We start from the raw sequence: 91,372 nt of genomic DNA on the forward strand, positions 1-91,372 counted from the left end.
GTCGTTAAAGAGCAGCTAGCAGGCAACAAGGTCATCTACAAAGCCATATAATCTGCCCGCTCAGTATTGCCGTGCTCTGTGAGTGAGCACAAACACAAGAGCCTCGATGAATGTCGAGGCTCTTGTGTTTTTATCGGGCACGACAACCAGTTTTTAACATTTGTCACAATTATCACATCTTTCTACTGATTCATTTTACTCATCAATTACTACGTATAAATTGACCTTCTACTTATCTGTCTGGTTAATAACTAGCTGATAAATAGTTATTTATCTATTGTTGTATAAATTATCCTACGTATTACTACGTAATTCTTTGGTCTAAGGCTTGCGGGGGTTGTTAATTTTTCTCCGTGTTCACGCTGATTTAATAATCAATAGCTTTCTACCAAGCTGTAAACGAAACAAAAGTAACTGGATAGTTGCTACAGCTAACAAAGGACGTGAACATGAGTCTAATTAAACAAACGTTGAAACGAGTACTGAAAGGGACCGCGATGGCTGCGGCGCTTGCGGTTGCGGCAACCTCCGCAAACGCAGCGGAAAAAGTCTATCGTCTGAAACTGGCCGAAACTTGGGGACCAAACTTCCCGATTTTTGGTGACGCGACGAAGAACATGGCGAAAATGGCGGAAGAAATGTCTAACGGCCGCCTGCAAATCCGTATTGATTCTGCCAACAAACACAAAGCGCCGCTTGGCGTGTTTGATATGGTGAAATCGGGGCAATACGACATGGGCCACTCCGCGTCGTATTACTGGAAAGGCAAAGTGCCAAACACCTTGTACTTCACCTCAATGCCATTCGGCATGCTGCCCACAGAGCAATACGCTTGGTTCTACTACGGCGGTGGTATGGAGCTGATGGAAAAAGTGTATTCGCCACACAATTTGATGTCGTTCCCAGGCGGTAACACAGACGTGCAGATGGGCGGTTGGTTTCAAAAAGAGATCAACTCAGTGGAAGACTTGCAAGGTCTTAAAATGCGTATCCCAGGCTTTGCAGGCGAAATCCTTGCGGAGCTAGGTGCGAAACCAACCAATATCGCACCGGGTGAACTCTACACCTCGCTAGAGCGCCGCACCATTGATGCGCTTGAGTGGGTAGGTCCATCTCTTGACCTACGTATGGGCTTCCACAAAATCGCGCCATACTACTACACAGGTTGGCACGAGCCAGCAACTGAGCTGCAGTTCCTTGTCAACAAGCGTACTTGGGAAAAATTGCCAGATGATCTGAAAGCGATCTTGCAAGTCGCGATGAAGACTGCTGCGTATGATATGTACACCCAATCTAAGCATGAAAGTGGTAAAAACTGGGTATCTATCAAAACTGAATACCCAAATGTTCAAGTTAAAGATTTCCCAGCGGAAGTGATGACGGCGCTACGTGAAGCGAACGATCGTCTACTTAAGCAGCATGCGGATGAAGATGCGCTTGCGAAGGAAATTCAAGAGTCACAAGCGGCTTATATGCAGCAAGTGCGTTCTTGGACAGACATTTCTACCCGTGCCTACCTCAACAGTTCGGCACAATAACAGCAATAACCTAAGCGCCGAGTTTGTCTCGGCGCAAGCCCAAGAAGCCTCACTCACTAGATTCTGAGTCTAAAACAGAGCGTTTATCGAGTGTAATCAAAGTGTTGTAAGCCTAGCTTGCAACACGCTTTCAAAATTCCATGGAGTAGGGAATGAGAAGTCTTATCTATGTCGAGCGTATTTTTAATCGCTTTGGTGACTTTCTAGGCTGGCTATCCAGTATTCTTTTTATCTTATTGCTTGCCAACGTTGTCTATGACGTGGTGATGCGTTACGCATTTAATGATGTCTCCATCGCGTTCCAAGAAATGGAGTGGCATCTCTTTTCAGCCGTGTTTTTATTGGGTGTCCCTTATGCGCTGAAAGCGGGCGGGCATGTTCGAGTGGATCTTTTCTACGAGCGACTATCGATGCGCGCCCAAGCGATCATTGATCTACTTGGTACGGTGGTCTTTCTTTTCCCATTTTGTTTGTTGGTGGCGTGGTTTGGTATCGATTTCGCCAAAGAGAGCTATGCGTTAGGTGAGACATCGGGCGACCCCGGTGGTTTGCCTTACCGCTGGATCATCAAAGCCATGATTCCGGTTTCCTTCTTCTTTATGGCTATCAGTGGCATTGGATTATTGATCCACTCCCTCAATAAGATTTTTAACCCACAGCTGCTGTACGTTAACAGCAAAGATCAACACTAGGAGACAAGAAAATGGTCGGTATTGTAATGTTTTTTGTCGCCTTGTTTGCACTGCTGCTAGGCTTTCCCGTCGCCTTTACCTTTGGCGGTATCGCATTGATTTTTGGTGTGTGGGCCGAAGGCATGGATATGTTTGCCTTTATGCCTTATCGCATCCAATCCATTATGGAAAACACGGTGCTCATGGCTGTGCCGTTATTTGTTTTTATGGGCTTGGTGCTGCAAAAGACGCGTCTGGCGGAGCAGTTGCTTGAGTCTATGGGGCGCTTATTTGGTGGCGTTCGCGGAGGTATCGCGATCTCCACCGTGCTGGTGGGAGCGTTGCTTGCGGCCTCTACTGGTGTCGTGGGGGCCTCGGTGGTGGCGATGGGGCTGATTTCACTGCCTGTGATGCTTAAATATAATTACGACAAGGGATTGGCCTGCGGTACCATCTGTGCTTCTGGCACACTAGGCCAGATCATTCCGCCCTCTATCGTGTTAATTTTGCTCGGTGATGTGCTGGGTGTGCCTGTCGGCGATCTGTTTCAAGCGGCGGTATGGCCGGGGTTAGTCTTGGTTGGTGCGTACGTCATTTATATTTTGATTTATGCGAAACTCAACCCAGAGGCGGCGCAACCGATTCCAAGTGATGGCAGCATAAGTCGTAAGCAAGAAGTGATCACGGCGCTTAAAGCGGTGATCCCACCGTTGGCCTTAATTGTGGTCGTTCTTGGGTCTATTTTTGCTGGCGTGGCGACACCGACGGAGTCGGCAGCGCTTGGTGGCGCGGGTGCTATCGTTCTTGCTCTGCTTTATAAGCAATTTAGCTGGGGCATGGTGTATGACGCGGCAAAAGAGACGGTTAAAGTGACCGCGATGGTTTTTGCTATCTTGTTGGGTGCCACCGCTTTTTCGATGGCGTTCACCTATACCGGTGGTGACTACTTGGTCGAAGAGTGGATGCTGCAAATTCCTGGCGAGAAATGGGGCTTTTTGATCATCACCATGTTGGTCATCTTGGTGTTGGGCTTTTTCATCGACTTCGTTGAAATCTGTTTCATCATCGTACCCATCATCGCGCCTGTGGCGGAGTTGTTAGGGATCAACATGACTTGGTTTGCTATTTTGATTGCGATGAACTTGCAAACCTCATTCTTAACGCCGCCTTTTGGTTTCAGTCTCTTCTATCTCAAGGGCGTGGCGCCGAAAGGGGTCACCACCACGGATATCTACCGAGGCGTGGTGCCGTTTATTGCGATTCAAATCCTGGTACTGGCGTCACTGTTGGTCTTCCCTCAATTTTACGGAATGTGATCACTCGATTACAGTTGATTAACAACTCCTGCTAAAGTGGAGGCCACCCAAATCGGGTGGCCTTTGTGTTAAATGGGGAGAAGGAATGCCGTTACAAGCCAAGCTGATTTTGCTTAGCCTTGTGCCTTTGCTTCTGGTGACGGCCATCACCAGTTGGATTTCAATTCATCAGGCGAAAACCCTAGGTGAGCAAGAAATTGAGATTTTTGAGAGTGGCTTAATCAAGTCAAAAGAGTCGGCGCTGAAAGACAGCGTCGATCTCGCGTTTGACGCGATCGCCTACATCTATAATGACCCTCATTTGCCGGAAGAGGTGGCCAAACAAGAGGTCAAATCTATCCTCAATAAACTCCGCTATGGCAAAGACAAAGATGGCTATTTTTTTGCCTATGATGGCGAAGGGACCAACTTAGTCCACCCTGTGATGCCCCATCTTGTAGGCGAAAACCTTTACGATCTGCAAGATGAAAACGGCGACCACTTGATTGCCTCTTTGTTGATGCAAGCGCGCAGCGGCGGCGGTTACCACCGCTATTTGTGGCAAAAACCGTCGACGGGGGAAAATGTCCCCAAGCTTAGCTACGCGGCTTGGCTGGATCGCTGGCAATGGATGATCGGCACTGGGGTGTACATCGAAGACATTACCCAAGAAGTGGCCAACTTGCGCTCTGAAGTGAACAAAAACATCGAAACGACCTTTTTCTCTGTGATCGTCATTGTGGTGGTCACGGTCGCGGTGATTGTTGTCATCACCTTGGCAGTCAATCTTCACGAGCACCGTTTGGCGGATAAAAGTTTGAAGGAGCTGGCACATAAAACGGTGATGTTTCAAGAGGATGAGAAGAAGCATCTTGCCCGAGAATTGCACGATGGCATCAACCAACTGTTGGTCTCTAGCAAGTGCCATCTTGAGCTGCTCGGTAATAAACTTGATGACGCCGTCCTTCAGCAATACGTCACTCAGTCGCAAAATTCGCTGCTGACGGCGATCAACGAGGTCAGACACATTTCTCACCAATTGCGCCCGAGCGCATTAGATGACATCGGCCTTGAGGCTGCGCTGAAAACCCTGCTGCACGATTTCAAACTGCACTCGGGGATTGATGTTGAAGCGTCGATCCACACAGAGAAAGGCAAGCTAAAATCAGAAGTGGCAACGACCTTGTATCGTATTGCTCAGGAGTCTTTGACCAACATCGAGAAACATGCACAGGCGAAAAACGTCACCTTAATATTGCAGCAGATGGGCAGCATGCTGCAATTGATCATTAGAGATGATGGCGTCGGGTTTGATGTGACGTCCGCGTTGAGAAAAAATGGTATTGGACTGAGGAATATGCGCGAACGCGTAGAATTTATTGGTGGAGAGATTGAAATCGAGAGTGACGCCGGGCTGGGTACTGAAATTACCGTCTTACTCGAACTGGAAGGATTAGTGTATGGATAAACCAATTGAAGTGGTGATCGTGGACGATCACCAAGTGGTGCTGGATGGATTCATCGCACGGTTAAAACAAGAGCCAGAGATTCGAGTAGTAGGCTGTGCTAGTAATGGTTTAGAAGCGATTGATGTGGTCAAGGCACTGAATCCAGATGTGGTTTTAATGGATGTCAGTATGCCGTTGATGAACGGCATTGATGCGACCCGCCTTATCAAAGAAGAAATGCCCGAGGTCAAAGTGCTGATGTTAACCATGCACGATAACCGCGAATATATCATGAAGGTGATGCAGGCTGGGGCGGTCGGCTACATGCTCAAAGAGATTTGTGCCACACGTATGGTGCAGGCCATCAAAACCGTCTATCAAGGCTCAACCTACTTCTGTGAATCAGTAACGCAAACCCTCTTTTCCCAAGAGGTGATTCCCGCCGCGCAAAAGCCCAATCCATTGAGTCGCCGAGAAGAAGCGGTGCTTAAGTTGGTGGCACAAGGCAACAGCAGCAAAAAGATCGCGGCGCTGCTCAATATCAGTTTTCGAACCGTTGAGACCCACCGTCAAAACATCAAACATAAGCTCGATTTGCACAGTACCGCAGAATTGGCCAAGTATGCCGTTGAACACGGATTAGACGTTTAACGACCCTAATTAATCGTTACGACAAAAAGTCGCAATTGCCGATTGCATTACCACTTCGGTATAAGGCGTTTTCCTATTAATTCATGGAGCGCCAACGGCTGATGAACGCGCTAATCGATGCACTTTTTACACACGGTTACTATATTTGGGATGATTTTCTTTCAGAACACGAAGTGGCGGAGCTTCGTGATTGCCTACCGGACACCTGGAAAAAAGCACGCATTGGCCGCAATGAAGAGACGGTTCGCGCTGCCTCGATTCGAAGCGACAAAATTCACTGGTTGTCTCCTGCGATGGGCGAACCTGTTCAGGCTTACCTAGACAAGATGGAGCGTATTCGTCTGGCGGCCAACCAGCACTTTTTCCTCGGCCTCTTTGAATATGAAGCGCACTTTGCTAAGTATGAGCGCGGTGACTTTTATCAAAAGCATCTCGACAGCTTTAAAGGCAATGAAAACCGCCGCTTAACGACGGTGTTTTACATGAATGAAGAGTGGCATGAAGCCGACCAAGGCGAGTTAGTGATTTACGATCTCAACGATCAAATGATTGAGAAGGTCGCGCCGAAAGCGGGTCGCTTGCTGGTGTTTTTCTCTGAGCAATTTCCTCATGAGGTACTGCCCACCCAAGCGGAACGATACAGTATCGCTGGGTGGTTTCGAGTCAACGGCGTGCAGGGCAACCAGCTCGATATTGCGCGCTAACGCTACGGCCTCCGCGAGCGCCCTCAAAGGCAAAAGTGACAGTTTTCTCGGGTTAGACCGTACATGCCGGCACGACTCGCCAGGTGCTTATTGCCTTCTCTTAGTCCCATTTTATAGCCATCTAACAATCGGTCTTGACGCATGGTGAGGCGATTCACTTTAAACGTCTCATCAGGTGCGATGACTCTAATCTGCGTGCCTTTCGGTGGATTGCGGATAAAGTCGAGCGAGCGGTTGTAGTTCTCTGCTCTCACGGCCATCGCGTTGGCGATGGCGGGATATTTGGCCAGCAATCGCCTCATTAGCCAAGGATGTTTTGCTTTTGGCATTCGATAGCTCAGCGGGTGTGACAGAATCACAGTGATCTCTCTGGCGCCGCGTCGGTGCGCCTCTGCGACAGGGATCGAATCGGACACGCCGCCGTCTGTGTAGCAATTGCCAGAAAAGCAGGGCGTATGTTTGTACGCAATAGGCAGAGCGCAGGTCGCCTCAATCACTTGCTCTAAGTTATGCGGTTTGACCTGATAATAGTCCGCTTCTCCGCTATCAATATTGGTCGCGGCTGCAATCAGCGGCATGTTACCAAACATCATGGTTTCATTGATCGGATAACGACGGTTTGATTCGCGGATAAGCCAGCCGACATCGACCAAATTCCCCCCCTTTAAAAAGCGTCTCGGATCGTAAAAGCGACGGTCGGTGGCGAGTTGGGTGATGACATTAAAGCTTCGCTCGGGCTGTTTAGACAAGTAACCGATGAGATTGGTGGAGCCAGCCGACACACCAAGCGTAAAGTCGTAAGGGTAGTAGTCTTGGTGGATAAACGTATCCAATACGCCTGCGGTGAAGATTCCGCGCATCGCGCCGCCTTCCACAACCAGTGCTTTCATGCTTTCTCTCAACTCATTTCATTAAACAGGTCTTACCAGATTACGTAAATGGGTCGGTGTTGGTAAATCGTTTATGCAAATTGCTGGGATAGGTCAAATCGAACAACTGGATCAATTGTTTTAAACTATTAAAGCAATAGATTTAAACGGTTTTACCTATTTACTCTGTGGCGATACATTAAACCCATCACGACAACGCACCGTATAAAAAAGGGCGTAAGTCATTCTCAAACACCTGAGTTTTTTAATTACTTAAGTGGTTAGACACGTTGTTTTAGAGGGCAAAACTATGACATCACAAATTAATCTTATTGGTCTAGATAAAGACAAAGCACAGCAACTCGCCGTTGAGCTCAACGATCTTCTTGCACACTATCAAGTGCTTTACATGAATACCCGTGGTTACCACTGGAACATCAAAGGTCAGCAGTTTTTTGAGCTGCATGTGAAATTTGAAGAGATCTACACTGATCTGCAAACCAAAATCGATGAATTGGCAGAGCGAATCTTGACGCTGGGTTTCACGCCAGACCACAGCTTCACCCAATACCTTGAAGGCAGTACGATTCAAGAGCACAAAAACGCGACACAAGGGAGTGAGTGTGTCAAAGGTTTGGTTGACGGCTTCAGTGTGCTCCTGAGTAAACAACGCACGATCCTAGAGCAATCGGGTGACGCTGCGGATGAGGGCACGGCGGCACTGATGGGAGATTACATCCGTGAACAAGAGAAACTGCTATGGATGCTAAACGCGTATTTGCAGTAATGGCACGGCTTTTACCCACCTATTGATGGGGCGCCGAGAAAAAACACTGAGGATATAACCAGTAAAATTTGACGGTTGATGATCATCGACTATACTGTATGTATAAACAGTCAAGGAGGTGGAATATGATATGGGAAACCATTGAACGCGTTAACCGCCTACGTCAAAAGGCGTTGTCAGACCCGGAGTTCATTCAATCAGCGAAGGAGCATGAGCAAGCCATTCGTCATCAAGATGAAAGCTATGAAGCTCGCGCCAAACGGAGCAAGAAATTGAAAGATAGAACTTTGGCCGATATTTACAAGCAAGTCGACTTTGCACCGGATCCCGAAGGTCGGCAACATTAAAGCCTTGCTCCAATCGTCATTTTTCTGTTTAACCTAACTCTAAGCAGCCCACTCGGGCTGCTTTTTCGTTCAGGCTTTTTCGTTTTGGTAAGATGGGTGGCAAAAAAAGAAGGTCGCATCACGCGACCCAATCACAGGAAGTCAACAATGTCAGTCGACAAAGCATATCAACATGGAGTTTTCTCATCCCTAGACAACTTACTTCTAAAGTTTAGTTGAAGATGTGGGAATGAACAGAGTGTGAATTGAATTAATGCTAAGTGGAAAACGAGAGCAGACGCGGCTTAGCGTAGACAGGGCGGGTGGTTATGGGTGCGGCAAGGTCTCATAAATCAAGGGTAAAGGTTCCTATTTATCTGCCGATAACTATACTAGTTAGAGTGGGTTAAGGCCGAAATAGGAGCCAGCCATGAACGACATGGAACAAAAAAGACAATACTATCGCTTAAAATATCCTCGCCGAGCGAGACCAAGTGTGCGCTTTTCTGATGAGCGTTTTCACGTCACTGAGGTCTCGGAAGGGGGGATTCGTGTCGTGATGAATAATTTTACCTCGGTATATAAGGGACTATCGCTTGCCGGTATTCTGGATCTACACTGCGACAACCAAGTAGCCATTGAGGGAGCCGTGCTGCGTATTGATGGTGGAGAGGTCGTCCTTAAACTGAAAAAAGGGCCGACATTTAAACATATGGTGCAAGAGCAGCGTCACATCAAAAATACCTATCCTACCTATTTTGAGCGTTTAAAAACCATCGAAGCGGCGTGATGGTTTCACGCGTTACTCACCGTGTCGCCACCCTGTTAAAGCGTCGTTATTTCGTTAGGTGATGGCTATACACCCCACGCGTTCGCTGCTAATGTCTAGCCACGAGAACGCAAAACCTTTGGAGTGCGACATTGCACGGATTGCCTCAAGATCCCCATTCTCTTTTTGATGTGCCTCACGAGCGCCGAACGCGCACCTCTGATGTCATCCTCGCGTTAGCAGAACAAGCCAGTCAATCGACCATTACCTTGCGTAGCTTGACGCAACGCTTTGGCGATCGCACCTTCGGCTTGTTTTTGGTGCAGATGGCCATTTTTAGCATCGTGCCGTTTGTCTCTCTGTTTGCAGGGCTCATCATCATCGTGTTGGGCTTACAGATGGTGGCAGGGCGACGTCGTGCTTGGCTTCCAGATTGGATTCTTGATCGTGCGATGCCCGCCGCTGCGGTCAAAAAAGCACTGTTAACCTTTGAGCCTAAAGTGCGAGCGATAGAGCGCTATATCCGCCCACGATGGCGATTTACCGAAGCGCCCATTGTCGATCGATTGAACGGCAGTATTGTGGCTGTATTAGGAGTGATTATTGCGATCCCGGTACCCTTGGCGAATTTGGCGCCTGCCCTGGTGGTGATCTTTATGGGGCTGGGTTTGCTTGAGCGTGATGGCTTAGTGCAAATGGTTGCCTTACTTCTCGGGCTACTGGCGATGACGACCATGGGGTATTGGCTATTTATTCATTAATGCCAGAATGAGAGAAACGCATCACACGAATCTATTGACACTGTTTGATAATCAAACTAAATTGACAGTCAAATAGTTTGAAGGTCAAAGTAATATGCGGTCATCATCTTGCCAATCTCACGGTTTTTCCAGCCACAATCATCAAGGGGAAACCCGCACTTTCTATGTCTTACTGCTGACGGTCGTCACCATGGTGGTGGAAATCGTTGCAGGGACAGTCTATGGCTCGATGGCTTTGCTGGCGGACGGATGGCACATGGGTACTCATGCCGCCGCATTTTGCATCACGCTATTTGCCTATCGCTATGCGAAAAGGCATGCCAATAGTGGTCGTTTCTCGTTTGGTACCGGTAAGGTCGGCGTGCTCGGTGGTTACACTAGCGCCATTGCTCTGGGCATTGTTGCGCTACTGATGGTAGTGGAATCGGTTCATCGCTTGATCAATCCTCAACCGATTCAGTTTAATGAGGCAATCTTGGTCGCGGTAATAGGTTTAGTGGTCAATCTTGCCAGTATGGTGTTGTTGGGCGATCATCATCACGACCATCACGACCATCACGACCATCACGACCATCACGACCATCACGACCATCATCATGACCACAATTTGCGCGCCGCCTACTTACACGTGTTGACCGACGCCTTGACCTCTATTCTTGCCATTGTGGCGCTGCTGTTTGGTAAATTCTATGGTTGGCATTGGCTTGATGCCTTGATGGGTATCGTCGGAGCCTTGGTGATCACCAAATGGACGCTCTCCTTGATTCATCAAACTAGCCCAATCTTACTTGATGGAAGCATCGATGATCACTACCTGGATGAGGTGGAGTCAGAGCTGGTGCGTCACGGTGAAGTGGTGGACTTACATGTTTGGAAAATCAGTGGCCATCATCACAGTGCCGCGATCACACTCAGGGTCTCTAACGGGCAGACGGCTGAAGAGATCAAGCAGCATTTAGAGAAGTTTGATAAGATTCATCACCTAACGTTAGAAGTACAGTATGAGCCGCAATGAACACGTTATCGCAACTCAATCACGCACTGACTGAATTTTATGACAAACTGTCATCTTGGGAGCAGTCGGTCGTCAAAGAGACGGGGTATAGCTTAGCCCAAGTGCATACCATTGAAACCTTGGGGGTTAATGGGCCCTTGCGCATGAAAGAACTGGCGCAAAAACTTGGAATCACAACGGGGACGCTAACCGTGCAAATCGATAAGTTGGTCAACGCAGATCTGATTGAGCGATGCCCGCACCCTGACGACCGCCGAGCGATTGTGGTTCGTTTGACCGAGCAAGGGCAAGAGATTCATCAGCGCCACAATCAGCTTCATCTTGAATTGGTGAACGAATTGACTCAAGGACTCGAGGCCCAACAAATTGAGACGTTGCTTCAGTGCGTTAATGCGATGAATGATCAGTTTTGAACGCTGAGCGACGGTGAAGATTGCGCCATAAGCCTCGTCCTATAGAAGGTTTCTATGTAGTGGTCAACTAAAATTGGCCACTTCGGGAATCGGCTTGGGTGCCTCTTCGAGGTCGGTTTTATCGCTGCACACAGTGCCCTATCGGAATCCGGGTTTGCTGGCAGCCGTTAATTTTGGTGATGGTTTGCACTGGAACCGCATCCCATTAGGTTTTGCTATCAAGAGGCTCGGAGGCTAGGGCCATATTCCCATCCAAACAGCGGATAAAGACAGTCGGCGCGAACGGCGTTGTCAAATAAGCCGTTTTTGATCATCAAGAGAAAAATCAGTTCAATGTTGGTGGAACCGCGATTAAGCAGGTTGAGTGATTTAGGCAGCAAACGCTCAAGCATGAACTTAACCTGTTTATAGCCGCCGATTTGACCATTGTGAAGGAACATCCAATGATCGACGATAAAAGGATGACAATTGGGTCAAAAAATGATCCCAGAGTATCGTGACTCTGGACTCATTTTTAAGTCTACGGTTGTGTAACCAGACTAAACTTTGAAGTTGCCCACGAGATCGTTAACGTGCTCTCCGGAAACAGCCAATGAAGAACTTATTTTCTCAGCACGTTGTAAATCAGCACTTAGCTCTTCAACGATGTGCTGAATCGCGACGAGGTTTTGATTAATATCTTCCGCAACGGCGCTTTGCTCCTCAGCGGCGGCGGCGGTTTGTATCCCCATATCATGAATCGTGCGGACTGACGTTTCAATGCCACCCAAGCGTTGCTGGATTACAGAAGAATCTTGTACCGTTTTTTCTCCACGTTGCTGGCTGGCGGACATTGTTGAGACCGCTTTTTTAACGCCATTTTGTAGCGCTCTGAGCATCTCATTAATCTCTTCTGTACTCGATTGCGTTCGACTCGCCAATGAACGGACTTCGTCTGCCACGACAGCAAAACCACGACCTTGTTCGCCTGCTCGCGCCGCTTCGATAGCTGCGTTCAGTGCCAACAAGTTGGTTTGTTCTGCGATGCCGCCAATCACTTCTATCACACTGGTGATTTGATGGGTTTGATCGCTCAAAGACTCAATGGCATCAGAGGCAATATTCACCTCAGCAACTAATTCGTTGATGCTCCTCATCGCTTCAGCCACCTCTTGCTGGGCATCTTGAATTTGTTGATTTGCTTCGTTTATCGAGTCAGAGGTAAGGTTAGTGTTGTTCGCGACTTCACGAGAGGTCGCGGCCATTTCCGTTACTGCCGTGACGACTTTTTCCGTTTCTTGACTGTGATGTTGCATTGTTTGGCTCGACTTTGAGGTATGAGCATCTAAATCGTGGGCTGCTTGCATCACGGAAACAGAACTGTTTTGAATATCTTTAATTAATGGCTGCATTTTATCCATAAAGGTGTTGAACGCTTGACCTAGCTGAGCAACCTCATCGTGTCCTTTCGTTTCCAAACGACGGGTTAAATCACCACCCCCCTGTGCTACGTCATGAAGTCGTTGAGCCATATTGGTCAGTGGTAACAAGCTTTTGCTTACAACCAAACTGATAATAATAATAGTGATAATAAGACCTAACACTGAAACCATAACGGCAAAGCCGATATCCGACATTATGTTTGCTTCACGTTCGACACGATATTGAGCCACGAGCTGATCGACGTCGTCGATATAAATCCCTGTACCCAATACCCAGTCCCATTTGGGTAGGTGCTCCGCGTAACCTAATTTTGGTGCTTGTGCATCAATGGATGGCTTATGCCAAGAGAAGTAAAGAAAGCCGTCACCTTTTTGAGATGCGTCGATAAGTCCAGCAATGACGGGGACGCCATTATCATCTTTTAAATCATAGAGATTCTTGCCTTCTAACGATGGCTTGATGGCGTGCATCGTGTTAACGCCTTGGGAGTTGTAGGCGAAGAAGTAACCATCATCCGCAAAACGCATACTTTCAAGAATGTGTTTTGCTTGCGGAATATTTTCACCATTTTTATCACTCTCATAGAGAGATTGAATTGCCGTGCGCCCCATCAATAGATACGCTTTTAGCTCATCTTGACGAGACTCAATGAGTTCCTGACGATACAGTTTGGATTGCTCCTCAAGATCTCGGACGCCATTCCAATAGAAGATCCCAGTTACTAAAACGGTAATCAGTACGAGGGGAATAATAGTAATTGACAGCAATTTCCCGCGACTTTTTAAATGCATAACCATGCTCCACATTATTTTTTGATGCTGGCTTGAGATGTAGGGGGGAACCAGCGTTATTGTTGTAATTCGTTTGTTAATGTAGCGATTATTTTTCTGATGGTATATGAGAGAGTAAGCAAAGCTTTGCAGGGCTCACAAACCGCTATCCGGATCGGGCAATTGCAACGTATTGAGTATCTCCTCATAGCGTCCGGAGCGATGCAGTTGCTCAAGCCCTTGATTGAACTTTTCAACTATGAGCCTGCTTTGGGGATGCCGTTTTGAAATCATCAGGTGGTAACGACGCTCTTCAGTCGGAAAACGAGATTTGGAAATTCGAGTCATTTCTTCACCATCGAGCAGGGCCTGCATGAAGTAGCGACCCACGTGCTCTTCTAAAGAGATCACTTCGATGCGTCTATACAGTAGCCGTCTGAATAAATCTTCGTAGGTGCCCACTCGCTCGATGGTTAGACGCTGCTCTGCCTCCATTTTCTCTAATAACGGATAGCTAACATGCATCGGTGCCCCAAGGATCGTACCTTCCAACGCTTCCATATTGGGATAGCTTTCTTGGTAACCGTCGAGAAAATAGAGGTAGTCATGGCTCTCAATGATTGGGTCACTGAAGACAAAGTCATCATCACGCTGAAGTGTCCAAATCCAAGGAAATGTGCCTATCCATATGTTGTTCATTACTTGAGTTTGTTTGTAGGCTCTCGGCCACGGGAAAAAGGCGAACGTCACCTCTATATCTACTTGCGCAAAGGCTTCTGTGACGATTTGACTGGCGATACCGTGATGTTGAAGAGACTCTGAGGTATAAGGCGGAAACTCACCAATGGCGAGGGCAACTTCTCGTATCGAGTCGTGCGCGTAGACAGAAGGAGTGAGCAGCAACCCACATAGCCAAACCCATTGCCAACCTCTCAACATGGTTTCCCTCCGTGACGTGTTGTCCTCTGCCCACAGAGCGGAATATAAGTGGGACTAGGTTCATATCAATAAGCGTAGAGCAATACTACGCTTTGCATATGATACGTCAATAATGAGGAGCGAAAAGTGGTAATGAGAGTTGACCGTAAAGCGGGAAAATAAAACGAGCTAGCCAAAAGAGGGCTAGCTCGTTGACCTGTGGATAGTACAACGCACAGTATCGTCAAATGGCTAGTTGTCTTTGGTTGTCTACCAAGACGATGCAACCATAGCATAAAAGATATAATAATACATGTGACATTTTTTCTCTGAATGTGACAAGTCAGGAGCGACGAAGTGTTTGATCGGCTTCAATATCCTGAATGAACCCTAAACGAAGCCGCCTTTTCACGCTGTCATCAAACTGGGTGTGGATCCAAGTCGTAACGAGTTCCGCTGCTTTGACTCTGTCGGTCGTTAATGCACCAAGAGCGAGTATGTTGGTATCGTTATGCTCACGGGACTGCTTGACCGTGTAGCCATCACTGCCCAAGACTGCGCGAATACCATTGACCTTGTTCGCGCAAATAGACATGCCCACTCCCGTACCACAGATGAGAATGCCAAAACGAGCGTCACCTTGCTTTACATACTGGCATGCTTCAACGGCATAAAAAGCCGAATGGGTGATTTCCTTAGTATCGCTGCCAAGATCAATGACTTCATGACCTAATTGAGAGAGATGCGCGACGAGATGACGTTTTAAATCGACCCCATTGTGATCGTTGGCGATGACCAGTTTCATGCTTGCTCCTGCGTTAATACGTTGTCGAGACAGTGCTTGGCGAAGCGCGGCAGTATACTCGTCGCTAGCGGTGTTTGACAGGTCTTGGTTTGCAGGTCACTGCAGAGTTTATCGCCCAGTTGTGTGTTTAAGTCTGCGATCATGTCGTTCATGATAGCGGCAGAAAACTCAGGATGAAATTGTACGCCCCAGGTGTTGTCGCCCACGCGAAAAGCATGGTGAGGATCCATTTTGCTGGCGGCAAGTCGGTGAGCACCAACAGGCAGTGTGAGCACCGATTGGTAGTGGATGGCTTGAGCAGGAAAGGTATCCGGTAGGGAAGAAAAGATTGGATCGTGCTCTGGGTGTTTAGATATTTCCACCGTGCCTAGCTCCAATCCTTGGGGATTAACATCCACCTTGCCACCCAGAGCATGGGCGATCAGCTGATGGCCAAAACAGATACCGAGCATCGGTATGTGCTGCTGATGCAGCGCTCGAATATGCTGACTCAGTGATGTCATCCATGCCGTCTGCTCGGTCACCATCGACAACGATCCCATAATGATCATACCCGCTAATTCATCATAAGGTGGAAAGAGGCCGTGGATACCATCATGAAAGCGAATGGGCAGGGGTGTGGTTCCAATCGCCTCTTGAGCCCAAAGTTCAAAATCACCATATTTTTCGAGCTGATTTTGGGGCGCAGAACCGACGTTGACGATAAGCAGTGATTTCATAGTGGTGGACTCTCTTCCTTGGTCATGGATGTAATCTAGAGAATTTACTGGTTAGACGCAATGTCTTGCTGGTGACTACTGAAACCACTGGCGCAGCTTACCAACCCGTTGAATGATCAAAGCGTCTATGGCCAACACAACCAAGATGGTCATCCCGCCGAGCGGAAAGAGTAGCCCAATGATGAACAGTGTCACTAGCCCAACCTTCCAAACTCGATCACTTTGAAAGGTTGGTGGTACACCTAATCGAGCGCGTTGAGGGCGGCGTATCCACCACATCATCGTGCCTGAAACACAGAGAAACAGCGTAATAAGGCAAAACAAAACATTGAATACCTTGTTCCACAACCCGACATCGCCTTGATGAAGTGACACACTAGCTGCCATCCATTTGGCAAATATGGTGTAGTCTTGCCACGTTACATCGAGAACGGGCGTCCCGGAGTATTGATCGAGATGGAGTGTCCGGTCTTGGCGAGGGTCAAAATTGTCGCCATTCATCGAATTGGCAGCAATCGTGTAAACGCCTTTTTCACTAAGTGGCAGATAAACATGGTAGCGAGTAAAGCCGAGTTGATGTGCCTGCTCGACCACCTCGTCGAGCGTAATACTACCAAGATGAGAGTGTGTCGCCGCTGGCATCTGGGTGGTCATATTGGTGTGATCGTGGGTTGGACCCTCCTCAGATTGAGGAAGTGGGGTTTGTTCAAGATTCCACGGCATCTGTTTGTGGCCAGTTGGGTTTAAGTCTTGATGCGTAAGCTGAGAATTCGGCTTTTCTCCCCATGTGTAGTAGGTGGGAAAGGTGTTCCAAGCTTGCGTTAATTTGGCGCCCCAAATCCCAGTCCAGGCGAGACCTGAAATTAAGAAAAACAGCAACACAAGTGACAACACACCGCCCAAGTTGGCATGTAAGTCACGTAACAAGACTCGACGGCCTTGACCCAAGCGAAGCGTTAGAAAACCGGCTCGTCTTGCATGATCATTTGGCCACCACAAGGCCACGCCCGTCACAACCAATAAGATGCCTAAGCTAGCAGCGATCTCTAGCAGTCGATCGCCGACGTCACCGATCAGCAGGTTTGCATGTATGCGGTTTGCCCATTGGTACACGCTCCGGTTGCGTTCAATCGTACCTTGCAGTGTGCCTGAGTATGGATTCACTGCGACTATTAATGAGCGACCATCTTGTGTTTCAAGCGAATAACGATTGACGGTATCGTCGCTGCGAGCAGGCGAGAATTGGGTGATGGTTGCATCAGGAAAAGCGGCGTTGACGCTGGCCATCTGCTGGGTGAGAGAGGTGGTGTGATGTTCCGGTACAACGGCTAATATTGACTCGTACCTCGCGAATTCGATCTCCTCATCAAACAGCATAATGAGACCGGTGAGCGAGAGTATGATCAAAAATGGGATGACAAAAAGCCCGGCATAAAAATGCCAACGCCAAGTCATAAAGTAGCGTGATTTAATGTGATGAGATTGAGCGCTCTTCGCTTCTAACGAGCTTGACGACATAGCGATTTCCTTTTGGCTGCTTTATTCACAGCGACGACATTGGTGATGGTGGCGTGTACTTGTGTTATATCGGTCTATTGTTTTTATATTGATATTGTTGGCGTATTTAGCACGCGACACACATTGGCGTATGAGCGATAGGATCCGGTAAGACGTGTGCGTTGAGTGAAAATACGTTTTTGAGTAACTCAGGGGTGAAGATATCCTTCGGTGAACCTTGAGAGACGACCTCACCTCGGTGCATCACCACTAAATGGTCGCAGTAGCGGCATGCTTGATTTAGATCGTGCAGCACCACAACCACTGTTTTCCCTTGGTTGTTCATCTCTCTCATCAGCTTCATTAGCTCAATCTGATGGGATAAATCTAAGTAAGTCGTCGGCTCATCCAACATCACGACATCGGTGTCTTGGGCAAGGATCATAGCGATCCAGACACGTTGTCGTTGTCCTCCTGATAAGCTTGAAAGAGGCACAGGCGCGAGGTCTGAAATGCCGGTCTGCTCCATTGCGCGCTGAACCAGCGCTTTATCATGGGCATTGAGTCTGCCCCAATGTGAAAGGTAGGGGGAGCGGCCATATTCAACCAGTCGTTGAACGCTTATCCCTTCGGGACTTTGGAGAGTTTGCGGCAGTAGTGAGAGCCGCTGTGCCAGAGACTTTTCCCCAAACGATGATAAAGTGGTTCCGTCCAGTAATATCTCACCGTGCATGGGTTTGTGTATGCGCGCCAGTGCTTTTAACAGCGTGGATTTTCCACAACCGTTTGGACCAATTAGGGCAGTGATGCGTCCTTTGGGGATCGAAAGGTTCAGATTGTTGATTATCGTGGTGTCGCCGTATCCGACGCTCAGGTTGTGTACTGTAATCATTACCAGCCCTTGTAACGTTGCAACAAATAAATGAAATAAGGCGCACCAATCAAAGAGGTTAAGACACCTGCGGGTAGCTCTATCGGTGGCTGCAGACCGCGGGCCAGTGTGTCAGAGGCAAGAACAAGTGTGCCGCCAATGAGTGCTGCGCCGGGAATCAAGGCTTTATGCTGATGACCAAACAGCATTTTCGCAAGGTGGGGTGCCAACAAGCCGACAAAACTGATGGTACCGCAGATGGATACGCTAAGACTTGCCAAAACGACAGCGCAGAGCAGTGCTCTCCACTGCAGTTTGGTGGGAGTGACACCGAGAGAGGTGGCACTGTCGTCGCCTAAACCGAGAATATCGAGTCGCCAAGCGAGCCAAAATGCATAGGGGACCAACACCACTAATGTGAACCAAATAGTGGGAACGTGTGTCCAGTTCCGACCCCACAAGCTGCCGGTAAGCCAAACCATAGCAGTATTGATTTCCATTGGATGTACCACCATCAAAAAGTCGATCAAGCTGGCAAGGAAAGCGCTGATCGACACGCCAATAAGGGCTAATTTTGTTGGTGTGGGTTGAGTGGTTGTGTTGATGATGTAGATGATTGCCGCAGCGCTTATGCCACCAAACAGTGCAGATAAAGATAACAAGTGATTAGGCGCCTGAGGAAAAAATACCATCAATGCGGTCGCTGCGAGCCCCGCTCCGGCACTGATGCCCATGAGGTCAGGAGAAGCTAATGGATTACGAATGATCCCTTGAACCAAGACACCCGACAACCCCAAGCCCGCGCCGACACCGATCGCTAAAATGACACGAGGCAATCGATATTGGTTAACGACAAAGTCGTACTCTCCCCCGTAGATCAGAGTGTGCGCCACTTGAACAGCGGATAAATGCGTTGCGCCGGCAATTAGGCTGACAGCGATCAAGCTAATCAAGATGGCAGAGAGAGTAAAAAATACAAGTCTGTTCATGAGTCTGAGTGACGAATAGCGAGGTAGATAAAGCAGGGTGTACCAATCAGTGCTGTGATAGCGCCAACGGGCGTTTCTGCGGGAAAAGCGATAGAGCGTGACAAAGCATCTGCCCATGTGACTAGCGCTGCGCCGAGCAGTGCGCAAGCGGGCACTAACACGACGTAGTTACTGCCGACTAAGCGTTTTGCTATGTGTGGAATCAGCAAGCCAACAAATCCAATCGGCCCTGCGACGGCAACACTTGATGCGGTGAGCAATAGGATAGCGATACTCGTGATGGCTTGGGTCCTAGGGATGTGGATACCGAGACTGATCGCTGACTCGTTACCTAGGGCAATAAGGTTTAAGTGACGACTCACCGTTACGGCCATCGTGAGCCCAACTAAGCTGATTGGCCATAGAGTATGCCATTCCTTCCAACCCAAAGAGGAGATGGAACCCGCAAGCCAAGTGATGATCGTATAAGCGTTATCGTCGACAAGTATCACAGAAGCACGCGTGAGACCTATCAGCAAGGCATTAAGCGCAATACCTGCAAGCACCAGTTTTAGGGGATTGGAGCGAGAGCTAAACACGCCACCTAACAACATGGCGGTTGCACCGCTTAGCATACCGCCGATACCTGCTAGCACAATACTGGGAAATTCAGACAGTATAGGTAGGTTGAGGGCACCAAGTGCCATGACGCAAGCCGCACCAGAGTTAATCCCTAGTACAGAAGGAGAGGCGAGTCGATTTCGCGTTATTCCTTGCATCAGCAGTCCAGCAACAGCGAGGTTTGCGCCGATCACCATGCCAGATAAGACGCGAGGGATGCGTATTGTTCGAATGATTTGTTGCTCAATACTCGGTGATGGGCTGGTGCTCATGGAATACCAAAGGTCAATCACGCTGAGAGGGAAACTAGACCACGCGATGACAGAGTAGCTCACTCCACTCAACAAGGTGAGCGAAAAACACAGCCAAACCAACTGCTTAGAAGTCAACATGGGGAGTGACTCCATTCTATTGACGATTGTACGAAGCGCGGAAGTGTAACCGTTATGATAATTACAATCAATTTCATCATTAGATAAATAAAAAATAGTTATAAAAGCTGTATTTTGAGTTGAAATGCTAATGATAATAATTACCATGCGCATATCTTGCCGGCTGACGAGCCAGTCGAGCACGATCACGACAACAAAAAGCGCATAAGCGCGTACATGTAAGGTTTTTATCTCATCTATGAAATTTGCTGCAAATACTATCACTCAATGCTTGGCCCTCTCGCTAGGCGTTACCTCGGTTGCGATGGCACAAGACCGCTCTAGCGACGAGACAGCTGAACTCGACACTATGGTCATCGTCGGTCAACAAAATTCGTATCTCGACCCTAGCGTCAACACCGCGACCAAAACCGATGTGGATCCGTTGGAAACGCCGCATACGGTTAACATCATCAACCAACAATTTCTTCAAGATATCCGCGCCAATACGCTGGATGATGCCTATGGCTATACCACAGGGTTAAGCCGCTCTGGGGTAGACGCAGATAGCTTTACACTCCGAGGTATGCCCGCAGATTTAAATACCATTCAAGTGAATGGCCTGCCTGGATTAGCGTCTCGTTTCGGCTCTCCTACAACGGCGAACGTTGAGCGTGTTGAAATCCTCAAAGGCCCCGCTTCGATACTTTATGGGCAAATACAGCCGGGTGGGCTGGTCAACATCATTACTAAGAAACCGCAAGAGGTTGCTTCCGTTACGTACGACGTATCTGCAAGTAGTTACCTCACAGAGGTCAGTGGCGTTGGCGAGAATAATGGATTTACCGGTACGCTCGATTCGACAGGGCCACTTAACAGCAGCAAAACATGGTTGTATCGAATGATTGTGAGTGGTGAGCAGTCCGACTCGTATCGTCAAGACGTCGATCAGACCAACTATTATCTGTTCCCCAGTTTAACCTATCAACCGTCAACGGCCACAGCGCTCACCTTTGGCTTAGAGCTTCAGTCTGAGCAGCGTGTGGCAGACAACGGACTGGCTGTCCTCAATAACGACATCAAACAGATTGCTTCGCTGGATACCCATTATCAATCAGCGGATGACACAGACGAAGATAAGGGACTTGTGGCGTTCGCCACTTTTAATACCGCATTGACTCGCGCCTTTGATCTTACCCTTGACTGGCGCAGTGTGTGGCATGAAGACTCACGTCATCTCTACGAGACACGTGATGTAAAAGACACGTCACAGTCGGTTACCGTGAGAGATAGAGATCAAGTCAATAAGCGTGAATATCATTTTATTGATGCGAGGAGCACAGGCAGTATTTGGCTTGGCGATATTGAGCATCAACTGCTGATTGGTACCAATATCGGCTTAGAAAAGCGCGATTTTTTGCGTGAAACCTACGCGACGAGCAGTGTAGACTTTTTCGATCCCATCGATATCACAGAGCGTGATGAGAGTGCGTATAACGTGGATCATCGCATTACCGACTACACCAACTACGGTGCTTATCTTCAAGATACTGTCTACCTTACTCCCGACTGGACGCTGATGGCGGGCGTGCGCTACATGCGCCAAGACGTAGACTTCGATTACATCAGTAAGTCAACTCAAGATACTCAATCCACGGATGCATGGGTGTCGCAAGCTGGCGTTGTTTATAAGCTAGCGGCTCGATCATCGCTATACGCGAGTTATGGAGAGAGCTTTAATCCCAATAGTGTTGAAAAGAAAAGCGCCAGTGATGAGGCGTTTGATCCTGAAGAGGGGCGTCAATACGAAATTGGTCTCAAAACCGACTTGATGGGATTGGGCAGCCAATGGACGCTGGCCTATTTTGACATTGAAAAATCGAACGTGGTTGAGAAAAACGACAACGGCGATTATGAATTGCTTGGTGAAGTACGTAGTACAGGGATTGAGACGGAACTGCTAATGCAGCCCGTGGACAACTGGCAAGTCAAGCTTGGTTATGCCTATGTTGATTCAAGAATTGCAGCGAATGCTGATGAGACGATAGAAGGGAATCGCACGCCGATGTCGGCCTACCACGACGCCTATGTTTGGACTAAATATAACTTCCCTTATCAGATTGCGGGCGGTGTCGTGGGAACCACACTCGGCGCGAATTATGAAGGTGCGCGATACACTAGCGAAGATCCGAGCTCGAGAGTGGCGTTGCCTGCTTATGTCACCGTGGATCTCGGTGTTCAATATGAGATGACGGATTACCGAGTATCGCTCAATCTCGCCAACGTATTTGATGAAACGTACTACGTTGGAGGCACGGACAGCCATCGTATTTACGCAGGTGATCCTCGCGAAGTGACACTGAGCTTAACGGGTCAATTCTGATGCGATTGGCCAATATAATGGGTGTGTTGTTTGTACTGTGTGTGAGCACAGTACAAGCAAATGTCAGAGGCACCAATGCAGCGGCGTACCCGCAGCGGATTGTTGTATTGGAGTATTCTTTTGTGGATGCACTGGCGGTGGTGGGAATATCCCCCGTTGGGATTGCCGATGATCATGATCCAGAGCGAATTATTCCTCAAGTGAGAGAACGTATTCAGCCTTGGACATCGGTTGGAATACGGTCTCAACCCAATCTAGAGGTGATTGCCCAATTGAAACCGGATTTGATCATCGCGGATGCGCACCGTCACCGAGTCAGTTTAGATGATCTCAATGCCATCGCGCCAACCTTACTGTTAAAAAGTCGCGGTGAAAGTTACCAAGATAGTTTGAACTCGGCGTTGACCATTGGGCAGGCTGTTGGTAAAGCATCGGAGATGCAAGCAAGGCTCGCTCAACATCGCGCGTTCATTGAGGCCCATCGAGGGCGTTTTCAAGGGCAAGGTAACGTACAGTTCGCTAACGTGAATGATCGAGGGATGTGGTTACATGGCCCTCAGTCCTACACCGGTAGCTTGTTGTCTGAGCTCGGGTTACAACCCGCAATGCCTGAACTGACCGAGAGCCATCTCGTCGAGGCAAATTTTGAGTTGTTGTTGAAAGTCAATCCAGATTGGTTGTTTTTCAGTAAACGCTCGACAACAACGCTACTTGACCAATGGCAAGATAATCCGCTCTTTAGGTTGTTGAATATTAGCGGTAATCAGCAGGCTATCGAGGTTTCTCCGCAGGTGTGGTCGCTTAATCGAGGCATCTTAGCAGCTGAAGCTATCGTCCGTGATCTTGAGAAAGCGATGGCAAAATCACCACAGGATTGAGCCTCGGTGTAGGTTGATTGAGTGTCAGCGATGTGACTCAGTGTCTGTCAACAACAGCCTTCACTATTGGCGAGCACTACGGCATCAGGGCGTCGCGGTTGAGATGCACCTTTTTGAGCGCGGAGGGCATGGTTTTGGACTGCGTGGAGCAAAAGAGCAATCGGTCTCTTGCTAGCCAACGTTGCTGCACAACTACAACTGGTTGTTACAGCACGGCAAGTAAGTCTTCGCCGCTCATCACCAGTGTAGGTTAAGGTTCCTTGTCTTGATGTTTGACTCATTGGCTGAAACAATGGTTTGCATAACAAACAGCGCATGCGTCTACAAAGCCGCTTTGCGCGCGTCAAGGAGTGAATAGTGAAGTATGACGTTGCTATCGTCGGGGCAGGTTCTATGGGCATGGCCGCTGGTTATTTTCTGGCGAAAAAAGGACAGAAAGTCATTTTGTTGGATGCCGGGGATCCTCCCCACCACAATGCCAGCCATCATGGTGAAACCCGAATTATTCGCCACGCGTATGGTGAAGGAGAGGCTTATGTGCCTCTCGCGCTTAGAGCGCAAGACTTGTGGCAGGAGTTGGAGCAAGAATCCAACCAGTCGTTATTTCTTAACACCGGCGTTCTGAATATGGGAGAGCGGGACTCTCCATTTATTCAAACCCTTATTGCCAGTGCCGTTAAGTACCAGTTACCTCTCGATATTCTTGATGCCTCGCAAGTAAGTGAACGCTTCCCCGGCATTACCTTACCAGACAACTATATCGGCTGTTTCGAATCCACATCGGGCGTATTGCGCTGTGAAGCGTGTATTCGCGCCTATCGGACCCTAGCCATTGGGCACGGTGCTGAGCTACTGACTTACCACGGCGTTGATAGTATAGACATCCATGAGTCAGGCGTAACACTCACTTCTGGAGAGACAGTGATCTCTGCTGACCGGTTGATTGTTTCAGCAGGCGCTTGGTCAGCAGAGATACTTCGTCAACTCAATTTGACCTTGCCGATGCAACCGACCAGAAAAACCTTCGCTTGGTTTGAAGCTGAGGAGACAAAGTATGGACAAGATCATTTTCCAGCGTTTTCTTTTGATTCACCAGAAGGCATCTATTACGGTTTCCCGAGTATTGACCAAGCGGGCCTCAAAGTTGGACGTCATGATGGTGGGCAAGCGCAAGATCCTAACTTGGACATAGAGCCTTATGACAGTGTGCATGATAGCCATGATTTGGAGCGTTTCTTAGCCGCAGTGATGCCAGATGTTGGCAATTTAATGTACGGAAAAACATGTATGTACAGTATGACAGAAGATGAGAATTTCATCATCGACAGGCACCCTCAGCATTCTCATGTACTGATTGCGGCGGGCTTTTCTGGTCACGGGTTCAAATTTGCGAGCGTGATAGGGGAGATGTTAAGTGAGCTTGCCTACAATGGGCAGACGCAATACGACATTTCAATGTTTTCACTTGAACGATTCTCGGCGTAGAAACGCATCAGATATCTATCCGCTGCGATGCGGAGCATCACGCTCACCGCGGCAATGGCTCGGGTGAGCGGTGGTGTTTATGGGATCAACACAAACTTACCAAAATGTCGTTTGCGTAAGAACTCCGTCTGTGCGTTGGCAATTTCTTTAAGCGGAAACGTCTTCGCGACTAAAGGTTGAATTTCATTTCGCTCAATGTAACCAATTAAGTTTGCGAAGACAGGTTCATCCCATGCTGTCGTGCCTATTAGTGTGATGTCCTTGAGGTAGAGCTTACGTAAATCTATGTTGACGATAGGTCCTGCGATTGCGCCTGAGGTAGCGATTCTGCCGCCACGTTTGAGCAGCGCTAAATGTTGACCAAATTTGTCGCCGGCGACGTTATCAATCACAACATCAACGCTGTTTTCACCAAGAATGCTTGGTAAGTCTGCGTTTCGGTCGTAGACCTGAGAAACCTTCAGTGCCCGGATGGCAGAATGATTAGCTTTTGAAGCGACCGCGATGACTTTAGCACCACGACGTACTGCTAATTGAACAGCGGCTGAACCTACGCCACCAGAGGCTCCTATTACAAGCACGGTATCAGAGCGCGAAACTTGTGCACGATGCAGCATATTCTCCGCAGTACCATAGGCGCAGGGAATGCTTGCCAGTTCGACGTCACTCCAACTGGATTGAACGGTAAAGACTTCAGTGGCGGGTACTTTGACGTACTGAGCGAAAGCACCATCAAAATCCGAGGCCATCCAGATGTTGTCTAGGCTGTCAAAACCGTGTTTTCGGATGCAGGGACGAACCAAAACGCGTTGGTTGAGCAGTGATTGATTCGTTACATCGAAGGCGTCGACTACAATCCCACATGCATCCGTCCCTTGGATTAATGGAAAAGGTGTGGCGTCGCTCCAACCTCCATCAGACAGTGAGCTAAACTGCTTCTGGTTCGCCATGTCGTCCGTTGAGCCAGTCACGTCTTGTGAATACCAACCCATACGTGTGTTGATTTCTGTGTTGTTTACGCCGGCGGCAAGCACTTTGACCAGTACCTCGCCGGGTTGAAGTGTCGGCATCGGTACATCTTTGTACTCCAATTTGTCCAAACCACCTTGAGCGGTAGTGACGATGGCTTTCATGGTTTTCTCTGGCTCCATAGGTCGCTCCCCTGTTTTTTCTTGCAATGCGATCGATACTTGATATTGTGTGTATAGTGATCACTATACTTTCATCTTGGAGTGTCAATGTCAAAAAGAGACGATGTGCTGAACGCTGCTGAGCAATTGTTTTATCACGAGGGCTTTCATCGAACTGGCGTTGCCAAGATTGCCCAATGCGCGAATACTACCCAGCGTACGTTATATAAGCATTTCCCGAGCAAAGAGGCGTTGATCCTCGCGATTATGAAGGAAAGGGAAGCGCGCTATTGGGCCTGCCTACAAGAAGTGGAGCTGCAAGCAGAGTATTCCTTTAAGGCCTTAGTCCCTTTTCTTGCGTTACGCCATTGGCACAAGCAGCAAGATCACGGTGGTTGTTTTTACCTACATGCTCTGGCTGAGTATCAAGGGAAACATGATGACATCGTAGATTATGTCCGCGATTATAAGCGCCGCCTTAGCGAGGATTTTGACACTAGACTCCAGCAAGATGGCGTATCACGACCTCACCTTTCGGCCTTATTGATGCTCATTTATGAAGGGATCACCGCTTCTTCTGCGTTGGAGTTGCCATCTCACACCTGGGATCAAACCGTCGACCATGTCTTGCAACTCTTGAACGATGCTCGTTAATGGGGCCACCATGAAAATTGAGAAATATTCCGCCTACCTCTTACTTCTGACCACTATGCTTGCCGCTTTAGGATGGATTTTTTCCAAAGAGACAGTGCGCGGCCTTCCTGCATTTGCTTTTATCAGTAGTCGCTTTATCTTGGCGTCTCTGTTTTTGATGCCGTTTTGCTACAAAGCATGGAAGCAGACAGCGTTAGCGGCCTGCGGGAAATCCGCTGGCGTTGGGGTGTTATTGGGTTCGGCACTGTTGTGCTGGATTCACGCGATTGACATCAGTCATGCGCTGGGTCAAGGGGCTTTTATCATGAGTCTCTCCATGCTCTTGGTCCCGCTGACAGCTTGGGTACTGTTTCGCACACGTCCCGAGCGGTGGTTCTGGTTCGCACTTCCGTTTGCAGTGTTGGGTCTTGCGTTATTGGCGCACGATCCTAGTGAGTCTTGGCAGTTGTCACAGGGTCAAATGTGGTTTGGTTGTGCAGCCCTCATGTTGGCCCTTCACTTTAACGTTAACAGTCGAATTGCACGTGAAGTACCAACGTTGCTTCTGACGACCTTGCAGCTTTTTGTCACGGGAGTGATGGCCGGGATTGCCAGTGCTTGGTTCGAGGTTTGGCCAGATACCGTCGATGCGGATATTTGGGCGTGGTTCACAGCGAGCACGTTATTAGCGACCAGCCTTCGATACTTAATGCAGACAACGGCGCAAAAGTACATGGCGACGGCGAGTGCCGCCTTCATCATGATTTTGGAGCCTGTGTGGACTGTGGCGTTAAGTGTCAGCGTGTACGGAGAGAGGCTGACTTTCTCCAACCAAATTGGCTGTGGAATGATTCTGCTGGCGCTAATGGTGTATCGCGCGCCGATGCTTTGGAGAAAATGAGCAACACAAGCGACGTATTGGTGCCAAAGCACTTAACAATGTTTAAGCCGCTATAAGTCCCTTAAGAGAGAAAATGTGGTTGGGGAAGCATGTTGTTTTACTCATCTTGATATTTTTCAAGCTTGTTGTAGAGCGTTTTGACACTGATACCGAGTTTGTTTGCCGACTCAGTTTTATTGCCCTCAGTTTCTTCAAGCGTATTCAAGATAGCAGCTTTCTCTAGCGTTTCCAGTGCAACGCCTGCGGGGACGAGGTTTTCGATGGGGGACCCTGTTTCTAGTGGAGGCGCATCAAACACTAGGTGCTCTTCACCAATGACGTCATCGGCCAGTATGAAAGCGCGCTCTATGGTATGTTTTAGCTCTCTCACATTACCAGGCCACTGGCTAGCGGCGATTTTATCAAGCGCACTGTCAAGAATGGTTTTTACTTGGTTTTCATTTGCATTGCGGTGAGCAATGAAATGCTTCGCTAGGCCGACAATATCATTCCCACGTTCTCTAAGTGGTGGGACGTAAATGGGGAAATGAGAAAGCCTAAAATAGAGATCTTCGCGAAAGAGTTGCTGCTCGATGGCTTCTTTAGGATCACGGTTTGTGGCGGCAATGACACGTACATTCGCGATGTGAACTTTGCTGTCTCCAACGGGACGATACTCTCCTGTTTCAAGGACGCGCAATAACTTAACCTGATGCTCAATCGGCATTTCAGTCACTTCATCAAGAAACAAGGTACCGCCCTGTGCTTGCTTAAATACACCATCATGCGGTTTATTTGCGCCAGTAAACGCCCCTTTTACATGCCCAAATAACTCACTGTCGACGAGCTCTGGGCTAATTGCTCCGCAGTTAATGGCAACGTACGGTTGCTGCTTCCTCTTGCTCGCAAGGTGAATTGTTTGAGCGACCAGCTCCTTACCAGAGCCGCTTTCGCCAACGATAAGGACATTCGCTTCGGTTCGAGCGACGCGACGCAGTGTCCTGTACAGGTCGTGCATTTGCGAAGAGGAGCCGAGCAACAGACCAAACTGGTCTAAGTCGCTGGTGGTAATGGCTTCGCCCTTGGTTTGACTTTGCTGATAGAACTGGCTGATTTCACTCAAAGTTTCATTTAAGACAGACATATTAACCGGCTTTCTATAATGGAAAACGGCGCCTAGATGAGGGAGGGCATCGATGTTGTCATGCGGATCGCCTGAGCTAATCAAAATGATCTCCATCGAGTCGAACAGATCTCGAGTACGAAGACGTTGGTAGTCGTCATGGTTAAGCTGCGTGACTTCAATCAATGCGACATCGGGCTGTTTATTTTCGAGTAGTGTAATCCAATCGTCTGTGTGAGAGCAGAGGGTGACATTAAAATTCGACAGCTCAGAGCTGGAATGAATCATGTCGCTTAATTGAGGATCAGACAACTGGATAAGCAGGTGGGGTAGCGACATAAACGTTGTCCTTTTTACTTTGATAGAGTCAATGTACGCGCATTATTGTATAGGTACAAGGAATGCGAATGTCATCATTCATTCAAATACACGAAAATAACCGAACCAGAAACAATATGAGTTGAGTTCAACGACTTGTGCAGTAAACGATCGCTGGTGAAAGTGAACACTAAAATGTTACATGTGCGGTGTGTAAATAATTCAAAACCTTTCGACTTATGAAAGATGGTATTGCTAGGAAAATAATCTAAATCGTTAACATTCAGATGGTTACGTTTTTGGCGTGAGGTTTGCAACGTGACAGTGGCAAAAGTGAACACTCATTAGCAACGTCAATTATGGAGAGTAACAATGAATAAATTAGCCACAGCGATCGCTTTAACGACATTGATTTCCGTTCCAACAGCCGTATATGCGGAAAATAATTGGCAAGAAGAGGCAAAAGATGCTTGGTTGGATGGGAAGGCAGAAACAACACTACTTCTAAATAGCAACCTCAATTCGTTTGATATCAACACGGATGTTAATGAAGGTGTGGTGACGCTCACAGGTTCTGTTAACAACGATTTGGAAAAGGCCCTCGCACAGGAGCTTGTTTCTGGTCTAGATGGTGTCAAATCGGTAGAAAATAAGCTCACGGTTTCTGAGACGCCTGCCGACGCTACTTCAGAGACACTCGAAGCGATGACAGACACAAAAATCACCGCAATTGTCAAAACCCGCTTACTGTTGGATACCAACGTCAGTGGCAGTGCTATAGAAGTTACCACGCAAGAGCAAGCAGTGACGCTCGCCGGACAAGTGAGTTCTGACGCCGAACACGATCTGGCTATCTTGATTGCCAGCAACACCAATGATGTGACACGCGTTATCGACAAGCTAGAAATTGTTCAATAGAAACGTCATCGCATTCAAATCCCGTACGTTAATGCAATACGTTCCAATAAGGAGTTTGTGATGATTCGTTGGATATTTATTTTCCTGCTGTTGGCGTTGGTTTCTGCACTCTTAGGGTTTACAGGCATTGCAGGTGCTGCAGCCACTATCGCACAACTTATCTTCTATTTGTTTGTTTTGTCTCTGATTGTTTCTTTGGTGATGTACTTTACAAGTAGACGTTAATAAAAATTGATAACTGACATAGGAAGGCGAAATATGAAAAACAATCACTCTATTATGAAATGGGTAATCCCACTGGGATTAATGTTTACCTTAGCGGCTTGCAGTGAAGAAGGCCCGATGGAAAAAGCCGGTGAAAAAATGGATGAGGCCGTACAAGATACTCAAAATGCCATTGAAGACAGCTGTGAGAATATTAAAGAAGAGCTGAAGGCTGAAGATGAAGATTGTTAATCTTTTTCTTAATTTTTAGTAAGCAAAAAGGGAGGGTTAACCTCCCTTTTTTAGTCTAGAATAAATTTATTTCCCTAGAGGGAACGCCCTTACCTATCTTATTATCTTCATCACATGGGAGCTGAACTTAATTAGAGTTGGAGCTGCTTTTCTATTTCATCATTTTCCATCTGCATCGCCGCGACCCAATACGAAATTTGCAGGGTCAATGAACGATCCGTTATCTCTCGCAAATGAGTGCGAAGAGCTATGATCAGTTGGGTATTCGCATGATACATGTGCTGATAGTCATCAAACGATTGGTCATCTTTTGAGTGAGAACGTTGTGCGTGAGCAAGGCGTGACAATACCTGCTGAGACTTCTGTTTGAAAAGCAGCTTGGCGACTCGATTCATTAGCGCTTGCTCTACAACGACAAAGCGATGAGCACTTCTCGTTAATGTATTGTTGGGCCGTTTTTTAAGCAGAGTTAGACTACGGGCATGATGATGGATAATAGAGGTCAGCATATTCTCTAGCGTATGGGTAGTTAACTTCATTGATACCTCTCATGATTCATCAATATTATTTCTCACATTTCAATTTTTAAAAATCATCTGTTTTATTGGTGCAGGTAATATGCCAGTACGAGTTGTTTGTTTAGTGTTGTTCTTTATGGTGATATTTTTATTTGTTCTCTATATGCCATGAAAAATTTACCGACTTTTTGGCTTAACAAAGAAAAAATTACATTAACATTCAACCATGAGAGCATTTAAAGTCATTATTTGATGAGGTGTGGAAATAAGTTTATGGGTGGCACGGTTCTCGCTTGTTCTACTTTGAACTCATTACTCATTGTTAGGAGATTTCCATGGCTACAGCAAAACAAACAACAGCAAAACAAACAACAGCGAAAGAAACAGCAGAGAAATCGAAAGAGCAGTTGGAAGAGGCGTACGAACTCGCAGAAAAAGCGGCGTTCGAAGCCGTTAATGCGATCAAGCAAGAAGCACAACAAAAGTGGGGTGAAAGCAGTCACCAAGCAGAGCAGGTCGCTCATTCAGCGGGCGATGTCATTAAGCAGAGGCCACTGTTGAGTATCGGCTGTGCGTTTTTAGCTGGTTGGGCAGTATCTAAATTGATCAAATAGCACTGAGACAAATACTGAACGATTGATGCGCGCAACAGGCACGTTGCGCGTTTGAATCCACCTGTTTAAACAGCATAACCAGTGAGTAACCGAATGACAAAAGACGAACAACACAGTGACAGTGTAGGTATCGACTCAGAGATGGAGAAAGCGCAGTTGAGCGAGCCTCATCGATCACAGCCTCAGGAGATCTGGGACGACTTGGCTGGCATCGCAGCAGAATCAGAACGCTTGAGCGTCCTCATTCGCTCTTGGCTGCTGTCGAGCGCGAAGCTATTTCGGCTAGAAAGTCAATTGAGTGCAAGAGCGTTGGGATCGGCGCTGCTATGCTCGATCCTATTTGTGCTGTTGTTGGTGCTTTTTATTTTTAGTCTTTCGGTTTCACTCGGCATCATCATTTATTGGTGGACATCCCAACTCCCGCTTGCGGTTTTGACTGCGCTATGTTCACTTGGTTTGAGCCTTATCTTGCTGATATGGCGACAAAATCAGTTACTGAGGCTTGTGGGCTATACACACACTAAACAGCAAATTAAGGAGGGTTGGGATGCGCTCACTCAAGCAGTTGAAAAAGGAAACCGAGCTCACTCGAATGGAGAGTAAAGTGGCACTCAATCAGTGTTTACTGCATTACCGATTATGTCGGCACTTAACGGCTCGTTTCATTGATAGGCACCCTTGTTTTGCCTTTGGTGGAATGGCGCTTTACGGTGCAGCTGTGGCACATCAAGCCATTCTGAGTCCGTCACTTTCGAGGTCCTTCAGTCGACTCGTTGTCCGGTCTGTGTTACCACGCCTCGCGGGGAGTAGATAGTTCGATGAAAAGTCGTATCACCATTTCCATGAGTCTCGTCCTATCGGTACTGCTTGTCGTTGTCACGGTAGTGCCGGCTCTTTACTTTGCGAAAGCGTTTTTGATGCCGCTGGTTGTCAGTAGTTTTATTGCACTAATGTGTAGTCCTTTTATCAACTACGTTGAATCCAAGGGGATGCCTCGAACCTTAGTCGTTGTTCTCGTGCTGTCTTGCTTAGTGGGCGTGTCGTTGGTAGGTTTTTCGGCTATGTCAGAGCCCGTCAAGCAGTGGTGGTCACAACTGCCTGATATCGTAAAAAGTGTCACTCAGGAAGTGAGCGAAGTGGCCAAGACCACAGAACAGCAAACCGGAGAGTCGCTATCGATAGCCGGTGATATGGATGACATGGGTGACAGTACGCTCTTTTCGTTGCTGAAAAGCTTAGCAACGGCAACGCCCGCCATCGTTATTAACGCGATGATGGTGCTGTTTATGGTGTATTTTATGCTTAATCACGGACGTGGTTTATACAGGCAGATGGTACATTGTCTGGATAGCTTTTCGCAGCAAAAACAAGTCGTGGGGTTAGTTAAAGCGTTGCAAAGCGATCTCTCGCGTTATGTCAGTACCATCACTTTGGTCAACGTAGGGTTGGGTGTCGCGGTGGGCTTAGTGTTCTGGATATTAGGGATGACTGACCCCTTTCTTTGGGGGGCATTGGCAGGCATGCTGAATTTTGCCCCTTATGTCGGACCGCTCATTTCAGCCTTAAGTTTTACTCTTGTGGGCTACTTGCAGTTTGATTCCTTGAGCTTAGTGTTGGCGGCGACCTCGCTTTATTTAGTGTTGAACTTAGTTGAGAGCCAATTCGTCACGCCGACGCTGCTCGGCCGACGATTCAATTTGAATCCACTGGTTATCTTCGTATGGTTATCCTTCTGGGGATGGCTCTGGGGGGGGATCGGATTTTTGGTTGCAGTCCCTTTGCTCGTCAGTGTCAACTTGTTGAGAGAGCGTGTCCAATTGGTCGACTGGCCAACACTGAGCCGAGGAGGTGAGCATGAATGAATATGTGGATGAGCTCGATTTGGGTCTGGGAAAGCGTCACCTTGTTGTTCAAAGGCGTTATGACGCCCTCGGGGCAGTCAACGATTTACTCATAGCGATTTGGTTTTTGGTCGGTAGTATTTTTTTCTTAAACGATGCACTTATGTTGGGTGGTACTTGGTTATTTATTGTCGGTAGTGCCCAGTTGCTTATTAAACCGGCTATCAAGCTAACTAACCTTGTGCATGTCAGTCACATCCAGCGCGAATGATGCCTACAAACATTGCTCCGTTCACAGTCATCTTTTTATCCATGAAGTCCGTATATATGAAAAATTGTCGTCGATTCGTTAATCGGTCACATTTCTCATTTATTTATGGTAAGTGTTTGACGATATTAGGCAACCTAACGTATTGACAACTATAATAAGTCTGTTGTGGTCAAGGATGGCACGCAGCGAAAAATGACGTCGAGAGACTGGTTGAACCGTTGATGGAGTACGGAATGAAAGAAAAAGAGATCGAATTGCTGCTAAGCAAAATGAGCCATATTTTCGATATGAGTCGAGATGGTTCATGGTTTATGGGAAGGGATAGAGTGATTCGACACTACAACCAGCACTTTTATAGTCAGTTTGATCTGCCCTCCGATGAGATTACTTTGGAACAGTGGTTGTCATTGGTTCATCCTACCGACAAAGCACTGTTGAGTGAACGTGTGGACGAGCATGAGCAAGGCGACTCTCGCGAAATGGTCACCGAGTACCGCGTGAAAACAAAGAGCAATGGGTACATTTGGCTTGAGGCAACGGGCGTCATTGTTGCCGATGAGGGAGGCAGTTATATGGTCGGCTCTCACCGTGATATCAGTGAACAAAAGTTGCTAAGAGAGTATTTCTATCGTGTCGCCTATCACGATGGGGACACAGGGTTGTACAACAGACTCAAATGGATCGAGGATATCGAACATAATGAGGATGGTGCTGTGCTTATCACTGTGTCTGTGGATAATTTCAAAGATTACGATCGACTTTGGGGTGGCAGCTTCGCGAAAGAAGTCGTTGCGCGGTTAGTCAAATGGGTAAATGAACAACAAAGTGACTACGAAATCTATCGAGTTTCCGAAACCCAATTTGTATTAAGAACGCTATCTGGATTATCTGTTGAGGCATTGACTCTGGCGTTGAAATCATTGCTTGAAGCGTTCAATGACGAGATCTATGTCGATGAGCATCTGCTGACCGATGATGTTGCAGTCGGCGGTTTGTATGAATGCGATTTGGATCGCGATAGCCCATTAAGTCTTCTTTATCAGATTACCGATTATGCGTCTGATAATGGCGGGATCACCGTCTATCAAGGGGATGTGAAAAATGCTATTGACCGCTGGTTTGTTATCAAAGATTCGATTCGATCGGCGATAGAAAATGAAGACATCACCATCGCTGTGCAACCGATTTTTGACAGTGTAACGAATCAAGTCATCAGTTATGAGGCTCTCGCCAGGTGGACACATCATGACTTAGGTTATGTGTCGCCGGTTGAATTTATTCCACTCGCCGAGCAGCGTGGTCTCATTTCTGCATTGGGAAAGCTAGTCTTTAGTAAAGCGTGTGAGTTTGTGCGTCGTTGCCCCATTGATAGTGATAATCGACCTAAGGTCAATATTAATGTGTCGGTGATTCAATTGAGAGATCCAGACTTCGTGACCGATATCGTGTCGATTGCAAATCAATACAAGGTGCCGACTTCGAGGATCGTATTGGAGTTGACGGAGTCTCACATTCTCGATAGTAGTACGGTGTGTCATGACCAAATCTCAAAAGCAAAACAGGCGGGATTTGAGATATCTCTGGATGATTTTGGCGCAGGTTACAGCTCAATCATAAGCTTATTTCGACAACCACTGAATCAAATTAAACTCGATAAAAGCTTAGTTGAAGATTGTCAGCACGATGCGTCCTGCCGAAACTTGGTGACTTATCTGGTTCAGCTATGCAAAGACAAAGGAATGAGCCTTGTCTCTGAGGGGATTGAAAGTGCGGATATGCAAGCTTTTATGCAAGAGTTAGGCGCTTCTCATCTGCAAGGTTTTGGATTGGGTAGGCCTGAACCGATCGAGGCATACCTGCACGAAGAGCCGATTGAAGAACTGAATCAGAGTGTCGAGTGATAGCACACCTCAGTGCAGAGGCTAAAGCTAGGCTATCTCACATCGCTATCACATTGTTTGTCGACAGGTGGGCGTTGGAACCCACCTAGCGATACCTCAGAGTATGCTGCCACTCTGAGAGGTGGTCAATGTGCTCAGGTCCAATCCCACAACAGCCACCAATGACGCTCGCGCCACGTTTCGCCCATACTTTGGCGAGCTGTAAGTACTCTTGCGGTGAAAAGTGTCGCATTTGTTGGAGTGTACCGTTGGCTTGGTGCCCCGATAGAATAGGCGAAAAGCTATTGGCATAAACCCCTAGCGTCATCGTAGTATTATGGGCGTTGATGACCGAAGTCGTGTCGATAAGTGCTTGTTCGATCACTTCGGGAATCGAACAGTTAAAAAACAGACCATCTGCTTGGCGGCTTAGCATTAGAGTCACCGCCTCTTTTACCGACTCACCAGAACGAAGTTTTGCTTCCTCAGTGACTTCATCGATAAGCGTAAAAGCAAAGTGGACGGGCTTGTCGCTGATACTCATTGCCTTTGCTATCACGCGCGCTTCTTCCAAACTTGAAATCGTCTCGACCAGCCAGAGATCAACATAAGGCGCTTGAGCGTGATACAACGCGTGAGTCAAAGCGCCGGCTCTCTCGGCGTCGAACAATTCAGGCCGATATGAGCCAAAGAAAGGCGGAATAGCACCTGCGACAAGAACGTCACGTTTGCTTTCGTCAGCGGCTTGTCGAGCGAGCTTTGCTGCCAACTTGGCCAGCTCGGGCCCTCGTTCTGAAAACAAGGTTTCACCCAGGTGAAACGGTACGCACGCGTAGCTATTTACTGTGATGATTTCAGCGCCTGCATCGATGAAGCTTTCGTGGGCTTGTTTCACGTAATGAGGCGCCTCAATTAGGGCTTGAGCACTCCAAAGTGGTTGAGAAAAAGGTGCGCCAATGCGCTTGAGCTCTCTTCCCATTCCTCCATCAAGAATCGTCAATGTTGTCATTTTTAGCCATCTATACTTCTAAATTTCCTAAGTCCCAATGTAGATCACTTTTTCTTTAGAGTAAAACCCAGCCTTATTCAATTTCATCATGAGCTATGTACAGAAGATGCGCTCAAGTCATTTGGTCGAAGTCACAGATCAACGTTGGCGCCTGGCGTCTAAACATTTTGTTGAATAGTGATTTGTACTGCCACCCAAGATTTAATAGCCGTTTTGCTAGGCTCTGGTTTTGTATGGTGGCCACCTCAACACCTCGATATTGGTAAGGGTGGCTTTGAATGTAGCGAATAAACCGCTTTAACACACCTTGACCACGAACATAGGGGGCAAAATTTACCGAAACAATGGAGAGTCTCTGGCTGCCGAGCGGGCAGTGAACCAAGCAATGTCCGTGTTCATGACTTATGGTGGCGGAAAACTCGGGAAATGGAGTCGTTTGATGAAGTTCTGAGAGCGAGTCGTACTCTTGGCAAAGGTGTTGAAGTAAGTGCTGGGCGTGAGGATCCATAATTAGCCTCCAAGCTGGGTGCTTTGGGTTGCGATGCTTCAGCCGCTATTTTAAAGGTTAATGTAGGAAGAAAAACGGAAAAGAATGGCGAGGTGAATTGCCGCATTTTTTACATCAGCAGAAATGTGCGCTGGTTTTGTGATTCAGAACCAGCGCTACTAATGGAATGCGGGTTATTTGACGAACTTTTTAAAAGGCGCGTCGATCGGTGTATCAGCGAGGTGATTGGTGTAGTTACTCATTACTTTTTGTGCAAGTCCAAGTACGATTTCCAACAGCTGCTGCTGACTATAACCAGCCGCAAAGAATTGTTCGATCTGCGTATCGTCAATCACGCCACGCTGACGCACCATCTGCAGTGTTGTTTCGCGAAGCGTCTCTAGTTTTTGGTTCGCCAGTGGGGTTTGGTTAACCAACGCATCGACAATCTCTTGGTCCACTTTCATTGACGCTGCAATCGCGCTATGAGCTGGTACACAGTAGTGACAGCCATGTTCGACGTTGATGGTTTGCCAAACGACCGTCAATTCTTCTGCGTTGAATGAGGTGCTTTGAAACAGACCATGTAATACCTGATACCCCTCCAGCAGTGCTGGAGATTCAGCCATCACAGCATGAAGGTTGGGTAGCATCCCAAATGCTTTCACTGAGTTTTCGATTAGAGGCTTGGACTCTTTTGGCGCGTTTTCTGCGGTGTATAGTTTAAATTCTGCCATGTTTCATCTCCTGGTAGTGATGTTGATTAAGTTCGACAGAGTCAGCATAGTTGATTTTGAGCGGTCGCTCAATATAAAATTGAGCACATGTTCAAAAATGGTGGTTAATCATGGCGAATACAAAAAAATTTCAACGTGAGGAAGTTGTGAAGGTCGCATCCGATCTATTCTGGAAGAAAGGCTTTCACGCGACGTCTACCCGAGATTTACAAGAGAATGTGAACCTTCGCCCTGGTAGCATCTATGCGACATTCGGTTCTAAAGAAGGCTTGTATTGTGAAGCATTAAAGATGTACGTCGCGAATCTTCAGGCCCAGTTTGAGGATCACTTAGCGCAACATTCAGCGGTTTTGTCCGCGTTAGAAGCGTTTGTTTTAGATGTAGTGATCACGCAGCGCCATACAAATCCCAGTGCCATTTGTATGTTAGTTAAATCGGCCAGTGAGTTTGACGAAGGATTTGATACGCTTCGCTCGCAAACGCAGGGCTTAGCGAATCAATTTGAAGCTTTTCTTGTCACATTGTTCGAACAAGCGATTGCCAACGGTGAGGTAGAAGAGCAAGACCCACTGCACCTTGCACAATGGTTCCAGATCCAGTTCACAGGTCTTAGAGCATACTCACGTCGCAGTGACGACGAAACGTTAAAGGAATTGATCGCAACCATGATGAACGGTTTTCGGCGTGAATGGCCACACAAATAGCTGATTACACGTTTTTCTAAGATTAAACAGGAGTTTTTATGATAGTGATAACAGGAGCGAGCAGCGGTTTAGGTGCGTCATTGGCAAAGCGCTATGCGTTGCAGGGAGAGCGCGTTCTCATTACTGGCCGGAGCAAGCAAAAACTCGAAAGCGTATTGGATGGCATACCGACCACATCAGCCTGTTATGCTTGCGACCTCACTGATCATTTTGAGACAGAGTCGCTGTTTTCAAATATAAAGACGCCGCCTCATACCATTATTCATTGTGCTGGTTCTGGTTACTTTGGAGCGATTGATGATCAAGAGCCCAATAAAATCCGCACACTGATTGATAACAATCTGCACTCGGCGATCAATGTGCTACGAGAGGCCGTGCGTCGGTATCAAGATAAACCGGTGACAATTGTAATGGTGATGTCTACTGCAGCTCTTCAACCGAAAGCCGGTGAATCCACCTATTGTGCGGCAAAGTGGGCAGTGAAAGGTTTGATTGAATCGGTCAGGCTGGAGTTAAAAAGCAAGCCGATGAAGGTGGTCGCTGTCTATCCTGGCGGAATGGATACTGAGTTTTGGCCGACAAGTGGGAAATCGCTAGATACTCATTCGTTCATGCATCCGGACGAGGTAGCAGAGATGATACATAGTGCCTTGCAACAGGTAGGCAATGGATATGTATCAGATATCACGGTTAATCGGATCTAGAGTTAGGAACACCGGTTCACATTAATCTGCTAAACTCTTCGTCCTTTACCTGACTAGGAATCGCTGACAATGAGCCAAGAGCAACCCAATAACCCGTTACATGGTTTAACCCTTGAGAAAATACTTGTACGTTTACAAGAGCACTATGGCTGGGAGGGGTTGGATGCAGAGATTCCAATTAACTGTTTCTATAACAATCCTTCCATCAAATCGTCGCTGAAGTTCTTACGCCGAACTCAATGGGCAAGAGACAAGGTTGAAGCGCTCTATATTGAAACCTTCTGCCAATGAACAAATAAGCTCGTAAAGCTATAGGCTACTCCAACGTTATGCTTGAGAGAGATTGACGCAAGATACGGTTTGAGTGGCCGATGCAGTACTTGAGATACATCAAGTCGACTTTCCAAAATTTGCAGTATCTTGATATGGCACTGGTTGATTATGGAGTAAGCGATGAAAATGTTCAGAATCGAGACCTACACGAACGAAGTGAAAGAAAGTACGGTGAGTGTTCCATTGGCGTTAGCAACGATTGCTATAAAACCGTTCTTAAGCCGCATCATGACCACACAGAAAGACGTGATCTTAGCCGCGTTAGAAGACAAAACTTTTTCAGGTGTGATTTTGGATCTGGATGATCATGCATCGGGTGAACGAGTGATCTTTTCTGTAAGTTGAGCAAGACGTAGTCTACTTATGGAATTTGACCATTGGCTTCAAGAAGCAGTCATTGATGTTTCATCTCTTAAAATGTGCTGCATTGTAGTGGCTTTTAATTCGACCAGAGTGATGTGGTTGTTGAGGGGTGAGATAATTTCGCATCTAACGGTCAAATTAGCGTTATATACCAGTAATCAGAAAGTCGATAGCAGCGATAATTTCGTTTCTAAATGTGCTTAGATCGTTGACTGGGGTCGTGAGGATTTGAGTTGGTACACTAGCCATTTGTTGAGTAAGAATCACAAAGTCACCTTCATCAATATGGATCGTAGGGCACAGATGGCTAGGGGCTTTGTTCTCTAGCCGTTCGATAGGAGTTAAGGGAATGACCAAGCGACTATTTAGTGAATCGAGCAACTCGCTTTGAACATCAACAAAATACGGGTAAGTGCTTGCGGCGCTCTTATCGTTGTTTTTATAAAGTGTAAATTGTGACATTAGAATACTCGGTATGAATCAGAAAATAGTCCGTGTTTTGCAGTTAAGTCGTTACACGCTTCAATTGCTTCGGCGTTTTGTTCTAACCATTCGGCTTTCAATTGTTGCTTTACTTCTTTTTCCAAAGCCTTCTCCATTGTTGCTGATAGGTTGATGTTTAGGCGCTTAGCTTCGGCAAGTAACTCACTGTTTAAACTAAGGTTTGTCGCCTTTTTAGGTGCATGTGTGCTATATATATTTTTCATGAAGTGTTTCCATGCGTATTAATGATGCGCAGTTAGTATAGGTAAAAGCTAGGCATACGACAAATTGTTCAAGAGGGATTCATCCCGCGTGGCATTTTTACTATGCGGTTGTCAGTTTCACATTTGGTTAGGCCATGTGTTTGTTGTTGGAGATACATAGCAATGGAAGTCACTATTGGGAATGATGCCGAGTTGATAAAGAGAGCTCAAACTATCCGCTATCAGGTGTTCACACTTGAGCAACAGATCCCTAAAGAATTAGACCTTGATGGACTAGATGAAGAGTCAATCCACGCGTTAGTTGTGGAACAAGATAAACCCATCGCCACTGCTCGCCTAACAGTGAAACAGGGCAGTACGTGTACTTTGGCTAGGGTAGCGGTCACAAAAGCATATCGAGGGGCTGGAGTTGCCTCAAAAGTTGTCCAGGCTTTGATGGGTTATGCGCAGAGTAATGGTGTTGAGTCTATTGTGATCCACGCTCATAGTTATCTTCGAAATTACTATGAAAGGTTTGGCTTTGAGTTCATCAAAGAAGTGGAGATTGTGGGTGAACATCAGTTAGTTGAAATGCGGCATCAAATAGTAAAGAGGTAGTTGCTCAAAGGAAATCTGATGAAACTCTTACTGGATACCTCTTATTTCTCTACCATCTTGCAGGACTTCTTCAATCTCCGCTCCATCAAGCATTTTTCCTAGTGGCGACTGAGGAGTGATGACAACAACGCGGTCGTTATCGAGTTTGTAGCCACCACATGCAGGTAAAAACCAACACGTCATGTCATCTGAGAGCGTCACTATCGCGCCGAGTTTGATCTCATCTTCTTCGTCAAAATCAACAAGCGGCAGGGACTTAAGGCGATTAATGGTTATATCAAATTCAGCCACACGCTGCGATTGGCCATGTGCTAAGTACGCGGCCTCTAGTCCAACGGTATCGTACTGTGTTTCTGCAACACTTTGTTCATGCGTAGCAAGATCATGGGCGATATCCGCCGCATCTAATGCATTTTGGCGTTGAGTGAAAAGGATCTCTAGGAGCTCGGTGCGCAGTTGTTCTTTGTTCAGCATGGTGTACAAGTGTTTGGGTAGACGCGTTGATAATACTGGATTAGCGATCAGAGTGCGATAGGGGATACAGCAACGATTTTATTTGTTCCAAAAACGGTGAAACCCCGATGTTGGTAGCATCGGGGTTTCGAATTTTTAGAAGTCTCGGTTGGTAAGGCCGATATTCTTTATGCAAAAGGCTGGATTACAATCCGGCTATTCCTTGGTAGGAGGAATTAGATGCGGATGAAGTCCATGTGCTCAACTTTTGGCTTGAAAGCGTGACGTTGAACGTCTTGTGGCTTAACTTTCACTTCAGCGCCGTCGATCACTAGAACGATACCTTCGTAAAACTCAGGCTTGTCCATTTGGTTAACGATGTCATCGTGGTTAAGAACGATCGATACTGGTGCAGCTTCGCCACCGTAAACGATAGCAGGGAATTTACCAGCGTGACGTAGGCGGCGGCTCGCACCTTTACCTAGTTCAGTACGTACTACTGCTTCAAATTTCATAGTAATTACTCTCAAATATGAAAAAATTAACTTCACATCTCGCAATGCGACCTTGCAGATGTGGTGTGCGCTTTAGAGAAATTGGTCGTAACTCTTAAAACGAGCGCGGATACTACCATCCATACCGTTTTCTCGCAATAGATATTCGCCGTGCGCGCGACAATTTCGCCTATTTTGTTTCAACGGCTTAGCGCTTGTGCTTCTTGGTTGCACTCGCACGTTGCATGGTGAGGATGGCTTTCAATCCACCTTGAGCACCCGCTTCTAAGCTCAGTGCGCCGCGATAGCTGTGTGCCATCTCTTGTACAATGTTCAAACCTAGCCCCGAGCCAGGGGTGTGCTCGTCCAAGCGCACGCCGCGTTTTAGCACTTGCTGAATGTGCTCTTTGGCAATTCCGGGGCCATCATCTTCAATCACGATGGAGAGTTGATGTCCGTCGTCGGCTTCGCGTTTTGCCTCATCAGTGATGACATCCACACTGTAGATTCTGATCATGCTGCTGGCCCATTTATAGGCGTTCTCCAAAAGATTACCCAGCATCTCGTCGAGGTCGGTTTGTTCCACGGCAAGCTCAATATCGGAATCCAGTTCATTGATGACGGTTAAGCCCCGGCTGGCGTATATTTTGTCAAACGCGAGTGTGATGGCATCGACGCGCTCGGCGGGATTGGATTTTACCGCGAGAATGTTTTTGGCGCCGGCCATGCGCGCGCGTCCGAGGTGATAATCAATTTGGTGCTGAATTTGATCGATGGCTGGGGTCAGCTTCGCTTGTTCTACCTCCCCCAATTGACGGATTTCATTCTTGAGCACAGACAGCGGCGTTTTTAAGGCATGCGAGAGGTTCCCAGCGTGATGACGGGCGCGTTCGAGAAGCTCTTGATAGTGAAACAGCAGCGCGTTGAGGTCACTGATCACCGGAGCTACATCTTTGGGGTAGGCTTCATCAAGGCGATTTTTTTCGCCACGGCGCAGCTCGGCCAACTCTTTCTTCATCTTGCCCAGTGGGCTTAATGACCACTCTACTTGCAGCATAATGACAGTCAGAAGCCCAAGATAGAGTAAGCCGAGAATCAGCCACAGCTGACCCATCAACTCGGTGACGGTCGCTTCGATGGGCTGTTCATCCATGCCAATCGTCACTTGAATAGGGCCGTTGTAATCGGGGAAATAGAGGGCCGAATCCATGGTGATGAGTTTCTCGCCTTTTGCCCCAAATACAGCGCTTTTGCCTTTGTGTTTTTTTGCGCCTTTGAAGGTCAGTGTCTGATCCCACAGAGAGCGCGAACGCAGCGTGTCGCTATCAGTGCTCGCTTGCCAGTAGAAACCACTATAAGGGCGAGTAAAGCGAGGATCGGATAAGCTCGAAGAGAGCGAGAGTTCACCTCGGTCATTGACGTTAAGCGCACCCGCCATTTCATCCATATAAATAGAGAGCTGATCGCGGCTGTCCTCAACCATATAGTGCAGAACTTGGGTCGGTACAGTCACGCCGGCGGCGATGATCATCGCCGTGAGCCAGATGATAGCGGCAAAGACCAGGCGACTTTTTAGGCTGAGCTTTTTAAGGTTGGCGACTCGGAGCTTAGGCATTGAGCTGGTATCCTAACCCACGCACGGTTTTGATGACGTCAGGCGCGATTTTTTTGCGGATACGGCCAATAAAGACCTCAATGGTGTTGGAATCACGATCAAAATCTTGTTTGTAGATGTGCTCGACCAGTTCGGTGCGAGAGATGACTTTGTCTGGGTTGTGCATAAAGTAGGCGACGACTTTGTATTCTAGCGCCGTTAGTGTGACGGGGGTTTGCTGCCAGAGTACGGTAGAGCTGCGGGTATCGAGGCTCAGGTTACCCACCTGCATGACGGGTGAAGCATTACCAGAGGCTCGGCGAAGCTGGGCGCGCACGCGGGCGATCAACTCGACCATCTCAAACGGTTTGGTGAGGTAATCATCGGCGCCAGCATTCAGTCCTTCTACTCGCTCGCTGAGCGCGTCACGGGCACTGAGTATCACCACTGGGGTATTGATGTTGTTGGCGCGAATGCCACTCAACACCGAAAGCCCATCCAGTTTGGGTAGGCCCAAGTCCAATACAATCGCGTCCCACTCTTCGCTGGTGGCACGATAGAGACCATCCTCACCATCGGCAGACCACTCACTGACCCAATCTGCATCGTCAAAAGACGCTTGAATTTGTTGCCCAAGGCGAAGGTCGTCTTCAATCACCAATATTTTCATTGTAACCGAGGCTCCTTATTCAGTGGGTTTAAGCGCGTCGCGAAAGTGTCGGCCTTTAATTTCCAGCATTTCTAAACTGGCTGCATTGTACTCAACTTTAATGATGTTGTTATTTTGGTTGAGTTTGAGCTCATAAATCCAAATGCCATCATCTTGATCCAATTCAACTTGGATGATTCTACCATGTAAGTCGCGCTCGACCGCTGCGTACATCTCGGAAAAGGGTCGAATGTCGCCATTTTGCACCGCTCTATACACTTCGTCTTGATCGCCATCGAGATCGACGCGGGTTCCCGGGTGGTACTCATCTTGAACTAGGGCGTGGCCGTCTTGCGCCGCACTGGGCAGCGAAAAGAAGACGGCACTAGCAAGAAGAAAGGAAGCCGGTAAAAATTGACTCATACGGGGTGTTCTCAGTGTATTCATCAGTATATTCCTCTGTTCAGAATCAACATGAGCATACACGCAACAAGATGAACCTTGAGTGAATTATCCGCTCAGCTCATCGTCAAAGATTTTATCGCGCATTTTCCAAAAGCGCCCAACCTTACGCGCAATCACAAACTGCGGCGGGCGAAAGCGGTGTTGGTTATCGACCACTTTACTCGGTGATAGGGTATCAAAGGGGCGATGCTTGTCCGCCAAATGCGGACGAACGAAGCGATCTTTGAAGGTCTTTTTCTGTTTAGGCGTGGTGAGAGACCAAAATTCATGCACCTTGGCATCGTTGTCACCCACGTAGCTGACCCGGAGCTGGTTTTTACCTTGACCATCTTTGTGTAGCGAAAAGTCCATCGCCAAGCACTCAAACACTAAAGCATCTTTAAGGTTTAACGCCTCTTTAAGCTTCTTATCTGGGTCGACTAAGGTGGCGTCACACTCATGGCAAATACGCGCGGCAATATCATTATCGGCGCCGCAATCACCGCAGTATTTTGCGCGAAAGCGGTAGTTGCAGTGCTCACGCGCGCCCGTCTCTTCATCGGTAAAATACCCTTGGCACTTACGGCCAAAATGTTCAATTAAAAAGCCATTGCTATCGAGCTTGCCCCAAAAGTTGTTGTTAAAGCCACAAGCCGGACAGGGGATGGTGATGATTTCGCTGTCCGAGTCTGGTTTAGGGTCGCCCACTTCGGGTTGATAGAGATCGTAACTGTTGCCTGCGTAATCAAGTACCAAGCAATCGCTTTTTCCCGGTGATAAACGTAGCCCACGACCGACAATCTGTTGATACAAACTGACCGATTCCGTTGGGCGAAGAATGGCAATCAGATCCACATGCGGCGCATCAAAGCCCGTCGTCAGCACCGAGACATTGACCAGATATTTGATTTGGCGCTGCTTAAAGCGTTCGATGATACTGTCACGCTCCGGAGTAGGCGTATCGCCGATGACCAGCGCGGTGTGATCGCTAGGGAGAAGCAAAAAGATCTCCTGCGCATGTCTCACCGTGGCGGCGAATATCATTACGCCTTGCCTGTGCTCAGCGTGCTGGATGATTTGCTCGACGATTTGTGGCGTAGCGCGCTTGGCATTGTCAATCACCATATCAAGTTCTGACTCTTTATAGCGCCCGGTACTAGCGGGTTTGAGTTGCGAGAAATCATAGCTCAGTACCGGGGCATCGAGCAGCGTGGCAGGTGTTAGAAATCCTTCATCAAGTAAATATTGGATAGGCAGTTCAAAGATGCAATCGCGGAAGAACCTCGGTTCATCGCTGCGCACTAAGCCGCGTGTGTGGTACTGGTAAATCCAACCCATACCCAGGCGATAGGGTGTGGCGGTGAGCCCAAGCACTTTAATGCCCGGGTTAAGCTCGCTCAAGTGGTGAATAACTTTTTGATAACTGGTGTTTTTGTCATCTGGTACGCGGTGGCATTCATCGATCACCAGTAGCGAAAATTGGTGACTGAACGCGTCCAAATTGCGCACAACCGATTGCACTGAGGCAAACACCACTTGCTGATCGGTCTCCTTGCGGCCAAGTCCGGCAGAGAAAATCGCACCCTTTAACCCGTAACCTTCGTACTTGGCGTGGTTTTGTTCAACCAACTCTTTGACGTGTGCCAGCACCAAGACGCGCCCTTTTGCCAAACGCGCTAATTCTGCGATGACTAAGCTTTTCCCTGCACCCGTTGGCAACACAAGCACCGCAGGGGTTTGATTGGCGCGAAAGTAATGGATTACCGCTTTGACGGAGTCTGCTTGGTAGGGTCTGAGGGTGTACATGGCGTCGAACAGCTTGGAAATTTTGAACGATTATACACATCTTGTGTTGCGAAGCGGAGAGGGTGGTTTGATGTGAATTTAATTCACCTTTCACTCTGGGTTAGCTTGGTTCTTATTCATCGATCTGCTTGATATGATGCTTTCAACGAATCAAAAGGGTGACGCATCATGAAGCTTAAGCTTATCGCAGGAATCATGGCTGGAATGCTGGCAGGTCAACAGGCTTACGCGTGTTTGGCTGATGGCGCGGTAGATGGTGCTGTGTTTGCGATTCCTCAAGGCACATTTGAGGTGGCCGTTGCATTTCAACAAGCTCAGCAGCGTGGAGACGTGCAAACTTATGCAAACAGCAACTGGTCGACCGTTCAGTTCATTCTGATGCAAAAACTGCAATCGCACTATCAAGGCGAAGTGTTCGATATCACTCTTTTTGAAGCCTCTGGCCAACATTTCTATCGTTTTGTGGCCGATGGCGATCAGATCAACGTGCTGGCGCATGAAGTACCGAAGTCGGAATATCAAGGCATCATAGTGACCGATATTGACGTGATGACCGCACTAGTCCGCGGACAAATAGACTTTGCTAGCGCCGACAAACTTGGCCTGTTCTTTAACTTAGATACATCACAAGAGTTTACCGCTCTTATGACAAAAGCATTCGCCTAATCCAATTTACTCATATAAATAGAGGTTCGTATGAAACTTTCTACTCTAGCGATGGTGATCACAGCGACCATGTCTGGCGCAGTGTCAGCATCAGCATCACTCCCTACATTTACTCCCGATCAAAAGCCTGCGAGCGCGCATACCGCTGTGTTCCAAAAGGAACTGCGTGAAGCGTTACCTTTTGCTGACCAAGAAGATTGGGAGTTGGCTCGTAAAGGTTTTATCGCACGTGTTGATGACTTAGAGATCAAAGACGCAAAAGGCAACGTAGTGTGGGAACTTGGGAGTTATGATTACCTGTTGCAAGGTAAAGACTACGACTCTATCCACCCATCCATGCAGCGCCAAGCTGAATTGAACATGGAGCACGGTCTGTTTGAGATTCTTCCTGGTAAAGTGTACCAAGTTCGTGGTTACGACTTGGCGCAAGTGAGCTTTGTTCGCTCTGACAACGGTTGGGTTGTGTTCGATCCTCTAACGATTCCTGAAACGTCAGCTGCGGCTTACGAGCTTTTCAAAGCGCACGCGAAAGGCGGTGAGCTACCGATTAAAGCGGTTGTTTACTCACACTCTCATGGTGACCACTTTGGTGGCGTGAAAGGTATTGTTTCTCAAGAACAAGTGGATAACGGTGAAGTGCAAATTCTTGCGCCTCGTGCGTTCTCAGACTTTGCGATCTCTGAAAACGTACTTGCAGGTAACGTGATGGCGCGTCGCGTTGTTTATCAATACGGCAACACACTAGAGAAGAGTGAGCTTGGCCAAGTCGATGCAGCGATTGGTAAAGGTGTTGCAAATGGTGGCTTGTCTCTGATCCTTCCAACACATCAAGTGGAAGAAGATATCGAAACTATTACCGTTGATGGCCTAGAAATGGTGTTTCAAAACGCGCCAGACACGGAAGCGCCATCAGAAATGAACACTTACATTCCTGCTTACAAAGCGTATTGGGGGGCCGAGACTACGGTTTCAGGTTTACACAACGTTTATACACTGCGCGGTGCGTTCGTGCGTGATACCCTGCAATGGGCTGATTCTATCAACGAAGCGCTCTACCTATTTGGTGGTGAAGCCGAACTGTTGTTTGCATCACACGGTTGGCCACGTTGGGGCAACGAAAATATCCAAGATTATCTGCGTGGTCAGCGCGACATGTATGGTTACTTGCATGATGAAACGCTACGTTTGATTAACCATGGTGTCAGCATCACAGACATTCAAGATGAATTCTTCGTACCTAAACCACTGGCTGATCAATGGTACACTCGTGGCTATCACGGCTCTTACCACCGTAACGCGAAAGCCGTAGCGAACAAGTACATTGGTTATTTCGACATGAACCCAGCGACACTATTACACCTTAACTCTGTTGATCAAGCGAAGAAGTACACAGAGATGATGGGCGAAGAAGCGATTCTTGCAGAAGGTAAGAAAGCGTTTGATAACGGTGAATATCGTTGGTGTGCAACGGTGGTCAACAATGTTGTGTTTGCGAACCCAGAAAACATGCAAGGTCGTTACCTTCAAGCGGACTGTTTTGAGCAGTTAGGTTACCAATCTGAATCATCTGGCGAACGAAATGTCTTCTTAGCTGGCGCGGCTGAGTTGCGACAAGGTATTGTACCAGTCCAATCAACTAAAGCGGCAACACCGGATTTGATCCAAGCGATGCCTACGCGTGATTTCTTGAACTTTATGGCTGTACGTTTCAACGGCCCTAAAGCGGCAATGGATGGCTTCAATATGAACGCGAACCTGGTGATTCCTGACGAAAATACTAAATATGCGATTGAAGCGCGCAACGGTCGTATGAGTAATATTGAAGGTTTCGATGCGCCAAATGCTGATTTCATACTAACAGTGAACCGTAGCGATATCACTTTAATGCTACTTCAGCAAACCACACTTCAAGACCTGTTGAAGTCAGGTAAAGCCACAGTGACGGGTGATATCAGCAAGATGGGTGCATTGACCTCTTACCTAGATGATTTTGAGTTCTGGTTCAAGATGGCATTACCACAAGACCACAGCCCATACAGCTTTGGTAAATCGAAAACAGGTGTGTCACCGATCAACCGTTAAGATCGCTTGTCACAACTGATATATTTTGCCCTTGCTATGCAGGGGCATTTTTTGCTTTATTGAACTCATTGTTCTGACTTCAGAAGGTAAGGTAATGCCTAAGGCAACCCATTTTGACCTCAATCTGCTCAGAGTATTTTTGAGTGTTTATAAAAGTCGCTCTTATACGACAACCGCAGAAGAGTTGGATTTGACCCCCTCTGCCGTAAGTCACGCGATTAAGCGACTCAATACCCAACTTGGAGAAACCTTGTTCCAACGCAAACACGTCGGTGTTGAAGCGACGTATGTTGCGCATGATTTATTCAAACAAGTCTCGACGCCGTTTTATGCGATAGAGCGGACAATACTGGGTTATGAGAATTTTTCGGCAAGTGAGACGGATCGTACCTTCCGAGTTTTTGTGCCCGATGTGTATATGTCTGATCTTATTATGCGTTTAGCGGAAAAAAACAAGGGACGAGCTCAGGTTATCTGCGTGGCATTACCTCCGGATCAGGATGAAACATACGATGCATTGGCATCGGGAGAGGTTGACTTGGTAGTCGACTTTGTGGCCCCTCATCTTGGTGGTGTTGCGTCAATATTGGCTCATCAGGAGCCGATGGTGTGCGTGGTTAACGAGAATCACCCCCGTATCGGTGATACGATTAGTTATGATGAGTATTTTTCGGAATCCCATGCTTTTCTAAATTTATTGCGCTTCAATTCACGTGCCGCCGACACTTTGGCTAAACAGCCGATCCCACAGCGTAAAATCCATAGCGAACATAATTCTTTGTACTCGATGTTGCACACCATTGCACATACAGATGCAATTGGCATCTGTACGAAAAATGCAGCAATCCGCATTCAAGAGGCTCTTCCTGTAAAAATCATGGCTGTACCTTATGAGATCAACAAGGTCGCGCTATGGGTCAATTGGCCGAAGAAGCTGGATAATAACCCAGCGAATCAGTGGCTCCGCTCATTGGTGATTGAGTTGCTGGCGCAAGCGTAAAGGGTTCGCAGCGCGCAGTGAACTCTGTATACTGCGCGGCGAACACAGAGTGAGGTAAAAATGCGTTTAGACAAATTTCTCTGCGATGCCTTAGGTGCGACGCGAAAAGAAGCCACGAAAATCATCAAAAGTGGCGAAGTGACGGTCAACGATGTGGTGCAAAAAAGCGGTGCAGTTAAAGTTTCCGACACGTGCGTCGTCGAGTGGCAGGGTCGTGAAATCGGCAAACCAGGACCAAAATACATCATGCTTTACAAACCTGAGGGATTTGTCTGCTCTCATGAAGACGGTTTTAATCACACAGTGTTTGTGCTGCTAGATGAAGTGAAGATTGAAAACCTGCATTTTGCTGGGCGATTAGACGTCGATACCACAGGTTTAGTGTTGATTACCGATGATGGCCAGTGGTCGCATCGCATCACTTCACCGAAACATAAGTGTGAGAAAACGTACCGAGTGTGGCTCGCCGATCCTATCGGTGACGACTATGCAGAAAAACTCGCCCACGGTATCGAACTGCGCAATGAGAAAGAGCCGACGCTGCCCGCGAAACTAGAGATAGTCAACGCGGATGAGCACGAAGTGCTGCTGACGATTACTGAAGGCAAGTACCACCAAGTGAAACGCATGTTTGCTGCACTGGGCAATAAGGTTGAGCATCTTCACCGTGAACGCATCGGTGCTATAGCGCTGGATGATTCGCTTGAACCGGGTGAATACCGTTACTTGACTCAAGCAGAAATTGATTCTATTTGGAATTAATACCCCAATTTGGAAGAGCTTTATTTCCTAATAGGAACTAGTAATTTGGGCTCAATCGGTTGAATATAGTCCGGTTAACTTCATTTCTTTTGACGAGCCGCCTTTCTGCGGCTCGTTTTTTCGCTATCGGATAGGAGACTTATGTCTGATACTGCTATGACCAAAACCGACACGCTTCAGTTGAGCTTTTTGTTGTTTTTGGTTTTGGGCGCCATTGGTGCCTTAACGCCACTGGCGATTGATATGTATTTGCCCGCGATGCCCTCCATCGCTGCCGATCTCGGTGTCGAAAGTGGCGCGGTGCAAATCACCCTTACGGCTTATACCGCGGGCTTTGCTATTGGTCAGTTGATTCATGGTCCATTGGCGGACAGCTATGGTCGTCGCCCGGTGCTGATCCTTGGCGTGCTGTTTTTTGGTTTGGCCTCATTGGTGAGTGCAACCACCACAAGTATTGAAGCGCTCACTTGGGTGCGCACCGCGCAAGGCTTTGCGGGCGCTGCGGCGGCCGTCATTATTCAAGCTGTTGTCCGTGACATGTTTGATCGTGAGGATTTCGCGCGCACCATGTCATTTGTGACCTTAGTGATTACCATAGCGCCTTTGGTGGCACCGATGATCGGTGGTCACGTCGCCATTTGGTTTGGCTGGCGAGCAATTTTTTGGATCCTGGCAATTTTTGCAGCCATCGTGATCGCTTTGGTGCTTTGGAAAATTCCAGAAACCTTGCCAGTGGAGAAGCGTCAGCCGCTGCGTTTTCGCACCACGATGCAAAACTATGCCCGATTGTGCGCCAACCCTGTGGCGATGGGGTTGATTTTTTCCGGTGCGTTTTCATTCGCCGGTATGTTTGCCTTTTTGACCGCAGGCTCGTTTGTCTACATTGATATTTATGGCGTACGCCCAGATCACTTTGGTTATCTGTTTGGTTTGAACATCGTTGCGATGATCATTATGACCAGCATCAATGGCCGCTTGGTACGTAAAGTCGGCTCGCACACGATGCTGAGGTTTGGCCTTGCGGTGCAATTGCTCGCCGGCATTGGGATGTTTATAACCTGGATGCTGGATCTTGGTCTTTGGGGCACTGTACCTTTTGTGGTGCTGTTTATCGGTACGTTATCGACTATCGGTAGTAACAGTATGGGGCTGCTGTTGAGCGGCTATCCGTCGATGGCGGGTACGGCGTCATCATTGGCGGGCACGCTGCGTTTTGGTACAGGTTCCGTGATTGGCGTGGTGGTTGCGATGTTGCCAAGTGATGCGACTTGGCCGATGATAGCGACCATGACGGCATGTTCGATACTCTCTGCCGCGTTGTATGGATTTTTTGGAAGAAAGGCGTAATGTCTGAATACACAATTGAGATGCGCAAGTTAGTCACACTTGCGCTAGAAGAGCTCGATGCGCAGCATCGTTTAGGAAAGCTGACCGACGCTCCGGTCGCCAACAATCACTATTTAGTGCGTTGGGTGACCCGAGCGCTTAAAGAGCAGCGTTTTCATCGCGTGGTTGGTAATGACCTAACACGTTGGCAAAAAATGGGGCGCTCAAAAGGCAACGAAGCAGGGCTGTTGTTCACGTTTAAACGCATCGCTAAGCTGTACGGTACCTTCTTTAGTGGTGAGGAACGAACGCTGAAAGACAGTGATATTGAGCAGTTCCTGGATCTGATGGAGAACGCGGATTGGGAAGTCTCTACCTCAGAACCCTTAGTGGGTGTGGGTAAGGTGCAACTCTTTACGGAAGGGCAAAACTCCTTGGCACTGTGCGCGGATCAATGTGACGCTTGCTTTGAAGGCGAGGCTTTAGTTAAGCCGATGAGTTGGTTTGTTCGCGGTAATCACGCCGAGTTCGTTGAGAAAGCCACAGCCGCAGGCTTTTTGGTGCACAAGGTGACCGACTACAAGTCGAATGTGAAGTACCACGGTGAATATCTGATTTTTCCTGCCAATCGTGGAACGCAGTTGCCCGAAATTCCCCTTAGCTTGACGGCTTAGCCTGAGCTCTTAATCATAAAAACAACGCCTTGCTGACACGCAAGGCGTTGTTTTTCGCGCTCTATGTCGCCGCCTTTCTCACAATAGCTCTCACCATGCCTTTGAAGATAAACAGGTGAGGCAGCATCATGGCAAACCAATACATTAATCCCCAAAAACCTTGCGGGTGCCACCAAGCGGTAACGCTGAGTGTGCGCTGGGTACCATCATCCTCAATAGAAAATTCCAAACGACCTAAACCAGGCCCTTTCATACCAAACAGCAATGAGAGAAAACGCTTTGGTTTACAACGGATCACTTTCCACGAGTCAATAAAATCACCCACTTTAAGCTCTGGTCCGAGAGGTTGACGCCGAATCGGCGCTCCAGCGCCAAACAAGACGTCAAGCCATTCGCGCGTTCGCCACAAGCCATTGGCGAAAAAGTAACCCTGATCGGGTTGGCCGATGGTTTGAATGATTTGCCATAGCGCGTCGGAAGTGAGTGGCGTTTTTATCGTTGCGCCTGCCTGTTTCGGGTAATAGCCATAGCCCGGTTGCCAGCGATTGAGCGCCGCAGGGTCATACCCCCACACGTTACTGCGCACGAATTCTCCCTCTTGCTCTATCGCGCGCTCAATCATGGTTTGAAAGTCAATTAAGGTCTGTGGGTAGCGAGTGCGTATCTCGGCTGAATCCGCGACAAAGTCATGAGACAGCCCCGCCAGAAGCGCTGAGCCGACCGACGCAGGAACAGAGGTCACCAAGGCGAGCCAACGCGAGGCCATCTTAGGCGTGAGCAGCGCAGTGCTGACAAGTCGAACCCGTTTGCCCGCCGCTTGACCGATAACCTGAAACTGTTCTCGATAGGTCAACACATCTGGGCCGCCCACTTCAAAGCATTGATGCTGAGTCACTCGCTCTTTGATCAGGCAGAGTAGGTAGTGATTAAGGTTCGCCAATGCGATGGGATTCGCTTTTGAATCGACCCATTTAGGCGCGATGAGAATAGGCAGGTTGTAAACAAAGTCGCGCATGATCTCAAACGCCGCCGAGCCAGGACCAATGATGACGCCAGCACGTAACTCGGTGATAGGGACACCCGCTTGACGGATGATCTCTCCGGTCATCAAACGCGCTTTAAGGTGTTGTGAGTTGCCTGTTTGCGGTTGGAGCGCACTTAAATAAATCACATGTTTCACTTGGCTCACTCGAAGTGCGTCGCGAAAATGTTCTGCCAAGCTGATTTCATAATCGACAAAGTCTGAACCGTGGGCCATACCGTGTACCAAAAACAGGACGATATCAAAGGCGCGCACTAGTTTGATGGTCTCTGCGCGATCTGCCAGGTCTAAGTAAGTCAAGGTGAGGTTGGGATGCGGTGGGATACGCGCCTTCAATGCCGAAACATCTCGCGAAGCAGAAGTGACGCTGTAACCTTGTTCGCACAGCTGAGGAAGCAGTTGTGACCCGACATAGCCAGATCCGCCCAGCACCAACACTTTTTTCATCGACATTCCTTATGGTCTTGAGCAACAAAGTGATTCACACCTATAATAGCGACAAGTGGCAGCTCTGCCCAAACCCACCGCTCAACGCTTTGATCACCTTACCAAAAAGGACGTGCTCTTGTTCATTTCTCAGGTTTTGTCGCACACTCGTGGCGATTTTATTCGTCGCCTTATTGCTATTGCGCTGCCCATCACCTTGCAAAGCATTATGTTCTCTAGCCGAGGCTTGGTGGATGTGATCATGCTGGGTCAGTTAGGTGAAGCGGAGATCGCCGCGGTGGGTGTGGCCGCGCGTGCGACATTCGTGACCACCATTATGCTGGTTGGGGTGACCACCGGAGGCGCACTGCTTACGGCGCAGTATTGGGGCGCCGGTGATCAGCAAGGGGTAAGGCAGAGTACGGCGTTAACTTGGCTTGTTTCGATGGTATTTGCGGCGTTGACCGCAGCGTTTTTCCTCCTCTTTCCGAGTGAGATTATGGCGCTGACAACGGATTCTGAAGAGGTCAATCAACTGGGCAGCGACTACTTGGTGTTAACCTCGGTGAGTATGTTTGCTGTGGCCTGCGTAGCCAGTATGTCTGTGGGTTTGCGCGCCATGCATCGCCCCGGCATTAGTACTTTCTTTAGTGGCATCGGCATTGTTGCGAACATCTTTCTTAACTGGGTGCTTATCTTTGGTCAATTTGGCATGCCAGCCATGGGCATCAAAGGGGCGGCGATTGCTACCGTGCTCAGTGGTGCGATTGAAGTGGGCACCTTGTATGGTTATCTCTATCTACGTCAACACTTACTGGCTTTTGGTGTCGATGACATCAAGGCTATCCTAAAGCTAGACAAAGTCGTGCGCTTCTTAAAACTCTCTCTGCCGACGACCTTTAATTTTCTTGCTTGGGCTGGAGGACTGTTTGTCTATCACGCGATTATGGGACAATCTGGCGTGCAGGGTTTGGCGGCGCTCTCGGTGATGACGCCGGTTGAGTCGATCTCTCTCGGTTTGTTGATTGGTATGTCCAATGCAGCGGCCGTGTTGGTCGGCAATCAAATAGGTGCTAAAGCGTATAAAGAAGTCTATTACCAAGCGATTGGCGTCACGATATTGAATGTAGCGGTCAGCGTGATCGTGGCTATCTTACTCTATATGGTTCAAGGGGCGGTGCTTGGTGCCTTCAGTGCTCTCACCGATGAGACCCGCGCGTTGGCCGATCAGTTCATTGTGATTTTGAGTGTAGGGATTGTGCTTCGCTCTGTCCCCATGATGCTGATCGTAGGTGTATTGCGTGCGGGGGGCGATGTGAAGTTCTGCCTCTATCAAGATCTTGTCGCGCAGTGGCTGATTGGGATTCCTTTGGCCGCGTTTGCTGCTATCGGCCTTGGGATGGAACCTCAGTGGATTTATCTGCTGTTTCTAACCGAAGAAGCGATCAAGTGGTTTGGATCCATATACCGTACCAAAAGTAAAAAGTGGATTCGAAATTTGATCGAAAATTAGACATCGTGCAGCGAAGTGGTGGGGTTTGATGCATATGTTGTGATCTCCCCTCCAAAACACTTTCTACTCATCACAATTTAGTGTAGATTCACAGTCCCATTTCTATCAAAGGTGAGACGGTTAATGCTACAACTTACAGACCTATGTAAAGGCTATGTCGACGGCGGTGAGTTTCACCCTGTCTTACAAGGTGCTGAGTTGTTATTAAACCAGGGGCAGCAAATTGCATTAATGGGCGAGAGTGGGGCTGGCAAGAGTACCCTGCTCAATCTGATTGCTGGGCTGGATGTCGTTGATTCTGGCATCATTCGCTTCCCTAATATGTCGATGGACAGCGCAACTGAAAGCGAGCGCACCCTCTACCGTCGCAATAACATTGGTCTTATCTTTCAGCAGTATAACTTACTACCCACTCTTAATATTGCCGATAACATCCGCTTCTGCCGGCAATTGAAAGGCTTACCAGAAGACGCCGGATTGTGGCGACAAATTTTATCGGCGTTGGATCTCATGCCGCTGCTTGGTCGTTACCCTGAAGAGGTATCGGGCGGTCAGCAGCAGCGAGCCGCGATTGCTCGTGCGCTCTATATGGAGCCCAAATTGCTGCTTGCTGATGAGCCAACAGGAAGCTTGGATGAGCGCAATGCCGAAGCCGTGATGCGACTTTTGACCTCATTGAGCCGCCAACTAGATTGCACTCTGCTGTTGGTGACGCACAGTGAACGCGTTGCTGAACACATGCAAGGAAAGGTACGTCTGCAAGGAGGGCTACTCCATGTTATGGCCCGTCATTAAGGCATTACTGGGGCATTACCGACGTTATCCTTTTCAAATTCTGCTTGTTTGGCTTGGCCTGACACTGGGCGTCTCGTTATTGGTTGGCGTAACCGCGATCAATGAGCATGCGAGACAAAGCTACGCGCATGGCGAAAAACTCTTTTCTAATCCTTTGCCTTATCGCATCCGCCCCAAACACGCGACCAACAAAATTCCTCAAGGTTTTTACATTCAACTGCGCCGAGAAGGCTTTCATCAATGTGCGCCGTTTGATTTCGTTCGCGTTAGAACCAAAGATTACCGCGATCTCGTCGTTGTGGGTATGGATCCTATGTTCATGCTCAAAGATACCCCGGCGACGCGCTTAAAAAGCGCTTCAATTCTTGAACTGATGAAGCCGCCATACCCAATTATGGTCAGTGCTGAGTTGGCTGAACACATGCGTTGGCATAATAACGACTTTGTCGAACTTGGCGATGGCAGTAAATTAGGGCCGATCATCGTTGATAAGCAAAACTTGATCCACGGGACTCGTATCGTCGCCGACATGTCGTTGGTACGAATGATTGAACGCAGTTCTGGCTTGTCGGTCATTGCGTGTAGTGAAATGCCGCTCGAGAAAGTTGAGCGGTTGAAAGAGCTGTTGCCCAACGGTATGAATTTAGCGCGCAACTCTCGGGTTGAACTCGAAGCGCTCACGGAGGCGTTCCACGTCAATCTCAGTGCGATGGGGATGATGGCGTTCTTAGTGGGTCTTTTTATTTTTTATCAAGCGATGTCGCTCTCTTTAATTCAACGCCAGCCATTAGTGGGTGTACTTCGTCAAACCGGTGTCAGTGGCGTTCAATTGGCGGCGTCGCTGTGCATTGAATTAGTGGCGTTAGTGTTGGTGAGTTGGCTGTGTGGTAACGCCTTTGGCATGGTGCTCGCGAAGCAGTTGATGCCAGCAGTATCGGCAAGCCTTGGTGACCTCTACGATGCGAATGTTGGCTTGGTGATTGGTTGGAGTTGGTCTTCCAGTCTTTACAGCCTCTCTCTGACCTTAGTCGGTGCCATTATCGCCTGTGGTTGGCCTTTGGTGAGATTGCTGCGCTCTCAGCCGGTCCGTTTAACCACTCGTCTCTCTTTAGTGCGCTTCGCCGGCCGTGAATTCTCAATTCAAGCGTTGATTGCTGTTGGATTAGCGGTGGCGGGGATCGCCATTTACCAAGCGCCACAAACTCAACAGACAGGCTTTGCCATTATTACTTGCTTGCTGCTTGGTGCCGCGCTCATCACGCCGTTTATTATCTGGAAAGTGTTCAATATCCTTTCCTATAAACTGCGCTGGGTGAAAGCGCGTTGGTTCTTTGCTGATGCGGCATCTAGTATGAGTTACCGCGGTGTGGCAACCATGGCCTTTATGCTGGCGATGGCTGCCAACATTGGGGTGGAGACCATGGTGGGTAGCTTTAGAGATACGACGGATAAGTGGCTATCCCAACGTTTGGCCGCCGATCTCTACATTTACCCGAGTAACAGTGCGTCGGTTCGCATGAGCAATTGGTTGACCAAGCAACCCGAAGTGAAGTCGGTCTGGTGGCGATGGGAAAAAGAGGTCACGGAGAAAGAAGGCGTGCTGCAAGTGGTCAGCACCGGTGGTTCCGAAGGGGAGCTAGAAGCGCTGACCGTTAAACTCGGTATCCCGAACTATTGGTACTATCTGCACAACACCAAAGGGGTGATGGTCAGTGAGTCAATGGCGTTAAAGCTCGGCATTCGTCCCGGTGATACCTTGGATTTGAAAGGTCGACTTGGCAGTGGTTGGCAAGTGGTCGGCATCTACTACGATTACGGCAACCCTTACAATCAGGTGCTTTTATCACACAGAAATTGGTTGTACGCCTACGCAGGACGCGGCAATGTGGCGCTCGGCGCTGTGCTCAATGATGGCACCGATTCCAGTGCCTTGAAACGCCGTTTGGAGACGGTGTTTAGGATTGACGCTGAGCGTGTGTTTGACAACAGTCATATTCATAAGCAAGCGCTGCACATTTTTGACCGCACCTTCTCTATCGCAGACACCTTGGGCAACATTACCTTGATTATTGCTGTGTTTGGTATCTTTTTCGCCACTGTCGCGGGCGAGATCTCGCGCCAAAAACACGTCTCTTTGCTGCGTTGTCTTGGTATGAAAGGGTGGGAGCTGATCGTGATGGGTGGTTTGCAACTGTTTGTCTTTGGTACCATCGCGATGCTGATTGCATTGCCGCTCGGTTGGGTACTGGCGGAGTTGGTGGTGGACATTATCATCAAACAGTCGTTCGGTTGGACGCTTGAGCTGCAATTGATTCCGCAAGCTTATCTCATCACTGGTTTGTTGGCGATGGGCGCATTGATGGTAGCCGGGGCTCTGCCGGTATTGCGGATGGTACGAAACACGCCGATGAAATCGTTAAGGGATGCATTGTAATGACACAAGGTCGAGTGTTGAGTCGTTCAGCCATTATGGCAGTGGGTTTGGTGGTCGCAGGGCTTATTGCGCTGTTGATCATCTTTCGCGAGACGCCACTTGAAGAAACAAATGACTTTGATAGCATGAATGACATGCTGCGCGCGCAAAAAAGGCAGGTCTTTGAGCCTGTGCTGCCCAACTACCCCGTGATTTTACCCAACGACTTTTCCTTCAATAATGAGTACCAGCACGGTTGGTGGCAGTTCTTTGCTAATGTGCAAGATGAGGCCGGCACTGAATACGGGATTCAGTGGAGCTTTATTCGGATTGCCAGTCATGATCAACCTTTGCGTGGTTGGTTAAGCCCCGAGGTCTACGTGTCTCATCTTGTGGTATCGAGTCAATATGGCGTTTGGAAAGAGCAGCGGGTGGCTCGAGGTGGGATTGGCCAAGCAGAAATGACGTCACAGCCTTTTCGCATGTGGATCGATAATTGGAACTGGCGCTCACTTGGCAGAACGCCGTTTCCTGGCATGCTCACAGTGCAAACCGATGAATTTAGTGTTCAGTTGAGTGCGTCGACCAACGGGCCTTTTGTCCTGCCGGGTGAACGTGGGTATGTGTCCAAACACGATCTGCTGCCGATTGCGTCCTACAATATTTTCGCGCCTTTCCTTAATGTTCAGGGCTCAATCACGTTGCCGGGCGATCGTCAGATTAAGGTCGATGGCAAAGCGTGGATGAGTAAAGAGTGGGGAAGTGGCTTACTCGCTGAAGGGCAACAGGGCTGGGATTGGTTTGTCGTCCATCTGGATGATGAAACCACGTTATCTGTGAGTCAGTATCGTCAAAACAAGCAACTTCCCTACTGGTTTGGTACCTTATCCAGTAACGATGGGAAAGTGATTAACCTTGCAGACTCTGATCTTGTCATTACACCCAATGCGCCAAGTCTCGTCGCGCGTGGCAAGCGAGTGCCGATGAGTTGGACGATAGAAGTGCCCGCGCATAACATTCATCTCACTGTATCTGCGACTAATCAGAATCTTTGGCTGCCCTTTTTTGTGCCTTATTGGGAAGGACCAATAAAAACTACGGGTAGTCATAAGGCACAAGGCTTCATGCAGCTGATAGGGTATTAACTTTACTCATTGTTTCTAATTGATTGTCGTTGTTAAGAGCAGGTTACATCAGGGTAATCTGCTTTTTTTTTGCATGTTCTATACTAATGATTCAGTTTGGTGATAGAAGTGAGGTTGAACCTATTTGTTGGTGCTATTTATGCTGGGTATTGCATTGATTTTATGGTTTGTCGCCTCAATTTGTGGTAAACAATCAGAGAGTTAGGTTGATTGTGTCCGACAGGTGACATGTTTAGCGACGACATCAATGCGGCATGATAGCCCTAGTGTCTCTAAGCATTCATTGGGTGTTCTCGTCAGGTTTTTATAAATAGCGTTATCAGATAGGTCTTAAATGATGAACAAATGGGTCCGTGACTTCTTCCGATTGGAGTCTGCCAGTGGGATTTTACTTATCGTCGCCGCTGTCGTGGCGATGACTATCGCAAACTCACCTTTAAATGAACATTATCAGCACTTTTTACACATCTATATTTTTGGGATGTCACTATCGCATTGGATTAACGATGGTTTGATGGCGATTTTCTTCCTGGTGATTGGCCTTGAAGTCAAGCGTGAACTGGTGGAGGGGGCGCTCAAGTCAAAGGAAACCGCCACATTACCAGCGGTTGCTGCCGTGGGGGGAATGGTGGTTCCTGCGTTGATTTATGCTGGTATGAACTGGGGCAACGACAACGCAATGGCGGGGTGGGCGATTCCTGCGGCAACGGATATCGCGTTTGCACTGGGAATTATGGCGCTCTTGGGTAAACGCGTCCCGATCGCTCTTAAGGTGTTTCTATTGGCTCTGGCGATCATCGATGACCTAGGCGCGGTACTGATTATTGCCTTCTTCTATACGTCAGACTTGTCGACGCTTGCGTTGACCATGGGCTTTATCTCTACGGGTGTGTTGTTTTGGCTTAACGCGAAACGTGTCACACGCCTGACTCCCTACCTGATTGTCGGGGCGATTTTGTGGTTCGCGGTGCTGAAATCTGGCGTTCATGCGACACTTGCTGGCGTGGTGATTGGTTTTGCTATTCCGCTAAAAAGTGAGAAGGAACTCTACTCACCACTCAAATACCTTGAGCACTGGCTACACCCTTATGTCTCCTATGGCGTGTTGCCTCTGTTTGCATTGGCGAACGCGGGGATCTCGTTGCAGGGCATTTCAATGGACGGCCTAATGTCAACGGTGCCACTCGGCGTCGCGATGGGGCTATTGCTCGGTAAACCGATAGGCATCATGTTGTTCTGTTGGGCTTCACTGGCGCTGAAAATTACTGTGCTGCCAGAAGGCATCACTAAGCGACATCTGTTTGCCGTCTCTATTTTGTGTGGCATTGGTTTTACGATGTCGATCTTCATCTCTTCGTTAGCCTTTGGTTTCGATTTTGCCACGCTCGACACTTACGCACGTTTAGGTATCTTGATGGGGTCAACACTGGCAGCGGTATTGGGCTACATTGCTCTGCGCGTTTCTCTGCCGAAAGAGCCAGTGGCGGTGTCCGCCTCATCCTAGTGATATAAACATTTAATTTAAGCCCGCCAGGTCACCCCGGCGGGCTTTTTTTGTTAAGGGCCTGCGGAATCGTTCAAAGGGAAAGTACCCGAAGAGGCAAGGGTAAGTAACACGACAAAAAAGTGTTTCATCGTGTTTCGTAAATGTGGCCTATGTGAGAGATTGAACTATCATCAATGCTTATGTTTGATGGTATTTCCTACTAATTTCCACTTTGAGTTCGTTTTTTTCGAATATTTAGCTCTAGAGAAGCGAATGTTATTGTTAACAGGATTTGAATAAACTTTCGCACATTCAACGTAAGGTGAGCTAGATCAACTATTGTTTCACTAACGTGTGAGTTTCACTCATGTTCTAGTTTAGCTAACGCTTTATAGCTTGGAGGCTTTTTCGATGCTGTATGCAGTCCTGTCCGGTTTTTTCCTGGCAGCGTTTGTTCCTTGGCTGTTTCGCCAATTTGGTGAGAAGACCAGCAAACTGTTGGCACTTTTGCCCGCAGGTTTGTTTGTCTATTTCTCAACCTTTTGGACTCAGATAACAGAGCAAGGACCACTTCTGATTCGTTATGACTGGGTCCCTTCGTTGGGTATCAGTCTCGATTTCTGGTTAGATGGCCTGAGTTTACTCTTTGCGCTGCTGATCTCTGGGATCGGTTTTTTTGTCGTTATCTATGCGGGCAGTTATCTGGCCAACAAACCGGATCAACGCAAACTGCTGACCTATTTGATGGCGTTCATGGGCGCGATGTTGGGCGTGGTGTTATCCAACAACCTGATGGCGATGTTTGTCTTTTGGGAGCTGACCAGTATTACCTCTTACATGCTGATCGGTTACTACCACGAAAAAGAGTCGTCGCGTAAATCTGCGCTGCAAGGTCTGTTTGTCACCGTCGGCGGCGGCTTGGCGCTATTGGCTGGTATTATTCTGCTTGGCAGCCTTGCGGGCACTTATCAGATCAACGAGATTCTTTCGCAAGGTACGCAGCTGCAAACGCACGCGCTGTTTAGCGTGATGATGTTGGCGATTTTGGGCGGCACCTTTACTAAATCGGCCCAGTTCCCATTCCATTTTTGGTTACCTAATGCGATGGCTGCGCCGACGCCGGTCAGTTCTTACCTGCACTCTGCGACCATGGTCAAAGCCGGCGTCTATTTAATGGCGCGTTTACAACCGACGATGGCGGGGCATGATCTCTGGACCTGGCTACTGACGTTTGTTGGCGCTACCACTATGCTCTTGGGCGCGGCTATGGCGGTGACCAGCACGGATCTGAAGCGCATTTTGGCCTATTCAACCGTGATGGCACTGGGAACCTTGACCATGCTGATTGGTATCGGCACGGAAGCGGCGCTGGTGGCGGCGGTGGTGTTCTTACTTGGCCACGCCCTCTACAAAGGTGCACTCTTCATGGCGGCAGGCACCATAGATCATGAAACGGGCACCAAAGATGTGCGCGAGTTAGGTGGGCTACGTAAAGCGATGCCGTACACTGCGGCGTTCATGTCTCTCGCTGCACTAGCTCTAGCGGGGGTACCGCCTCTGTTTGGGTTCATCGGTAAAGAGATGATGCTCGAAGGCGTGTTATCCAGCCCTTGGGCAGCGTTGCTTGCGCTTATGGCGCTGTTGACCTCCATCTTTATTGCCGCTTGTGCAGGGCTATTGGTGATCAAACCCTTCTGGGGTGAGAAGAAAGCCACGCCAAAAGAGGCGCACGAAGCGCCGCTTGGAATGCGTCTTGGCTTTACGGTGCTTTCGGTGTTAGGTCTGGTTCTTGGCTTGATTCCTTCATTGGCTTCGCCGCTTGTTGTATCTGCATCGACGGCGATTCTCGGTAATCCTGCGAGTAAGGTGGATCTCGCGCTGTGGCATGGTCTCAATCTTCCGCTGATGCTGAGTATTACGGCTATGGTGGTCGGTTACCTCCTGTTTAAGCAGTGGGATAAACTCGGCAAACGTGCAATTAAAGCCAAACCATTACTGAACTACGGACCGGAAGCGGGTTACTTTGTCTTTATGGACAACATGGTGAAATTCGCCAAATGGAGTACCGCCAAACTGCAAAATGGTTATATGTCGAACTACATTTTGACCATTTTCCTCACGACGATCGGTTTGGTGGCGTACGCCATGGTTACCCGCGTTGGTTTCCACTGGGATTTGGATTTCTCTGACGTGACGCTCAAAGAGATCGGCCTATCGATTCTGATCATTGCGGTGATTACGTTTGCTTGTTTGACCAAAGTACGTTTGAGCTCGGTGGCGGCCCTTGGCGCACTCGGTTTTGCCATGGCGCTGATTTACGTCTTCTTTAGCGCGCCTGATTTGGCCATCACTCAGGTGCTGATTGAAACTCTGACGGTCATCATGTTGGTGTTGGTTTTGTTCAAACTGCCTAAGTTCCAAACGCTCTCAAGCGCGGATGTGCGTTGGCGTGACACCATCGTCGCCCTGTTGTTTGGTGCAATGATGGCGACGCTATTGATGACAGTAGTGCATTTCTCTATGCCAGGCGGTATTAGCGGGTACTTGATTGAAAACAGTGTACCAATCGCGAAAGGGCGCAATATCGTCAACGTGATTTTGGTCGACTACCGTGCACTGGATACGCTAGGTGAGATTTTCGTCTTGTCGTTGGCGGCGATTGGTGTGACTGCGATGCTGCGTTCGAAGAGGGACTAATGATGAACAAAACCAGTACTTCTATGATTTTGCAGGTCATCGCACGCTTTCTGCTGCCGATGTTGCTGCTGTTTTCTGTGTTTTTATTGGTGCGTGGCCATGATGAACCGGGCGGCGGTTTTATCGCGGGCCTGGTGGCGTCAGCGGCCTTTGCATTGCATTTGTTTGCGTTTGATGCCAAAGAGACACGCAAGTTGATTGGCATCGACAGCACCTACCTGATGGGTGGAGGATTGATTATCTCAACGCTCAGCGGTTTTGTCGGTGTGATTAAATCTGGCAGCACGTTTTTGACCGCGCAATGGTGGTACGTCAATGTGCCGGGATTGGGTGAGCTTAAACTGAGTACGCCGCTGATGTTTGATGTGGGCGTCTACTTTGTCGTTGTCGGCATGGTGACGACACTGCTTTTCTCACTGGCACAGTTGGAGGATTAAATGACCACATTATTTGCTTTGGTGATCGGTGCGCTCTACGCCGCTGCTCTGTACATGATGTTGCGCCGCAGTGTGGTGAAGTTGGTCATTGGCCTCATCATTCTGTCGAATGCGACCAACTTGCTGATCTTTACTGGTGGCGGTCTGGTTCGCGGAGCGCCACCACTGATCGCTGAGGGTATGACGGCTCCGGTGGGCGCGATTGCTGACCCTCTGCCCCAAGCCCTTATTCTGACTGCTATCGTCATCAGCTTTGGCGTATTAGCCTTTGCCGTGGTGCTGATTAAGCGCGCTTACAGCGTGATCGGTCAAGATGACATGAACGAAATGAAGAGTACAGATTCACAATTATGATGCTTCTATTGCCCGTACTGATCCCTATGTTTGCCGCGGCGTTGTCGATGACGCTGTGGAAACATCAAACGCTGCAACGCTGGATCAGTGTGTTCTCTAATTTTGCGTTGCTGATTGCCGCGGTCACCTTGTTCTACACCGTTTATAACGATGGGATCCAAGTGGTCACCTTGGGAGACTGGCAGCCACCTTATGGTATTTCAATGGTGGCGGATCTGTTGGCGGTGATTATGGTCACCGTGTCAGCAGTCGTGGCGTTTTGTATCTCCATTTATGCCTTGGCCACCATGAGTGAGGAGCACGAAAAGTTCGGCTTCTACCCGCTACTGCATTTGATGTTAGCCGGTGTCATTGGCTCTTTCCTAACCGGTGATATTTTCAACCTCTACGTTTGGTTTGAAATCATGCTGGTGGCGTCGTTTGGCTTGCTGATTTTGGGCGGCGAACGCAGTCAAATGGAGGGCGCGCTAAAATATGTGACGCTTAACTTGCTCTCTTCTGCATTGTTCCTCAGTGCGATTGGTTTGCTTTACGCCTATGCAGGTACCTTGAATATGGCGGATCTGGGGCAAAAATTGGCGACCACAGACAGCCCACAAGTGGTGACAGTAATTTCACTACTTTTCTTGGTGGCATTTGGCATCAAAGCGGCGGCATTTCCGATGTTTTTCTGGCTGCCAGCCTCCTACCATACACCGCCTGTCGCTATTTCAGCGGTGTTTGCTGGCTTGTTGACGAAAGTGGGCGTTTACGCACTGTATCGCGTGTTTAGCCTAATCTTTGTCGGTGATATCGCCTTTACTCACGGCACTTTGTTGATGTGGATGGGTATTTTCACCATGGTGACGGGCGTGCTGGGTGCGGCGGCGCAGTTTGAAGTACGTCGTATCTTGTCTTTTCATATCGTGAGTCAGATTGGCTACATGATTTTAGGTTTGGCGCTCTTTACGCCATTGGCGATTTTGGGCGGGGTATTTTATCTCTTCCACCACATCGTGGTGAAAACTAACCTGTTCCTTATCGGTGGTGTGATGCATCGTATGCACGGCAGTTACGATCTGGGTCGGTTAGGTGGTTTGTATAAATCCGCGCCGTTCCTTGCGATTTTGTTTGCTATCCCAGCCATGTCTCTGGCGGGTATTCCACCGTTGTCAGGCTTCTTCGCTAAGTTTGTCGTGATCAAGGCAGGTATTGATGCGCAAGCATGGATAGGGGTGATTGCTTCGCTCGCCGTGGGGCTACTGACGCTCTATTCGATGGTGAAAATTTGGGCGGAAGCGTTCTGGAAGAAGCTGCCAGAGGATGCAGAAGTGTTGCCAGCGATGTCAGATTCAGAGCGATTCTTCCTTTACCTACCGATCATCTTGATGGCAATCATCACCGTTACGATTGGTATTAACGCAGAATGGTTTGTCAATCTCGCAAGCATGACCGCGGATCAGCTACTGGATCCTGCGCAATACATCGATGCTGTGTTAGGAGGTCAATAAGATGAAAGCCTTTGGTTGGAATATGTTATTGGCGTTGGCGTGGGTGATCTTATCGGGCACCTACACCATCTCAAATCTCTTTGGGGGCATGTTGCTGAGCTATGTGGTGCTGGCTTACGTACTTCGCGATCAGCCAGCGTTCAAACGTTATTTCGGTAAGTTTCCTAAGTTTGTTAAGTTCGCGCTGTTCTTTATCTGGGATTTGGTTAAATCGAACGCTCGCGTGGCATACGATGTACTGACGCCGACGCATTTGATGAAGCCTGCGGTGATTGCCGTCCCACTCGACATTAAAAGCGATGCCGGCATCACGCTATTTTCGAACTTAATTACCGTTACACCAGGTTCACTAGCACTGGATGTGTCCACCGACAAAAAAGTCCTGTTTGTCCACCTGATGTATTTTGAAGATGAACAACAGCATGTGGCAGAGCTGAAAAAGCTTGAAGCCATGGTGCTGGAAATTATGGAGTAAGGCGACGATGGATACTGTATATACCCTCTGTTTTGCCATGCTAATTCTTGCGCTGCTGATCTCTTCGGTTCGTTTGCTGAAAGGACCGTCGCTACCCGACCGAGTGGTTGCGCTTGAGCTAATGGCCTCACTTACCGTCGGTTTGGTCGTGCTATATGGACTGGCATACCAAGAGCCAGCGTTCATTGATGTGGCTATTGTACTGGCGTTGACGTCGTTTCTGGCGGCTGTCGGGTTCTCGAGCTTTTTGGAGAAAAGAGGAATTCAAGATGATGACTGAGTTTTTTGTTGCGCTATTTGCACTGCTGGGCTCTTTCTTGATGCTCCTTGCCAGCATTGGCTTAAACCGCATGCCTGACTTGCTGACCCGTATGCATGCGACCACTAAAGCAGGTGCGTTAGGTGTGGGTCTACTGGTGATCGCCTTTGCGATTGTTTTTTGGAGCGATTCCGCCATCGTCGTTCGCGCAGCGGCGGTTGTCGTTTTCATCATGGTGACGGCACCGATTGCGGCGCATGTGGTGGCGCGGACCAGTTACTTCGTCGGTGTCCCTGTTTGGGAAGGCACGGTAAAAGATGCCATCAAAGAGCAGTACGATATGGATACGCACCAACTGTCTAGTCAAAACTGTACCGAAGCAATCCCCAGCGCTGCAGAGATGCCCGCTGCGGTGGAAACGCCGGGAGTCAAAGACGAGCCTTCGGCATCGTGACTGCTTTGACGTCGAGTGTAGTCATACTGTAAAGAAAACCGCCCCCACTGCTGGCAGTGGGGGCGGTTTTGCTATCAGAGAGGTTTATCGTCTCAATCCTTAAACAGCCACTTGGAACAGGACTACTTAGGAATGGTGGTAAATATCGTCCACTCTTTGACCACTTCTCGGCTCATGCCGACCACGGTGGCGGACACCTTGCGATCTAAGGCTTCAGTAGTCGCGTCACCCGCGCTTTCTTCGGCTGCGCTGTCTCCAAAACCAACAATGGCGATCCGCTCAGGCTCCACACCATAGTAGAGTAACTCTTGCTCAACGGCATTTGCTCGTAGCTTTGACAGCTCTAGATTGCGTTCCGCGCTGCCAGTTTTACTGGCGTAGCCTTGCAGTTGTATAGACGTCTCTGGGTATTGGGCAAGAAACTCTGCCATCGCTTCAATTTGGGTTGAATATTGCCAATCGACTTCGGCCGAATTGTTTGCAAATAAGATAAACAGCTGCGACTCTTCGCGTTTCGCGAGGGCTTGGCCGCAGCCATCGTTGTCAATAAGGGCTCCCAACGGTGTACCGGGGCAGAAGTCACGTGCGTTCACTACGCCATCACTGTCGTCATCGGTGAGATCAAACGGTTGTTCTGCTGTGGGAGTGTCAATATAGTCATACTGATCGTCTTCGGCTTGTGCGGTAAAGGCAAGCGCTACACTGAGCAGAGAAAACGGGAATAGCATCAATTTGTTCATCTTAATACTCCATCTTCTCTTGCCACTCTTTTGGCGTATCCACTAATAGTGCGTCGAGCAAGTTGCCGGTTGCATTCATCACTCGATACTTGGCGTACTGCTCAGCGTAGTGGGCGTCGAGGTAATCTTTACGCGCCTCAAACAGTTCGTTTTCGGTGTTGAGTAAGTCAAGTAGGGTACGTTGGCCGATACGATACTGTTTCTCGTAGGCAATCACTGTTTCTGAGGCAGAATCGACATGGTCGGAGAGGAACTGCTTTTGTTGCAAGGTCAAATCAAGCGCACTCCAAGAGAGGCGTAAACCTTCCTCTACTTGACGATACGCGTTGTCGCGTAAATCTTTGGCCTTGTTAAGTTGATAAGCCGCTCGTTCTGAGAGATCGCTGTCGCTGCCACCATTATAGAGGTTGTAGCGCATGCGAAGCATGGCAAGGGTTTCGTCACTCCGCCCTTCATCGCCGCCAGCGTCATCTCGCCAAGTTTGACTCGCTTCAATAGAGAACGTGGGGTAGAAGTTACCTTTAGACTGCTTGTATTGAAAACGTGCAGCATCAACATCCGCGTGTGAGGTTTGAATCACAGGGTGAGAGGCAATCGCCTGATCAAGTGCCTCCTCCAGAGTAAGAGGAATACGTGATTCGTCAGCACGCGGGTAGATGAGCCCAAGCGGTACTTGACCTACCACTCGCTGAAACTGAGTATGGGTATCAAAGAGGTTATTTTGCGCGGCTAGCAAGTTACCATGCGCTTTGGCGATACGCGCTTCAACCTGCGTAACATCAGCGGTTGAACCAACGCCAGAGTCGGCGCGACGTTTGATGTCTTTGTAGATGTCTTTATGGACCTTGAGGTTACTCTCTGAAAGCTGCAATACCTCGTAGGCTTTAACGGCATCTAGGTAAATCTCGGTGACTTGAAGTGCAAGGTCTGAAGCCTGCGACAAAAGTTGTAGCCTCAAAGACTCCGCATCCGCCGCGGTGCGGTCGATATCGTTTAATGTTGCGTTACCGTCCCACAGCAACTGCGTTAAGCTTACGGTCGCTTCCTTTCGGGTGAGGTCGCTACTCCCTCCACCTACGCTTTCAGCATCGTTAATTCCTTCATAACCGATACCCGCATCTAAATCGATACTCGGCAAGTACGCACCGACTGCCGCATCGCTAGATTTCACGGCACTGCGGAACTCATTGTAGCTCGATTTTAGATCCGGATTAGTGGCAATGGTATAAGCCACCGCTTGTTCTAACGTTTGTGACTGTGCTGCGAGGCTCAACATCAGTGTGCTCGCGGCGACGCATGATAACTTCCAGTTCAAGGTGATCTCCCTATACATCTCGTTACAGATAAGACGCTGTCACATAAGGTGTTTGTATTTCGTTATAGTTGTTACTAGCTTAGCCTTTCTAATGACAAAGTGAGAGGGGCAAATTCAAAAAATGACCGAATGTAGTACTCATTTACAGGTGTTGTCTCATTTTTGAGATGTTGGAGGTGGTTTTTACTCATTGAGTTTGGGGTAGGGCGCAATTTTATACCGAGTTTTTGTCGTTCATTTTCTTATTACTTGCGTAGATGCCGCTACACGCAATGGCTCTTATGACCTCCCGGTTTTTTTGATTCAGCTTATTAACTGAAATCATTTCGATTGACGTGGTCTATTAACACTTTTGTTTTGATAGATTAATTAATAATTTGATTCGATATTGCGAAAATGAGTTGCCAATTTCCGGCAAATTATGATACTTTCGCGCGCAATCTCGGAGAGCAGTCGTAATGACGCTCTGGGGGACACGCGTGAGGTCATTCGGGCTGAGTGAACACCACGTAGGGTAGGTATCGATAAGTCCTTTTATCGATAGACGGGATACTGTTGTCGTATAGCGACATATGAATGGGAAACCCAACATTGAATCCACTAAATAAACACACATTGATCAGCTTAGTTCTTCCTGAGTGCCCTGTTTTACAAGACAGTTGCATCACTGAACCTTGATTTTCTACTAAACGTCGAATCCATCCCATGTGATGGTCTGTTTATGCTTGGTTGCGATTTGCTATCGACACCGAGCCGTTTGCTGTTCCTTTTCCTCTCCCATTTTATCTCGGAAAAGGCCGAAAATTGTTTCAATGGAACTTATCATGAGCACAGCTTTTGAAGTCGATACCAACGCTATCGCAACCCCTTTTTCAACTCAGATTCCTGTTGTGGATGGTCTGTATGATCTCACGCCTGATCAAATTTTGCTTGATCAGCAACAGCACGAATCTGAAGTTCGCTCTTACCCTCGACGTCTACCGATTGCGATTAAACAAGCGTACGGTGCTTTAGTTGAAGATACTCGCGGTCAGTTATTCCTCGACTGTCTGGCCGGTGCGGGCACATTGGCGTTGGGTTACAACCACCCAGAGATCAACCAAGCACTGAAAGATCAGCTCGACAGCGGATTGCCATATCAAACATTGGACATCGCCACCCAAGCGAAGACCCACTTTATCAAGACGGTGAAGGAATTCTTGCCTGAGCAATTAGGCGACAATTGTGTGATTCAATTTTGCGGCCCTTCAGGTGCGGACGCTGTAGAAGCTGCGATCAAATTGGCGAAGCAGACCACCGGTCGTAACACCATGTTTGCTTTCCGTGGTGCGTACCACGGTATGACAAACGGCACTATGGGCATGATGGGCAACCTAGGCACTAAAGCGCGTCGTACTGGCCTGATGTCTGATGTGCACTTTATGCCATTCCCTTACAGCCTGCGCTGCCCATTTGGGTTGGGTGGCGAGGAAGGCGCCAAAGCCAGCATTCGTTACATTGAGCGTCTCTTGAATGATGACGAAGCGGGCATCATGAAGCCGGCAGCGATTATTGTTGAGCCGGTTCAAGGTGAAGGCGGTGTCATCCCTGCACCTGCATTCTGGCTGCAAGGCCTGCGTCGTATCTGTGATGAGCACGGCATCCTGCTGATTTTTGATGAAATTCAATGTGGTGTAGCGAAAACAGGTTACAACTTTGCGTTTGAAGAGGCGGGTATTGTGCCAGACGTGCTCTGCCTATCGAAAGCGATTGGTGGCGGTATGCCGATGTCGCTGTTAGTGATCAACAAGCAGCACGACACTTGGAAACCGGGCGAGCACACGGGCACCTTCCGTGGCAACCAGTTGGCAATGGTCTCTGGTGCCAAAGCACTTGAAATCATTCAGCGTGACAACTTAGTGGAGCACGCTAACATCGCCGGTCAATACCTGCGCCTTGGTTTAGAAAATATCCAAAAGCGTGTCAACTGTGTAGCAGAAGTTCGTGGTAAAGGCTTGATGCTAGGCGTTGAAATCAAGAAAACCAGCGACGAGAAGAACAAGTTTGGCGAGCCAGCCTCCGATGGTGCGATGACGTTGCGCATTCAACGTGCGGCACTGGAACGTGGTTTGATGGTTGAAAAAGGCGGCCGTGACGGTTCGGTTATCCGTTTCCTACCACCGCTGATTATTTCGTTTGAACAAATTGATTTTGCGCTACGCATACTTGAAGCGGCGATGATTGCTGCTGGCGCGGATTACGTTGAAGCACCTGCGGACAACCAAAAGTGGAACAAGCACTTTATTCACACCGGTGAGCAGGGTGCGGATGAGTTCGCGGCGGTAATGTCTCACACCACGCATGTGATGAAAGCGATGTTTGAGCAAGTGGAAAAACCATACTCAGGTATGGATCCTAAATTGCTTGAAGCGCAAATCAATGCGGTCAACCTTGATGCCTCTGAAACCAGCTTGAAAGAGGTGATTGCCAGCACGACCGACTTGGTGGCGAAAAATGCCATTTTCACTCAGCACCCAAGCTGTATTGCTCACTTGCACACACCCCCTTTGATGCCATCTGTGGCGGCAGAGGCGATGATTGGTGCGCTCAACCAGTCAATGGATTCATGGGACCAAGCGTCTTCTGCAACTTACGTTGAGCAAAAAGTGATTAACTGGCTGTGCGACAAATACGACATGAGCCAAGACGCCGACGGCATCATGACCAGCGGCGGCACGCAGAGCAACCAAATGGGTCTTATGCTGGCGCGTGATTGGATCGCCAACAAACTTTCTGGCCACTCTATCCAAAAATTGGGTTTGCCTGATTACGCCGACAAATTGCGAATCGTCTGTTCGGCTAATGCGCACTTCACCGTGCAAAAATCTGCCTCTTGGATGGGCTTAGGTGAGAAAGCAGTGTTACCCGTTCCAGCAAATATCGACGGCACCATGAAAACAGAGCTGCTTGAGCAAGTGGTTGCGGATGCAAAAGCGCAAGGCTTGATTCCATTTGCGATTGTCGGTACGGCAGGGACCACGGATCATGGCGCGATCGATGATCTTGAGCGTATCGCCGAGGTTGCCGAGCAGCACGAACTCTGGATGCATGTCGATGGTGCATACGGCGGTGCACTGATTCTCAGTGGCTCAAAAGGTCGCCTCAAAGGTGTTGAGCGCGCAAGCTCCATCAGCGTGGACTTCCACAAGCTGTTTTTCCAAACCATTAGCTGCGGCGCTTTGCTAGTGAACGACAAAGCAAACTTTGCGTTCTTGCTTCACCACGCAGACTATTTGAACCGTGAGCACGATGAGTTGCCAAACTTGGTCGACAAGTCTATCGCGACCACCAAGCGTTTCGATGCACTGAAAGTCTTCATGACAATGCAAAGTGTAGGACCAAAGGCGCTCGGTGAGATGTACGATCACCTGTTAGAGCAAACTCAGCAAGTGGCGTATATGGTTGAGGAGGCACCTGGTTTTGAACTGTTAGCCAGACCTGCACTATCGACGGTGCTATTCCGCAGCACGCTGGGTGACGAAGCGAACTTGGATAAACTCAACCAGAAAGTGCGTATTGAAGCGCTGGTACGCGGTATTGCGGTATTGGGCGAAACCGTCATTGCGGGCAAATCAGCTCTCAAGTTTACGATTTTGAACCCAACGCTTTCATTGAAAGATTTTGAGAAACTATTAAACGACATCAACCAGCTTGCGGTTGAACTAGTAAAATAAGGTAACAAAGACCATGGCAATTCTACAGATTGGTGCCGGCGGTGTTGGCTGGGTAGTCGCGCACAAAGCGGCTCAGAACAACGACGTCCTCGGTGATATCACTATCGCATCACGTACTTTAGGTAAGTGCGAGAAGATCATCGAATCGATTCAGAAGAAAAATAATCTGAAAGATTCAACTAAGAAACTAGAAGCGCGCGCAGTGAATGCGGACGACGTGGAGGCACTGGTTGCCTTAATCAAAGAGGTTCAGCCTGATCTTGTGATCAACGCGGGTCCTCCTTGGGTCAACATGGCGATCATGGAAGCGTGTTACCAAGCAAAAGTGTCATACCTAGATACCTCGGTAGCGGTTGATTTGTGCTCAGAAGGTCAGCAAGTGCCTGAAGCGTACGATTGGCAGTGGGGTTACCGTGAGAAGTTTGAAGAAGCAGGCATCACAGGCATTCTTGGCGCTGGTTTCGATCCAGGCGTGGTATCGGTATTTGCCGCGTATGCGGTGAAACACTTGTTCGATGAAATCGACACGATTGACGTGATGGATGTCAACGCGGGTGATCACGGTAAGAAGTTTGCGACTAACTTTGATCCAGAAACCAACATGCTTGAAATCCAAGGCGATTCTTTCTACTGGGAAGACGGTGAGTGGAAGCAAGTACCTTGTCACTCTCGTATGCTTGAGTTTGATTTCCCTAATTGTGGGGCTCACAAGGTGTACTCTATGGCGCACGATGAAGTGCGCTCAATGAAAGAGTTCATCCCTGCAAAACGCATTGAATTCTGGATGGGCTTTGGTGATCGTTACCTTAACTACTTCAACGTGATGCGTGATATTGGCCTACTGAGCCCAGATCCGCTGACGTTGCATGACGGCACTGTGGTTCAGCCACTGCACGTATTGAAAGCGTTACTTCCTGACCCGACCTCATTGGCGCCAGGCTACACAGGTTTAACCTGTATCGGTACTTGGGTGCAAGGTAAGAAAGATGGCGCAGAGCGCAGCGTGTTCATCTACAACAATGCGGACCACGAAGTCGCCTATCAAGATGTGGAGCATCAAGCGATCTCTTACACGACAGGTGTGCCAGCTATTACGGCTGCGCTTCAGTTCTTCCGTGGTAAATGGGCGGATAAAGGCGTGTTCAACATGGAACAGCTCGACCCAGATCCGTTCCTAGAGACCATGCCTGAGATTGGTCTAGATTGGCATGTTCAGGAACTCGAGCCTGGCCAACCCGTGATTCATAAACTCAAATAATCGAGTATCGGGTGTGAGTCCACACCCAGCGATGCTCATCAAAGCAGCCATTGGTCGTGTTCAATGGCTGTTTTTGTCATTTAGGGTTCTGTGGCGGTACAGCACAGTAGAACTCTTAAGCAGGAACTCGTGATGCACAACGAATTGAAAACTCCGTACTTTATGATCAACGAAGACAAGTTGATTGACAACCTAGAGAAAGCCAAGCAGCTCAAAGAGATTTCGGGTGTTAAGCTGGTGTTGGCGCTGAAATGTTTTTCAACCTGGGGCGTGTTTGACATCATCAAGCCCTATCTTGATGGCACCACCAGCTCTGGCCCATTTGAAGTGAAACTCGGCTACGAAACGTTTGGCGGCGAGACGCACGCCTACAGCGTGGGTTACAGTGAAGAGGATGTGCGTGAAGTCGCAGACATCTGCGACAAGATGATCTTCAACTCGCAATCACAACTTGCTGCGTACCGTCATATCGTTGAGGGCAAGGCGTCGATTGGTTTGCGTCTCAACCCAGGTGTCAGCTATGCAGGTCAAGATCTGGCTAACCCAGCGCGTCAGTTCTCTCGTTTGGGCGTGCAAGCGGACCACGTTAATGCAGAGGTGTTTGATGGCATCGATGGCGTGATGTTCCACATGAACTGTGAAAACAAGGACGTCGATGCGTTTATTGGCTTGCTCGATTCTATCTCTCATCAGTTTGGTGACTACCTAGATAAACTCGACTGGGTGAGCATGGGCGGTGGCGTCTTCTTCACTTGGCCAGGTTATGATATTGAAAAGCTGGGTCTAGCACTCAAAGCCTTTGCCGACAAGCATGGCGTGCAAATGTATCTTGAGCCGGGGGAAGCCATCATCACTAAGACCACAGATTTAGTGGTTACCGTCGTGGATATCGTTGAGAACGGCAAAAAAACAGCGATTGTTGATTCGGCGACCGAAGCGCACCGCTTAGATACGCTTATTTACAACGAGCCTGCCTCGATTCTAGAAGCGTCTGATGGTGGTGAGCATGAATATGTGATCGGATCATGTTCGTGTCTTGCTGGGGATCAATTCTGTGTTGCACACTTTGACCAGCCGCTTGAGATTGGTCAGCGCCTTCATATTCTTGACAGCGCGGGCTACACCATGGTGAAACTGAACTGGTTCAACGGCCTGCGCATGCCATCTGTGTACTGCGAGCGCTCGTCTGGTGAGGTACAGAAGCTGAACGAGTTTGATTACTCGGATTTCAAACGCTCTCTCTCGCAATGGAGTGTCCGTTAAACATCAATATAATGTGATGAATAGACGGTTCTACAAGCCATTTCTCCCAAACCCTGTCTTCGGATAGGGTTTTTTATTGTCGTCAGAATTGTCTGAAAATTCGACGCTTTAGCTGCATCTGGTATCAGGTTCGCTACAATTAACCATGATCTAGGTTAAATTCTTGACTATTAGGCGTTAACTGTGTGTACTGAGTGTGCACATTATTAAATATACCTATAAAAAATTTGTTGCTGGGTTGTTTTTGATTCGGTTGTCAGGTGAGTTAAAGGCTAGGAGAGCAGATGCGCCCTATTATGTATATTGAAGTTGGCGGCGTCCTTTGGCAGATCATGCCAGATGGTAGCTGGCAACAAATCCCTTTCGACGCCAGCAAAGAGCCAGATGTGCTGGTGATTACTCAAGATGTCGAGGGTGACAATCTTGTCCTGACGCCAGAGCAAGAAGAGGCCATTGAAGCGCAGCTAGACCAAGTGGTAGAAGAGCTGACTCAATACACGCTTAACAACCGAAGCGGAGAGGCGTACTCAGGCGCGAATTCGCAAGAGAGTCAAAGCGCTTCTTTGATTAACTTTGTTCAAGCAACCCTTCAAGAAACCATCGCTAAAGCGGGCTTTGACACCCGTCCTAACGACCCTTTCGCCAACGATGATGCCCAGCCTGAGCAAGAAGTGCTCGATCTCCTTAATCAAAACGCCCAACTGAGCGTGGATATCCTCGATGGCGGAGACGGCTACGAAAACCGATTTGAATCGCCAGGTGTGGTGATCCAAGGAACGGCGCCGAATATTCGTGACGGTCGCACCGTCAACATCACCATTACCGATATCAATGGTAAGAGTGTATCAACCACTGCAGTGACGAATGATGAAATTTACTCGGTAAGCGGAGTGGATTTGACCTCTCTCGCCGAGGGACCCCTGTTGGTTAACGCCGTGGTCGCAGACAACTTTGGCAATAGCGTCAGCGCCCAAGACAACACCATCAAAGATACCCTTGCCACCATTGATGTCGACTTTGATGGCGAGGGTGACGAATACTACAACCAGTTCGAAGTGAGTAACGGCGCCTTAGTCGGGCGTGTCGAGTTCGTCCAAGATGGTCAGCCCATCACAGTGCGAATCATTGACAGTGTGGGAACAACGTTAACACTGAGCTCTGTCGTTTCCGGCGGAACTTGGGCGATGGATAACCTCGACCTCAGCGCACTCGCCGAGGGCACCTTAACCGTTATCGCACAAACCATCGATGTGGCGGGTAACCCTGCAATCGCGCAAGATACCATCACTAAAGATACGTTGGCGTCAATTACGGCGGATGTCGAAGATGGTGGTGACAACGTCATCAATATTAATGAAAAAGAGAGCGTGACGTTCTCCGGCGCCGTGGCCAATGTCGAAAATGGTCAGCCTGTTCATGTCGTGATCACCGATGGCAGTACAACCCTTGAATTTGACACTGTGGTGGTGAACGGTCAGTGGCAGGTCGAGGATGTCGATATTGGTGATTTTGTCGACGGCACTTTAGAGGTCACGGCCAGTACGCAAGATATTGCAGGAAACCCTGCTACCACGACCGATACGAGTACCATTGTCGATACCACTGTCCCTACCATTGATATCGACACCCTGTCGGGCTTTAGCATTTTAGATTTTCGCCAAGGCAATTTGACTACGATGCAAGGCACAACCACGGGGGTTGACGATGGATTGTTGGTCACCATTACCGTTTCAGACGGTACGCAGACGTTAACCTTTCAGGGCGCTGTAACGGGCGATACATGGAGCGTTGAAGATATCGATATCTCGTCGCTTGACCTCAGCCAAACGTGGACCATTGATGCGTCTGTTTATAACGCCATTGGCAACCAAGCTGTCGACGATATGCCGACGATCGTGCTGCCTGACTCGCTCTCATTTTCTGAAACCGTGGTGGGCATATTTGGCAGCGAAGCAAAAGATGCCAGTATTAATGTTGATTTCGCCGATTTTCGTTTTTATTCCGATCAAAGCTTTCTGACCGATAGTGTCACCTCTCAAAACAGCAGTATCACGGTGACAGTCGCTGGCGATGGGCAAAGTCTTGAAGGGCTGAATAACACTGATGAAGTGGTGTTCAGAGCACAAATCGTCGGCGATGAAGTTCGTGTCACCTTTTACAAAGCGATAGATCAAGGCGAAGGGTTAGATTCACTGCAAACGGCTCTGTTGCTTGAAGGGATACAAACCGACGCCGATGGGACAACCGAAACCGTGATTGCCCATTTACCCATTACGATCAAGGACTCCGATCCGCTAGTGTTTGGCGAAAGCTACACCATGACAGAAGGGACAACGTCATCAGGTAACTTGCTCAACAATGATATTGATTTGGATACGCAACTTCTGATCCGAGAAGTAGAAGTCGGTGCTGAAACTAAAGCCATCACCGGCAATCAGCCAGTCAGTTTTACCACCAGTGATGGCGTATTGACGGTATTTGCCAATGGTCACTGGACGTTCACCGCATCGCGAAACTTAGATCACAACGCAGAGCACTTGGTTTCTATTAACTACAAGGCGGGGGATGAAAGCAATGACTTTGGCACCGCAACCGCCACGATCACCATCAACGATGGCGGCGCGGGTGATATTCAAAACGGTGTGGCAAGTAGCACAGAATCCAACCTAAGCGATGTTTCTGCTCCTCTTAACGCAACGTTTGAGGTATTAGCCGGCTCGGATAATCCCGATCCGTCCTCCCTTGTGTTTGCCAATGGCACGCTCGCTTTGCTCGACGCTTTGGGTTTGCAGTCAACCTTAGATTTAGCCGATATCACCTATACCTTAAGTGGCGATGGTACCCTCATTACTGCCAGTTCGGCTGGCGAAACCATTTTTACTTTAACACTGAGCGCAGTCGCCAATGGCGATGATGTGACGGCAACGGTCACCCTTAATCAGTCGCAGCCCATCAGTCACACCTTAAAAAGTGATGCTGTCACTATTCCTCTTTTGATTGCCGGTAGCGATTTAGATGGCACACCATTGTCATCCGGTGCATTTGAGTGGGTGATTCACGACGGTGCGGATCCTGAGTTGGCCAATGCCACCAGCGTGACGCTCAGTGAAAGCGATCTTGGCTCAGCACCGTTAAGTGCAAATGGTAGTTTTTCTCTCACGATCGGCAGTGATTACCTCGATAGTCTGTTTTTTGATTTGGCCGACCAACCAATGTTAAGCAGTGGCGGGCGCGATATTGTCTTTGTCTTGAATGACGACGGCTCGCTCTCTGGCTATACAGAAGATCTGCACACTCGTCTGTTGCCCGATGAACTGGTGTTTACCGTCACCTTTGCTCAGCCTGACAATGACGCGGATGCAACCGTTCCCTATACCGTCACACTCTATCAAGCACTCGACCAACTGGATGGTGATAGCACGTTGCCGATCGTGGTCACCGCCAAAGATAACGATGGCGATGAGTCGAAATTGACCTTGGATATTACCGTCAGCGATGGTGGCGTGCCGAGCATTGGTTCTGGGAACGTCGATTTGTCTGAAACGCCAAGAGCAACAGGCGTGACAGCGAAAGCGACCGCCGACGTTTCGTTTGATGTCAGTGCAGCGTTTGACCCATTGGTTTATTTGGGCTTGGGCGTTGAAACGGGTGATGCCGTGTTGGACTCGAATGGCGATCCCATCACCCAAAACGGTCAAGCGATCACATGGCGAGACAATGGCGATGGGAGTTACGATGCCATTCTCTCCAATGGTCAAACCGTTTTAAGCGTTTTTCTGCCTAGCGATTTTGTACTGGCGGCAGGCGACACGACAACGATTGATGTACGTCTTGAGCTGTATCAGCAAATTGATCACAACCTTGCAGGCAATGATTTAAGCTTAACCATCCCCGTACCGGTCTACACAGTGGATTCAGATGGGACGGAAAATACCGTTGAATCGAGCATCACCATTTTTGATGGCGCGGATCCTCAAATTGAAGTGACTGGGTCGATGGATGTCGATGAAGAGGGGTTGACCTCAGGTCAGCAAGACAGCGGTATTGAAACGTCGACGCCTTCGATCAACTTGATTGAAGGTTCGGATGATATCGTTTCCTTGAGTTTAGATCGCACCGCCTTTGATGCACAAGGTTATACCAGTGGCGGCGTCGCACTGATATTGGCTGAGGTCGACATCAATGGTTGGTACTATGCGATGGCTGATGGCGACGAAGCGTTTCGTATCCGTTTCAACCTAGATGGCAGCGTTGAATTTGAATTGTACCGCCCATTGGATCACGAATCGGGGTTAGGTGAGAACAACCTCGAACTCAACTTTTCTTTGACGGCGACCGATGCGGATGGCGATATTTCAACTGCCGTAGACTACACCGTCAATGTCAAAGACGATGTGCCGATCTCGGTAGATTCGACGCTCAATTTGGTCGAAGGGGACAGTCAATCAGGCAACATGATCACCGCATTTGGCCGTGTTGGCGCCGATGGTGGTCAGTTGGTCAGCATCGGTTATGATGTCGATGGCAATGGTAGCTATGATCAGTATGTTTTTAGTGATGCCAATCCGTCATATACCATCAATCTCTATAACGACAACACCCCATCAGTCAGCTACGGCACGCTAACGGTCAATCGAGACGGCAGTTACACCTTGGTGACCAACGATAGCGTAGATGCAGACCCAGTATTGAATGACTTCCTGCAAATGGTAGTGCGGGACTTTGATGGCGATGAAGCCACCAGTGAGATTAGCTTTGTACTGGGGGACAACGAAGGCTTTATTCGTGTTGCTGATACGCAAACGACCGAAGACAATCTCGCTACGCTGGCGATTGAAGTCTCAACAGGGGATGTCGACCAAGAAGAGCAGGTGACGCAAATCGCCATCAGCGAAAGTTCGCTTCAAGGTGGTTCACTCTATCTCAATGGTGTGCTTCTTGTTGCCGTTGACGGATTGATTACCCTCTCTGGCAGCCAACTCGATAGCTCGAATCCTAGTTTAGTGGTACCCAATGGTACGTTGACGTATCTTCCTGCGGAAAATCAGTCAGATACTACACAGTCGATTTCTCTTGATGCCTCTGCGGTGATCAGCACGGATACGGGTCCTCGAGATCTAACGGAAACGCTAGAGGTCTCGGTGTTACCGATTGCTGATACCCCTGAATGGGGCCAGTCCCAGTTTACTTACAGTACCGTTGAAGATGCCGACGAGGCGCTGTCACTGGATATCACGGCCAACCTTGTCGACCTTGACGGCTCTGAATCGCTTAAATATGAGATCTCAAATATCCCCGACGGGATCACCGTTACCCTTAATGGCTCGCCCATCAGTGAAGGTAAACAGTACACTCAACCTCAACTCGATCAGATGAAAATCGAAGCGGACCCGAATGTCGCGGGGAGTTTCACGTTCGATATCAAGGCGATTGCGATTGAAGCGGGGAATAGCTTTGCTAGCAGCGATGATAAAACCGCTGAAACCACCTCACAGGTGGTGGTCAACGTGAGACCGGATGCCGATACGCCGACCCTTGAAGTCAAAGACATCAAAGGACTGGAAGATGAGGGGATCAATCTTCAAGATTACATCTTCGCTGACCTCACCGATACCGACGGCTCAGAAAGCTTGCGCATCAACATTCAAGTACAAGACGGCTGGACTATTGAAGGCGGCAGCTATATCGGTAACAACCAGTACACGGTGTTTGCGGCGGATCTTGCGGCTGGTTTAGTGACGTTGGTGCCTAAAGAAGACATCAGTTCCTACACGGAATCACTCTTTATCAATGTGACCGCTGTGGCGACAGAATCTACCCAAGATGGCTTGATTCCAGAGAACTCTGAAGCGTCAAGCAACACTGAAACGATTCAAATTTACCTCAAAGGCGTGGTGGATGAGCCGACGGTCATCGATGGCGGCCAAGGGCATTGGCAGTATGATGCTGAGAACAAGGTGATCAGCAATCAAGCGGACATGTTGGAAGATGCGCTAATCGCACTCGATTTTGTTGTCCAAACCAGTGACGATGATGTCTCAGAAGCGATCAATATTCTACTCACCGATATTCCAGAAGGTACCCAGTTAGTTGATGCTTCTGGAAACCCTGTTGCGTTAACCATCGCGTATATCGATGACACCACAGGTCCTGTATATCAGGTCAGTAATGACGACTTAGCGTCGCTCTATCTCAAACCAGTTAAAGATTTCAGTGGCCAGCTCACCTTGTCGGTGATCGCGGTGTCGACCGAGCCTGACGGTGATGCCGGCGAGTTCCCAATGACCGTCGAGATTGAGGTGTTGCCTCAGGTGGATCAAGCCGATGGCCAAGTGATTTCGACCCAAGGGGTCGAAGACCGATTGATTTCACTATCGCTTCAGCCGTCCATCAATGCCGATCAGGATGGCAGTGAGACCTTAACCGGTTACGTTATTACGTCACTAGATAACGACCTTACCCTCTACTTTGATGGGGCGCCCATTGAGATTGGAAGCGGCCTCGATTTGAGCACCTTATTGGATGGCGACACGCCCACCCTCGACAGTTTATTAGCCAGTGGCCGTTTGAGCGTGCTGGCCAGCGAAGACTTAAGTGGCGTGTTCAGTGTGGGCATTCAATACCAAGTGACAGATACCTCTAGCGAAGGCGCGACCGATGTTCGCTGGCTTGACGGTTCGCTGAGTGTCAATGTGAGTGCAAAAGTCGAGCTGGATACGCGTCTTGAAAGCTCCGGCAGATTGTACAGCAGTGATGATGGCTCCGCGGTGGATATATCGGATGCGGTCATTTTCATTGACGAAGATCTCGATGGCTCAGAATACCTCGATTACATTTTGCTCGTCGTTCCGGATGGGTACACCTTGATTGTGACGCATCCTAATGGTGCTAGCCAAGACGGTGATGGTAATTGGCTGATTCCAGCAGCGGGTTTGACCAGTGACAGCTTCCAGGAGAGCGTGACACAAATTCTAAATGGTGCGACTATCTCCAGCGCACAAAACACCCCAGTGTTGGATATCGTGGTTCGCGCGCGCGTGCTTGACGGCAGCGATGACCGCTTTATCGATACCAGTTTTGAACTGCAGATCACCGGTCATGATGGCAGCGGAACATGCGATCCAGTCGGAACGCCCGGTGATATTCAGTCAGGCGATATTACGCAACCGGAAGGCGACAACATCGACCTCTCTGGGCTACTCAATAGTGATGTTGCTAGCGATCCAGACAACGTCATCTCGTTCTTTGTGCCGGCCGATTCACTGCCCGAAGGTGTTGAGATTCAGGGCAGTGGTGTCACTGTAGAGTATGATCGTTTGGGGAACGTGATTGGCTATTCCATTACTGCTTCGGCGCTGGACAGTTTGGTCTTGACTGGTATTGATGAAGATTATGCGGGTATCCTAACCTTTACCGTTCAAACCATAGAAACCTCAGCCTGTAATGGCACCTCGGTGACCACAGACCAAACCATTAGTATCAAGATTACGCCCGTGGTCGATGACATTGCGGTCACAGCGGATACTTACACGATTCAAGAGGATGCGGTCAGTGACCTCAATCTATCGCTCATTCTTGGCGATAGTATAGAAGACAGCCAGATGATCACTGGCGAGGGTACTGAAGCAACGGGTAAAGAGACGGTCAATAGCTTGACCGTGACTCTGACTGCCGGTGCGACGCTGTCTGGCCCTGAGGACGTGTTGCAAGACAACGGCGATGGAACGTGGACTATTTTGCAGCCTGCTCGATTAAATGAAGTCGAGTTGGTGCCGCCAGCGCATTACAGTGGAGACGTCGTGATGACCTTCACTGCCAATATCACCGATGAAGCAAGTGACATCGCCGAAACTGACACACAAGATAAATCCACCACAGTCACCGTCAATGTTGAACCTGTCGCTGATGAAGCGAATCTTGTGACAGAGAACGTGACTGGCGACGAAGACAGCTATATTTCTCTCGGCTCCATGAGTGCGGCGCTGATCGATCAAGACGGATCAGAAAGCCTCTCTTTGAGTTTAAAAGGTGTCCCTGATGGTGCGGTTGTAGTTTACAAAGTGGGAGACAGTTACGAGCTTGCACCAAACAATGGTCCTGATGGCGGCACTTTTGACGGCAGCAACACCTATGAGTGGCAGTTAGACAGTGCTCGCTTGAGCGATGTGTACATTCTTCCGCCACGTGACTTCAGTGGTGATATGCCTCTCTCCTTGGAAGCGATAACCCAAGAGCTTGAAAACAGTGATGTCAATTTCACCAGCTCTGAATTCATTGTCGGTGTATTGCCGGTAGGTGACCGTGTAGAGTTGGTCGACCTGGCTGATAGCTTGACGAGTGAGGAAAACACCGGTGTAGAGATTACACTCAATGCCTCGAGTTTTGAGACCAACAGTGACGAGTACCTACTACTCAGTTTTATTGTTGAACCGACTTCTGACGCTAGTGCGTTTACGGGCTTAGATCGGATAAAAGTGGGATTGCAAACCTCGGTGTTTTTGTCGACAGGCGATGGCCGAGCGATCGCGACTGTACAGGTTAAAGCGAGCGAAATTAACAACGTCACTTTCTTCCCGGGTGATGCTTTTGGAGAGTTCGACGTGACGATTTCTGTGTCGAGCTATGATCAAGCGATCGTGTTGGGTGAGCTTGCCGATGACCTGGGCGAGGCGACCGAGGAGAGTTTAACATTAACCATTACGCCGGAGCCTGATGCGCCCACTCTGACTGTGGATTATGACACCATTGTCGCCGATGCCGATGGCATCATCCCATTGGGGCTGAGTCTTGAACTTATCAATCCAGCCGACAATGAAACGGGCAGCGTGATCATCTCTGGCTTACCGAGTGGCCTAGTGTTAAGCGCGGGTACTAGTCAAAACGGTAAGTACACCGTTGCGATGGAGGACATCGCTGATTTATCGATTGTTAGCGGCTACGATGGAGCCAGCGATTTTCAGTTGTCGATTGAGCCGGTGGCCAGCATAGGTTCCGATTCAGCAAGCGGTGTCGCGCAAGTTATTGACATCAGTTTGCAAGACCCTAGCGTTGTCTCAACCACGTTGACGGGTACTGATGGCGTTAATGACCGATTTGTGATTGGTCAAAGTAGCGGCACCGATACGATTACGGATTATGAATACAGCGCCGATAGCGATGCCATCGACTTAAGTGCGATTTTAACTGGCGTGAGCGACGGCGATAGTGCGGCGCAAAAACTCGATATTCGAGATGACGGCGGGGATGTCTTGATTGAGGTGACACCAGATGGCAGCACAGTTCAGCAATCCGTGCGTATTGCGGGTGTGAGTCTTAACGACTTCGCGCCGAGTGTGAGCGGGGAAGCCGAGATTCTGCAAAAAATGATTGATGATCAAAACCTCATCGTGCAGTAAAAGATGGGAAAGAAGGCTATGGAACAAAACGGGGCGTTAGACCCTTGGTATGCGGCCCTTGAGTGGTGGGTAAACCACTTTGATAAACGTTGCCACAAGGATTTGTTGCTGACGGGGTTGCCGCTGTCTGAACGCGGTAGGTTGGATCATCAGCTATTTTTCCGTGCGTTGGAACGGGCACAGCTATACGCGACGCCGTTGCCACTGTCAGAGATCACTCCACAATCCTTACCCCTCTTACTGGTGGACAAACACAGCAATCAACCTCATATCGTCACCAAATACGATGAGCAAGGCTATCAGCTGTGGTCGGAAGATCGCGAGAAGACCATGAGCGCCGAAGAGATCAAGCGGTGCTCAGAGCCCAACCTGTGGCGCATTGACGTTCAAGCACACTATGATGAGAGAATCGAAAGCTCGCAGCCTCGTTCCCAAGGGCATTGGCTATGGAACGTGGTCAAAGAGGTGAAGCCTTGGTACCGAGATCTGCTCGTAGCGTCTTTACTTATCAATGTGCTGGCTCTGGTTGTCCCGCTGTTCACGATGAACGTGTATGATCGAGTGGTGCCCAATCAAGCCTTTAGTACCTTGTGGGTACTGGTGGTTGGGGTCTGTGTCGTGATTGTTTTCGACTGGTTGCTGCGCGAGGCGCGAAGCTCAGTGACGGATGTCGCTGGGCGTTATCTGGATAATAAGCTGTCTGCCATCTTGCTTGGTAAAGTATTGGGGATGAAGCTAGAAAACCGTCCGCAATCGATCGGGGCGTTTTCTCGCCAACTTCAAGATTTTGATAGTGTCCGTGATTTCTTCACCTCCATTTCTCTGGTGACCTTGATTGATCTGCCTTTTACCCTGCTGTTTTTGCTTCTTATCGGCTGGCTAGGTGGGGCGATGATGTTGGTTCCTGTCACTGTGATGTTGGTGCTGATCGGGTTGTCGGGCGCGATGAAAGGCAAGATAGAACAAACCCAACAGGAGACGGCAGCGCTGTCGAGCCAGCGTCAAGCCCAACTGTTTGATTGCCTAAGTTCGTTGCCTGAAATCAAACAAAATAACGCACAAGGGACGATACAAAAACGCTGGGAGCAGACGGTCGCGTCCTTGTCCGACTGGCAAAATCGTTCTCGTCATTATTCCAACTTAGTGGCGCACTCAATTCAATCGAGTCAGCAAATCGTCACCATTTGCCTCATCGTGTTTGGTGTCTATCAGATTTCTGAGGGCTTGCTCAGTATGGGCGGGTTGATTGCAATTGTGATGCTCAGCGGCCGAGCGGCGGGCAGCATCAATCAACTCTCTCTTCTCATGCTGCGTTATCAGCAAACTAAGACCGCTATCGAAGGGCTTAACGCTATCATCGATTTGCCTCAAGAAGATCAAGAAAGCAGTAAATTGTCCCAAGGCCAGTTCCAAGGTGGCGTGCGTTTAGACAAGGTGAGTTACCAATACCCTCAAACTCCCACACCTTGTTTAGAGAGCGTAAGTATTGCTATTCCCGCCGGTGAGCGTGTTGGGATTATTGGCGCTGCGGGCGCGGGAAAGTCTACGTTACTTGCCATTATCGCCAAGCAGGCCAATCCAACCCAAGGACGCGTCTTTTACGATGAGATTGATAGCCAACTTTGGCCGAGTGCCTCCATTCGTCATCACACCGGCTGGGTGGGACAAAACCCACAACTGCTCTATGGCACAGTGATAGACAATATCACCTTGGGCGCGAACGAGGTCGATCAGAAAAAGTTAGCGCAGGCGATACAGCTTTCGGGACTGGGTGCCTATCTCGATCGTATGAGTAACGGGTTGGAGACCCAAGTGGGTGAAGGCGGACGTTTTTTATCCGGCGGTCAACGTCAAGCGGTGGCGTTGGCGCGTGCGTTTTATCGCAACTCAAGTTTATTGATTCTAGATGAACCGACCGCTTCCTTAGATAGCGATGCAGAGGCGCGTTTATTCCATAGTTTGCAGTCGTTGCCGCGTGACAAAACGATGTTCATTAGCTCGCACAAACACTCCTTCCTCTCCTTGTGCGACCGTATTTTGGTGGTTCATCAGGGGCAGATCGTTGCAGATGGTTCACCCGCAGAGATCTTGCATGCGCGTAAAGAGACCAACAAAAAGCGTGTTCGCTCTGTCTCAGTGGTCAAAGGAGGCAAGCATGAGTAGCACCGCGTGGAACAACGCGCATCTAGCCTATCGCTCACGTCGCTTGATTTGGTTAAGTGGTGCGCTCATTGTTGCCATCATCGTGTGGGCAACGTGGGCCAAACTGGAAGAGGTGGTGGTGGGCGAAGGAAAAGTGGTACCGAGCCTTTCTGTCCAGACGATACAAAGCTTAGAAGGGGGCTTGGTAAAACAAGTGCTCGTCACTCAAGGTGAGCGCGTTGAGCTTGGTCAGCCCATAGCGATTTTAGACGACACGCGTTTTAAAGCGAGCTTTCAAGAGTCGGCTCAACAAGCGCAATCTTTGCTGGCACAAAAGCAGCGTCTGGAAGCCGAATTGATCAGTGTTCAAGTACAAAGCTCGCAAGTTGACTGGCGTGAGCAGGTCAATGTGGTCACCGCGCCCTTTGTGTTAGAAGCGGGCAGCCATAACGCACTATTTAATGAGCGCGCGAACTACTTGGAGCGCATCGGTCAGCTCAATGCAGAGCTTGAAGAGTCGACGTTGCGCATTGAGCAGCAAGCGCAGGCCTACAACGATACCTTGAATGCCATCAAAACATTGCAAAGCAGTCTGGCCATTGTCACTCAAGAGCGCGACATGTTACGTGACGTCGTTGCTAGTGGCGCGGTCGCGGAAGTCGAACTGCTCAAGCTCAATCGTGATTTCGTCAAGCTACAAGGTGACATCGCCAGTTCACAAGTGATGGCGCAAAAGCAAAAAGCCGCTTACGCCGAAGCGATTGCCGATAGGCGAAGCACGGCGCTCGATTTTCGCGCTAAAGCGCAAGGACAACTGAATGAAGTCGCCACTAAACTGGCTCAACTGCAAGAGAGTCAACAGGCGATAGCGGATCAACTTAATCGCACGCAGCTTGTCTCGCCAGTTGATGGACGAGTCAAAGAAGTCTTTGTTCGCACTATTGGTGGTGTGGTGAGACCCGGCGAGCCGATCATGGAGTTAATACCTGAAAATAGCACCTTGATAGTTGAAGCGAGGATCTCACCGCAAGACATTGCTTTTGTGCGCAGCGGCCTTGCTGCGACCGTGAAATTCAGTGCCTACGATTTTGTCATTTATGGTGGATTAGCAGGCAAAGTCACCTATGTCAGTGCTGACGCCCTGCAAACGGAAGAGGGCAATGCCTACTACCGTGCTCACATCACGTTGGATGACAACGAAAAGGTGTCGCAATTTACCATTATTCCGGGCATGCAGGTGGCCGTGGATATCTTGACGGGGGAGAAAACCGTCCTGAGTTATTGGCTAAAACCTATTTTGAGAGCAAAAGAGAATGCTCTTCGAGAACGATAATAAACATAAGGATAGATAATGCGTTCCAAATCGTTACTGTTAGGCGTGTTGCTGTCGAGTTCAGCGCACGCCATTTCTCTGGAAGAGTCGGTGGCGTTTGCCATCGATTACAGCCCAGAGTTGTTGGCTCAGTATTCCCGCTATCAGTCTGTAGTGCGTGATGGTGATGCCGCAAGTGGATTTCAGCTTCCACAGGCCAACCTTTATGCTGCAGCCGGTTATGAGGAGACGCGCTACAACAGTGGCTCATACATTGACCCAGATGATAGAGGCTTAACGCGCACCGAAATTGGCCTAAAAATCTCTCAATTGCTGTTTGATGGTTTTAGCACCAGTTCAAATGTGGCTCGTTTGGGGTATGAGGCAGAAGCGGAGCGCCTAACTTTAATCTCAAGGGCAGAAAACGTGTCACTCGACATTGTGCGTATTTACTTGGAACTGCTGAAAGCGCAAACCCTACTTGAGCTTGCAGAGCGCAATGTCCGAGAGCACCAAGAGATCTACCAAAATGTATTGGACAAAACGCAAAAAGGTTTGAGCAGCAATTCCGATTTAGCGCAGATTTCAGCGCGTGTCGCCACGTCTCAATCCTCTCTTATCGCTTCGCAGAACAATCTCGTCGATCTTCAGACTCAGTATTTGCGCCTAGTGGGCAAAATGCCTACGGACTTGGTCGATCCTGTGTTTGATGACGCGCTGCTGCCGAGCAGTGCGGAGGTGGCGAAAACGCAGGCCATCGACAATCACCCCGAAATTAAGGCGGCGGTATTGGATTTGGATGCCGCGCGTAAAGAGGTCCGCCGAGAAAAAGGCGGTTATTACCCAGAGATCAAGCTTGAGTTGCATGCCAACAAGAATGACAACGTCAGCAACGCTGAAGGGCCAGATGAAGATGCGCGCATCATGCTGACGATGGATTACGATATTTTCAATGGCTTTGCCACCGATGCGAGTGTTGAGTCTTCCGCTTGGCGCGTAGAAGAGGCTCGCGCTATTCGCTTGCGCACTGAGCGTGAAGTCGAAGAGGGCACGCAACTGGCTTGGAACGCCTACGACATGTTAGAGAAACAGATGATGTTACTGCAACAAAACGTGGATGCAGTGAAAATTGCAGAGCTTGGTTATATCCAGCAGTTTAACGTGGGTCGCCGTAGTTTGTTGGATGTGTTGGATGCCAAAGTGGAAGTGTTCTTGGCGAGAAAAAATTATGTTTCAGCTAAATACGATCATACCTTAGCCGCATACCGACTGTTTAATGCGATGGGTATTCTCACTTATGCGCTTCGAGTCGAACATCCAGAAGAGTGGCAAGGGGAGGAGAAACAATGATGAAGTGGTTACCCCTTTCGCTTGTGCTGCTGACCGCTTGTGCGCAAGAGCCAAATATTGAGACGACGCGTCACCAAATTGATGATCTGACCGATGACGATCGCGACGGCGTGATCAATCAGCGTGATTTGTGTGCATTGACGCCGGATAATGTGGCTGTCGACAGACAAGGTTGTACGCAGTGGCAAATTGAAGAAAAAGCCAACGTGATCAGTTTTTTCTTCGACATGGACAAGCACCAAGAAACACCGGAGCATCAGGCGCCCCTTGAGCAGCTTACGCACCTGCTCGATGCGCACCCCGACGCATCGGTAATATTGCTCGGTGATACCAGTCCTGAAGCGAGCTTGGCGTACAACCAGGCTCTGGCTAAGCGTCGCACCTACACCATACGTTTGATGCTTGAGCGACAAGGCATCGACCCCAACCGTATTTCAGAGCAGGAGTTCACCCAAGTGACGGCATTGACTCAGTATCTGCATGCGCGTAAACGTCGTGCCATTGCCGTCGTCATGACCGACGTCATGAGCGTAAAGCCAACGTGGACGATTTTCAGCTCCGAGCAACAATTAACACCCAAAAGCAATGCAGAGGTGAAAAATGAACAGTAAACTTTTGCCACTGATGTCGACTGCGTTGTTTATTATGCCTTGGAGTATGGTCTCTAACGCATCGGCGCAAGACTCGATCACCGCAGTGGCGGTGGACAGTCATATGGTCTCTCTCATCGGTGCATTAACGGATGGCAAGTTTGAGCAGTTGGACATTCT

83 protein-coding genes are annotated in these 91,372 nt (G+C 48.7%); 56 read left to right on the forward strand and 27 right to left on the reverse strand.

The genetic code is table 11. The annotated features are described in order from the left end of the window. Positions 1 to 449 precede the first annotated feature (449 nt). The 6 genes from AC6R1A_RS02840 (at position 450) to AC6R1A_RS02865 (ending at position 6,307) form a co-directional block, all read left to right on the forward strand. Complete coding sequence (locus tag AC6R1A_RS02840) at positions 450 to 1,538, forward strand: TRAP transporter substrate-binding protein (protein ID WP_487901226.1); 1,089 nt, start codon at positions 450 to 452, stop codon at positions 1,536 to 1,538. A gap of 152 nt (positions 1,539 to 1,690) precedes the next feature. Then, on the forward strand, positions 1,691 to 2,230 hold the full coding sequence (locus AC6R1A_RS02845; RefSeq protein WP_334552396.1) for a TRAP transporter small permease subunit: 540 nt from the start codon (positions 1,691 to 1,693) through the stop codon (positions 2,228 to 2,230). Positions 2,231 to 2,241: 11 nt separating this feature from the next. Then, positions 2,242 to 3,525, forward strand: a complete 1,284-nt coding sequence (locus AC6R1A_RS02850) for a TRAP transporter large permease (RefSeq protein ID WP_334552395.1) — start codon at positions 2,242 to 2,244, stop codon at positions 3,523 to 3,525. A gap of 85 nt (positions 3,526 to 3,610) precedes the next feature. Beyond that, positions 3,611 to 4,972, forward strand: a complete 1,362-nt coding sequence (locus tag AC6R1A_RS02855) for a cache domain-containing protein (protein WP_334552394.1) — start codon at positions 3,611 to 3,613, stop codon at positions 4,970 to 4,972. Next, positions 4,965 to 5,603, forward strand: coding sequence for a response regulator (locus AC6R1A_RS02860; RefSeq protein ID WP_334552393.1), 639 nt, complete (start codon positions 4,965 to 4,967; stop codon positions 5,601 to 5,603). The genes AC6R1A_RS02855 and AC6R1A_RS02860 overlap by 8 nt, the downstream gene beginning before the upstream one ends. Before the next feature lie 101 nt (positions 5,604 to 5,704). Next, positions 5,705 to 6,307: a 2OG-Fe(II) oxygenase gene (locus AC6R1A_RS02865; protein WP_500630431.1), complete on the forward strand. Its 603-nt coding sequence runs from the start codon at positions 5,705 to 5,707 to the stop codon at positions 6,305 to 6,307. A 23-nt stretch (positions 6,308 to 6,330) separates the two neighbouring features. On the opposite strand, the gene AC6R1A_RS02870 is transcribed toward AC6R1A_RS02865, so the two are convergent. Further along, a complete protein-coding gene (locus AC6R1A_RS02870) occupies positions 6,331 to 7,197 on the reverse strand; it encodes a patatin-like phospholipase family protein (protein WP_500633811.1) in 867 nt (288 codons plus the stop codon). A 289-nt stretch (positions 7,198 to 7,486) separates the two neighbouring features. Between AC6R1A_RS02870 and AC6R1A_RS02875 the strand changes: the two genes are divergently transcribed. The 6 genes from AC6R1A_RS02875 (at position 7,487) to AC6R1A_RS02900 (ending at position 11,247) form a co-directional block, all read left to right on the forward strand. After that, positions 7,487 to 7,963 (forward strand): Dps family protein, encoded by a 477-nt coding sequence (locus AC6R1A_RS02875; protein WP_334552390.1) that lies wholly within the window; start codon positions 7,487 to 7,489, stop codon positions 7,961 to 7,963. Between the two features lie 125 nt (positions 7,964 to 8,088). Then, the gene (locus AC6R1A_RS02880; protein WP_334552389.1) at positions 8,089 to 8,310 is read left to right on the forward strand and encodes a hypothetical protein; all 222 of its coding nucleotides are present in this window, start codon (positions 8,089 to 8,091) and stop codon (positions 8,308 to 8,310) included. 409 nt (positions 8,311 to 8,719) lie between these two features. Further along, the gene (locus AC6R1A_RS02885; protein ID WP_487901231.1) at positions 8,720 to 9,079 is read left to right on the forward strand and encodes a PilZ domain-containing protein; all 360 of its coding nucleotides are present in this window, start codon (positions 8,720 to 8,722) and stop codon (positions 9,077 to 9,079) included. A gap of 131 nt (positions 9,080 to 9,210) precedes the next feature. Further along, positions 9,211 to 9,819, forward strand: coding sequence for an exopolysaccharide biosynthesis protein (locus AC6R1A_RS02890; protein ID WP_500633812.1), 609 nt, complete (start codon positions 9,211 to 9,213; stop codon positions 9,817 to 9,819). A 94-nt stretch (positions 9,820 to 9,913) separates the two neighbouring features. Next, positions 9,914 to 10,834 (forward strand): CDF family Co(II)/Ni(II) efflux transporter DmeF, encoded by a 921-nt coding sequence (gene dmeF, locus AC6R1A_RS02895; RefSeq protein WP_500633290.1) that lies wholly within the window; start codon positions 9,914 to 9,916, stop codon positions 10,832 to 10,834. After that, positions 10,831 to 11,247 carry a MarR family winged helix-turn-helix transcriptional regulator gene (locus tag AC6R1A_RS02900; RefSeq protein ID WP_500629752.1) on the forward strand — a complete coding sequence of 139 codons (417 nt, stop codon included), beginning with the start codon at positions 10,831 to 10,833 and terminating at the stop codon, positions 11,245 to 11,247. Before dmeF ends, AC6R1A_RS02900 begins: the two co-directional genes overlap by 4 nt. Before the next feature lie 218 nt (positions 11,248 to 11,465). On the opposite strand, the gene AC6R1A_RS02905 is transcribed toward AC6R1A_RS02900, so the two are convergent. The 9 genes from AC6R1A_RS02905 to AC6R1A_RS02945 form a co-directional block, all read right to left on the reverse strand. After that, entirely contained in the window at positions 11,466 to 11,687 is a 222-nt protein-coding gene (locus AC6R1A_RS02905) for a hypothetical protein (protein WP_500633291.1), read from the reverse strand. A gap of 99 nt (positions 11,688 to 11,786) precedes the next feature. Next, positions 11,787 to 13,460: a methyl-accepting chemotaxis protein gene (locus tag AC6R1A_RS02910; RefSeq protein WP_500629750.1), complete on the reverse strand. Its 1,674-nt coding sequence runs from the start codon at positions 13,458 to 13,460 to the stop codon at positions 11,787 to 11,789. A 135-nt stretch (positions 13,461 to 13,595) separates the two neighbouring features. After that, complete coding sequence (locus AC6R1A_RS02915) at positions 13,596 to 14,378, reverse strand: substrate-binding periplasmic protein (RefSeq protein WP_500629749.1); 783 nt, start codon at positions 14,376 to 14,378, stop codon at positions 13,596 to 13,598. A gap of 322 nt (positions 14,379 to 14,700) precedes the next feature. Further along, on the reverse strand, positions 14,701 to 15,162 hold the full coding sequence (locus tag AC6R1A_RS02920) for an RpiB/LacA/LacB family sugar-phosphate isomerase (protein ID WP_500629748.1): 462 nt from the start codon (positions 15,160 to 15,162) through the stop codon (positions 14,701 to 14,703). Then, positions 15,159 to 15,881, reverse strand: a complete 723-nt coding sequence (locus AC6R1A_RS02925; RefSeq protein WP_500629747.1) for a glutamine amidotransferase — start codon at positions 15,879 to 15,881, stop codon at positions 15,159 to 15,161. Before AC6R1A_RS02925 ends, AC6R1A_RS02920 begins: the two co-directional genes overlap by 4 nt. 75 nt (positions 15,882 to 15,956) lie before the next feature. Further along, positions 15,957 to 17,399 (reverse strand): PepSY-associated TM helix domain-containing protein, encoded by a 1,443-nt coding sequence (locus AC6R1A_RS02930; RefSeq protein WP_500630439.1) that lies wholly within the window; start codon positions 17,397 to 17,399, stop codon positions 15,957 to 15,959. Positions 17,400 to 17,505: 106 nt separating this feature from the next. Further along, positions 17,506 to 18,270, reverse strand: coding sequence for a Fe(3+) dicitrate ABC transporter ATP-binding protein FecE (fecE, locus tag AC6R1A_RS02935; RefSeq protein ID WP_500633292.1), 765 nt, complete (start codon positions 18,268 to 18,270; stop codon positions 17,506 to 17,508). Then, entirely contained in the window at positions 18,270 to 19,238 is a 969-nt protein-coding gene (locus AC6R1A_RS02940; protein ID WP_500633293.1) for an iron chelate uptake ABC transporter family permease subunit, read from the reverse strand. Before AC6R1A_RS02940 ends, fecE begins: the two co-directional genes overlap by 1 nt. Further along, complete coding sequence (locus AC6R1A_RS02945; protein ID WP_500633294.1) at positions 19,235 to 20,230, reverse strand: FecCD family ABC transporter permease; 996 nt, start codon at positions 20,228 to 20,230, stop codon at positions 19,235 to 19,237. The genes AC6R1A_RS02940 and AC6R1A_RS02945 overlap by 4 nt, the downstream gene beginning before the upstream one ends. Positions 20,231 to 20,468: 238 nt before the next feature. On the opposite strand from AC6R1A_RS02945, the gene AC6R1A_RS02950 reads away from it, so the two are divergent. From AC6R1A_RS02950 to solA, 3 genes are all read left to right on the forward strand, one after another. After that, the gene (locus AC6R1A_RS02950; protein WP_500633295.1) at positions 20,469 to 22,592 is read left to right on the forward strand and encodes a TonB-dependent siderophore receptor; all 2,124 of its coding nucleotides are present in this window, start codon (positions 20,469 to 20,471) and stop codon (positions 22,590 to 22,592) included. A 41-nt stretch (positions 22,593 to 22,633) separates the two neighbouring features. Next, on the forward strand, positions 22,634 to 23,470 hold the full coding sequence (locus tag AC6R1A_RS02955; protein WP_500633296.1) for a Fe(3+) dicitrate ABC transporter substrate-binding protein: 837 nt from the start codon (positions 22,634 to 22,636) through the stop codon (positions 23,468 to 23,470). A 357-nt stretch (positions 23,471 to 23,827) separates the two neighbouring features. Beyond that, entirely contained in the window at positions 23,828 to 24,955 is a 1,128-nt protein-coding gene (gene solA, locus AC6R1A_RS02960) for an N-methyl-L-tryptophan oxidase (RefSeq protein ID WP_500633297.1), read from the forward strand. Between the two features lie 77 nt (positions 24,956 to 25,032). Here the strand turns inward: solA and AC6R1A_RS02965 are convergent, their stop codons facing one another. Continuing rightward, positions 25,033 to 26,106 (reverse strand): alcohol dehydrogenase family protein, encoded by a 1,074-nt coding sequence (locus AC6R1A_RS02965; protein ID WP_500630446.1) that lies wholly within the window; start codon positions 26,104 to 26,106, stop codon positions 25,033 to 25,035. 87 nt (positions 26,107 to 26,193) lie between these two features. On the opposite strand from AC6R1A_RS02965, the gene AC6R1A_RS02970 reads away from it, so the two are divergent. Next, entirely contained in the window at positions 26,194 to 26,739 is a 546-nt protein-coding gene (locus AC6R1A_RS02970) for a TetR/AcrR family transcriptional regulator (RefSeq protein WP_500630447.1), read from the forward strand. Between the two features lie 10 nt (positions 26,740 to 26,749). After that, complete coding sequence (locus tag AC6R1A_RS02975; RefSeq protein ID WP_500633298.1) at positions 26,750 to 27,619, forward strand: DMT family transporter; 870 nt, start codon at positions 26,750 to 26,752, stop codon at positions 27,617 to 27,619. Between the two features lie 97 nt (positions 27,620 to 27,716). On the opposite strand, the gene AC6R1A_RS02980 is transcribed toward AC6R1A_RS02975, so the two are convergent. Then, positions 27,717 to 29,060: a sigma-54 dependent transcriptional regulator gene (locus AC6R1A_RS02980; protein WP_500633299.1), complete on the reverse strand. Its 1,344-nt coding sequence runs from the start codon at positions 29,058 to 29,060 to the stop codon at positions 27,717 to 27,719. A 351-nt stretch (positions 29,061 to 29,411) separates the two neighbouring features. Between AC6R1A_RS02980 and AC6R1A_RS02985 the strand changes: the two genes are divergently transcribed. The 3 genes from AC6R1A_RS02985 to AC6R1A_RS02995 are packed head-to-tail and all read left to right on the forward strand — an operon-like array spanning position 29,412 to position 30,413. Next, on the forward strand, positions 29,412 to 29,957 hold the full coding sequence (locus AC6R1A_RS02985; protein WP_500628665.1) for a BON domain-containing protein: 546 nt from the start codon (positions 29,412 to 29,414) through the stop codon (positions 29,955 to 29,957). Between the two features lie 60 nt (positions 29,958 to 30,017). Continuing rightward, complete coding sequence (locus AC6R1A_RS02990; protein ID WP_334552359.1) at positions 30,018 to 30,182, forward strand: DUF1328 family protein; 165 nt, start codon at positions 30,018 to 30,020, stop codon at positions 30,180 to 30,182. A 33-nt stretch (positions 30,183 to 30,215) separates the two neighbouring features. Then, positions 30,216 to 30,413 (forward strand): hypothetical protein, encoded by a 198-nt coding sequence (locus AC6R1A_RS02995; protein ID WP_500628664.1) that lies wholly within the window; start codon positions 30,216 to 30,218, stop codon positions 30,411 to 30,413. A 131-nt stretch (positions 30,414 to 30,544) separates the two neighbouring features. Here AC6R1A_RS02995 and AC6R1A_RS03000 read toward each other — a convergent pair whose 3' ends face one another. Continuing rightward, positions 30,545 to 30,952, reverse strand: a complete 408-nt coding sequence (locus AC6R1A_RS03000) for a hypothetical protein (RefSeq protein ID WP_500633300.1) — start codon at positions 30,950 to 30,952, stop codon at positions 30,545 to 30,547. 314 nt (positions 30,953 to 31,266) lie between these two features. On the opposite strand from AC6R1A_RS03000, the gene AC6R1A_RS03005 reads away from it, so the two are divergent. The 5 genes from AC6R1A_RS03005 (at position 31,267) to AC6R1A_RS03025 (ending at position 35,558) form a co-directional block, all read left to right on the forward strand. Next, on the forward strand, positions 31,267 to 31,545 hold the full coding sequence (locus tag AC6R1A_RS03005; protein ID WP_500633301.1) for a hypothetical protein: 279 nt from the start codon (positions 31,267 to 31,269) through the stop codon (positions 31,543 to 31,545). A gap of 93 nt (positions 31,546 to 31,638) precedes the next feature. After that, on the forward strand, positions 31,639 to 32,148 hold the full coding sequence (locus AC6R1A_RS03010; protein ID WP_500630452.1) for a hypothetical protein: 510 nt from the start codon (positions 31,639 to 31,641) through the stop codon (positions 32,146 to 32,148). A gap of 215 nt (positions 32,149 to 32,363) precedes the next feature. Further along, the gene (locus AC6R1A_RS03015; RefSeq protein WP_500630453.1) at positions 32,364 to 33,407 is read left to right on the forward strand and encodes an AI-2E family transporter; all 1,044 of its coding nucleotides are present in this window, start codon (positions 32,364 to 32,366) and stop codon (positions 33,405 to 33,407) included. Then, on the forward strand, positions 33,400 to 33,657 hold the full coding sequence (locus AC6R1A_RS03020) for a YrhK family protein (RefSeq protein WP_487903787.1): 258 nt from the start codon (positions 33,400 to 33,402) through the stop codon (positions 33,655 to 33,657). The genes AC6R1A_RS03015 and AC6R1A_RS03020 overlap by 8 nt, the downstream gene beginning before the upstream one ends. Positions 33,658 to 33,890: 233 nt before the next feature. Beyond that, entirely contained in the window at positions 33,891 to 35,558 is a 1,668-nt protein-coding gene (locus AC6R1A_RS03025; protein WP_500633302.1) for an EAL domain-containing protein, read from the forward strand. An 85-nt stretch (positions 35,559 to 35,643) separates the two neighbouring features. On the opposite strand, the gene AC6R1A_RS03030 is transcribed toward AC6R1A_RS03025, so the two are convergent. From AC6R1A_RS03030 to AC6R1A_RS03040, 3 genes are all read right to left on the reverse strand, one after another. Further along, positions 35,644 to 36,546 (reverse strand): homocysteine S-methyltransferase family protein, encoded by a 903-nt coding sequence (locus tag AC6R1A_RS03030; RefSeq protein WP_500633303.1) that lies wholly within the window; start codon positions 36,544 to 36,546, stop codon positions 35,644 to 35,646. 112 nt (positions 36,547 to 36,658) lie between these two features. Then, a complete protein-coding gene (locus AC6R1A_RS03035; RefSeq protein WP_500633304.1) occupies positions 36,659 to 37,054 on the reverse strand; it encodes a hypothetical protein in 396 nt (131 codons plus the stop codon). Between the two features lie 173 nt (positions 37,055 to 37,227). Continuing rightward, positions 37,228 to 37,770 carry a carboxymuconolactone decarboxylase family protein gene (locus AC6R1A_RS03040; protein ID WP_500627629.1) on the reverse strand — a complete coding sequence of 181 codons (543 nt, stop codon included), beginning with the start codon at positions 37,768 to 37,770 and terminating at the stop codon, positions 37,228 to 37,230. A 110-nt stretch (positions 37,771 to 37,880) separates the two neighbouring features. On the opposite strand from AC6R1A_RS03040, the gene AC6R1A_RS03045 reads away from it, so the two are divergent. The 4 genes from AC6R1A_RS03045 to AC6R1A_RS03060 all read left to right on the forward strand — a co-directional run bounded on the left by AC6R1A_RS03045 (position 37,881) and on the right by AC6R1A_RS03060 (position 39,856). Continuing rightward, complete coding sequence (locus AC6R1A_RS03045) at positions 37,881 to 38,474, forward strand: TetR/AcrR family transcriptional regulator (protein WP_500633305.1); 594 nt, start codon at positions 37,881 to 37,883, stop codon at positions 38,472 to 38,474. Positions 38,475 to 38,512: 38 nt separating this feature from the next. Further along, positions 38,513 to 39,178 (forward strand): SDR family NAD(P)-dependent oxidoreductase, encoded by a 666-nt coding sequence (locus tag AC6R1A_RS03050; protein ID WP_487903780.1) that lies wholly within the window; start codon positions 38,513 to 38,515, stop codon positions 39,176 to 39,178. Between the two features lie 69 nt (positions 39,179 to 39,247). Next, a complete protein-coding gene (locus AC6R1A_RS03055; RefSeq protein WP_334552347.1) occupies positions 39,248 to 39,469 on the forward strand; it encodes a VF530 family protein in 222 nt (73 codons plus the stop codon). A 162-nt stretch (positions 39,470 to 39,631) separates the two neighbouring features. Next, the gene (locus tag AC6R1A_RS03060; protein WP_500633306.1) at positions 39,632 to 39,856 is read left to right on the forward strand and encodes a hypothetical protein; all 225 of its coding nucleotides are present in this window, start codon (positions 39,632 to 39,634) and stop codon (positions 39,854 to 39,856) included. Positions 39,857 to 40,018: 162 nt separating this feature from the next. Here AC6R1A_RS03060 and AC6R1A_RS03065 read toward each other — a convergent pair whose 3' ends face one another. Both AC6R1A_RS03065 and AC6R1A_RS03070 read right to left on the reverse strand, forming a co-directional pair. Next, positions 40,019 to 40,336, reverse strand: a complete 318-nt coding sequence (locus AC6R1A_RS03065; protein WP_500633307.1) for a CcdB family protein — start codon at positions 40,334 to 40,336, stop codon at positions 40,019 to 40,021. Next, complete coding sequence (locus AC6R1A_RS03070; protein ID WP_500628652.1) at positions 40,336 to 40,581, reverse strand: type II toxin-antitoxin system CcdA family antitoxin; 246 nt, start codon at positions 40,579 to 40,581, stop codon at positions 40,336 to 40,338. Before AC6R1A_RS03070 ends, AC6R1A_RS03065 begins: the two co-directional genes overlap by 1 nt. Positions 40,582 to 40,743: 162 nt before the next feature. Between AC6R1A_RS03070 and AC6R1A_RS03075 the strand changes: the two genes are divergently transcribed. Next, a complete protein-coding gene (locus AC6R1A_RS03075) occupies positions 40,744 to 41,178 on the forward strand; it encodes a GNAT family N-acetyltransferase (RefSeq protein ID WP_500633308.1) in 435 nt (144 codons plus the stop codon). 27 nt (positions 41,179 to 41,205) lie between these two features. On the opposite strand, the gene AC6R1A_RS03080 is transcribed toward AC6R1A_RS03075, so the two are convergent. From AC6R1A_RS03080 to radD, 6 genes are all read right to left on the reverse strand, one after another. Then, entirely contained in the window at positions 41,206 to 41,652 is a 447-nt protein-coding gene (locus AC6R1A_RS03080) for a hypothetical protein (RefSeq protein ID WP_500628650.1), read from the reverse strand. A 215-nt stretch (positions 41,653 to 41,867) separates the two neighbouring features. Beyond that, entirely contained in the window at positions 41,868 to 42,146 is a 279-nt protein-coding gene (rplY, locus tag AC6R1A_RS03085) for a 50S ribosomal protein L25 (protein WP_334552334.1), read from the reverse strand. A gap of 187 nt (positions 42,147 to 42,333) precedes the next feature. Then, positions 42,334 to 43,740: an ATP-binding protein gene (locus AC6R1A_RS03090; RefSeq protein ID WP_500633309.1), complete on the reverse strand. Its 1,407-nt coding sequence runs from the start codon at positions 43,738 to 43,740 to the stop codon at positions 42,334 to 42,336. Continuing rightward, positions 43,733 to 44,389 (reverse strand): response regulator transcription factor, encoded by a 657-nt coding sequence (locus AC6R1A_RS03095; protein WP_500627637.1) that lies wholly within the window; start codon positions 44,387 to 44,389, stop codon positions 43,733 to 43,735. Before AC6R1A_RS03095 ends, AC6R1A_RS03090 begins: the two co-directional genes overlap by 8 nt. 15 nt (positions 44,390 to 44,404) lie before the next feature. Continuing rightward, complete coding sequence (locus tag AC6R1A_RS03100) at positions 44,405 to 44,815, reverse strand: PepSY domain-containing protein (RefSeq protein ID WP_500633310.1); 411 nt, start codon at positions 44,813 to 44,815, stop codon at positions 44,405 to 44,407. 63 nt (positions 44,816 to 44,878) lie between these two features. Then, positions 44,879 to 46,618: a DNA repair helicase RadD gene (gene radD / locus AC6R1A_RS03105; protein ID WP_500633311.1), complete on the reverse strand. Its 1,740-nt coding sequence runs from the start codon at positions 46,616 to 46,618 to the stop codon at positions 44,879 to 44,881. A gap of 168 nt (positions 46,619 to 46,786) precedes the next feature. Between radD and AC6R1A_RS03110 the strand changes: the two genes are divergently transcribed. From AC6R1A_RS03110 to AC6R1A_RS03135, 6 genes are all read left to right on the forward strand, one after another. Next, entirely contained in the window at positions 46,787 to 47,284 is a 498-nt protein-coding gene (locus tag AC6R1A_RS03110) for a hypothetical protein (RefSeq protein WP_500628447.1), read from the forward strand. Between the two features lie 30 nt (positions 47,285 to 47,314). Then, positions 47,315 to 49,366, forward strand: coding sequence for an alkyl/aryl-sulfatase (locus AC6R1A_RS03115; protein ID WP_500633312.1), 2,052 nt, complete (start codon positions 47,315 to 47,317; stop codon positions 49,364 to 49,366). A 94-nt stretch (positions 49,367 to 49,460) separates the two neighbouring features. Further along, positions 49,461 to 50,366 (forward strand): LysR family transcriptional regulator, encoded by a 906-nt coding sequence (locus AC6R1A_RS03120; RefSeq protein ID WP_500628449.1) that lies wholly within the window; start codon positions 49,461 to 49,463, stop codon positions 50,364 to 50,366. Positions 50,367 to 50,426: 60 nt separating this feature from the next. Beyond that, positions 50,427 to 51,128 carry a 16S rRNA pseudouridine(516) synthase RsuA gene (rsuA, locus tag AC6R1A_RS03125; protein ID WP_500633313.1) on the forward strand — a complete coding sequence of 234 codons (702 nt, stop codon included), beginning with the start codon at positions 50,427 to 50,429 and terminating at the stop codon, positions 51,126 to 51,128. A 141-nt stretch (positions 51,129 to 51,269) separates the two neighbouring features. Then, positions 51,270 to 52,475: a Bcr/CflA family multidrug efflux MFS transporter gene (locus AC6R1A_RS03130; RefSeq protein ID WP_500633314.1), complete on the forward strand. Its 1,206-nt coding sequence runs from the start codon at positions 51,270 to 51,272 to the stop codon at positions 52,473 to 52,475. After that, positions 52,475 to 53,128, forward strand: a complete 654-nt coding sequence (locus AC6R1A_RS03135; protein ID WP_500633315.1) for a DUF2913 family protein — start codon at positions 52,475 to 52,477, stop codon at positions 53,126 to 53,128. Before AC6R1A_RS03130 ends, AC6R1A_RS03135 begins: the two co-directional genes overlap by 1 nt. 61 nt (positions 53,129 to 53,189) lie before the next feature. On the opposite strand, the gene AC6R1A_RS03140 is transcribed toward AC6R1A_RS03135, so the two are convergent. After that, positions 53,190 to 54,617, reverse strand: a complete 1,428-nt coding sequence (locus tag AC6R1A_RS03140) for a DUF2867 domain-containing protein (protein WP_500633316.1) — start codon at positions 54,615 to 54,617, stop codon at positions 53,190 to 53,192. 118 nt (positions 54,618 to 54,735) lie between these two features. Between AC6R1A_RS03140 and AC6R1A_RS03145 the strand changes: the two genes are divergently transcribed. From AC6R1A_RS03145 to mnhG, 12 genes are all read left to right on the forward strand, one after another. Then, complete coding sequence (locus tag AC6R1A_RS03145; RefSeq protein ID WP_500633317.1) at positions 54,736 to 56,109, forward strand: MATE family efflux transporter; 1,374 nt, start codon at positions 54,736 to 54,738, stop codon at positions 56,107 to 56,109. 123 nt (positions 56,110 to 56,232) lie between these two features. After that, positions 56,233 to 56,904, forward strand: coding sequence for an ABC transporter ATP-binding protein (locus AC6R1A_RS03150; RefSeq protein ID WP_500633318.1), 672 nt, complete (start codon positions 56,233 to 56,235; stop codon positions 56,902 to 56,904). Further along, on the forward strand, positions 56,885 to 59,338 hold the full coding sequence (locus AC6R1A_RS03155) for an ABC transporter permease (RefSeq protein WP_500633319.1): 2,454 nt from the start codon (positions 56,885 to 56,887) through the stop codon (positions 59,336 to 59,338). The genes AC6R1A_RS03150 and AC6R1A_RS03155 overlap by 20 nt, the downstream gene beginning before the upstream one ends. Beyond that, on the forward strand, positions 59,338 to 60,462 hold the full coding sequence (locus AC6R1A_RS03160) for a lipocalin-like domain-containing protein (RefSeq protein WP_500633320.1): 1,125 nt from the start codon (positions 59,338 to 59,340) through the stop codon (positions 60,460 to 60,462). Before AC6R1A_RS03155 ends, AC6R1A_RS03160 begins: the two co-directional genes overlap by 1 nt. Before the next feature lie 337 nt (positions 60,463 to 60,799). Continuing rightward, positions 60,800 to 61,966, forward strand: a complete 1,167-nt coding sequence (nhaA, locus tag AC6R1A_RS03165) for a Na+/H+ antiporter NhaA (RefSeq protein WP_500628172.1) — start codon at positions 60,800 to 60,802, stop codon at positions 61,964 to 61,966. Positions 61,967 to 62,359: 393 nt separating this feature from the next. Next, on the forward strand, positions 62,360 to 64,645 hold the full coding sequence (locus AC6R1A_RS03170; RefSeq protein WP_500633321.1) for a putative monovalent cation/H+ antiporter subunit A: 2,286 nt from the start codon (positions 62,360 to 62,362) through the stop codon (positions 64,643 to 64,645). Continuing rightward, on the forward strand, positions 64,645 to 65,082 hold the full coding sequence (locus AC6R1A_RS03175; protein WP_500627648.1) for a Na+/H+ antiporter subunit B: 438 nt from the start codon (positions 64,645 to 64,647) through the stop codon (positions 65,080 to 65,082). Before AC6R1A_RS03170 ends, AC6R1A_RS03175 begins: the two co-directional genes overlap by 1 nt. After that, the gene (locus tag AC6R1A_RS03180; RefSeq protein WP_334552316.1) at positions 65,083 to 65,436 is read left to right on the forward strand and encodes a Na+/H+ antiporter subunit C; all 354 of its coding nucleotides are present in this window, start codon (positions 65,083 to 65,085) and stop codon (positions 65,434 to 65,436) included. Beyond that, complete coding sequence (locus tag AC6R1A_RS03185) at positions 65,433 to 66,926, forward strand: Na+/H+ antiporter subunit D (RefSeq protein WP_334552315.1); 1,494 nt, start codon at positions 65,433 to 65,435, stop codon at positions 66,924 to 66,926. Before AC6R1A_RS03180 ends, AC6R1A_RS03185 begins: the two co-directional genes overlap by 4 nt. A gap of 1 nt (position 66,927) precedes the next feature. Further along, positions 66,928 to 67,401, forward strand: coding sequence for a Na+/H+ antiporter subunit E (locus tag AC6R1A_RS03190; protein WP_500631160.1), 474 nt, complete (start codon positions 66,928 to 66,930; stop codon positions 67,399 to 67,401). A 7-nt stretch (positions 67,402 to 67,408) separates the two neighbouring features. Then, entirely contained in the window at positions 67,409 to 67,681 is a 273-nt protein-coding gene (locus AC6R1A_RS03195) for an MrpF/PhaF family protein (RefSeq protein ID WP_334552313.1), read from the forward strand. Further along, positions 67,671 to 68,114 carry a monovalent cation/H(+) antiporter subunit G gene (mnhG, locus tag AC6R1A_RS03200; protein WP_500633322.1) on the forward strand — a complete coding sequence of 148 codons (444 nt, stop codon included), beginning with the start codon at positions 67,671 to 67,673 and terminating at the stop codon, positions 68,112 to 68,114. The genes AC6R1A_RS03195 and mnhG overlap by 11 nt, the downstream gene beginning before the upstream one ends. A 122-nt stretch (positions 68,115 to 68,236) precedes the next feature. Here the strand turns inward: mnhG and AC6R1A_RS03205 are convergent, their stop codons facing one another. Further along, positions 68,237 to 68,854, reverse strand: a complete 618-nt coding sequence (locus AC6R1A_RS03205) for an OmpA family protein (protein ID WP_487903721.1) — start codon at positions 68,852 to 68,854, stop codon at positions 68,237 to 68,239. A 1-nt stretch (position 68,855) separates the two neighbouring features. Further along, on the reverse strand, positions 68,856 to 70,130 hold the full coding sequence (locus AC6R1A_RS03210; protein WP_500633393.1) for a TolC family outer membrane protein: 1,275 nt from the start codon (positions 70,128 to 70,130) through the stop codon (positions 68,856 to 68,858). 863 nt (positions 70,131 to 70,993) lie between these two features. Between AC6R1A_RS03210 and AC6R1A_RS03215 the strand changes: the two genes are divergently transcribed. From AC6R1A_RS03215 to AC6R1A_RS03250, 8 genes are all read left to right on the forward strand, one after another. Continuing rightward, a complete protein-coding gene (locus AC6R1A_RS03215) occupies positions 70,994 to 73,882 on the forward strand; it encodes a pyridoxal phosphate-dependent class III aminotransferase (protein ID WP_500633323.1) in 2,889 nt (962 codons plus the stop codon). 13 nt (positions 73,883 to 73,895) lie between these two features. After that, complete coding sequence (locus AC6R1A_RS03220) at positions 73,896 to 75,140, forward strand: carboxynorspermidine synthase (protein ID WP_500627653.1); 1,245 nt, start codon at positions 73,896 to 73,898, stop codon at positions 75,138 to 75,140. Positions 75,141 to 75,269: 129 nt separating this feature from the next. Next, the gene (nspC, locus tag AC6R1A_RS03225; protein WP_500633324.1) at positions 75,270 to 76,403 is read left to right on the forward strand and encodes a carboxynorspermidine decarboxylase; all 1,134 of its coding nucleotides are present in this window, start codon (positions 75,270 to 75,272) and stop codon (positions 76,401 to 76,403) included. Positions 76,404 to 76,687: 284 nt separating this feature from the next. Then, the gene (locus AC6R1A_RS03230; protein ID WP_500633325.1) at positions 76,688 to 85,798 is read left to right on the forward strand and encodes a T1SS-143 repeat domain-containing protein; all 9,111 of its coding nucleotides are present in this window, start codon (positions 76,688 to 76,690) and stop codon (positions 85,796 to 85,798) included. A gap of 18 nt (positions 85,799 to 85,816) precedes the next feature. Next, a complete protein-coding gene (locus tag AC6R1A_RS03235) occupies positions 85,817 to 87,961 on the forward strand; it encodes a type I secretion system permease/ATPase (RefSeq protein ID WP_500633326.1) in 2,145 nt (714 codons plus the stop codon). Beyond that, positions 87,954 to 89,273, forward strand: a complete 1,320-nt coding sequence (locus tag AC6R1A_RS03240; RefSeq protein ID WP_500633327.1) for an HlyD family type I secretion periplasmic adaptor subunit — start codon at positions 87,954 to 87,956, stop codon at positions 89,271 to 89,273. Before AC6R1A_RS03235 ends, AC6R1A_RS03240 begins: the two co-directional genes overlap by 8 nt. Before the next feature lie 18 nt (positions 89,274 to 89,291). Then, a complete protein-coding gene (locus tag AC6R1A_RS03245; protein WP_500631154.1) occupies positions 89,292 to 90,602 on the forward strand; it encodes a TolC family outer membrane protein in 1,311 nt (436 codons plus the stop codon). After that, the gene (locus tag AC6R1A_RS03250) at positions 90,599 to 91,213 is read left to right on the forward strand and encodes an OmpA family protein (protein ID WP_500633328.1); all 615 of its coding nucleotides are present in this window, start codon (positions 90,599 to 90,601) and stop codon (positions 91,211 to 91,213) included. The genes AC6R1A_RS03245 and AC6R1A_RS03250 overlap by 4 nt, the downstream gene beginning before the upstream one ends. Positions 91,214 to 91,372 lie beyond the last annotated feature (159 nt).

The organism is Vibrio sp. R10-SG3-ISO3, assembly GCF_059834225.1.

What these genes read in the sequence shown, in the direction of transcription:
- AC6R1A_RS02840 (WP_487901226.1), top strand. Translation starts at nt 450, where the DNA reads ATGAGTCTAATTAAACAAACGTTGAAACGAGTACTGAAAGGGACCGCG.
- AC6R1A_RS02900 (WP_500629752.1), top strand. Translation starts at nt 10,831, where the DNA reads ATGAACACGTTATCGCAACTCAATCACGCACTGACTGAATTTTATGAC.
- AC6R1A_RS03070 (WP_500628652.1), bottom strand. Translation starts at nt 40,581, where the DNA reads ATGAAAAATATATATAGCACACATGCACCTAAAAAGGCGACAAACCTT.
- AC6R1A_RS03210 (WP_500633393.1), bottom strand. Translation starts at nt 70,130, where the DNA reads ATGTTGAGCCTCGCAGCACAGTCACAAACGTTAGAACAAGCGGTGGCT.
- AC6R1A_RS02990 (WP_334552359.1), top strand. Translation starts at nt 30,018, where the DNA reads ATGATTCGTTGGATATTTATTTTCCTGCTGTTGGCGTTGGTTTCTGCA.
- AC6R1A_RS02945 (WP_500633294.1), bottom strand. Translation starts at nt 20,230, where the DNA reads ATGTTGACTTCTAAGCAGTTGGTTTGGCTGTGTTTTTCGCTCACCTTG.
- AC6R1A_RS03170 (WP_500633321.1), top strand. Translation starts at nt 62,360, where the DNA reads ATGCTGTATGCAGTCCTGTCCGGTTTTTTCCTGGCAGCGTTTGTTCCT.
- AC6R1A_RS03250 (WP_500633328.1), top strand. Translation starts at nt 90,599, where the DNA reads ATGATGAAGTGGTTACCCCTTTCGCTTGTGCTGCTGACCGCTTGTGCG.
- dmeF (WP_500633290.1), top strand. Translation starts at nt 9,914, where the DNA reads ATGCGGTCATCATCTTGCCAATCTCACGGTTTTTCCAGCCACAATCAT.
- AC6R1A_RS03000 (WP_500633300.1), bottom strand. Translation starts at nt 30,952, where the DNA reads ATGAAGTTAACTACCCATACGCTAGAGAATATGCTGACCTCTATTATC.
- AC6R1A_RS02975 (WP_500633298.1), top strand. Translation starts at nt 26,750, where the DNA reads ATGAAAATTGAGAAATATTCCGCCTACCTCTTACTTCTGACCACTATG.
- mnhG (WP_500633322.1), top strand. Translation starts at nt 67,671, where the DNA reads ATGATGACTGAGTTTTTTGTTGCGCTATTTGCACTGCTGGGCTCTTTC.
- AC6R1A_RS03150 (WP_500633318.1), top strand. Translation starts at nt 56,233, where the DNA reads ATGCTACAACTTACAGACCTATGTAAAGGCTATGTCGACGGCGGTGAG.
- AC6R1A_RS03035 (WP_500633304.1), bottom strand. Translation starts at nt 37,054, where the DNA reads ATGGATCCTCACGCCCAGCACTTACTTCAACACCTTTGCCAAGAGTAC.
- AC6R1A_RS02845 (WP_334552396.1), top strand. Translation starts at nt 1,691, where the DNA reads ATGAGAAGTCTTATCTATGTCGAGCGTATTTTTAATCGCTTTGGTGAC.
- AC6R1A_RS02985 (WP_500628665.1), top strand. Translation starts at nt 29,412, where the DNA reads ATGAATAAATTAGCCACAGCGATCGCTTTAACGACATTGATTTCCGTT.
- AC6R1A_RS03220 (WP_500627653.1), top strand. Translation starts at nt 73,896, where the DNA reads ATGGCAATTCTACAGATTGGTGCCGGCGGTGTTGGCTGGGTAGTCGCG.
- AC6R1A_RS03230 (WP_500633325.1), top strand. Translation starts at nt 76,688, where the DNA reads ATGCGCCCTATTATGTATATTGAAGTTGGCGGCGTCCTTTGGCAGATC.
- nhaA (WP_500628172.1), top strand. Translation starts at nt 60,800, where the DNA reads ATGAACAAATGGGTCCGTGACTTCTTCCGATTGGAGTCTGCCAGTGGG.
- AC6R1A_RS03095 (WP_500627637.1), bottom strand. Translation starts at nt 44,389, where the DNA reads ATGAAAATATTGGTGATTGAAGACGACCTTCGCCTTGGGCAACAAATT.
- AC6R1A_RS03205 (WP_487903721.1), bottom strand. Translation starts at nt 68,854, where the DNA reads ATGAACAAATTGATGCTATTCCCGTTTTCTCTGCTCAGTGTAGCGCTT.
- AC6R1A_RS03045 (WP_500633305.1), top strand. Translation starts at nt 37,881, where the DNA reads ATGGCGAATACAAAAAAATTTCAACGTGAGGAAGTTGTGAAGGTCGCA.
- AC6R1A_RS03195 (WP_334552313.1), top strand. Translation starts at nt 67,409, where the DNA reads ATGGATACTGTATATACCCTCTGTTTTGCCATGCTAATTCTTGCGCTG.
- AC6R1A_RS02855 (WP_334552394.1), top strand. Translation starts at nt 3,611, where the DNA reads ATGCCGTTACAAGCCAAGCTGATTTTGCTTAGCCTTGTGCCTTTGCTT.
- AC6R1A_RS02870 (WP_500633811.1), bottom strand. Translation starts at nt 7,197, where the DNA reads ATGAAAGCACTGGTTGTGGAAGGCGGCGCGATGCGCGGAATCTTCACC.
- AC6R1A_RS02965 (WP_500630446.1), bottom strand. Translation starts at nt 26,106, where the DNA reads ATGGAGCCAGAGAAAACCATGAAAGCCATCGTCACTACCGCTCAAGGT.
- AC6R1A_RS02950 (WP_500633295.1), top strand. Translation starts at nt 20,469, where the DNA reads ATGAAATTTGCTGCAAATACTATCACTCAATGCTTGGCCCTCTCGCTA.
- AC6R1A_RS02850 (WP_334552395.1), top strand. Translation starts at nt 2,242, where the DNA reads ATGGTCGGTATTGTAATGTTTTTTGTCGCCTTGTTTGCACTGCTGCTA.
- AC6R1A_RS03005 (WP_500633301.1), top strand. Translation starts at nt 31,267, where the DNA reads ATGGCTACAGCAAAACAAACAACAGCAAAACAAACAACAGCGAAAGAA.
- AC6R1A_RS02910 (WP_500629750.1), bottom strand. Translation starts at nt 13,460, where the DNA reads ATGCATTTAAAAAGTCGCGGGAAATTGCTGTCAATTACTATTATTCCC.
- AC6R1A_RS03060 (WP_500633306.1), top strand. Translation starts at nt 39,632, where the DNA reads ATGAAAATGTTCAGAATCGAGACCTACACGAACGAAGTGAAAGAAAGT.
- AC6R1A_RS02995 (WP_500628664.1), top strand. Translation starts at nt 30,216, where the DNA reads ATGAAAAACAATCACTCTATTATGAAATGGGTAATCCCACTGGGATTA.
- AC6R1A_RS03115 (WP_500633312.1), top strand. Translation starts at nt 47,315, where the DNA reads ATGAAACTTTCTACTCTAGCGATGGTGATCACAGCGACCATGTCTGGC.
- radD (WP_500633311.1), bottom strand. Translation starts at nt 46,618, where the DNA reads ATGTACACCCTCAGACCCTACCAAGCAGACTCCGTCAAAGCGGTAATC.
- AC6R1A_RS03140 (WP_500633316.1), bottom strand. Translation starts at nt 54,617, where the DNA reads ATGAAAAAAGTGTTGGTGCTGGGCGGATCTGGCTATGTCGGGTCACAA.
- AC6R1A_RS03065 (WP_500633307.1), bottom strand. Translation starts at nt 40,336, where the DNA reads ATGTCACAATTTACACTTTATAAAAACAACGATAAGAGCGCCGCAAGC.
- AC6R1A_RS02915 (WP_500629749.1), bottom strand. Translation starts at nt 14,378, where the DNA reads ATGTTGAGAGGTTGGCAATGGGTTTGGCTATGTGGGTTGCTGCTCACT.
- AC6R1A_RS03020 (WP_487903787.1), top strand. Translation starts at nt 33,400, where the DNA reads ATGAATGAATATGTGGATGAGCTCGATTTGGGTCTGGGAAAGCGTCAC.
- AC6R1A_RS03090 (WP_500633309.1), bottom strand. Translation starts at nt 43,740, where the DNA reads ATGCCTAAGCTCCGAGTCGCCAACCTTAAAAAGCTCAGCCTAAAAAGT.
- AC6R1A_RS03160 (WP_500633320.1), top strand. Translation starts at nt 59,338, where the DNA reads ATGACACAAGGTCGAGTGTTGAGTCGTTCAGCCATTATGGCAGTGGGT.
- AC6R1A_RS02940 (WP_500633293.1), bottom strand. Translation starts at nt 19,238, where the DNA reads ATGAACAGACTTGTATTTTTTACTCTCTCTGCCATCTTGATTAGCTTG.
- AC6R1A_RS03100 (WP_500633310.1), bottom strand. Translation starts at nt 44,815, where the DNA reads ATGAATACACTGAGAACACCCCGTATGAGTCAATTTTTACCGGCTTCC.
- AC6R1A_RS02980 (WP_500633299.1), bottom strand. Translation starts at nt 29,060, where the DNA reads ATGTCGCTACCCCACCTGCTTATCCAGTTGTCTGATCCTCAATTAAGC.
- fecE (WP_500633292.1), bottom strand. Translation starts at nt 18,270, where the DNA reads ATGATTACAGTACACAACCTGAGCGTCGGATACGGCGACACCACGATA.
- AC6R1A_RS03080 (WP_500628650.1), bottom strand. Translation starts at nt 41,652, where the DNA reads ATGCTGAACAAAGAACAACTGCGCACCGAGCTCCTAGAGATCCTTTTC.
- AC6R1A_RS03050 (WP_487903780.1), top strand. Translation starts at nt 38,513, where the DNA reads ATGATAGTGATAACAGGAGCGAGCAGCGGTTTAGGTGCGTCATTGGCA.
- AC6R1A_RS03180 (WP_334552316.1), top strand. Translation starts at nt 65,083, where the DNA reads ATGACCACATTATTTGCTTTGGTGATCGGTGCGCTCTACGCCGCTGCT.
- AC6R1A_RS02880 (WP_334552389.1), top strand. Translation starts at nt 8,089, where the DNA reads ATGATATGGGAAACCATTGAACGCGTTAACCGCCTACGTCAAAAGGCG.
- AC6R1A_RS02885 (WP_487901231.1), top strand. Translation starts at nt 8,720, where the DNA reads ATGAACGACATGGAACAAAAAAGACAATACTATCGCTTAAAATATCCT.
- AC6R1A_RS02865 (WP_500630431.1), top strand. Translation starts at nt 5,705, where the DNA reads ATGAACGCGCTAATCGATGCACTTTTTACACACGGTTACTATATTTGG.
- AC6R1A_RS02925 (WP_500629747.1), bottom strand. Translation starts at nt 15,881, where the DNA reads ATGAAATCACTGCTTATCGTCAACGTCGGTTCTGCGCCCCAAAATCAG.
- rplY (WP_334552334.1), bottom strand. Translation starts at nt 42,146, where the DNA reads ATGAAATTTGAAGCAGTAGTACGTACTGAACTAGGTAAAGGTGCGAGC.
- AC6R1A_RS03130 (WP_500633314.1), top strand. Translation starts at nt 51,270, where the DNA reads ATGTCTGATACTGCTATGACCAAAACCGACACGCTTCAGTTGAGCTTT.
- AC6R1A_RS03120 (WP_500628449.1), top strand. Translation starts at nt 49,461, where the DNA reads ATGCCTAAGGCAACCCATTTTGACCTCAATCTGCTCAGAGTATTTTTG.
- AC6R1A_RS03155 (WP_500633319.1), top strand. Translation starts at nt 56,885, where the DNA reads ATGTTATGGCCCGTCATTAAGGCATTACTGGGGCATTACCGACGTTAT.
- AC6R1A_RS03010 (WP_500630452.1), top strand. Translation starts at nt 31,639, where the DNA reads ATGACAAAAGACGAACAACACAGTGACAGTGTAGGTATCGACTCAGAG.
- AC6R1A_RS02905 (WP_500633291.1), bottom strand. Translation starts at nt 11,687, where the DNA reads ATGTTCCTTCACAATGGTCAAATCGGCGGCTATAAACAGGTTAAGTTC.
- AC6R1A_RS02920 (WP_500629748.1), bottom strand. Translation starts at nt 15,162, where the DNA reads ATGAAACTGGTCATCGCCAACGATCACAATGGGGTCGATTTAAAACGT.
- AC6R1A_RS03055 (WP_334552347.1), top strand. Translation starts at nt 39,248, where the DNA reads ATGAGCCAAGAGCAACCCAATAACCCGTTACATGGTTTAACCCTTGAG.
- AC6R1A_RS03040 (WP_500627629.1), bottom strand. Translation starts at nt 37,770, where the DNA reads ATGGCAGAATTTAAACTATACACCGCAGAAAACGCGCCAAAAGAGTCC.
- AC6R1A_RS03235 (WP_500633326.1), top strand. Translation starts at nt 85,817, where the DNA reads ATGGAACAAAACGGGGCGTTAGACCCTTGGTATGCGGCCCTTGAGTGG.
- AC6R1A_RS02875 (WP_334552390.1), top strand. Translation starts at nt 7,487, where the DNA reads ATGACATCACAAATTAATCTTATTGGTCTAGATAAAGACAAAGCACAG.
- AC6R1A_RS03025 (WP_500633302.1), top strand. Translation starts at nt 33,891, where the DNA reads ATGAAAGAAAAAGAGATCGAATTGCTGCTAAGCAAAATGAGCCATATT.
- AC6R1A_RS03240 (WP_500633327.1), top strand. Translation starts at nt 87,954, where the DNA reads ATGAGTAGCACCGCGTGGAACAACGCGCATCTAGCCTATCGCTCACGT.
- AC6R1A_RS03135 (WP_500633315.1), top strand. Translation starts at nt 52,475, where the DNA reads ATGTCTGAATACACAATTGAGATGCGCAAGTTAGTCACACTTGCGCTA.
- rsuA (WP_500633313.1), top strand. Translation starts at nt 50,427, where the DNA reads ATGCGTTTAGACAAATTTCTCTGCGATGCCTTAGGTGCGACGCGAAAA.
- AC6R1A_RS03015 (WP_500630453.1), top strand. Translation starts at nt 32,364, where the DNA reads ATGAAAAGTCGTATCACCATTTCCATGAGTCTCGTCCTATCGGTACTG.
- AC6R1A_RS03190 (WP_500631160.1), top strand. Translation starts at nt 66,928, where the DNA reads ATGAAAGCCTTTGGTTGGAATATGTTATTGGCGTTGGCGTGGGTGATC.
- AC6R1A_RS02970 (WP_500630447.1), top strand. Translation starts at nt 26,194, where the DNA reads ATGTCAAAAAGAGACGATGTGCTGAACGCTGCTGAGCAATTGTTTTAT.
- AC6R1A_RS02860 (WP_334552393.1), top strand. Translation starts at nt 4,965, where the DNA reads ATGGATAAACCAATTGAAGTGGTGATCGTGGACGATCACCAAGTGGTG.
- AC6R1A_RS03185 (WP_334552315.1), top strand. Translation starts at nt 65,433, where the DNA reads ATGATGCTTCTATTGCCCGTACTGATCCCTATGTTTGCCGCGGCGTTG.
- AC6R1A_RS03175 (WP_500627648.1), top strand. Translation starts at nt 64,645, where the DNA reads ATGATGAACAAAACCAGTACTTCTATGATTTTGCAGGTCATCGCACGC.
- AC6R1A_RS02930 (WP_500630439.1), bottom strand. Translation starts at nt 17,399, where the DNA reads ATGTCGTCAAGCTCGTTAGAAGCGAAGAGCGCTCAATCTCATCACATT.
- AC6R1A_RS03075 (WP_500633308.1), top strand. Translation starts at nt 40,744, where the DNA reads ATGGAAGTCACTATTGGGAATGATGCCGAGTTGATAAAGAGAGCTCAA.
- AC6R1A_RS03245 (WP_500631154.1), top strand. Translation starts at nt 89,292, where the DNA reads ATGCGTTCCAAATCGTTACTGTTAGGCGTGTTGCTGTCGAGTTCAGCG.
- AC6R1A_RS03030 (WP_500633303.1), bottom strand. Translation starts at nt 36,546, where the DNA reads ATGACAACATTGACGATTCTTGATGGAGGAATGGGAAGAGAGCTCAAG.
- AC6R1A_RS03215 (WP_500633323.1), top strand. Translation starts at nt 70,994, where the DNA reads ATGAGCACAGCTTTTGAAGTCGATACCAACGCTATCGCAACCCCTTTT.
- AC6R1A_RS03110 (WP_500628447.1), top strand. Translation starts at nt 46,787, where the DNA reads ATGAAGCTTAAGCTTATCGCAGGAATCATGGCTGGAATGCTGGCAGGT.